General features: G+C 71.6%; 89 protein-coding genes and 2 pseudogenes (2 of these 91 running past the window's edge). 37 read left to right on the forward strand and 54 right to left on the reverse strand.

Translation table 11 applies throughout. The annotated features are described in order from the left end of the window. Positions 1 to 304, forward strand: the end of a protein-coding gene (locus tag AC0B9F_RS09565) for an alpha/beta hydrolase (protein ID WP_472000435.1). The gene continues 1,358 nt to the left of window position 1, outside the view; the window shows 304 of its 1,662 coding nt (coding positions 1,359-1,662); its start codon lies off the left edge, out of view; the stop codon is at positions 302 to 304. Between the two features lie 111 nt (positions 305 to 415). Here AC0B9F_RS09565 and hemQ read toward each other — a convergent pair whose 3' ends face one another. Continuing rightward, entirely contained in the window at positions 416 to 1,147 is a 732-nt protein-coding gene (gene hemQ, locus AC0B9F_RS09570; protein ID WP_472000438.1) for a hydrogen peroxide-dependent heme synthase, read from the reverse strand. Between the two features lie 4 nt (positions 1,148 to 1,151). Next, positions 1,152 to 2,600, reverse strand: a complete 1,449-nt coding sequence (gene hemG, locus AC0B9F_RS09575) for a protoporphyrinogen oxidase (protein ID WP_472000440.1) — start codon at positions 2,598 to 2,600, stop codon at positions 1,152 to 1,154. A 93-nt stretch (positions 2,601 to 2,693) separates the two neighbouring features. Between hemG and AC0B9F_RS09580 the strand changes: the two genes are divergently transcribed. Both AC0B9F_RS09580 and AC0B9F_RS09585 read left to right on the forward strand, forming a co-directional pair. Then, positions 2,694 to 2,894: a hypothetical protein gene (locus AC0B9F_RS09580; protein WP_472000442.1), complete on the forward strand. Its 201-nt coding sequence runs from the start codon at positions 2,694 to 2,696 to the stop codon at positions 2,892 to 2,894. 33 nt (positions 2,895 to 2,927) lie between these two features. After that, the gene (locus AC0B9F_RS09585) at positions 2,928 to 4,331 is read left to right on the forward strand and encodes an FAD-dependent oxidoreductase (RefSeq protein WP_472000907.1); all 1,404 of its coding nucleotides are present in this window, start codon (positions 2,928 to 2,930) and stop codon (positions 4,329 to 4,331) included. An 89-nt stretch (positions 4,332 to 4,420) separates the two neighbouring features. Here AC0B9F_RS09585 and AC0B9F_RS09590 read toward each other — a convergent pair whose 3' ends face one another. Then, a complete protein-coding gene (locus AC0B9F_RS09590) occupies positions 4,421 to 4,690 on the reverse strand; it encodes a hypothetical protein (protein WP_472000444.1) in 270 nt (89 codons plus the stop codon). A 125-nt stretch (positions 4,691 to 4,815) separates the two neighbouring features. On the opposite strand from AC0B9F_RS09590, the gene AC0B9F_RS09595 reads away from it, so the two are divergent. Then, a complete protein-coding gene (locus tag AC0B9F_RS09595) occupies positions 4,816 to 5,640 on the forward strand; it encodes a rhomboid family intramembrane serine protease (RefSeq protein ID WP_472000446.1) in 825 nt (274 codons plus the stop codon). Between the two features lie 7 nt (positions 5,641 to 5,647). Here AC0B9F_RS09595 and hemE read toward each other — a convergent pair whose 3' ends face one another. Then, entirely contained in the window at positions 5,648 to 6,715 is a 1,068-nt protein-coding gene (hemE, locus tag AC0B9F_RS09600) for a uroporphyrinogen decarboxylase (protein ID WP_472000448.1), read from the reverse strand. A 118-nt stretch (positions 6,716 to 6,833) separates the two neighbouring features. On the opposite strand from hemE, the gene AC0B9F_RS09605 reads away from it, so the two are divergent. The 7 genes from AC0B9F_RS09605 (at position 6,834) to AC0B9F_RS09635 (ending at position 16,863) form a co-directional block, all read left to right on the forward strand. After that, positions 6,834 to 7,505, forward strand: a complete 672-nt coding sequence (locus AC0B9F_RS09605; protein ID WP_472000449.1) for a DUF3000 domain-containing protein — start codon at positions 6,834 to 6,836, stop codon at positions 7,503 to 7,505. Between the two features lie 361 nt (positions 7,506 to 7,866). Next, entirely contained in the window at positions 7,867 to 8,529 is a 663-nt protein-coding gene (locus AC0B9F_RS09610) for a helix-turn-helix transcriptional regulator (RefSeq protein WP_361624703.1), read from the forward strand. A gap of 283 nt (positions 8,530 to 8,812) precedes the next feature. Further along, positions 8,813 to 10,093 (forward strand): ribonuclease D, encoded by a 1,281-nt coding sequence (locus tag AC0B9F_RS09615; RefSeq protein WP_472000452.1) that lies wholly within the window; start codon positions 8,813 to 8,815, stop codon positions 10,091 to 10,093. A 307-nt stretch (positions 10,094 to 10,400) separates the two neighbouring features. After that, positions 10,401 to 11,630, forward strand: coding sequence for a thiolase family protein (locus AC0B9F_RS09620; RefSeq protein WP_472000454.1), 1,230 nt, complete (start codon positions 10,401 to 10,403; stop codon positions 11,628 to 11,630). Beyond that, on the forward strand, positions 11,627 to 13,756 hold the full coding sequence (locus tag AC0B9F_RS09625; protein WP_472000456.1) for a 3-hydroxyacyl-CoA dehydrogenase NAD-binding domain-containing protein: 2,130 nt from the start codon (positions 11,627 to 11,629) through the stop codon (positions 13,754 to 13,756). Before AC0B9F_RS09620 ends, AC0B9F_RS09625 begins: the two co-directional genes overlap by 4 nt. Before the next feature lie 237 nt (positions 13,757 to 13,993). After that, complete coding sequence (locus AC0B9F_RS09630) at positions 13,994 to 15,382, forward strand: cellulose binding domain-containing protein (RefSeq protein ID WP_472000457.1); 1,389 nt, start codon at positions 13,994 to 13,996, stop codon at positions 15,380 to 15,382. A 101-nt stretch (positions 15,383 to 15,483) separates the two neighbouring features. Beyond that, positions 15,484 to 16,863 (forward strand): polysaccharide deacetylase family protein, encoded by a 1,380-nt coding sequence (locus AC0B9F_RS09635; protein ID WP_472000458.1) that lies wholly within the window; start codon positions 15,484 to 15,486, stop codon positions 16,861 to 16,863. A gap of 54 nt (positions 16,864 to 16,917) precedes the next feature. Here AC0B9F_RS09635 and AC0B9F_RS09640 read toward each other — a convergent pair whose 3' ends face one another. Both AC0B9F_RS09640 and AC0B9F_RS09645 read right to left on the reverse strand, forming a co-directional pair. Continuing rightward, positions 16,918 to 18,645: a glycosyltransferase gene (locus tag AC0B9F_RS09640; protein ID WP_472000459.1), complete on the reverse strand. Its 1,728-nt coding sequence runs from the start codon at positions 18,643 to 18,645 to the stop codon at positions 16,918 to 16,920. Further along, complete coding sequence (locus tag AC0B9F_RS09645; protein WP_472000460.1) at positions 18,642 to 19,913, reverse strand: nucleotide sugar dehydrogenase; 1,272 nt, start codon at positions 19,911 to 19,913, stop codon at positions 18,642 to 18,644. The genes AC0B9F_RS09640 and AC0B9F_RS09645 overlap by 4 nt, the downstream gene beginning before the upstream one ends. A 218-nt stretch (positions 19,914 to 20,131) precedes the next feature. Here AC0B9F_RS09645 and AC0B9F_RS09650 point away from each other — a divergent pair, with 218 nt between their 5' ends. Together AC0B9F_RS09650 and AC0B9F_RS09655 are read left to right on the forward strand one after the other, a co-directional pair. Next, positions 20,132 to 21,217, forward strand: coding sequence for an LCP family protein (locus AC0B9F_RS09650; protein ID WP_472000461.1), 1,086 nt, complete (start codon positions 20,132 to 20,134; stop codon positions 21,215 to 21,217). 48 nt (positions 21,218 to 21,265) lie between these two features. Further along, complete coding sequence (locus tag AC0B9F_RS09655) at positions 21,266 to 21,646, forward strand: PIN domain-containing protein (protein ID WP_472000462.1); 381 nt, start codon at positions 21,266 to 21,268, stop codon at positions 21,644 to 21,646. An 805-nt stretch (positions 21,647 to 22,451) separates the two neighbouring features. Here the strand turns inward: AC0B9F_RS09655 and AC0B9F_RS09660 are convergent. The 9 genes from AC0B9F_RS09660 to ngcE form a co-directional block, all read right to left on the reverse strand. Continuing rightward, positions 22,452 to 23,975 carry an amino acid permease gene (locus AC0B9F_RS09660; protein ID WP_472000463.1) on the reverse strand — a complete coding sequence of 508 codons (1,524 nt, stop codon included), beginning with the start codon at positions 23,973 to 23,975 and terminating at the stop codon, positions 22,452 to 22,454. A gap of 143 nt (positions 23,976 to 24,118) precedes the next feature. Next, entirely contained in the window at positions 24,119 to 26,038 is a 1,920-nt protein-coding gene (gene dxs / locus AC0B9F_RS09665; protein ID WP_472000464.1) for a 1-deoxy-D-xylulose-5-phosphate synthase, read from the reverse strand. Positions 26,039 to 26,228: 190 nt separating this feature from the next. Continuing rightward, on the reverse strand, positions 26,229 to 27,521 hold the full coding sequence (locus AC0B9F_RS09670; RefSeq protein WP_472000465.1) for a sugar ABC transporter permease: 1,293 nt from the start codon (positions 27,519 to 27,521) through the stop codon (positions 26,229 to 26,231). Then, positions 27,518 to 28,318, reverse strand: coding sequence for an ATP-binding cassette domain-containing protein (locus AC0B9F_RS09675; protein WP_472000468.1), 801 nt, complete (start codon positions 28,316 to 28,318; stop codon positions 27,518 to 27,520). The genes AC0B9F_RS09670 and AC0B9F_RS09675 overlap by 4 nt, the downstream gene beginning before the upstream one ends. 204 nt (positions 28,319 to 28,522) lie before the next feature. Then, positions 28,523 to 29,629 carry a substrate-binding domain-containing protein gene (locus tag AC0B9F_RS09680; protein WP_472000909.1) on the reverse strand — a complete coding sequence of 369 codons (1,107 nt, stop codon included), beginning with the start codon at positions 29,627 to 29,629 and terminating at the stop codon, positions 28,523 to 28,525. Between the two features lie 134 nt (positions 29,630 to 29,763). Further along, entirely contained in the window at positions 29,764 to 30,963 is a 1,200-nt protein-coding gene (locus AC0B9F_RS09685; RefSeq protein WP_472000470.1) for an ROK family transcriptional regulator, read from the reverse strand. A 343-nt stretch (positions 30,964 to 31,306) separates the two neighbouring features. Continuing rightward, positions 31,307 to 32,230, reverse strand: coding sequence for a carbohydrate ABC transporter permease (locus AC0B9F_RS09690; RefSeq protein WP_472000474.1), 924 nt, complete (start codon positions 32,228 to 32,230; stop codon positions 31,307 to 31,309). Then, complete coding sequence (locus AC0B9F_RS09695) at positions 32,230 to 33,156, reverse strand: carbohydrate ABC transporter permease (RefSeq protein ID WP_472000476.1); 927 nt, start codon at positions 33,154 to 33,156, stop codon at positions 32,230 to 32,232. The genes AC0B9F_RS09690 and AC0B9F_RS09695 overlap by 1 nt, the downstream gene beginning before the upstream one ends. An 88-nt stretch (positions 33,157 to 33,244) precedes the next feature. Further along, the gene (gene ngcE, locus AC0B9F_RS09700) at positions 33,245 to 34,699 is read right to left on the reverse strand and encodes an N-acetylglucosamine/diacetylchitobiose ABC transporter substrate-binding protein (protein WP_472000478.1); all 1,455 of its coding nucleotides are present in this window, start codon (positions 34,697 to 34,699) and stop codon (positions 33,245 to 33,247) included. Positions 34,700 to 35,143: 444 nt separating this feature from the next. Between ngcE and AC0B9F_RS09705 the strand changes: the two genes are divergently transcribed. Then, entirely contained in the window at positions 35,144 to 38,947 is a 3,804-nt protein-coding gene (locus AC0B9F_RS09705; protein ID WP_472000480.1) for a GH92 family glycosyl hydrolase, read from the forward strand. A gap of 64 nt (positions 38,948 to 39,011) precedes the next feature. On the opposite strand, the gene AC0B9F_RS09710 is transcribed toward AC0B9F_RS09705, so the two are convergent. The 3 genes from AC0B9F_RS09710 to AC0B9F_RS09720 all read right to left on the reverse strand — a co-directional run bounded on the left by AC0B9F_RS09710 (position 39,012) and on the right by AC0B9F_RS09720 (position 46,301). Further along, positions 39,012 to 42,287: a GH92 family glycosyl hydrolase gene (locus tag AC0B9F_RS09710; protein WP_472000481.1), complete on the reverse strand. Its 3,276-nt coding sequence runs from the start codon at positions 42,285 to 42,287 to the stop codon at positions 39,012 to 39,014. Between the two features lie 307 nt (positions 42,288 to 42,594). Further along, positions 42,595 to 45,387 carry an aconitate hydratase gene (locus AC0B9F_RS09715; protein ID WP_472000483.1) on the reverse strand — a complete coding sequence of 931 codons (2,793 nt, stop codon included), beginning with the start codon at positions 45,385 to 45,387 and terminating at the stop codon, positions 42,595 to 42,597. A gap of 209 nt (positions 45,388 to 45,596) precedes the next feature. Beyond that, entirely contained in the window at positions 45,597 to 46,301 is a 705-nt protein-coding gene (locus AC0B9F_RS09720) for a hypothetical protein (RefSeq protein WP_472000484.1), read from the reverse strand. Between the two features lie 211 nt (positions 46,302 to 46,512). On the opposite strand from AC0B9F_RS09720, the gene AC0B9F_RS09725 reads away from it, so the two are divergent. Beyond that, the gene (locus AC0B9F_RS09725; protein ID WP_472000485.1) at positions 46,513 to 48,042 is read left to right on the forward strand and encodes a helix-turn-helix domain-containing protein; all 1,530 of its coding nucleotides are present in this window, start codon (positions 46,513 to 46,515) and stop codon (positions 48,040 to 48,042) included. Positions 48,043 to 48,187: 145 nt separating this feature from the next. Here the strand turns inward: AC0B9F_RS09725 and AC0B9F_RS09730 are convergent, their stop codons facing one another. Beyond that, positions 48,188 to 49,135, reverse strand: a complete 948-nt coding sequence (locus AC0B9F_RS09730; RefSeq protein WP_472000486.1) for a quinone oxidoreductase family protein — start codon at positions 49,133 to 49,135, stop codon at positions 48,188 to 48,190. Between the two features lie 113 nt (positions 49,136 to 49,248). On the opposite strand from AC0B9F_RS09730, the gene AC0B9F_RS09735 reads away from it, so the two are divergent. From AC0B9F_RS09735 to AC0B9F_RS09785, 11 genes and pseudogenes are all read left to right on the forward strand, one after another. Beyond that, positions 49,249 to 50,007 (forward strand): SDR family oxidoreductase, encoded by a 759-nt coding sequence (locus AC0B9F_RS09735; RefSeq protein WP_472000488.1) that lies wholly within the window; start codon positions 49,249 to 49,251, stop codon positions 50,005 to 50,007. Between the two features lie 16 nt (positions 50,008 to 50,023). Beyond that, on the forward strand, positions 50,024 to 50,689 hold the full coding sequence (locus tag AC0B9F_RS09740) for a TetR/AcrR family transcriptional regulator (RefSeq protein WP_472000489.1): 666 nt from the start codon (positions 50,024 to 50,026) through the stop codon (positions 50,687 to 50,689). 502 nt (positions 50,690 to 51,191) lie between these two features. Next, positions 51,192 to 51,662, forward strand: a complete 471-nt coding sequence (locus AC0B9F_RS09745; protein ID WP_472000490.1) for an SRPBCC family protein — start codon at positions 51,192 to 51,194, stop codon at positions 51,660 to 51,662. Positions 51,663 to 51,716: 54 nt separating this feature from the next. Then, positions 51,717 to 52,685, forward strand: coding sequence for a cucumopine synthase-related protein (locus tag AC0B9F_RS09750; RefSeq protein WP_472000492.1), 969 nt, complete (start codon positions 51,717 to 51,719; stop codon positions 52,683 to 52,685). Then, entirely contained in the window at positions 52,682 to 53,800 is a 1,119-nt protein-coding gene (locus AC0B9F_RS09755) for an NAD(P)/FAD-dependent oxidoreductase (RefSeq protein WP_472000493.1), read from the forward strand. The genes AC0B9F_RS09750 and AC0B9F_RS09755 overlap by 4 nt, the downstream gene beginning before the upstream one ends. Before the next feature lie 10 nt (positions 53,801 to 53,810). Beyond that, complete coding sequence (locus AC0B9F_RS09760) at positions 53,811 to 55,616, forward strand: carbamoyltransferase family protein (RefSeq protein ID WP_472000495.1); 1,806 nt, start codon at positions 53,811 to 53,813, stop codon at positions 55,614 to 55,616. Between the two features lie 38 nt (positions 55,617 to 55,654). Next, positions 55,655 to 56,359 (forward strand): annotated as a pseudogene (locus tag AC0B9F_RS09765) (histidine phosphatase family protein); the annotation flags it as partial. Positions 56,360 to 56,827: 468 nt separating this feature from the next. Further along, the gene (locus AC0B9F_RS09770; protein WP_472000496.1) at positions 56,828 to 58,318 is read left to right on the forward strand and encodes a xanthine dehydrogenase small subunit; all 1,491 of its coding nucleotides are present in this window, start codon (positions 56,828 to 56,830) and stop codon (positions 58,316 to 58,318) included. Next, the gene (gene xdhB / locus AC0B9F_RS09775) at positions 58,315 to 60,741 is read left to right on the forward strand and encodes a xanthine dehydrogenase molybdopterin binding subunit (protein WP_472000498.1); all 2,427 of its coding nucleotides are present in this window, start codon (positions 58,315 to 58,317) and stop codon (positions 60,739 to 60,741) included. The genes AC0B9F_RS09770 and xdhB overlap by 4 nt, the downstream gene beginning before the upstream one ends. Position 60,742: 1 nt before the next feature. After that, complete coding sequence (xdhC, locus tag AC0B9F_RS09780) at positions 60,743 to 61,555, forward strand: xanthine dehydrogenase accessory protein XdhC (protein WP_472000500.1); 813 nt, start codon at positions 60,743 to 60,745, stop codon at positions 61,553 to 61,555. Positions 61,556 to 61,910: 355 nt separating this feature from the next. After that, the gene (locus AC0B9F_RS09785; RefSeq protein ID WP_472000911.1) at positions 61,911 to 62,363 is read left to right on the forward strand and encodes a nucleoside deaminase; all 453 of its coding nucleotides are present in this window, start codon (positions 61,911 to 61,913) and stop codon (positions 62,361 to 62,363) included. Positions 62,364 to 62,428: 65 nt separating this feature from the next. Here AC0B9F_RS09785 and AC0B9F_RS09790 read toward each other — a convergent pair whose 3' ends face one another. Further along, positions 62,429 to 62,902, reverse strand: a complete 474-nt coding sequence (locus tag AC0B9F_RS09790; protein ID WP_472000501.1) for a DUF6299 family protein — start codon at positions 62,900 to 62,902, stop codon at positions 62,429 to 62,431. Between the two features lie 258 nt (positions 62,903 to 63,160). Here AC0B9F_RS09790 and AC0B9F_RS09795 point away from each other — a divergent pair, with 258 nt between their 5' ends. Beyond that, complete coding sequence (locus AC0B9F_RS09795) at positions 63,161 to 63,355, forward strand: DUF5999 family protein (RefSeq protein ID WP_472000503.1); 195 nt, start codon at positions 63,161 to 63,163, stop codon at positions 63,353 to 63,355. A 249-nt stretch (positions 63,356 to 63,604) separates the two neighbouring features. Here AC0B9F_RS09795 and AC0B9F_RS09800 read toward each other — a convergent pair whose 3' ends face one another. After that, complete coding sequence (locus AC0B9F_RS09800) at positions 63,605 to 64,003, reverse strand: RidA family protein (protein ID WP_472000505.1); 399 nt, start codon at positions 64,001 to 64,003, stop codon at positions 63,605 to 63,607. Continuing rightward, positions 64,000 to 65,178 carry an acyl-CoA dehydrogenase family protein gene (locus tag AC0B9F_RS09805; RefSeq protein WP_472000507.1) on the reverse strand — a complete coding sequence of 393 codons (1,179 nt, stop codon included), beginning with the start codon at positions 65,176 to 65,178 and terminating at the stop codon, positions 64,000 to 64,002. Before AC0B9F_RS09805 ends, AC0B9F_RS09800 begins: the two co-directional genes overlap by 4 nt. A 154-nt stretch (positions 65,179 to 65,332) precedes the next feature. On the opposite strand from AC0B9F_RS09805, the gene AC0B9F_RS09810 reads away from it, so the two are divergent. Then, on the forward strand, positions 65,333 to 66,916 hold the full coding sequence (locus AC0B9F_RS09810) for an AMP-binding protein (protein WP_472000509.1): 1,584 nt from the start codon (positions 65,333 to 65,335) through the stop codon (positions 66,914 to 66,916). 42 nt (positions 66,917 to 66,958) lie between these two features. Beyond that, positions 66,959 to 67,792, forward strand: coding sequence for a PaaX family transcriptional regulator (locus AC0B9F_RS09815; protein ID WP_472000512.1), 834 nt, complete (start codon positions 66,959 to 66,961; stop codon positions 67,790 to 67,792). A 51-nt stretch (positions 67,793 to 67,843) separates the two neighbouring features. Here AC0B9F_RS09815 and AC0B9F_RS09820 read toward each other — a convergent pair whose 3' ends face one another. Beyond that, positions 67,844 to 70,186, reverse strand: a complete 2,343-nt coding sequence (locus tag AC0B9F_RS09820; protein WP_472000515.1) for a bifunctional salicylyl-CoA 5-hydroxylase/oxidoreductase — start codon at positions 70,184 to 70,186, stop codon at positions 67,844 to 67,846. 58 nt (positions 70,187 to 70,244) lie between these two features. Then, positions 70,245 to 71,072 carry an enoyl-CoA hydratase family protein gene (locus tag AC0B9F_RS09825; RefSeq protein WP_472000516.1) on the reverse strand — a complete coding sequence of 276 codons (828 nt, stop codon included), beginning with the start codon at positions 71,070 to 71,072 and terminating at the stop codon, positions 70,245 to 70,247. 271 nt (positions 71,073 to 71,343) lie between these two features. Between AC0B9F_RS09825 and AC0B9F_RS09830 the strand changes: the two genes are divergently transcribed. Beyond that, positions 71,344 to 71,796: an ATP-binding protein gene (locus AC0B9F_RS09830; RefSeq protein ID WP_472000520.1), complete on the forward strand. Its 453-nt coding sequence runs from the start codon at positions 71,344 to 71,346 to the stop codon at positions 71,794 to 71,796. On the opposite strand, the gene AC0B9F_RS09835 is transcribed toward AC0B9F_RS09830, so the two are convergent. The 7 genes from AC0B9F_RS09835 to AC0B9F_RS09865 all read right to left on the reverse strand — a co-directional run bounded on the left by AC0B9F_RS09835 (position 71,756) and on the right by AC0B9F_RS09865 (position 80,348). Next, positions 71,756 to 73,198 carry an amino acid permease gene (locus tag AC0B9F_RS09835; RefSeq protein WP_472000523.1) on the reverse strand — a complete coding sequence of 481 codons (1,443 nt, stop codon included), beginning with the start codon at positions 73,196 to 73,198 and terminating at the stop codon, positions 71,756 to 71,758. The two genes, AC0B9F_RS09830 and AC0B9F_RS09835, sit on opposite strands and share 41 nt — an antisense overlap. 125 nt (positions 73,199 to 73,323) lie before the next feature. Further along, entirely contained in the window at positions 73,324 to 74,331 is a 1,008-nt protein-coding gene (gene argF, locus AC0B9F_RS09840; RefSeq protein ID WP_472000525.1) for an ornithine carbamoyltransferase, read from the reverse strand. Between the two features lie 94 nt (positions 74,332 to 74,425). After that, positions 74,426 to 75,649: an arginine deiminase gene (locus AC0B9F_RS09845; RefSeq protein ID WP_472000528.1), complete on the reverse strand. Its 1,224-nt coding sequence runs from the start codon at positions 75,647 to 75,649 to the stop codon at positions 74,426 to 74,428. Positions 75,650 to 75,772: 123 nt separating this feature from the next. Beyond that, positions 75,773 to 77,641, reverse strand: a complete 1,869-nt coding sequence (locus AC0B9F_RS09850) for an aKG-HExxH-type peptide beta-hydroxylase (RefSeq protein WP_472000531.1) — start codon at positions 77,639 to 77,641, stop codon at positions 75,773 to 75,775. A gap of 88 nt (positions 77,642 to 77,729) precedes the next feature. Continuing rightward, positions 77,730 to 77,957: a hypothetical protein gene (locus AC0B9F_RS09855; protein ID WP_472000534.1), complete on the reverse strand. Its 228-nt coding sequence runs from the start codon at positions 77,955 to 77,957 to the stop codon at positions 77,730 to 77,732. A 100-nt stretch (positions 77,958 to 78,057) separates the two neighbouring features. Next, positions 78,058 to 79,194, reverse strand: coding sequence for an effector-associated domain 2-containing protein (locus AC0B9F_RS09860; protein WP_472000536.1), 1,137 nt, complete (start codon positions 79,192 to 79,194; stop codon positions 78,058 to 78,060). Then, the gene (locus AC0B9F_RS09865; RefSeq protein WP_472000538.1) at positions 79,191 to 80,348 is read right to left on the reverse strand and encodes an RBBP9/YdeN family alpha/beta hydrolase; all 1,158 of its coding nucleotides are present in this window, start codon (positions 80,346 to 80,348) and stop codon (positions 79,191 to 79,193) included. The genes AC0B9F_RS09860 and AC0B9F_RS09865 overlap by 4 nt, the downstream gene beginning before the upstream one ends. Positions 80,349 to 80,572: 224 nt before the next feature. Here AC0B9F_RS09865 and AC0B9F_RS09870 point away from each other — a divergent pair, with 224 nt between their 5' ends. Beyond that, positions 80,573 to 81,877, forward strand: a complete 1,305-nt coding sequence (locus tag AC0B9F_RS09870) for a cation:proton antiporter (RefSeq protein WP_472000540.1) — start codon at positions 80,573 to 80,575, stop codon at positions 81,875 to 81,877. 540 nt (positions 81,878 to 82,417) lie between these two features. Here the strand turns inward: AC0B9F_RS09870 and fxsT are convergent. The 8 genes from fxsT to AC0B9F_RS09910 all read right to left on the reverse strand — a co-directional run bounded on the left by fxsT (position 82,418) and on the right by AC0B9F_RS09910 (position 96,674). Continuing rightward, a complete protein-coding gene (gene fxsT / locus AC0B9F_RS09875; RefSeq protein WP_472000544.1) occupies positions 82,418 to 86,890 on the reverse strand; it encodes an FxSxx-COOH system tetratricopeptide repeat protein in 4,473 nt (1,490 codons plus the stop codon). A 1-nt stretch (position 86,891) separates the two neighbouring features. After that, positions 86,892 to 87,983 carry an AAA family ATPase gene (locus tag AC0B9F_RS09880; protein ID WP_472000546.1) on the reverse strand — a complete coding sequence of 364 codons (1,092 nt, stop codon included), beginning with the start codon at positions 87,981 to 87,983 and terminating at the stop codon, positions 86,892 to 86,894. Then, positions 87,980 to 89,473: a VMAP-C domain-containing protein gene (locus AC0B9F_RS09885; RefSeq protein WP_472000549.1), complete on the reverse strand. Its 1,494-nt coding sequence runs from the start codon at positions 89,471 to 89,473 to the stop codon at positions 87,980 to 87,982. The genes AC0B9F_RS09880 and AC0B9F_RS09885 overlap by 4 nt, the downstream gene beginning before the upstream one ends. A 236-nt stretch (positions 89,474 to 89,709) precedes the next feature. Further along, positions 89,710 to 92,256: a polynucleotide kinase-phosphatase gene (locus AC0B9F_RS09890; RefSeq protein ID WP_472000551.1), complete on the reverse strand. Its 2,547-nt coding sequence runs from the start codon at positions 92,254 to 92,256 to the stop codon at positions 89,710 to 89,712. Continuing rightward, the gene (locus AC0B9F_RS09895) at positions 92,253 to 93,779 is read right to left on the reverse strand and encodes a 3' terminal RNA ribose 2'-O-methyltransferase Hen1 (protein ID WP_472000554.1); all 1,527 of its coding nucleotides are present in this window, start codon (positions 93,777 to 93,779) and stop codon (positions 92,253 to 92,255) included. Before AC0B9F_RS09895 ends, AC0B9F_RS09890 begins: the two co-directional genes overlap by 4 nt. A 20-nt stretch (positions 93,780 to 93,799) precedes the next feature. Next, positions 93,800 to 94,990 (reverse strand): SGNH/GDSL hydrolase family protein, encoded by a 1,191-nt coding sequence (locus tag AC0B9F_RS09900; RefSeq protein WP_472000557.1) that lies wholly within the window; start codon positions 94,988 to 94,990, stop codon positions 93,800 to 93,802. Further along, positions 94,987 to 95,568: a TetR/AcrR family transcriptional regulator gene (locus AC0B9F_RS09905; RefSeq protein ID WP_472000560.1), complete on the reverse strand. Its 582-nt coding sequence runs from the start codon at positions 95,566 to 95,568 to the stop codon at positions 94,987 to 94,989. The genes AC0B9F_RS09900 and AC0B9F_RS09905 overlap by 4 nt, the downstream gene beginning before the upstream one ends. Before the next feature lie 182 nt (positions 95,569 to 95,750). Continuing rightward, positions 95,751 to 96,674, reverse strand: a complete 924-nt coding sequence (locus AC0B9F_RS09910; protein ID WP_472000561.1) for an LLM class F420-dependent oxidoreductase — start codon at positions 96,672 to 96,674, stop codon at positions 95,751 to 95,753. A 241-nt stretch (positions 96,675 to 96,915) separates the two neighbouring features. Here AC0B9F_RS09910 and AC0B9F_RS09915 point away from each other — a divergent pair, with 241 nt between their 5' ends. Continuing rightward, positions 96,916 to 97,086 carry a hypothetical protein gene (locus AC0B9F_RS09915; RefSeq protein WP_472000563.1) on the forward strand — a complete coding sequence of 57 codons (171 nt, stop codon included), beginning with the start codon at positions 96,916 to 96,918 and terminating at the stop codon, positions 97,084 to 97,086. 202 nt (positions 97,087 to 97,288) lie between these two features. Here the strand turns inward: AC0B9F_RS09915 and AC0B9F_RS09920 are convergent, their stop codons facing one another. From AC0B9F_RS09920 to AC0B9F_RS09935, 4 genes are all read right to left on the reverse strand, one after another. Next, positions 97,289 to 97,750, reverse strand: coding sequence for a DUF6099 family protein (locus AC0B9F_RS09920; RefSeq protein ID WP_472000566.1), 462 nt, complete (start codon positions 97,748 to 97,750; stop codon positions 97,289 to 97,291). 182 nt (positions 97,751 to 97,932) lie between these two features. Further along, the gene (locus AC0B9F_RS09925) at positions 97,933 to 98,379 is read right to left on the reverse strand and encodes a nucleotide pyrophosphohydrolase (protein ID WP_472000570.1); all 447 of its coding nucleotides are present in this window, start codon (positions 98,377 to 98,379) and stop codon (positions 97,933 to 97,935) included. Next, positions 98,376 to 99,566, reverse strand: a complete 1,191-nt coding sequence (locus tag AC0B9F_RS09930; protein WP_472000573.1) for an AAA family ATPase — start codon at positions 99,564 to 99,566, stop codon at positions 98,376 to 98,378. Before AC0B9F_RS09930 ends, AC0B9F_RS09925 begins: the two co-directional genes overlap by 4 nt. 363 nt (positions 99,567 to 99,929) lie before the next feature. Further along, positions 99,930 to 100,346 (reverse strand): cell division protein SepF, encoded by a 417-nt coding sequence (locus tag AC0B9F_RS09935; protein ID WP_472000576.1) that lies wholly within the window; start codon positions 100,344 to 100,346, stop codon positions 99,930 to 99,932. A gap of 198 nt (positions 100,347 to 100,544) precedes the next feature. On the opposite strand from AC0B9F_RS09935, the gene AC0B9F_RS09940 reads away from it, so the two are divergent. Further along, the gene (locus AC0B9F_RS09940) at positions 100,545 to 102,290 is read left to right on the forward strand and encodes a hypothetical protein (protein ID WP_472000578.1); all 1,746 of its coding nucleotides are present in this window, start codon (positions 100,545 to 100,547) and stop codon (positions 102,288 to 102,290) included. Positions 102,291 to 102,337: 47 nt separating this feature from the next. Here the strand turns inward: AC0B9F_RS09940 and AC0B9F_RS09945 are convergent, their stop codons facing one another. From AC0B9F_RS09945 to AC0B9F_RS09960, 4 genes are all read right to left on the reverse strand, one after another. After that, positions 102,338 to 103,501 (reverse strand): oxygenase MpaB family protein, encoded by a 1,164-nt coding sequence (locus tag AC0B9F_RS09945; protein WP_472000580.1) that lies wholly within the window; start codon positions 103,499 to 103,501, stop codon positions 102,338 to 102,340. Positions 103,502 to 103,596: 95 nt separating this feature from the next. Beyond that, the gene (locus tag AC0B9F_RS09950; RefSeq protein ID WP_472000582.1) at positions 103,597 to 104,649 is read right to left on the reverse strand and encodes a polyprenyl synthetase family protein; all 1,053 of its coding nucleotides are present in this window, start codon (positions 104,647 to 104,649) and stop codon (positions 103,597 to 103,599) included. After that, positions 104,642 to 104,926: a polyprenyl synthetase gene (locus tag AC0B9F_RS09955; protein WP_472000584.1), complete on the reverse strand. Its 285-nt coding sequence runs from the start codon at positions 104,924 to 104,926 to the stop codon at positions 104,642 to 104,644. The genes AC0B9F_RS09950 and AC0B9F_RS09955 overlap by 8 nt, the downstream gene beginning before the upstream one ends. 107 nt (positions 104,927 to 105,033) lie before the next feature. Beyond that, positions 105,034 to 105,333 (reverse strand): YkvA family protein, encoded by a 300-nt coding sequence (locus tag AC0B9F_RS09960; RefSeq protein WP_472000586.1) that lies wholly within the window; start codon positions 105,331 to 105,333, stop codon positions 105,034 to 105,036. 39 nt (positions 105,334 to 105,372) lie between these two features. Here AC0B9F_RS09960 and AC0B9F_RS09965 point away from each other — a divergent pair, with 39 nt between their 5' ends. Then, positions 105,373 to 105,564, forward strand: a complete 192-nt coding sequence (locus AC0B9F_RS09965) for a hypothetical protein (RefSeq protein ID WP_472000913.1) — start codon at positions 105,373 to 105,375, stop codon at positions 105,562 to 105,564. Between the two features lie 108 nt (positions 105,565 to 105,672). After that, positions 105,673 to 106,098 (forward strand): aspartyl/asparaginyl beta-hydroxylase domain-containing protein, encoded by a 426-nt coding sequence (locus AC0B9F_RS09970; RefSeq protein WP_472000915.1) that lies wholly within the window; start codon positions 105,673 to 105,675, stop codon positions 106,096 to 106,098. A gap of 16 nt (positions 106,099 to 106,114) precedes the next feature. On the opposite strand, the pseudogene AC0B9F_RS09975 reads toward AC0B9F_RS09970, so the two are convergent. The 3 genes and pseudogenes from AC0B9F_RS09975 to AC0B9F_RS09985 form a co-directional block, all read right to left on the reverse strand. Next, positions 106,115 to 106,443, reverse strand: a pseudogene (locus AC0B9F_RS09975) (transposase family protein); the annotation flags it as partial. A 25-nt stretch (positions 106,444 to 106,468) separates the two neighbouring features. Continuing rightward, on the reverse strand, positions 106,469 to 107,809 hold the full coding sequence (locus tag AC0B9F_RS09980; RefSeq protein WP_472000588.1) for a class I SAM-dependent RNA methyltransferase: 1,341 nt from the start codon (positions 107,807 to 107,809) through the stop codon (positions 106,469 to 106,471). Positions 107,810 to 107,883: 74 nt separating this feature from the next. Next, the gene (locus tag AC0B9F_RS09985; RefSeq protein ID WP_472000592.1) at positions 107,884 to 109,938 is read right to left on the reverse strand and encodes an APC family permease; all 2,055 of its coding nucleotides are present in this window, start codon (positions 109,936 to 109,938) and stop codon (positions 107,884 to 107,886) included. Positions 109,939 to 110,623: 685 nt separating this feature from the next. On the opposite strand from AC0B9F_RS09985, the gene AC0B9F_RS09990 reads away from it, so the two are divergent. Beyond that, positions 110,624 to 111,295, forward strand: coding sequence for a potassium channel family protein (locus tag AC0B9F_RS09990; RefSeq protein WP_366836601.1), 672 nt, complete (start codon positions 110,624 to 110,626; stop codon positions 111,293 to 111,295). Then, complete coding sequence (locus AC0B9F_RS09995; RefSeq protein WP_472000595.1) at positions 111,295 to 111,966, forward strand: potassium channel family protein; 672 nt, start codon at positions 111,295 to 111,297, stop codon at positions 111,964 to 111,966. Before AC0B9F_RS09990 ends, AC0B9F_RS09995 begins: the two co-directional genes overlap by 1 nt. Positions 111,967 to 112,249: 283 nt before the next feature. Here the strand turns inward: AC0B9F_RS09995 and AC0B9F_RS10000 are convergent, their stop codons facing one another. The 4 genes from AC0B9F_RS10000 to AC0B9F_RS10015 all read right to left on the reverse strand — a co-directional run. Next, on the reverse strand, positions 112,250 to 113,056 hold the full coding sequence (locus tag AC0B9F_RS10000) for a DUF3159 domain-containing protein (RefSeq protein WP_472000598.1): 807 nt from the start codon (positions 113,054 to 113,056) through the stop codon (positions 112,250 to 112,252). A gap of 3 nt (positions 113,057 to 113,059) precedes the next feature. Then, positions 113,060 to 113,458, reverse strand: coding sequence for an OB-fold nucleic acid binding domain-containing protein (locus AC0B9F_RS10005; protein ID WP_472000601.1), 399 nt, complete (start codon positions 113,456 to 113,458; stop codon positions 113,060 to 113,062). A 100-nt stretch (positions 113,459 to 113,558) separates the two neighbouring features. Next, complete coding sequence (locus AC0B9F_RS10010) at positions 113,559 to 114,242, reverse strand: response regulator (RefSeq protein ID WP_472000604.1); 684 nt, start codon at positions 114,240 to 114,242, stop codon at positions 113,559 to 113,561. Beyond that, positions 114,239 to 115,343: the 3' end of a DUF4118 domain-containing protein gene (locus AC0B9F_RS10015; RefSeq protein WP_472000606.1), read on the reverse strand. It continues 1,463 nt past the right edge of the window; the window shows 1,105 of its 2,568 coding nt (coding positions 1,464-2,568); its start codon lies beyond the right edge, outside the window; the stop codon is at positions 114,239 to 114,241. The genes AC0B9F_RS10010 and AC0B9F_RS10015 overlap by 4 nt, the downstream gene beginning before the upstream one ends.

Below are 115,343 nucleotides of genomic sequence, written 5' to 3' on the forward strand. Positions count from 1 at the left end.
CTGGCTCGCGCCGCGTCAGCGGGTGGTCGATGTGCGGACAGGGCCCGGTGAGTTGCCGCCCGTTTTGATCATGGCCGCTGAGCGGGATGCTGCGGCGCCGTATGAGGGGGCGCTGGAGTTGCAGCGGCGGCTGTCGGGGGCCGTGCTGGTGACGGAGCGGGATGCCGGGACGCATGGGGTTGCCGGGGGGCCCAACAGGTGCGTCAACGGGTATCTGGAGGCGTATCTGCTCGAGGGTCGGCTTCCCGTGCGGCATGCGTCGTGCGCGCCGCACGCGGAGCCGAAACCCACGGTTGCTCGCTGAGGCCGGGTGCGGGCCTTCTGTGGCCGGTCGCGCTCACGCGGCGGAGCCGCATATCGAGCAGAGCCCCGCGCCCCTTCGGGGGCGCGGTTCACACCGGCGTGAGGGGCCGTGCTACGCCAGGCCCGCGATCAGTTCGCTGACGTCCTTGCGGCGGCCCGTGAAGAACGGGACCTCCTCGCGGACGTGCATCCGGGCCTCCGACGCGCGCAGGTGGCGCATGAGGTCGACGATGCGGTACAGCTCGTCGGCCTCGAAGGCGAGGATCCACTCGTAGTCGCCCAGCGAGAACGAGGCGACCGTGTTGGCGCGCACGTCCGGGTAGCCACGGGCCATCTTGCCGTGGTCGGCCAGCATGCGGCGGCGGTCCTCGTCCGGCAGCAGGTACCAGTCGTAGGAGCGCACGAAGGGGTAGACGCTCACATAGTTGCGGGGCGTCTCGTCGGCGAGGAACGCCGGGATGTGCGCGCGGTTGAACTCGGCGGGGCGGTGCAGCGCCATGTTCGACCAGACCGGCTCGAGCGCGCGGCCCAGCCGGGTGCGGCGGAAGAGGTTGTACGCCTCCTGGAGCTGGTCGCTGGTCTCGGCGTGCCACCAGATCATGATGTCGGCGTCGGCGCGCAGGCCGGACACGTCGTAGGTGCCGCGGATCGTCACGTCCTTCGCGGCGAGCTGGTCGAACAGCTCCTGGACCTCTTCGGCGTAGCCGGCGCGGTCCTCGGGGAGCACGTCCTTCAGCTTGAAGACGGACCACAGCGTGTAGCGGATGACCTCGTTGAGGTCCTTGGCCAGCTTGCCCTTGTTCGGAATCCGGTCGGGGCCAGTGGTGGAGACGTCGTCACTCATGGCCCTATTCTCCCGCTCCGCCGTGCAGACTCTGCACCGGGTGGGCGGTGAGCTCCTGCACACCCCGCAGATCGCCGCCGAGCTGGTCGACGGCGGCGTAGGCGCTCGCGATGCACGCGGGGATGCCGACGCCGTCGTACTGCGCGCCGCACACGGCGAGACCGGGCAGGCGGGAGACGTGCTCGCGGATGCGGGCCACGCGCGCGTGGTGGCCGACGGGGTACTGGGGCAGGCCGTCGTCCCAGCGGGTGACGCGGGTCGCGAGCGGTGTGGCGTCGAGGCCGGTGGCCTCCTTCAGGTCCTGCCGGGAGACCTCGACCAGGTCGGCGTCGTCGCGCCGGAGGATCTCCGTCTCGCCGTGCCGGCCGACCGAGGTGCGCACCACGATCACGTCGGGGTTCTCCTCGGCGATCCAGCCCCATTTGTGGGAGGCGAAGGTGGACGCCTTGATCGTGCGGCCGTCGACCGGCGGGACGAGGAAGCCGCTGCCGTCGGGCAGCCGGGCCTCGGCGCGCCGGTAGGCGAGGGTGATCAGGGCCATGGAGGCGTACTCGACGGTGCGCAGCTCGGCGGCGGCCTGCGGGGACTCGTCGGCCAGCAGGCGGGCCGCGGCGGGCGCAGGGACGGCGAGGACCACGGCGTCCGCGTGCACGGTCCGCGCGCCGGCCGTGACGCGCCAGCTCCCGCCGGGCTCCCTGCGCAGCCCGGTCACGGGCGTGCCGGTGGTGATCTCGCCGCCGCGTGCCCGCACGGCGTCCGCGACCGCGAGCGGCAGGGAGCCGATGCCTCCGGCGATGCCCGTGAAGACGGGCCCGGTCTGCTGGTTCGCCGCGGCGCGCGCCTGGATCTCGCGGACGGCCTCGGTCAGTGAGGTGTGGGTCCGCGCGGCCTGGAAGAGCTGCGGGACGGCCGAGCGCAGGGAGATGCGGTACGCGTCGCCCGCGTAGACCCCGCCGAGCAGGGGCTCGACGATGCGGTCGACGACCTCGCGGCCGAGGCGCGCCGCCACGTACTCCCCCACCGCCACGTCGTCGCCGACGTCGGTGCGCGGCAGCTCGGCGTCCCGCTCGATGCGGGCGAGGCCCTCGTCGGACAGGACGCCCGCGAGGGCCGAGGCGGTGCCGGGGACGCCCATGACGTGGCCCTTGGGCATGGGGCGCAGGGCGCCCCGGGTCCAGATCGAGGCCGTCGCGGTGGACGGGGGCTGGAGGCGGTCGGCGAGGCCGACCTCGCGGGCGAGGCCCACCGCCTCGGGGCGGCGCGCGAGCATCGACTCGGCGCCGAGGTCGACGCGGACGCCGGCGATCTCGCCGGGCAGCAGCTTGCCGCCGACCCGGCCGGAGGCCTCCAGCACGGTCACGCGCGCGCCGCGGTCCAGCAGCCGGTGGGCCGCGGCCAGCCCGGCGATCCCGGCCCCGATGACGACGACGTGCTGCGTACCCGTTGCGCTCATGTGCCCACTCTCTCAAACGGCACTGACAACGCCGGTGTCCGGGCGAAGTCCGGACCGTGACCGCACCGGGACCACCCGGCCGCGAACGCCGACGTGGCCGGCCTGCTGCCGGCCGCCGCCGTCGCCCTGACCGGATGCGGCGCCGCGGGCGGCGCGGGCGGCGCCGCGGGGAACGCGGGCGGCCATGTCGTGACGCCGGCCGCGGCGCTGTCCTTCCTCACGGTGGCCGGGCTGCTCCTGACGGCGTGCCCGCGGCTGGTGCGGCCCCGCCTGCGCAGCCGCGGGCGGGACTGAAATGCCGTGTGCGTCTAGCGTGTTCGCATGACCATGACTGGTGCGGCACGGGGTGTGCGAGAAAAGCTGGTGGTGATCGGCGCCGACGCCGCGGGGATGTCCGCGGCGTCGCAGGCGCGTCGGCTCAAGGGGCCCGACGAGCTGGAGATCGTGGCGTTCGAACGCGGCCACTTCACCTCCTACTCGGCCTGCGGCATCCCCTACTGGGTCGGCGGTGACGTGGCCGAGGCGGACGAGCTGATCGCCCGCACGCCCGAGGAGCACCGGGAGCGCGGCATCGATCTGCGCATGCGGACCGAGGTCGTGGAGATCGACGTGGCCGGGCAGCGGGTACGCGCGCGTGACGTGGACTCGGGGGCCGAGTCGTGGACGTCGTACGACAAGCTCGTGATCGCGACCGGGGCGCGGCCGATCCGGCCGGAGATGCCGGGGATGGACGCGCCGGGGGTGCACGGCGTGCAGACCCTCGACGACGGGCAGGCGCTGCTCGACACGCTGGCACGCACGCGTGGCCGCCGGGCCGTGGTCGTCGGCGCCGGGTACATCGGCGTGGAGATGGCCGAGGCGCTGATCAACCGCGGGTACGAGGTGACCGTCGTCAACCGGGGCAGCGAGCCCATGTCGACGCTGGACGCCGACATGGGCCGGCTGGTGCACGAGGCGATGGTGGGCCTGGGCATCACCATGGTCGACGACACCGAGGTCACCAAGGTGCTCACCGGGGCCGACGGCCGGGTGCGCGCGGTGGCCACCCAGACCGCGGAGTTCCCGGCGGACGTGGTGGTGCTCGGCATCGGCGTGCGCCCCGAGACGACGCTGGCCCGCGCGGCCGGGCTGCCGCTGGGCGGGCACGGGGGTCTGCTGACCGACCTGTCGATGCGGGTGCGCGGGCACGGGAACATCTGGGCCGGCGGCGACTGCGTCGAGGTGCTCGACCTCGTCTCCGGTCAGGAGCGGCACATCGCGCTGGGCACGCACGCGAACAAGCACGGGCAGGTCATCGGCACCAACGTCGGCGGCGGGTACGCCACGTTCCCCGGTGTGGTCGGCACGGCGGTCAGCAAGGTGTGCGATCTGGAGATCGCGCGGACCGGGCTGCGGGAGAAGGACGCCCGCAGGGTCGGCCTGCAGTTCGAGACGGTGACGATCGAGTCGACGAGCCGTGCGGGCTACTACCCGGGGGCCTCCCCCATGACGGTGAAGATGCTCGCCGAGCGCCGCACGGGCCGTCTCCTCGGGGTGCAGATCGTCGGCCGCGAGGGCGCCGCCAAGCGGGTGGACATCGCGGCGGTGGCCCTCACGGCCGGCCTGACGGTGGAGCAGATGACCGCGCTGGACCTCGGTTACGCGCCGCCGTTCTCCCCGGTGTGGGACCCGGTGCTGGTCGCGGCCCGCAAGGCGGCGGCGAAGGTACGGTCCACCACACCTTCCGGCTGATCGGGCCCGCCCACGCCGTCCCGCGGCTCCCACCACCGGCGCCGTCGCCCCCATCGCGCCTGCCACGCCGCCGGCGCCGCCCCCGTCCGCTACGCCGTCCCGCTGATCCGCGGCAGCGCCGACACCGCCGCCGTCGGCTGTTCCCCGGCCGGCTTGGCGTGCTGCGCCGGGACCGGGCGGGAGCGCAGCCGGTGGCTCACCGCCTCGTCCAGGGTCACCGGCCGCTGCGCCTGGGCGGCCAGCCGCCCCGCCTCCTGGCCCAGCCGGGCGACGTCCTCCCAGGGCAGCCGGAGCACCACGGCCAGCTCCGCCTCGCCGTCGGGCAGCGCGTGCATCGCGGGAGTCATTCGGTCGTTCATCTGCCTGTCCCCTCGTCGGCCCCGCGGCGCGCCTTCCCCGCGCCGCGAGCGGTTGAGCAGACATACGCGGCCCGGATCGCGCACGTTCACCGATTCGCCCGCGGCTGCGCGGGCAGTAGTGTCACGTGGTCATCCCCGTCCATGACGTGAACCCCGTGCGCCGCACCCCCTGGGTGACGTACGCGCTCATCGCCGCCAATGTCGTCGTGTTCCTGCTCACGCCCGGCATCGCCGGGTCCGTGGCGGGTGAGAGCAGCCAGGCGCAGCTGTGCCATCTGCACGCGTTCCTGGATCACTGGGCGGCCGTGCCGCGCGAGCTGATCCACCACCGGATGCCGCAGCTGGTCCCCACCGGGGACGTGGGTATCGGCCCGCACGGCCCGGGCTGTGTCATCGCGCCCCCGCAGTACGGCAAGTCGCCGGTGCTGAGCGTGTTCACGGCGATGTTCCTGCACGGCAGCTGGCTGCATCTGCTGGGCAACATGCTGTTCCTGCTGATCTTCGGCAACAACGTCGAGGACCGCATGGGGCACGTCCGCTTCCTGCTGTTCTACGTCGTCTGCGGCTACGCGGCCGGCTACGGCTTCGCCCTGCTCAACTCGGGTTCCGGTGACCCGCTGATCGGCGCGTCCGGGGCGATCGCGGGGGTGCTCGGGGCGTACCTGGTGCTGTATCCGAGGGCGCGGGTGTGGGTGCTGGTGCCGTTCCTGATCTTCCTGCCGCTGCGGCTGCCCGCGTGGCTGGTGCTGGGCTTCTGGTTCGTGCTCCAGGCGGTGTACTCCGCCGGCGAGGGCGTCTCGGCCGCCGGCACCGTGGCGTACGCGGCGCACGTCGTCGGCTTCCTGGCGGGCATGCTCATCGCTCTGCCGCTGCGCCCTGGCACCCCACCACCACCGGAGCCGCGCGGCCTGCTGTTCGGCAGGAACGCGCGGCCCCGTCAGTCGTGGTGAGTGCCCGTCAGCGGGCGGTGTGCGTGTGGACGTACTCCACGAGCCGGGTGAGGGCGTCGGGGTCGGTGGACGGCATGACACCGTGACCGAGGTTGAAGACGTGGCCCTCGAGGGAGGCGGCCGACTCCAGCACCTCGCGGGTCTTGGCCTCGACGGCGGCCTGCGAGGCGAACAGGACCGTCGGGTCGAGGTTGCCCTGCAACGCCTTGCCGGGGCCGACGCGGCGGGCGGCCTCGTCGAGCGGGACGCGCCAGTCGACGCCGACGACGTCCGCGCCGGCCTCGCCCATCAGGCCGAGCAGCTCACCGGTGCCGACGCCGAAGTGGATGCGGGGCACGCCGTAGGACTCGACGGCGCGGAAGACCTTGGCGGAGGCGGGCAGCACCGAGCGGCGGTAGTCGACGGGGGCGAGGGCGCCGGCCCAGGAGTCGAAGAGCTGCACGGCGGACGCGCCGGCCTCGATCTGCACCTTCAGGAAGGCGGACGTGATCTCCGCGAGCCGGTCCAGCAGATCGGCCCACAGCTCCGGGTCGCCGTACATCATCGCCTTGGCGTTCTCGTACGTGCGCGACGGACCGCCCTCGACGAGGTAGCTCGCGAGGGTGAACGGGGCGCCCGCGAAGCCGATCAGCGGGGTGGCGCCGAGCTCGGCGGTGAGCAGCCCGATGGCCTCGGTGACGTAGGGGACGTCCTCGGGGGTGAGGTCCCGCAGCTGGGCGAGGTCGGCGCGGGTGCGGACGGGGTGCTGCACGACCGGGCCGACGCCGGGCTTGATGTCCAGGTCGACGCCGATGGCCTTCAGGGGTACGACGATGTCGCTGAAGTAGATCGCCGCGTCCACGCCGTGCCGGCGCACCGGCTGCAGCGTGATCTCGGTGACCAGGTCGGGCCGCATGCAGGAGTCCAGCATGCCGACGCCCTCGCGCACCTTGCGGTACTCCGGCAGCGAGCGCCCGGCCTGCCGCATGAACCACACCGGCGTATGCGGCACGGGCTCGCGCCTGCACGCCTTCAGAAAGGCGCTGTCGTACGTCGCTGTCGGCTGCTTGCCCGAGGGGCTTCCGTTGGCACTCACGACGGCAAGTCTCGCATGGCGTACAAGGGCCGCCGCCCGCACCCGCCCGGCAACCGGGTGGGCCGGCGGGGGGTGTCTTGCCCTGCGCGAGGGCCCGCTTCCCCTTACTCTTCCCCGCATGGCTGCGGCTCAGGGACGACTGTCGGACGGCGCTGACGGAATGGACGACGAGAGGGACACGGGGGAGGCACGGGGGAGCACAGCGGTTCCGCTGCCCTTCCGGGCCGCCGTCGACGCGCTGCGCACCGCGCGGCTGCGCCCCCAGGTGGAGATCGAGCCCACCCCCGCCCCGCAACGCCTCGCGCCGTACGCGTACGCGCTGGAGGCCGCGGTGGTCGACGGCGAGCAGGACCTGGCCGACGGGCGGCTGGTGCTGCTGCACGACCCGGCCGGGCACGACGCCTGGCGGGGCACGTTCCGGCTGGTGACGCTGGTGCGCGCGGAGCTGGAGCCGGAGATGGCCGCCGACCCGCTGCTGCCCGAGGTGTGCTGGTCCTGGCTGACCGGGGCGCTGACGGCGCGCGGCCTGGCGTACGGCGAACCCAGCGGGACCGTCACCCGGGCGGGCTCCCACTACTTCGGGGGACTGTCGAACCGTCCGCCGGCGTCGCAGATCGAGATCCGCGCGTCCTGGACGCCCCGTGAGGGGCTGGGCGGCGTGCCGGACACGGCGGCCCATCTGGGGGCCTGGTGCGATCTGCTGGCCCAGGTCGGGGGCCTGCCGCCGGCCGGTCCGGGCGACGCGTCGGTGGTCACGCTGCCGCAGCGGCGGGGACCGCAGTCGCGCTGAGTCCCCCTGAGTCCCCTTGAGTCCCGGAAGTCCCTCCAGCCCCCTGCCCCTGTGAGTCCCTGATCCGCGGCCGGCTCCGTGCCGGCCGCCGCTTTCATGCCTCCGGCCGGTGACCCGGCCGCCCCACGGTTCACCCACGGAACGCGTTTACGGCGCCCGCTTGACCGTCACTTTGTCGATACGGCCACTTTCAGTCACGAGCGCCGCTCGAACGAACCGATTTGCGCACCGAACGATCGACCGCATGTCCGAATTGCACAGATTGTTACTCACTAAATCGTGATCTTTCTCTAAAGGGCCCGGCCTTCGCTGCCGAAGACGACTGTGACCTTGAAAGCCGTCCCGCCCCTCAGGAGGCCTGGTGTCCGTTCTCCTCGAGCAGCCCTCAAGCCTGGTCGCCTACCGTCCGAACAAGCCGACCGCCATGGTCGTCGTCGCCGACCCCCGCGTCCGCTCGACCGTCACCCGCCACCTGTGGGCGCTCGGCGTCCGCGACGTCATCGAGGCCTCGTCCATCGCCGAGGCCCGCCCCCGTGTCGGCAACCCCAGAGACATCTGCGTCGCCGACGTCCACCTGCCGGACGGCTCCGGCCTCACCCTGCTGTCCGAGACCCGCGCCGCGGGCTGGCCCAACGGGCTCGCCCTGTCCGCCGCCGACGACATCGGCGCCGTGCGCAACGCCCTCGCGGGCGGCGTGAAGGGCTACGTCGTCACCGGCACCCGCACCGCCGTCGGGCTCCCCACCCGGCCCGGCGCCGCCCCCATCGGCGCGGCCGCGGCCCGCCTCCACCGCCGCCCCCCGGGTGCCCCGAGCCACCCGGGCGGCTACCGCGAGCTGTCCGGCCGCGAGGTGGAGGTGCTGCGGCTGGTGGCGGAGGGCCAGTCGAACAAGGCCATCGGAGTCTCCATGGGCCTGTCCGCGCTGACCGTCAAGAGCCACCTCGCCCGCATCGCCCGCAAGCTGGGGACCGGCGACCGCGCCGGGATGGTCGCCGTGGCCCTGCGCACCGGCATCATCCACTGACCCCGCATCCCCTCACCCCGCGTCCCCTCACCCCGTACCCTCGCCCCCGCATCCACCGACCCGCCGAATCGATCATGCGCCGCTCCGGCCGCGCCGATCGTCCGCTCCCCCGCCGTATCGATCATTCACTGGCGTGAACGGGACCGCCCGCCGCTCCCGGACCGCGCTCCCCGCGGATCGTGAACCCGGCATGACAGCCAACTGACCGGTTTACGACCCTTCGGCGCCCGTCGACGGAACGTTCCGTCGACGGGCGCCGTCCATACATGGATACCCTTGACAGGTGACCGACGCCCACGACACCGCAGCAGACACTTCACTGCGAACCACCGGAGGCGCCCCTGCGGACGACGGCGGATCTTCTGCTACGGAGGCGCCGATCCCGTTGCTGGAGCCCCGCGAGGGCATTCCGCCCGTCGTCGCGGACCCGGCGGCGCTCGCCGAGGTGGTCGCCGCCTTCGCGGCGGGCTCAGGCCCCGTCGCCGTCGACGCCGAGCGCGCCTCCGGCTACCGCTACGGCCAGCGCGCCTACCTCGTCCAGCTGCGCCGCGAGGGCGCGGGGACGGCTCTGATCGACCCCGTGGCCTGCGGCGACCTGTCCGGTCTCGGCGCGGTGCTGGCCGGTACCGAGTGGGTGCTGCACGCCGCCACCCAGGACCTGCCGTGTCTGCGGGAGATAGGCATGGTGCCGGACCGGCTGTTCGACACCGAGCTGGCCGGCCGGCTCGCCGGCTTCCCGCGCGTCGGCCTCGGCGCGATGGTGGAGAACGTTCTCGGCTTCAGCTTGGAGAAGGGCCACTCCGCCGTCGACTGGTCCACCCGCCCGCTGCCCGAGCCGTGGCTGCGCTACGCCGCCCTCGACGTCGAGCTGCTGGTCGACCTGCGCGACGCCCTGGAGAAGGAGCTGGAGCGGCAGGGCAAGCTGGAGTGGGCGCGCCAGGAGTTCGACGCGATCGCCTCCGCCCCGCCGGCCGAGCCGCGCAAGGACCCCTGGCGGCGTACGTCCGGCATGCACAAGGTGCGCCGCCGCCGGCAGCTCGCCGTGGTGCGTGAGCTGTGGGAGATGCGGGACCGGATCGCGCAGCGCCGGGACGTCTCGCCCGGGAAGGTGCTGTCCGACGCGGCGATCGTGGAGGCGGCACTGGCACTGCCGTCCACCGTGCACGCGCTGGCCGCGCTCGGCGGCTTCGGGCACCGGGTCGGGCGGCGGCAGCTGGAGCAGTGGCAGGCGGCCGTCGACCGGGCGAAGGCCCTGCCGGAGGCGGAGCTGCCGCAGCAGGGGCAGCCGGTGACCGGACCGCCGCCGCCGCGGGCGTGGGCGGACAAGGACCCGGCGGCCGCGGCGCGGCTGTCCGCGGCGAAGGCAGGCGTGTCGGCGCTGGCCGAGCGGCTGAATCTGCCGCAGGAGAACCTGATCACGCCGGACACGGTGCGGCGGGTCTGCTGGGAGCCGCCAAAGGTGGTCGACGCGGATGCCGTGGCGGCGGCGCTGGCGGGGTACGGGGCTCGGGCGTGGCAGGTGGAGCTGGTGACGCCGGTTTTGGTGGAGGCCTTGTCCGCGTAGGCGCCGAGGGCGTGTGGGACGTATGGCGGCTGGGGGTGCGCTGTGGTTGCTCGCGCCCACGCGGCGGTAGCTGCATAGCGACACGGCCCCGCGCCCCTCGCAGGGCGCGTTCCTGCCCGGCACTGCGAAATGCGCCGTCCGGATTCAGCCAAGGTCGCCGCACCCGCCCCCCGCCCCGGTGTGACCTTCGCCGCTCCGGTCGTGGGGACTGGGCAGCTACGTTACTCATAAGTAGCATGGGACTGAGCGCGCGCTCAGTGCATGCGTGCCGCAGCAGTGCCACCCCGCACCCTGGAGGAGAGCCATCGTGCCTCGTACCGTCAGGGACGTCGTCTTCGTCGACGGCGTCCGCACCCCGTTCGGCAAGGCGGGCCCGAAGGGCATCTACCACGAGACCCGGGCCGACGACCTCGTCGTGAAGGCGATCCGGGAGCTGCTGCGCCGCAACCCCGGTCTGGACCCGAAGCAGATCGACGAGGTCGCCATCGCCGCGACCACGCAGATCGGTGACCAGGGCCTCACCCTCGGCCGCACGGCCGGCATCCTCGCGGGCCTGCCGCAGTCCGTCCCCGGTTACTCCATCGACCGCATGTGCGCGGGCGCCCTGACGGCCGTCACCTCGGTCGCCGGCTCCGTCGCCTTCGGCGCGTACGACGTCGCCATCGCCGGCGGTGTCGAGCACATGGGCCGCCACCCGATGGGCGAGGGCGTGGACCCGAACCCGCGCTTCGTGAGCGAGAAGCTGGTCGACGAGTCCGCCCTGTTCATGGGCATGACCGCGGAGAACCTGCACGACCGCTACCCGTCGATCACCAAGCTGCGCGCCGACGAGTACGCGGTGCGCTCGCAGGAGAAGGCCGCCAAGGCGTACGCCAACGGCAAGATCCAGGCCGACCTGGTCCCGATCTCGGTGCGCCGCACGACCCCCGAGGCCGGCGAGACGGGCTGGGGCCTGGTCACGGCCGACGAGCCGATGCGTCCGGGCACGACCCTGGAGAACCTCTCGGGCCTGAAGACGCCGTTCCGTGTGCACGGCCGGGTCACCGCGGGCAACGCGGCCGGTCTGAACGACGGCGCCACCGCGTCGGTCATCGCGAGCGAGGACTTCGCCCGCGAGCACGGCCTGCCGGTCAAGATGCGCCTGGTCTCCTACGCCTTCGCGGGCGTGGAGCCGGAGGTCATGGGCTACGGCCCGATCCCGGCCACCGAGAAGGCCCTCGCCAAGGCGGGCCTGTCCATCTCGGACATCGGCCTGTTCGAGATCAACGAGGCCTTCGCCGTGCAGGTGCTGGCCTTCCTCGAGCACTATGGCATCGCCGACGACGACGCGCGCGTCAACCAGTACGGCGGCGCCATCGCGTTCGGCCACCCGCTGGCCTCCTCCGGCGTCCGCCTGATGACGCAGCTGGCCCGCCAGTTCGAGGAGCAGCCGCACGTCCGCTACGGCCTGACCACCATGTGCGTCGGCTTCGGCATGGGCGCGACGGTCATCTGGGAGAACCCGCACTTCGAGAGCGCTGCCGGAGGCGACAAGTGAGCACCACCGCTGAACTCCTGAAGGGCGCGGCCGAGCTGTTCCCGGACGAGGTCGTCACGCAGGCGCACGTGCGCCACTTCGACCTGCCGCTGGGTGCGGGCCGCTTCGCCCTGGTCACCCTGGACAACGGCCACGACCACACCAAGCCGACCACCTTCGGCCCGCAGTCGCTGGCGAACCTCAACGCCGCCATCGACCAGGTCGAGAAGGAGGCGGCCGAGGGCGCCATCGTCGGCGTCGGCATCACCGGCAAGCCGTTCATCTTCGCCGTCGGCGCCGACCTCAAGGGCGTCGAGCTGCTGAAGGAGCACAAGGACGCGCTCGCCATCGGCAGGGGCGGTCACGACGTCTTCAAGCGGCTCTCGGGCCTCGCGGTCCCGACGTTCGCGTACTACAACGGCGCGGCCATGGGCGGCGGCGTCGAGGTCGGCCTGCACTGCACCTACCGCACGGTGTCCGCGGCGCTGCCGGCGTTCTCCCTGCCCGAGGTCTTCCTCGGCCTGGTCCCCGGCTGGGGCGGCTGCACGCTGCTGCCGAACCTGATCGGCGCCGAGAAGGCCGTGACGGTCGTCATCGAGAACAGCCTCAACCAGAACAAGCAGCTCAAGGGCCAGCAGGTCTACGAACTGGGCATCGCGGACGCGCTGTTCGAGGGCGCGGACTTCCTGGAGCAGTCGCTGATCTGGACGGCGGCCGTCCTCAAGGGCGAGATCGTCGTCGAGCGTCCGGCGATCGACCGCGGTGAGGGCTGGGACCAGGCCGTCGCCAAGGGCCGGTTCATCGCCGACTCCAAGGTGCACGGCGCGGCCCCGGCCGCCTACCGCGCCCTGGACATCATCGCCGCCGCCAAGAACGGCGACCTGCAGCAGGGCTTCGACGCCGAGGACCAGGCGCTCGCCGACCTCATCATGGGCGGCGAACTGCGCTCCGGCATCTACGCCTTCAACCTGGTGCAGAAGCGCGGCAAGCGGCCGGCCGGCGCCCCGGACAAGTCGCTGGCCCGTCCGGTGACGAAGGTCGGCGTCGTGGGCGCGGGCCTGATGGCGTCGCAGCTCGCCCTCCTCTTCCTCCGTCGCCTGGAGGTCCCGGTCGTCCTCACGGACATCGACCAGGAGCGTGTCGACAAGGGTGTGGGCTACGTCCACGCCGAGATCGACAAGCTGCTCGGCAAGGGCCGGATCAACCAGGACAAGGCCAACCGCCTCAAGGCGCTGGTGACCGGCGTCCTGGACAAGGCCGAGGGCTTCGCGGACGCGGACTTCATCATCGAAGCCGTGTTCGAGGAGATGGGCGTCAAGCAGAAGGTGTTCGCGGAGGTCGAGGCCGTCGCCCCGGCGCACGCGATCCTCGCGACGAACACCTCCTCGCTGTCGGTGTCGGAGATGGCGTCGAAGCTGAAGAACCCCGAGCGGGTCGTCGGCTTCCACTTCTTCAACCCGGTCGCGATCCTGCCGCTGCTGGAGATCGTCCGCGGCGAGCAGACGGACGACGCCTCGCTCGCGACGGCGTTCGCCGTGGCCAGGAAGCTGAAGAAGACCGCGGTCCTCACCAAGGACGCCCCGGCGTTCGTCGTGAACCGCATCCTGACCCGCTTCATGGGCGAGATCCAGAACGTCATCGACGAGGGCACCCCGGTGCACGTGGCGGAGAAGGCCATCGAGCCGCTCGGTCTGCCGATGTCCCCGCTGGTCCTGCTGGAGCTGGTCGGCCCGGCGATCGGCCTGCACGTCTCGGAGACCCTCAACCGGGCCTTCCCGGACCGCTTCAAGGTCTCCCCGAACCTCAAGGCGGTCGTCGAGGCCGGCAAGCGCGGCTTCTACGTCTACGACAGCGGCAAGCCCGAGCTGGACCCGGAGGTCGCCGCGCTGCTGAAGCAGGGCGACACCGTCCTGACGGAGGAGCAGGTCCGCGCCCGCGTCCTGGACGCGGTGGCGCAGGAGATCGGCCTGATGCTCGACGAGGGCGTCGTCGCCGAGGCCCAGGACATCGACCTGTGCCTGATCACCGGCGCCGGCTGGCCCTTCCACCTCGGCGGCATCACGCCGTACCTGGACCGCGAGGGCGTCTCGGAACGCGTGAACGGCAAGAAGTTCCTGGCTCCGGGCGTGGCGTCGCTCCCGGCGTAACCGGAGACACACCCGGATTCACAGTGGGGCGTGCGGATAACGATCCGTGCGCCCCACTCGCGTGTGGCCACACTGCCACCGATAGGATCTCCACAGAAGTTGACCATTGTTCACACAGCCCGCCCAATATTTCCGCTCTCGCCGGCTGCGTGTGCACGCGCGTCCTGCTGAGGAGTTCCTGTGGCGTCCAGCCGCCGTCGCCCGCCCCGACGCCGGGTAGGGCCGAAGATCGGGCTTTTGCTCCTGATCGCCGCCGTCATAGCCGGTGCCACGGCGTTGTATCCGGTCTGGAAGGCGTCGACAGCGCCATCCGAGGCGTCCGGGTTGACGGTGCGCTACCGCACCGAAACCCCCACCGCGTCGGCGGTGGCCAAGCCGTCTCTGGAGGTCATCAACCGCACGAAGACGGCCGTGGCGCTCGGGGATGTCGCGCTGCGCTACTACTTCACGGCCGAAGGCTCCGCCGCCTACGCCTTCAACTGCGTGAACACGTCCTTCGGTTGCTCCCGTGTCGCAGGGCGCATCGTCGCGCTTGACCGGCCCACCGCCTCCGCCGACCACTATCTGGAGATCAGGTTCGCGCGCGAGGCGGGAATGCTGGATCCCGGCGCGAACAGCAAGGGCATCGACCTTCAGCTCTTCCGTGTCGACCACAAGGCTCTGGACCAGTCCGACGACCGCTCCTTCGACGCCACGATGACGAGCTACCAGGAGGCCAGGAAGGTCACCGCGTACCGGAGCGGTGTCCTCGTCTGGGGTGAGGAACCGGACGGCACCGCGGCCGGCAAGGACGCCACGGCCGCGCCGGTCACCACCCCCACCCCGGTACCGTCGCTGCCGGACGGCGTGCTGTTCGACGACTTCTCGTATCTCGGTGCCAAGGACCCCGCGCTGTTCAAGCACGGCTGGCTGGTCCGCACCAGCAAGGGCGGTCCCGGGATCGACGACACCTGGTCGGCCGACGGAGTGACCTTCCCCCAGGCGCAGGGTGCGCTGGGCAGCGGCTCAGTACTCCAGTTGCGCGCCAGCACGGACGGCACGCCGTCCGGGACCAAGCAGGCAAGCCTCGGGACCGCGGAGAGCAAGTTCCGCAGCGGAACCTATGCCGCCCGCGTCCACTTCAGCGACGATCCGACGTCCGGAAAGAACGGCGACCACGTCAACCAGACGTTCTACACCATCGGCAGCGAGGGCGATGCGTACAGCGAACTGGACAACGAATACATGCCCAACGGTGGATGGGGGCGTCTCGGGCCCAAGCTCGACACGGTGACGTGGTACGACCACAGGGCGAACGACCGTGTCTACACCACGACGAACAAGAGCCTGGACGGCTGGCACATCCTGTTGATCACCGTCGCCAAGGACGTCGTGACCTATCGCCTGGATGGTCATGTCCTTTTCAGCAGCAAGGACAAATACGTCCCCCGCACGAACATGTCCGTGAACTTCAACCACTGGTTCGTGGACCTGCCGTTCAAGGGCGATCGCGCCTGGGACATGAAGGTCGACTGGCTCTACTACGACGCGCACCGGATTCTGTCGGCGAAGCAGGTGCAGTCTGCCGTCGAGGGCTTCGCCGGTCACGGCATCAACTACTTCGACACGGTTCGGGGGACCAAGTGAGGAACAAACGGTCCGAGGCGTCCGGGCACAGAGCCAACCGGGAGACACCCCTGGTGAGCCGGCGCCGGGCGCTGCTCCTGGGGGGCACGACGGGCGTCGCCATGGCAGCGGGCGGCGCGTGGCTCGGCACCGTGGCAGCAGAACCGGCCGTCGGGGGCCAAGGGGCCGGCACAACGATCGGAAATTTGCAGACACCACCGTTGTACGCGCCTTCCGGCCGTCGGCCCAAGTACCGTCGGGCCACCTGGTCACAGCAGTTCCAGATCTCCCACGGGTGGAGCGCCGGCGGTGCCGGCACCGCCACGGCCGACACCAACGACACCTCCGTTTTCGTACGGGGGACACAGTCGGTCCGGGTGACCACGAACGGCACTGGCAAGCAGTCCTACGTCCGCAAGGCGGGTATGCCCGCGACGAACCTGACCGGGAAGATGATCAGACTCATCTTCCGGGTTGACGACGTCACGAACCTGTCCAAGGTCGTCTTCTACCTGGGCAGCGGCTCACTGACGAACTTCTTCTCCTGGACGTGCCATGTCCACTCCGGTTCGTCGGCCAACTACGTGCAGTCCGGCGAGTGGGTGACCGTCCATCTGCAGTGGGCCGACGTCTCCGCTGCCTCGGGAACGTACTCGGTCTCCGCCGCCGGAACGCCGTCCACGAAGACCGGCTTCACCGACATGTCGTTCGCGGTCTACGACGACGCCGGCGGCCCGGTGACCTACCATCTGCAGGCCGTCGAGCTGATACCCGACACGGTGTCCGTCTTTCCGAAGGGAGCCGTCTCCATCACCTTCGACGACTCCCACAAGTCGATTCACGATCTGGCCCGGCCGGTGATGGACTCATACGGGTATCCCGGCACGGTCTACAACATCGCCGACGCGATCGGCAGCAGCAGCTTTCTGACGGTCGACCAGATGCGTTCGCTGCAGGACTTCTCAGGCTGGGAGATGGCCGGCCATTCCTATGCGACGGCGACCCACACCGCCAGTTATCCCAAGCTCACTGCCGAGCAGGCCGATACCGACTTCCGCAAGCTTCGTGAGTGGCTGGTGTCCAACGGCTTCACCAGCGAGCACTTCGCCTATCCGCACGGGGCATTTCAGAAGACGACGGACGGGGTGCCGGTGGATCTCATCGCGAGCCGTCACTTCACCACGGCGCGGTCGATCATCTCCGAGACCATCGAGTCCTTCGCCCCAGCGATGCCATACCGCCTCAAGGCGATGACCGGAATCAACGACGGCGCCGGGATCGGCGGTACGGCACTCTCACGACTGACCGACCCAGGGGGCCGGCTCGATCGGTGCGTTCACCACGGTGACTGGCTCATCCTGTGTCTCCACAAGGTCGTCGACGGCACGCCCACGACCAGCACGGAAATCGGCAAGGCGGGTCTGGCCACGTTGATGAAGGCGATCACGGACCGGGGCATCCCGGTGGTCACCGTCGACGAAGCGATGGCTTCCTACGCCTGACGCATGGCGAAGGGGCGGCCGTTCGGCCGCCCCTTCGCCATGCTCCTCAACCCGCTACCAGCCGCCCTGACCCTGCTGCCAGTACGGGTCGGGCTGGCCGACCTGGTGGGGCCCCGCACCGTACTGCTGCTGCGGCTGCTGGGCGGGATCCAGGTGGCCGCCGTGCGACGACTGCTGGGCCATGTCCTGTCCGTCCGCGCCCCAGCTGATGCGCTGCTGCGGTACGTGCTGCAGCTGCTGGCCGTAACCCGGAATCGGTTGCGGCTGACTCGGAATGAGGCCTGCGCCAGGCAGCGGGGTGCGCAGAGCGACGCCTTCGAGACGCATCAACTCCAGCGTCTCGCCGACCTTCTTGTCGGAGTACGGGTCCTCCTCCTCGAAGATCTCGGTCACCTCGGCCTCGTGATCGCCCGCCACAGACACTTCGACGCCGCCCTGCCGCGTGCCCCAGCTTCCCTTGTGCAGGGTGAGGAGGGCGTAGAAACGCAGCGGTGTGAGCAGGAAGAGCTGGATCAGACCGTAGAGCGGGGCCAGCAGGAACATGCCGAACCGCCTGAAGAAGCCCATTCCCCGGCGCGGAAAGTCCAGGTAGCGCACGTTACGCAGGTACCCCATGAGGATCATGAAGATCGCGTAGTCCCCGACGTGCTTCAGGAACTGGGACGGATGCATGATCGGCATGACGACCATCGAGTAGAACATCGCCGTGCCGAAGACCAGCCACAGACCAAGCTCCATGCAGGTCAGCCAGAAGGCCGGCCGGTACTTCTTCTGGTGACGGAAGGCCCACAGGGACTCACGGAAGAACGACTTGTTCCAGCGGACCTGCTGGCGCAGGAAGTGCGGAAGCTTCTCGGGAACCGCCGTATAGCCGACGGCCGTCTCCTGGAAGACGACCTGGCCTTCCATCAGGCAGTAGTTGGTCATGCGCCGGTCGTCGCCGAACACGGCCGGCTTGCCCAGGAACTGCTGGTTCAGGAAGTCGGGCAGATACTTGCGCACCAACGTGCCGCGGTAGGCGGACAGGGCTCCGCAACAACACAGCACAGACTTCAGACGGGAGTACGCGGCGCGCTCGAACAGGAACGAGTTGCCGTAGCGCAGATCCTGCAGGCGGGTGAAGACGTTGCTGTCGTGGTTGAGGGCGAGCACCATGCCGGTGGATGCCATGACGCGTTCGTCTGCCAGCGGCAGCAGCAGTTCGCGGAAGGTGTCGCGGGACAGCACGGTGTCCGAATCGACGCACAGGAAGATGTCCGAGTACGGGGCCGCCTCGAACCCGAGGGCGAGCGCCTCGCGTTTGCCCTTGTTCTCGGGCTGGACGCTGACCGTGTACTTGACGCCCAGGGCCTCGAACTCGCGCCGCAGCTTCTTCGCCGTCCGGATGCCGGACGCATCCGCGCTGCAGTCGTCGATGATGTGGATCTCGTTGGGCAGACGGCTCTGCGCGAGCAGGCTGCGCATGCCCTGCTCGAACATCACCGGGTCCTCGTTGTAGATGGGGATGACGGCCGTCACCCACGCCTTCTCGATGTACTCGAGCTCTTCCCGGCCCGCCTTGGCAGGACGGTAGAACAGGGCACCGAACATCTTCAGAGCGAGCAGGCCCATCGCACCCAGGGAGTACAAGTGCAGGGAGTCGGAGTCCAGCCGCGTCGCGATCACCGCGGCGATGCCCAAGAAGAAGAGGTAGGAGACCTTCAGGTGGCGCCGTCGGCGGTGCTTCTGGCGGCCTGAGGAGTCGACCGCGCCGGGTATGTACGTGCTGTCCTCATTGCTCACAGCTTGACCACCCGAGGGTGATCGGCGGAGACGCCACGCGTGTCGAACAGCGCCTTGGCCCGCTCGGCGAGCAGCTCCGGGTCGATTTCCCGGTGCGGCTGGAGCAGGATGGTCAGGTCGGCGGCCTCAGCCGCGGACAGGTAGTCGCCCACCCGCTCGACGGGCTCACCCAGGACCTTCCAATCCTCCACCCGTGGATCGAAGTAGGCGAGTTCGGCACCGCGGGCAAGCAGATTCTCCGCGACGGCGAGGGCCGGGCTCTCCCGCTGATCGGAAATGTCCGGCTTGTACGTCACGCCGAGCAGCAGGACGCGCGAGCCGCGCACCGCCTTGCCCTGGTCGTTGAGCAGATCCGCGGCACGGTTGACCACGTGCACCGGCATACGCTGGTTGATCTCCTGGGCCAGCTCCACGAAGCGGAACGGAATACCCAGCGAACGCACCTTGTAGGAGAGGTAGTTCGGGTCGATCGGGATGCAGTGACCGCCCACGCCGGGCCCCGGGTAGAAGGGGGCGAAACCGAAGGGCTTCGTGGAGGCGCACCGGATGGCGTCCCACAGGTCTACGCCGATCTCCCGGCAGAACATGGACATCTCGTTGACCAAGGCGATGTTGACGTGCCGGTAGGTGTTCTCCAGGAGCTTGGCCATCTCGGCCTCGCGGGTGCCCTTGGCCTCCACCACACGAGTCACGAACCGCTCGTAGAGGGCGCGGGCCGCCTTGGTGCAGTCCGGGGTCACCCCTCCGACCACCTTGGGGGTGTTCTCCAGCCCGAAGGAGGAGTTGCCGGGGTCGATGCGCTCCGGGGAGAACGCCAGGTGGAAGTCCGTTCCGGCGCGCAGGCCGTCCGCCTCCAGGCGCGGCCGCACCACCTCGTCGGTGGTGCCGGGATAGGTCGTGGACTCCAGGACGACAAGGGTGCCCGGCGTGAGGTGCTGCGCGATGTCCTCGACTGCAGCGTGCACGGCCCCGAGGTCGGGCGCTCCGTGATCGGTGAGCGGCGTCGGAACGCACACGACCACCGCTGCCGCGCCTGCGATGGCGTCCGGCCGGTCGACCGCCTCGAATCCCTGCCCCAGCATCGTCCGGACCTCGGCGTCCGAGATGTCGTCCACATGGGAGCGACCGGCGTTGAGCCCCTGGACCACTTGCCTGCTTCGGTCGAGGCCGACCACTTTCAGCCCTGCGGCTGCGGCAGACCGTGCCAATGGCAGTCCCACGTAGCCCAGTCCGACAACGACGAGATCCGTACCGCAGGATCTGCTCACGACATCAATCCCAACCCCGTGCCGAGCTCGCGCTGCCTGCGCGGCCACTCGGACACCTTGATGAAATTCGAACAAGAGGGTGGAATCCTAGCAGTCTCTTCACACTTTCAACATTTTTCCCTCAGGTGCTCCTTGTCACCCTCAAGGGGTACAACCCTTGGATCCACTTGGGTGTCTGACGTGACCACACACCCACCACTCCTTGAGGAGCGGACGAGATGAGCCACCCCGGGCCTTCCGTCAACGACGACGGCGGTACAAGCCGCGGAAGACGTCCACGATCACGCGGCCGCCGGATCCGCAACGGCATCTTGCTGACACTGCTGGCCGCCCTGCTCGTCGGAGCGGGTACCGCATGGCGGCTCTACGCCGGCCTCGACTCACACCTCAAGGACCGCGCCGTCGACATCGACAAGACGATCGGTGACGACCGCCCCGCCAGGCAGCCCACCTCCGGGCAGAACATCCTGGTCCTCGGCTCCGACTCGCGTGCCGGCGCCAACGCCGCGCTGGACAACGCCAAGGTTTCCGGGGCCCGTTCGGACACCGCCCTGGTGATGCACATACCCGAGGGCCGTACGCGGGCTGTCGCCGTGAGCATCCCGCGCGACACCCTGGTCACGCGGCCCGCCTGCACCAAGGCGGACGGCACCGAGGTCGCCTCCGCGAAACGCGTCATGTTCAACTCCATCTACTCGCAGGTCGGGCCCGCCTGCGTGGTCAAGACCGTGGAGAAGATGTCCGGCGTCCGCATGGACCACTACGTGGAGGTCGACTTCGCCGGCTTCAAGGGGCTGGTGGACGCGATAGGCGGGGTCACCGTCACCGTGGACCAGAACATCCACGACTCCTCCAGCGGGCTGGACCTGAGCGCGGGCACCCACCGGCTCGATGGCACGCAGGCGCTGCAGTTCGTGCGCACCCGGCACGGCATCGGCGACGGCAGCGACCTCGGCCGTATCGGGCTGCAGCAGCAGTTCATCATGGCGCTGCTCTCCGAGATCAAGAAGCAGGACCTGCTGGGCAGCCCCACCAAGACCTACAAGATCGCCGACAAGCTCACCGCGGCGCTGACCACCGACTCCGACCTCGCCTCGCTGACGAAGCTCGCCGAGTTCGGCCGCAGCCTGAACGGCGTGAACCCGGACACCATGGAGACGATCATGCTCCCGGTGGCGTACGACAAGGTCGACCCGAACCGTGTCGTGGCCGCCGAACCGCAGGCGTCGACGCTGTGGAAGGCCGTCCGCAGCGACGCCGAGATCCCCGAGTCCGCGAAGAAGTCCCCCGCGAAGGGCGGCTGAGCCCGGCCGTCCGCGACCGTCCCGGGCCCGCCGTGCCAGGCTGGCCCCATGGACGACAGCACTCCCCTGCTCGTGATCGTCGACGGCGCCAACGTCGTCGGGTCGGTGCCCGACGGCTGGTGGCGGGACCGGCGCGGGGCCGCCGAACGGCTGCGGGACCGGCTGGCGGCGCGGGGGATTCCCGGATACGGCGGTGACGACGAGGGCGTGGACATCGTCCTCGTCGTCGAGGGCGCCGCCCGCGGCGTGGCCTCCGTGCCCGGTGTCCGCGTGGAGGACGCCCCCGGCAGCGGCGACGACCGCATGGTCGACCTGGTCGCCCGCGCGACGGGCCGCCGCTGCCTGGTCGTCACCGCCGACCGCGAACTCCGCCGCCGCGTCACGGCCCTGGGCGCCGAGGTCACGGGACCGCGGACGGTACGCGGCTGATCCGACCCCGGCCCACGTGCCGGGACCGGACCCGGGAGCCTCCCCGCCCGCGGACGGTACGCGACTGCCCCGTTCAGGCCCGCATGCCCGGGCCGAGCCCAAGAGCCTCCCCCGGCCTCAGGCCCGCGTGCCCGGACCGGGCTCGGGAGTCTCCCCGGCCGCGGACGGTACGCGACTGCCGCCGCCCTCAGGCCCGCATGTCCGGGCCGGGCCCAAGAGCCTCCCCGGCCCGCGTGCCCCCGGTCCGGCCCCGGCAGTCTCCCCCGCACCGGGCAGTACACGACTGACCCCCGCTCAGGCCCGGGTGCCGAGGCCGGCGCCCGCGGCAGCCTCCCCCGCCCAGCCGGTACGCGCCTGAGCCCGTCTCAGGCCCGCATGCCGGGACTGGCCCAAGGACCCGTCCCCGCCTCAGGCCCGCGTGCCCGGACCGCCCCGGCAGTCTCTCCCGTCCCGGCCGGTACGCGACGGAGCCCGACTCAAGCCTGCGTGCCAGGGCCGCCCCCAGAGGCTCCCGCGGACTGGCTCACCCAGCCCCGCTCAAGCCGGCGTGCCCGGACAGGCCCCAGGAGCCACCCCCGCCGCGGCGGTACCCGGCTAAGCCGCACTCAGCCCCGAGGCCCGCGCCCGCGCCCCGCGGCAGTCTCCCCCGCCCCAGCCGGTACGCGACTGGGCCCGACTCAGGCCTGCGTGCCAGGAGCGCCCCGGAGGCTCCCGCGGGCGGGCTCAGCCCGACTGAGCCCCACTCAGGCCCGCGTGCCCGGACAGGCCCCGGAGGCCTCCGCGGGCGGGCTCAGCCAGAACCCGGTCAAGTCCGCGTGCCCGGGTCCGTCCCCGGCGTCTCGCCCGCTGTGGCGTGTTCGCGTAGGGCCAGGCGGCTGTGGTTGCGGCCGTAGAGGAAGTAGACGACGAAGCCGATCACCATCCAGATGGCGAAGCGGACCCATGTCTCGGCCGGCAGGTTGAGCATCAGCCACAGCGAGGCGCACACCGACAGGACCGGGATCACGGGCACCCAGGGGGTGCGGAAGGAGCGGGGCAGGTCGGGCCGGGAGCGGCGGAGGATGATGACGCCGATCGCGACCACCACGAACGCGAACAGCGTGCCGATGTTCACCAGCTCGGCCAGTTCGCTCAGCGGGGTGAAGCCGGCCAGGATCGCGATGAGGACGCCGAGCAGGATGGTCGGCCGGTGCGGGGTCTTGAACCGCGGGTGGACGTGGGAGAAGAAACGCGGCAGCAGTCCGTCGCGGCTCATGGCGAAGAAGACCCGGGTCTGGCCGAGGAGAAGGATCATGCAGACCGTGGTCAGGCCGACCGCGGCGCCGAAGCTGATCAGGCCCGCGAACCACGGGTGCCCGGTGGACTTGAACGCGTCGGCGAGGGGCGCGGTGATGGACAGCTTGGTGTAGTGCTCCATGCCGGTGACGACGATCGACACGGCGACGTAGAGCGCCGTGCAGATGAACAGCGAGCCGAGGATGCCGCGCGGCATGTCGCGCTGCGGGTTCCTGGTCTCCTCCGCGGCCGTGGCGACGACGTCGAACCCGATGAAGGCGAAGAAGACGACGGAGGCCGCGGTGAAGATGCCCATCACACCGAAGTTGGACGGCGCCCAGCCGAAGATGAGCTGGATCAGGGGCGCCTTCAAATCGCCGCCCGCCTCGACCGGCTTCTGCGCGGGGATGAAGGGGTGGTAGTTGTCGCCGTTGACCAGGAAGGCGCCCGCGATGATGACGATGAGGACGACCGTCACCTTGATGGCGACGACGACCGAGGTCACGCGCGCGGAGAGCTTGGTGCCGACCACGAGGATGCCGGTGAGGACGAGGACGAGTGCGGCCGCGAGGATGTCGAAGCCGAAGCCGTGGGCCCCGTCCCGGGTGCCCAGCGCCGCGGGCAGATGCCATCCGGCGTTGTCCAGCAGCGAGGCGATGTAGCCGGACCAGCCGACGGCGACCACCGCCGTGCCGAGCGCGAACTCCAGCACGAGGTCCCAGCCGATGATCCAGGCGGGGAACTCGCCCAGGGAGGCGTAGGAGAACGTGTACGCCGACCCGGCGACCGGGACCGTGGAGGCGAACTCGGCGTAGCACAGCGCCGCCAGGGCGCAGACCACGCCCGCCACGACGAAGGCGAGCGCCGTCGCAGGACCGGCGTTGTTCTTGGCGACGGTACCGGTGAGCACGAAGATGCCGGTGCCGATGATCACCCCGACGCCGAAGACGGTCAGGTCAAGCGCGGACAGGGATTTCCTGAGCGCGTGCTCCGGTTCCTCCGTGTCGGCGATGGACTGCTCGACCTTCTTCGTCCTGAAGAGGGTGTTGCTCACGGTGACCTCCCACGCTGTGTCGTCCTCGACAGGGTCGAGAGGGGGTGTGGTGCGTATGCCCCACCGTGGGCCTCATCACGCAAACGGGCCGGTCGCACCACTCTTCACAGTGGCGCAACCGGCCCATTCCGGCACGTCGGGGCTCAGTCGCGAGCCGCCTCGACCTCCGCCGCGGCGCGTTCGAACCGGCCGTCGAGCTTGGCGACGAGGCCCGTGACCTGGCGTGCGATGTCCGGCGCGGTCAGCCCGATCTCGGCGAGCACCTCGGCGCGGGAGGCGTGGTCGAGGAAGCGCGGCGGGATGCCGAAGTCCCGCAGCGGCACGTCGACCCCGGCGTCGCGCAGGGCCTGCGCGATCGCGGAGCCGACACCGCCGACGCGGCTGTTGTCCTCGACGGTGACGACGACCCGGTGCCGGTCGGCGAGCGGGGCCATCGCCTCGTCCACCGGCTTCACCCAGCGCGGGTCGACGACGGTGGTGGAGATGCCCTGCTTGTCGAGCAGGCCGGCGATCTCCAGGCACATGGGGGCGAGCGCGCCCACCGAGACCAGCAGCACGTCCGGCCGGTCGGTGCCCGGCTCGCGCAGCACGTCCATGCCGCCGACGCGGCCCACGGCCGGTACGGCGGGGCCGACGGCGCCCTTGGAGAAGCGGACCACGGTCGGCGCGTCCTTCACCTGCACGGCCTCCCGCAGCTGGGCGCGGACCTGGTCGGCGTCGCGCGGCGCGGCGAGCCGCAGGCCGGGGACGACCTGGAGGATCGACATGTCCCACATGCCGTTGTGGGAGGCGCCGTCGGTGCCGGTGACGCCGGCCCGGTCCAGCACGAACGTCACCCCGCACTTGTGCAGGGCCACGTCCATGAGCACCTGGTCGAAGGCGCGGTTGAGGAAGGTGGCGTACACGGCGAAGACCGGGTGCAGCCCGCCGTGGGCGAGGCCGGCCGCGGAGACGGCGCCGTGCTGCTCGGCGATGCCGACGTCGTAGACCCGCTCGGGGAACGCCTTGGCGAAGCGGTCCAGGCCGACGGGCTGGAGCATCGCGGCCGTGATGGCGACGATGTCCTTGCGCTCCTTGCCGAGCTTGACCATCTCGTCGCCGAAGACGGACGTCCAGTCGGCGCCGGAGGTGGCGATCGGCAGGCCCGTGTCGGGGTGGATCTTGCCGACGGCGTGGAAGCGGTCGGCCTCGTCCTGCAGGGCGGGCTGGTAGCCGCGGCCCTTCTCGGTGAGGCAGTGCACGATCACCGGGCCGCCGAACCGCTTGGCGCGGGCCAGCGCGGACTCCAGGGCCTCGATGTCGTGGCCGTCGATCGGGCCGACGTACTTCAGGCCGAGGTCCTCGAACATGCCCTGCGGCGTGATGAAGTCCTTCAGCCCCTTCTTCGCGCCGTGCAGGGTGTCGTAGAGGGGACGGCCGACGACCGGAGTGCGCTCCAGGAGGTCCTTGGTGCGGGCCAGGAAGCGTTCGTAGCCGTCGGTGGTGCGCAGGGTCGCGAGGTGGTTCGCGAGGCCGCCGATGGTCGGCGCGTAGGAGCGCTCGTTGTCGTTGACGACGATGACGAGGGGGCGGTCCTTGGCGTCGGCGATGTTGTTCAGCGCCTCCCAGGCCATGCCGCCGGTGAGAGCGCCGTCACCGATGACGGCGGCGACGTGGCTGTCCCGCTTCAGCAGCTGGCTGGCCTTGGCGATGCCGTCGGCCCAGCCGAGCACGGTGGAGGCGTGGCTGTTCTCGATGACGTCGTGCTCGGACTCGGCCTGCGAGGGGTAGCCGGACAGGCCGCCCTTCATCTTCAGCTTGGAGAAGTCCTGCCGGCCCGTGAGCAGCTTGTGCACGTAGGACTGGTGGCCGGTGTCCCACAGCACCTTGTCCTTCGGCGACTCGAAGACGCGGTGCAGGGCGATGGTCAGCTCCACCACGCCGAGGTTCGGACCGAGGTGGCCGCCGGTCTTGGAGACCGCCTCGACGAGGAAGGTCCGGATCTCCCCGGCCAGCTGGTCCAGCTCCTCCAGGCTGAGCCGGTCCAGATCGCGCGGTCCCCTGATGCGGGTCAGCAGCGGCACCCGTGCCTCCTTGCAGTAGAGCTGATCGAGCAATTGCCGGGCTTGTCGAGTCTAATGTTCCGCCCGGAGAAACGATGTCCGGGTCAGTGACACAGCAGTGCCCGGCGCCATGGAGGCACCGGGCACTGGTCCGACCTAAAGGGGCGCGGGGAACTGCGCGAGCAACCCACCACGTCCCGCAGCCGCCGTACTACGCACGACCCGCGGTCTTCTGCGTCTTACGGGTGATGGAGTCGATGACGACAGTGGTGAGCAGCACCGCCGCCGTGATCATGTACTTCACCGGCTCGGCGATGGACTCCAGCTGCAGGCCGTACTGGATGGAGACGATCACCAGCACACCGAGCAGCGCGTTCCACGTCCGGCCCCGTCCGCCGAACAGCGACGTACCGCCGATGACCGCCGCGGCGATCGCGTTCATCAGCAGGTCACCGGTGCCGGCGCTCTGGTTGGCGGAGGCGATCTTCGACGCCAGGAACAGGCCGCCGATCGCCGCGAACCCACCGGAGATCGCGAACACGGAGATCCGGACCGCGGTGACGTTGATGCCCGCACGCCGGGAGGCCTCCACGCTGCCGCCGAGCGCGAACACCTTGCGGCCGTAGGTGGTGCGGCGCAGCAGGAAGTCCGTGCCGATCAGGAACACGAGGAAGATCACCGTGGCCAGCGGCAGGCCCTTGTACTGGTTGTACATGTACGCGGCGGCGAAGGAGATCACCGCGAGCAGGACCGTGCGCAGGAGGGTGTCGCTCAGCGGCCGCGACGGGATGCCGACGGCCTCACGGCGCCGGTTGCCGAGGAAGGAGGTGAGGAAGAACACCACCACGACCACGGCGGCCAGCACGTACGCGGCGGCCACGTCCGTGAAGAAGTACGTGGTCAGCTTGCCGATGAGGCCCTCGCTGTCGAGGTTGATCGTGCCGTTCTCGCCGAGGACCTTCAGCATGAAGCCGAGCCAGAACAGCAGACCCGCCAGGGTGACGGCGAACGCGGGTGCGCCGAGGACGGCGAAGAAGAAGCCGTGCAGGGCGCCGATGGCGCAGCCGGCGACGACCGCCAGGAGGACGGCCGCCCATTCGGGCCAGCCCTGGTTGACCGCGAGGACGGCGGCGATGGCGCTGGCCGCGCCGCTGACCGAGCCGACCGCCAGGTCGATCTCGCCGAGCAGCAGCACGAACACGATGCCGACGGAGATCATGCCCGTGCCGACCATCGTGACGGTGATGTCGCTGAGGTTCTGCGCGGACAGGAACTCGGAGTTCAGGCTCTGGAAGACGACGCAGATGATGATCAGGCCGAGGACGACGGGCATGGAGCCCAGCTCGCCCGCCTTCAGCTTGCGCTTGAACTCACCCAGATAGCCCGCGAGACCCTGCTCACGGACCAGGAGCCGGGGGTCGACGGCGACATCGGCGCCGACGGCTGCCTCGGGGTTCACGACCTGCTCGTCCTGCGGTGTCGTGGAGGTCTTGTCGATGCTCACTTGGAAACCTCCCCGGTCGTGCTGGACGTGCGGGCCGCACGGCGGGTCACTGCGTTGTCGGTGGCGCCGGTGATGGCGGAGATGATCTCTTCCTGCGAGGTCGTCTTGACCTCGAAGACACCGTTGTTACGGCCGAGACGCAGGACCGCGACCTTGTCGGCGACGGCCTTGACGTCGGCCATGTTGTGGCTGATGAGGATGACGGCGTGCCCGCGCTCGCGCAGCCGCTCCACCAGGTCGAGGACCTGTGCGGTCTGCTCGACGCCGAGGGCGGCGGTGGGCTCGTCGAGGATGACCAGCTTGGGCTCGCCGAGCATGGAACGCGCGATGGCCACGGTCTGGCGCTGACCGCCGGAGAGCGAGGCGATCGGGATCCGGACGCTGGGTATGCGGATCGAGAGGGTGCGCAGCAGTTCCTGCGCGCGGCGCTCCATCTCGACCTCGTCGAGGACGCCCCACTTCCGCAGCTCGCGGCCGAGGAAGAGGTTGCCGACGACATCGATGTTGTCGCACAGCGCGAGGTCCTGGTAGACCGTCGCGATGCCGAGGGACTGGGCGTCGTGCGGCCTGCTGATCGAGACCTTCCTGCCCTCCCATTCGATGGCGCCCTCATCGATCGGGTGCACGCCGGCGATCGTCTTGACCAGCGTGGATTTTCCGGCGCCGTTGTCGCCCACCAGGGCGACCACTTCACCGGCGTGGACCTCAAGCTCTACGTCGGTGAGCGCCTGAACGGCACCGAATCGCTTGGAGACCCCGCGCAACGCCAGCACGGGCGTAGCGGACACGTGAACCATCTCCTTCGCCGCCTGACCCGGCGGAAGGGTTGTGCAGAAGAGTTATGGGGGGTGTTCCGTCCGGCGCCCCGCCACTGAGCTTGCGGGGCTGTCCGATGCGCGGGGCGCCGGAGGAGCGGGGAAGCAGCGGATGCTGCTTGTGGGGGCCGGTCCGCGTGCGCCGGGCCTGCTCGGGGGCGGCTCGGCGGGCGCGGACGGCCGGACCTACTTCAGACCGATCTTGTCGCAGGCCGCCTTGTACTTGGCGGTGCAGATCTCGTCGACGGTGTAGATGCCGTCCTTGACGACGGTGTCCTTGATGTTGGCCTGGGTCAGCGAGGTGACCGGGACCAGGACGGACGGGACGTTCTGGGCGCTGCCGCTGGACACCTTGTCCTTGGCGATGGAGTCCACGGACTGGCCCTTGGCGAGGGCGACGGCCATCTCGGCGGCGGCGTCGGCCTCCGGCGCGTACGGCTTGTACACGCTCATGTACTGGTCGCCGGTGACGATGCGCTGCACGCCGGCCAGCTCGGCGTCCTGGCCGGTGACCGGGACCTTCACGCCGGCGGCCTTGAGGGCGGTGATGATACCGCCGGCCATGCCGTCGTTGGCGGAGTAGACGCCCGCGATGTTGTTCTTGCCGACCGCGGAGATCGCCGCCTCCATCTCGGAGTTGGCGTTGTCCGGCGACCACTCCTTGGTGTCGTACTCCTTGGCGATGGTCACCTTGGGGTCGAGGACGGAGTGGGCGCCCTTCTTGAACTGGGCGGCGTTCGGGTCGGTGACCGAGCCGTTGATCATGACGATCTTGGACGCCTTGGTCGCCTTGGCGCCCAGCGCCTTGATCAGGGCGTTGCCCTGGGTCTTGCCGACCTCCTCGTTGTCGAACGAGGTGTAGCCGCTGATCGGGCCCTCGGCCAGGCGGTCGTAGGCGACGACCTTGATGCCGGCGTCGGAGGCCTTCTTGACGGAGTTCTGGATGGCCTTGGCGTCGACCGCGTCCAGGATCAGCACGTCCACCTTGTTGGTGATCATGGTGTCGACCTGCTGGGCCTGGAGGTTGGCGTTCTGCTGGGCGTTGTTGTACTGGATGGTCGCCTTGCCGCCCGTCAGCTCCTTGATCTTCTTCTCGATCAGGGGACGGTCGAACTTCTCGTAGCGAGCGGTCTTGTTCTCCGGCAGGAGCAGACCGACCTTGATGTTGTTGCCCTTGGCGGCCGCGGAGCCGGAGGACTCGGTCTTGCTGCCGCCGGACTCCTTCGCGCTGCCGCAGGCGGCGAGCGAAACGGCCATCGCACCAGCGGCAACGGCTACGGCGGCACGACGCATACGCGTGTTCACTTCGAAAAACCTCCCTGACGAGGCCGCGTCGTTGCGGCCGAGGTGGCTGGAAGTCAACTCGGCCACCGGTACGACGTCAAGAAGTAAATCCTTAACGAGATGGCAACGGTGCCATCCGTTCTCTAAGTGAAGGCAGGCACAGCCGTAGCCGGCGTTCCGTCCAAAAGTGTCGAATCGCCCATCTCGCTGAGTGCGAGAGCGAGCGCTCCGAGCACCTCCGCCCGGCCGCCAAGTGCCCCCGGGAGAACGGAGAGTTGGCGCGCCGCGCTGGGGATGGCGTAGCGGCCGACGGACTCCCTGATCGGCCCGAGTACGAGCTCACCGGCCTCGGCGAGATCACCGCCCAGGACGACCCGGCTCGGGTTCAGCAAATTGCAGAGATTGGCCACTCCACTGCCGATGTGGCGGCCGACGTCGGCGATCACCCGACGGCAGCCCGGGTCTCCGTCCTTGGCCAGCCGTACGACGCCTTCCATGGTGAGGTCGGTCCCGTGGCTGGACTGGAGCAGCGGCAGCACATAGCGCGCGGCCGTGAAGGTCTCCAGGCAGCCGCGGTTCCCGCAGCGGCAGACCGGTCCGGATTCATCAAGAGTAATATGTCCGATTTCTCCCGCAGTGCCACCGGGACCGCGGTAGATCTTCCCGTCGATCACCAGACCGGCGCCGACACCGCTGGCGACCTTGATGTACGCCAGGTCGCGCACGCCCCGGCCGGCGCCCCAGACCAGCTCACCCAGGGCGCCGAGGTTGGCGTCGTTGTCCACGTGCACGGGCACGCCCAGGCGCTCTTTCAGCTCCTCGGCGGGCTTGGTGCCGGTCCAGCCCGGCAGGATCGCGGTGGACCCCAGGGTGCCGGACTCGACGTCGATCGGGCCCGGGACGCCGAGGCCCACGCCGGCGACTTTGGACCGGTCGACCCCCGTTGCTGCGATCAGGCGATTCACCAGCTCCTCGGCCCGGTCCAGGCCCTGCGCGGAGGAGGCGTCGACGTCCAGCGGCTCGGACTCCTCGGCGAGCACCTGGTGGGCTAGGTTGCCCACGGCGACGCGCAGATGGGTGTGCCCGAAGTCGACGCCCACGACGATGCCGGCGTCTCCGCTGAGGCTGACGCTGCGGGCCCTGCGGCCGCCCGCCGAGGTGGGCGTGACCTCGACCGTTCCCCCGTCCTTGAGTTCCCGGACGATGTTGGAGACCGTTGCCGCGGACAGGCCCGTGGTCCTCGCGATCTCCGCCTGGGTGAGCGATCCCGCCAGCCGAACGGCGCGTACGACCCGCTCCAGGTTGGCTCGGTGCAGCGACGACTGCGACCCCGGAGTCTCCACGACGACCTCCTGCGCACGGGACCGCTTCGATGAGGCCCCGCTCTATGTCCAACTAGTGAACTCTAAGCTGAGCCGTTCGGGGTGACTCCCGTCAAGAGGTTGAACACTTTCCACCTCCGTGATCGAGCCCTCACGGGCAGTCTCCGGCGGCGGAACGGGACGCGTCCACACGGTCGCACAGGGCTACGCGGGACGGGGGGCGGGGCCTCCCGTACCGGCCGTTTCCGGGCCGGAGTACCCCGGAACGGGACGGGAGCACCCCCGGCGCCCGGCACACGCGTACGCCGCCCCCTCGGGAGCGGCGTACGTGTCGTCGCGTTCGCGGTCGCTGCGGCCGCCGGGGCTACTTCAGCGCCCCCGCGGTCAGCCCCTGGACCACCTGGCGCTGGAAGACGATGTACGCCGCCAGTACCGGGAGCATCGCCATCACCAGGCCGGCGAAGAGGCCCGACCAGTCGCCCTTGTACCCCTGGCTGACGGCCAGCTGCACCAGGCCCTGGGTGAGGACCCGCTTGTCGGGGTCGGCGTTCAGGACCGTCGGGAGCATGTACTGGTTCCACTGGCCCAGGAAGTTGAAGATGCCCACGCTGACCAGGCCCGGCTTGGCCATCGGCAGCATGATCTGGAAGAACGTCCGGCTGTGCGAGGCGCCGTCCACGAACGCCGCCTCCGCCACCGACGTCGGCAGCGAGCGGAAGAACGCGGTCAGGAAGAACACCGTGAACGGCAGCGAGTACGCGATGTACACGAGGATCAGGCCGTGGATGGTGTTCAGCAGTCCCATGTTGTTCACGACGTAGAACAGCGGGACCAGCGCCAGCATGATCGGGAAGCTCATGCCGCCGACGAACAGGTAGTAGATGAAGCGGTTGCCGGGGAAGTCGAAGCGGGCCAGGACATACGCCGCCATCGAGCCCAGCACCAGCGTGCCGATGAGCGAGCCCCCGACCACCAGGACGGTGTTCAGGAAGTAGTCGCTCATATGGGCGTCGGTCCAGGCCCGCGCCCAGTTGTCGAAGTGCAGCTTGTCCGGCAGCGACCAGGGCGAGCCGAAGATGGAGCTGTCGTCCTTGAAGGACGTCATCACCGCCCACAGCAGCGGCATGACCACCATGATCGCCCAGAGGACCAGCATGCCGTGCGAGAAGACGTTGAGGACACTGCCCTCCTTCTTCGCCGCGGGCGGCTTCTTCGCCGGTACGTCCACCTTGGTGACCGGCAGGCCCGGCTCGGCCGGGATCGGGGCGGGGGACTCGGTCGTCTTCATCAGTACTCCAGCCGCTCGCGCCGGCCCAGCCGCATGACGACGGCCGCGAAGGCCAGCGTGACGAGGAGCAGGGCGACGCCGATGGTGGTGGCGTAGGCGGCCTGCCCGTCACGGAACGCCTTCTGGTACACGTACAGGACCATGACGGTGGTCGAGTAGTCGGGGCCGCCCGGTCCGGTCGTCATGATCTGCACGACCGCGAACGACTCGGCGCCGAGCGCCAGGATGCCCATGTACACCCAGCCGGACTGCACGGTGTCCCACAGCAGCGGCAGGGTGATGCGGAAGAACGTGGTGAAGCGGTTCGCCCCGTCCAGCAGCGCGGCCTCGTACAGGTCCGCCGGGATCGACGCCATGCCCGCCGAGAACAGCACCACGAAGAAACCGACCGTCGACCAGACCAGCACGGCCATCACACACCACAGCGCCAGATTCGGATCACCCAGCCACAGCGGCTGCACGCTGTCCAGCCCGATTCCCCGCAGGACCGAGTTGATGGCGCCGCTCTCCGGGTTGTACGCGAAGGCGAACAGCAGGGCCACGATCGCGATGGAGAGCACCTGCGGGAAGAAGTACACGATTTTGTAGAACGACGACCCCCGCACGCCGGAAATGACCGGCCCGCCCTTTCTCCGCCGCCCGCCGACATTGATCATGAAGGCGAAGAACAGTGCCAGGCTGAGGGTCACCAGCGGCAGCACCAGGGCGAACAACAGGCTGTGCTGCAACGACTTCCAGAAGATGTCGTCGTCGAGCATCCTCTTGTAGTTGTCGAAGCCGACCATCTTGAATTCGGGGCTCAGGCCCGTCCAGTCCGTGAACGAGTAGTAGATGGACTGGATGAAGGGCCACACCACGAACAGGGCGTACAGCCCCAGGGGTACCGCCAGGAACCCCACGATGAACCGGTATTTACCGTGCTGCATTACTACCGACCCCGATCTGTGGGCGGGCACTGCCACCAGGGCCCGCCCGGGCTGGTCAGGGCGCCGGGCGGGCTGTGGTGACGGTTCGTCACTGGTGCTTGTAGTGCTTGATCGAGCTGTCCTTGGCGGTCTCGTCGGCGAATCCCTGGATCTTCTTGATGGCCTCCGCCGGGGTGAGGCGGCCGGCCATCATCTCGCCGAGACCGGACACGCCGATCTTCTCCTTCTGCAGCTGGACGTACCAGTCCTGCAGCCGCGGGTTCACCACGTTCTGGCCGGCCTTGTCCAGCGCCGCCACACCCGACTTCAGGCCGGGGGTGAGGGCGATGCCGTCGGTGCCGCCGTTGTACGCGGTCAGCGACTTCACCTTGGCGGTGAAGTTCTTCGAGGACGCCTCGCTGAGCATGATGCGCAGCTGCTCCATGCCGCCGGTGCCGTTCTTGGCCTTGGCCGGCACGATGAACGGCTCGCCGCCGGAGGCCCAGATGGTGCCGAAGGGCATCTTGTCCGAGGCGTCCAGGCCGGTCGGGGCGGACACGGCGAGGTTGAAGTCGGCCGGGATGACGTTCGCCGACTCGTTCTCCACCCAGGAGCCGTTCGGGATGAACAGCGCCTTGCCCTTGGCCCACGCGGTCTGCGACTGGATGTGGTCCAGGCCCGGAGTGCCCTGGAGGACGTAGCCCTTCTTGTACAGCTCGTAGTACGCCTCGAAGCAGGCCTTGACGGCCGGGTGCTTCCAGGCGTTCGGCTCGAGGTTGTCGATGGCGTCGAGCACCTCGCGCCCGCCGACCTTGCCGATCATCGGATACAGGGAGAAGGGCAGGTAGTACGGGTACTTGCCGGCGTACGTCCAGCCGGCCATGCCCTTCTTCTTGGCCTTCTCGCACACCGCGAGCATCTGGTCCCAGGTCTCGGGGTACTTCTCGTCCAGCGCGTCCAGCGCCTTCTGCGAGTACCAGACGCCGTACACGGTGTAGGCGTAGTACAGGATCCAGACCTGCCGGCCGTCGAACTGGCCCATCTCCACGATGCCGGGGCGCAGCGTGTCGCGGACCTTCTTCTTCGGGTCGTCGTAGGACGGGGCGTCCAGCAGCGCGGTGAGGTCGGCGAGCTGGTTCTTGCCGACCAGGACGCCCATGTCCATCTGCTCGGCGCCGGAGTTGTCGATGAGGTCCGGCGGGTTGCCCTGGTTGAAGCGGGGCTGCAGGGTGGACTGGATCTTCTGGGTGGCGGAGAACTTGACGTGCGCCTTGGGGAAGTTCTTGGCGTAGATCTTCGTCGCGTCCTCGGCGTACTCCTTGCCGAAACCGCCGTCGAAGAGGACGAACTCCATCTGGGCGGTGTCATTGACGCCCAGCGGGTTCTGGGCGGTCTTCTTGCCCGCCTTCGCCTTCTCGTTGTTGTCGCTGCCGCCGCCGCTGGCGCACGCGGACAGAAAGCCCATCGCGGGTACGGACACCAGGCCCAGCGCGGCTGACCGCTTGATCAGAGCGCGGCGGCCGACGCCGTCGGTGCCGTTGTTTGCTGCGGAAGTGGATCCCATGCTCAAGTCCTCGCCTTCTCACAGGACTCAGGCGGTGAACCGGATCCTCCCCGGCACCGCAATCGGGTCAAGCAGGGTGAAGCAGGTGGAACAGGAGTGAAGCAGGAGTGGAACAGGGGTGGGCAGGGGTGGGGCAGGAGGTGGCGCAAGAGGTGGAACAGGACGTGCCGCGAGCTCGTGCAGATCGTGTGAATCGCCGACAGGTATAGTCCACTTCCGGTCGCCGGAGCAAGATCGAATGCAAGGTTGGCCACGGGTCTTTTCCGAGTTGAGACCTCGCGGACATATGAGCCGCCTGTGGATCCCGTGACGGAAGAATTGCCGACATAGCCCCCGAACGGCGCACCCAACACCCTTGACACTCCTGGCCACTTCACCCCCTACTGGTTCCTGCGCGAAGTAGCTGACAACGTTGTCCACTGCGCAGGGAGGGTGTGCTCGGCGATGCGGCGCAGAACTCGGCACAAATACGGTCCGGCGGTCGTTCTCACGGCCGCCTTTGTCATGGCGGCGGGCGCCCAGGGGGCGGCGGTGGCGCTGCCCCGGCAGGCCCCGGCCTCCGCCCGGTCCTTCACATCGTCCTTCGAGGCGGGCGATCCGGCGCCCGACTGGCTCAGCACCGTCGACTCCGCGCCCGACGGCGGCAAGCGCGCGTCCGGCGTGGACGGCGGCTACGCGAGCGGCATACCGGGCAATGTCACCGACCATGTCACGGATGTGCGGGCCAGCGGGGAGAACACGGGCGCCGGCGAGGTGAAGGAGAACCTCGTCGACGGCGAACCGAGCACCAAGTGGCTCACCTTCGAGCCGACGGGCTGGGCCGAATTCGACCTGGACACACCGCAGAAAATCACTACGTACGCGCTCACTTCGGCCAATGACGCCGCCGAGCGCGACCCCAGGGACTGGACCCTGAAGGGCTCCACCGACGGCAAGGACTGGAAGACGCTCGACACCCGCTCGGGCGAATCCTTCGGCGAACGTTTCCAGACAAAGACATACGACCTGGCGGAGCCCGCCGAGTACGCGCACTTCCGGCTGGAGGTCACCCGGAACAACGGCGCCTCGGGCATCCTGCAACTGGCCGACGTGCAGTTCTCCACCGGCGCCGCGGGCGGCCCGGTGCCCCAGGACATGCTCTCGCTCGTCGACCGCGGCCCGAGCGGATCCCCGACCGCCAAGGCGGGCGCCGGATTCACCGGAAAGCGCGCCCTGCGTTACGCCGGACGGCACACCGCCGAGGGCCGCGCGTACTCGTTCAACAAGGTCTTCGACGTCGACGTGCGCGTCACCCGGGCCACCCAGCTGTCCTACCGGATCTTCCCGTCGATGGCCGACGGCGACCGCGACTACGACGCCACCAACGTCTCCGTCGACCTCGCCTTCACCGACGGCACCTATCTCAGCGGCCTCGGCGCCACCGACCAGCACGGGTTCGCGCTCACCCCGCAGGGGCAGGGCGCGGCGAAGGTGCTCTACGTCAACCAGTGGAACAACGTGGCCTCCCGGATCGGCTCGGTCGCGGCCGGCAAGACCGTCGACCGGATCCTGGTGGCGTACGACTCCCCGAAGGGCCCGGCACGCTTCCGCGGCTGGCTGGACGACATCTCGCTGCGGCCCGTCGCGCCGGAGCGGCCGAAGGCGCATCTCGCGGACTACGCGCTGACGACCCGCGGCACCAACTCCAGCGGCGGCTTCTCCCGCGGCAACGACTTCCCGGCGACCGCGATGCCGCACGGCTTCAACTTCTGGACGCCGGTCACCAACGCGGGCTCGCTGAGCTGGCTGTACGACTACGCCCGGATGAACAACGCGGACAACCTGCCGACGATCCAGGCGTTCAGCGCGAGCCACGAGCCCAGCCCGTGGATGGGCGACCGGCAGACCTTCCAGGTGATGCCGTCCCTCACGCCGGGCACCCCGGACACCTCGCGCGCCGGGCGTGCTCTGCCCTTCCGGCACGAGAACGAGACCGCGCGGCCGTACTACTACGGGGTGCGGTTCGACAACGGCCTCAAGGCCGAGATGGCGCCCACCGATCACGCGGCGGCGCTGCGCTTCACCTTCCCCGGGGACGACGCGAGCGTGCTGTTCGACAACGTCACCGAGCAGGCGGGCCTGACGCTCGACAAGGAGCACGGGATCGTCACCGGGTTCTCCGACGTGAAGTCCGGGCTGTCCACCGGCGCGACCCGGCTGTTCGTGTACGGCGTCTTCGACCGGCCGGTGACGGACGGGTCGTCGAGCGGCGTGCAGGGCTGGCTGCGCTTCGCGGCGGGGGACGACCGCACGGTCACCCTGCGCCTCGCCACCTCGCTGATCAGCCTCGACCAGGCCAAGGACAACCTCCGCCAGGAGATCCCCGACGGCATGTCCTTCGACGCGGTGAAGAACCGCGCCCGCACGGCCTGGGACGACCTGCTCGGCCGGGTCGAGGTCGAGGGCGCCACCCCGGACCAGCTGACCACCCTGTATTCCAGCCTCTACCGGCTGTACCTGTACCCCAACTCCGGCTTCGAGAAGGCCGGCGGCAAGGACCGGTACGCCTCGCCCTTCTCCCCCATGCCGGCGCAGGACACCCCGACGCACACCGGCGCGAAGATCGTCGACGGCAGGGTGTACGTCAACAACGGCTTCTGGGACACCTACCGCACCACCTGGCCGGCGTACTCCTTCCTGACGCCCACTCAGGCGGGTGACCTGGTCGACGGGTTCGTGCAGCAGTACAAGGACGGCGGCTGGACCTCGCGCTGGTCCTCCCCCGGCTACGCCGACCTGATGACCGGCACCTCCTCGGACGTGGCGTTCGCCGACGCCTACGTCAAGGGTGTCGACTTCGACGCGAAGGCGGCGTACGACGCGGCCGTGAAGAACGCCACCGTCGTCCCGCCCTCCTCGGGGGTGGGCCGCAAGGGCATGGCGACCTCCCCGTTCCTCGGCTACACCAGCACCGACACGCACGAGGGCCTCTCCTGGGCGCTGGAGGGCTACCTCAACGACTACGGCATCGCGCGGATGGGCCAGAAGCTGTACGCGCAGACCGGCGAGAAGCGCTACCAGGAGGAGTCGGCGTACTTCCTCAACCGCGCCCGCGACTATGTGAACCTCTTCGACGCCAAGGCCGGCTTCTTCCAGGGCCGTGACGCCCAGGGGAACTGGCGCGTCCCGTCGGAGAAGTACGACCCGCGCGTGTGGGGCTACGACTACACCGAGACCAACGGCTGGGGCTACGCCTTCACCGCACCGCAGGACAGCCGGGGCCTGGCCAACCTCTACGGCGGCCGCTCGGGCCTCGGCGACAAGCTCGACGCGTACTTCGCCACCCCGGAGACCGCCTCGCCCGACGTCGTCGGCTCCTACGGCGGTGTCATCCACGAGATGACGGAGGCCCGGGACGTGCGGATGGGCATGTACGGCCACTCCAACCAGGTCGCCCACCACGTGATCTACATGTACGACGCGGCCGGGCAGCCGTGGAAGGCGCAGGAGAAGGTCCGCGAGGTCCTCTCCCGGCTGTACGTCGGCAGCGAGATCGGGCAGGGCTACCACGGCGACGAGGACAACGGCGAGCAGTCGGCCTGGTACCTGTTCTCCGCGCTCGGCTTCTACCCGCTGGTCATGGGCAGCGGCGAGTACGCCGTCGGCTCCCCGCTGTTCACCAAGGCGACCGTGCACCTGGAGAACGGCCGGGACCTGGTGGTGAAGGCACCGAAGAACAGCGCCCGCAACATCTACGTGCAGGGGCTGAAGGTCGACGGCCGCACCTGGACGTCCACCGCGCTCCCCCACTCCCTGCTCGCCCGGGGCGGGGTCCTGGAGTTCGACATGGGACCGCGTCCGTCGGCGTGGGGCACGGGCAGGAACGCGGCGCCGGCGTCGATCACCACCGACGACAAGGCGCCCACGCCGCGCGCGGACGTGCTGAAGGGCGACGGCGCCCTGTTCGACGACACGTCGGCGACCGAGGCCGCGGTGACGACCGCCGACCTGCCGGTCACCGCCCGCACCGAGGCCGTCCAGTACACGCTGACCTCGCCGAAGGACCACACGAAGGCCCCGGCCGGCTGGCGTCTGGAGGGCTCCGCCGACGGCACCACCTGGCGCACCCTCGACGAGCGCTCCGGCGAGTCCTTCCCGTGGGACCGGCAGACCCGGGCGTTCACGGTGGCGCACCCGGGCGCGTACCAGAAGTACCGCCTGGTCTTCACCGGTGAGGCGACGCTGTCGGAGGTCGAACTGCTCGCCTGACGCGTCGGCCTGTGCGCGTACGGCCCGGGGAGTCCGCTCCCCGGGCCGTACGCGTGTCCCGTCCTCAGCCCACGGCCAGCGTGAACACGTGCAGGTCCGCGTGGTGCGGGAGGGTCACGGAGGCGATCCGCCTGCCGTCGGGGGCGATGACCGGTTTCGTGGCGAAGACGTACGTGGCCACCGGGTCGCGGCCGGCTCCGGCGACGTTGCGGTACGCGGTGCGGGCGACGACCTCGTTGCCGTACTGGACGGTGCCGCCCCCGCCGCCGACGGTCCAGTCGGTGAAGGCCAGGTCTGCGGTCCCGGTGGTGCCGTCGGTGTAGGTGACGGTGGCCTTCGCCTGCTGGTCGCCGTTGACGGCGCTGCCGACGAAGGACAGCCGGGTGGCGGGGGACGCCGGCCGGAGGGTCTGGCCGGCCGCGGAGGCGTTGTCGGGGCGGCCGTCCGGGGAGTCCGGCCAGGTGTAGGCGAGCCCGGCGACGCTGCCCGCGGCGCCCGGGGTGAGGCCCGCCACGGCCAGGGCCTGGCGGGAGTAGCTCCAGCCGCCGCCGTCGAAGTCGGCCTCGTCGTGGTCGCCGGAGTCGTCGGAGATGCCGGTGGTGTCGTAGGCGGCGAGCAGGCTGCCGGGCGCGGCCACGGTCAGCGTCACCGGCTGCCGGTACGCCGTGCCGCCGGAGGTCACGGTGATCCGCGCGTCGTAGAAGCCCTGTGCGGTGCCCGCGCTCGCGGTGAGGGTGATCTCCTGGGCGCCGGAGGTGACCGTGCCCTCGGCCGGGCTGGCGGTGACGCCGTCCGGGGTCTCGACGCGGAAGCGCACGTCGGGTCCGCTGCCGCCGTTCAGCGCCACGGCCCGCACGGTCGTCGTCATGCTGCCGCCCGGCGGGATCGTCGCAGTGGTCGGACCGACGCCGATCTGGTACGGCTGCTCGCCCGCCCGGAAGGACGGCGGCGCGTCGGCCGGGTCGCTCCCCCAGGTCCGGTCCGGGGTCGCGGACAGGGTGTAGTCGAGGTGTCCGCCGCGCTGGACGAACGACGCGGGCAGCCAGGGCCGTTCACTGGTACGGCCGTCGACGCGCAGGGAGCGGATGTACGGGGCGTCGGCCGCGGCGCCCCGGGCGCGCACGGAGATGTCGTTGCCGTAGGGGCGGTGGATCTCGATGCGTTCGAACAGCGGTGAGGCGAGGACGAGTTCGGCGCGGGAGGGCACCTGCGGATACATGCCGAGGGCGGAGAAGACGTACCAGGACGACATCGCGCCGAGGTCGTCGTTGCCGGGGATGCCGCCGGGCCCGGTCGACCACAGCCGGCGCATCGCGGCCCGCACGGTCTCCTGCGTCTTGTAGGGAGCGCCCGCGTAGGCGTACAGGTAGGGCACGTTGATCGACGGCTCGTTGTCCAGCTCGGACTTCTCGCCGCCCGCGCCGGTGAACGCCCAGCCGCCGTCGGCGGTGTGGAAGAAGGCGTCGAGGCGGCGCACGGCCGTGTCCCGGCCGCCCATCGCGGCGAACAGTCCGGCCGGGTTGTGCGGAACCATCCAGGTGTACTGGGCGGCGGTGCCCTCCACGAAGCCGGTGCCGGTGGCCGGGGTGAAGCCGGTGACCCAGCTGCCGTCGGCCTTGCGGTCGGCGATGTAGCCGCCGCTGCCGTGCGCCGCGATGTTGAAGTTGTTCTGCCACCACTGGGCGCGGTGCGCGAAGGCTGCCGCGGTGTCCTTCTCCCCCGCCGCGCCGGCGAGCTGGGAGAGCGCGAAGTCGGCGGTGGACATCTCCAGGGTCTCGGCGGCGCCGCCCCAGGCGTTGGACACCGAGGGCATGTAGTGCAGTTTCAGGTACTTGTCGAGGGAGGGGCGCTGACCGGCGGAGAGCACCGGTCTTCCGGCGGAGGACAGGTCCTGCACGGTCGGGACGGTGGCCGCCTCGACCAGGGAGGCGAGGGCGCCGTCGAGGTCGAAGCGGGTGCCGCCGAAGGCGTGGATGCCGGCCAGGGCGGGGGCCGAGGGGTCGCCGTTCATGACGTGGGTGCCGGCCGCGCCGTGCAGCCAGCGGTCCCAGACGCCGCCGTTCTGCCGGGCCAGCTCGTACAGGGACTGGGCGATGTCCGAGCCGGTCCGTGGGTCGAGCAGGGTCAGCAGCTGGACCTGGCCGCGGTAGACGTCCCAGCCGGAGAAGGTGCCGTACTGGGCGCGGTGGCCGAGTGCGACGGTGTGCACGCGGCCGTCCGGGCCACGGTACCGGCGGTCGACGTCGTCGATGACGTTCGGGTGCAGCAGGGCGTGGTAGAGCGCGGTGTAGAAGGTGGTGCGCTCGGCGTCGGTGCCGCCGCCTACCCGCACGGCGCCGAGGCGGCCCTGCCAGGCGCGGCGGGCTGCCTCGCGGACGGCGTCGAAGGTGCGGCCGGGAGGGTTCTCGGCGGCCAGGTTGGCCTCGGCGCCGGCGCGGCTGACGTAGGAGATGCCGACCTTGACGTTCACCTGGCCGGTGCCGGGCGCGAACCGCACGTATCCGCCGGCGCCCTTGCCCGCGACGGGCCGGCCGCCGTGCGTGAAGCCTCCGGTGGAGCCGGAGGCCGTGCGGGACCCCGGGGTGAGCTTGTCGTCCTGCCAGGTCCCGGAGGCCGTGAAGGGCCGGTCGAAGCGGGCGGTGAAGTACAGGGTGTAGTACGGCCGCTGCCCCTCCGGGTCGAGGAAACCGCAGAAGTTCCCGGAGGTGACGGAGCCGGAGACGGTCCGGTGCGCGGGGTCGATCTCGACCGTCGAATCGGTCGAGCCGACCTCGGAGTTGGCGGTGCGCACCAGCAGCGAGGCGGGCTTGTCCGCGGGGAAGGTGAAGCGGGCGGAGCCGGTGCGGGCGGTGGCGGTGAGGTCCGCGGTGACGCCGGAGTCCAGGCCGACCCGGTAGTGGCCGGGCTCGGCGTCCTCGTCGGCGTGCCGGAAACCGGCGGCGTACACCGCGTCCTTGGTGTCGCTCGCCGGGGAGGAGGTGACCTCTCCGGCGTACGGGAAGAGCGGGATGTCGCCGCTGCCGCCGGCGCAGCCGGTGCCGGACATGTGGGTGAGGCTGAAGCCGCGGATGCGGGTGGCGTCGTACTGGTAGCCGCCGGGCGCCGCGGTTCTGGTGGCGTCGCCGCGGGTGTTCTCGGGGCTGAAGGAGAACATGCCGAAGGGCGTGACGGCGCCGGGGAAGACGTTCCCGCCGTTCTTCGTGCCGATCAGCGGATCGACGTACGTGGTGGGGTCCTTGACCAGGCCGGGGGGTGACGCGGCGGTCGCCGCGAGGGCGGGGGTGCCGCCGGCGGCCGCGAGCACGGCGGCCAGCAGCAGGGACACGGGACGGAAGCGCATGACGCGGCCCTCCTCATTGCGGACGGGTCGCGCACCACGGGTCGCACAAGCCGCACGGACAGTACCGTGTGCCAGCGGTAGCACGGAAGAGGGCGTGGGGGCGGGGAGGCGTGCGGTGGCGTTCACCCGGGCGGGTCAGCCGTCCCGGGGCTTGACATCGTTGTCCGGCCAAGCGCTACAGTCATGTACAGACCAATTCCGCACCGTTGTTGTCGCGGCACCGCGGCGTCGCACACGCCACCCCGCACGCGGGAGGGCCGCACCCCCCTTGCCGGGGATGCGGCCCTCAACTGCCCTGCCGGATCGCTTACTTGCGGATCAGGCTGCGCAGCACGTACTGCATGATGCCGCCGTTGCGGTAGTAGTCCGCCTCACCGGGGGTGTCGATGCGGACGACCGCGTCGAACTCGACACCGGTGTCGGTGGTGACCTTGACCGTGCGCGGCGTGGTGCCGTTGTTCAGCTCGGTGACGCCGGAGAAGGAGAAGGTCTCCTCGCCGGTCAGGCCGAGGGACTCGGCGGACTGGCCCTCCGGGAACTGCAGCGGCAGGACGCCCATGCCGATGAGGTTCGAGCGGTGGATGCGCTCGTACGACTCGGCGATGACGGCCTTGACGCCGAGGAGCGCGGTGCCCTTGGCCGCCCAGTCGCGGGACGAGCCGGAGCCGTACTCCTTGCCGGCCAGGACGACCAGCGGGATGCCGGCGGCCTGGTAGTTCTGCGAGGCGTCGTAGATGAACGACACCGGACCGCCGTCCTGGGTGAAGTCGCGGGTGTAGCCGCCCTCGGTGCCCGGCGCGATCTGGTTGCGCAGGCGGATGTTGGCGAACGTACCGCGGATCATGACCTCGTGGTTGCCGCGGCGGGAGCCGTAGCTGTTGAAGTCGCGGCGCTCCACGCCGTGCTCCGTGAGGTACTTGCCGGCCGGGGTGTCGGCCTTGATCGCACCGGCCGGGGAGATGTGGTCGGTGGTGACCGAGTCGCCCAGCTTCGCCAGGACGCGGGCGCCGGAGATGTCCTCGACCGGGGCCGGGTCCATCGTCATGCCCTCGAAGTACGGGGGCTTGCGGACGTAGGTGGACTCGGCGTCCCACTCGAAGGTGTTGCCGGTGGGGACCGGCAGCGACTGCCACTGGGCGTCGCCGGCGAAGACGTCGGCGTAGGACTTGTTGAACATGTCCTCGCCGATGGCGTTCGCCACGACGTCGTTGACCTCGGCCTCGGAGGGCCAGATGTCCTTCAGGAAGACCGGGTTGCCGTCCTGGTCGGTGCCGAGGGCCTCACGGGTGATGTCCACCTTCATGGAGCCCGCGATGGAGTAGGCCACGACCAGCGGCGGGGACGCCAGGTAGTTCATCTTGACGTCGGGGTTGATACGGCCCTCGAAGTTCCGGTTGCCGGAGAGGACCGAGGTGACGGCGAGGTCGTGGTCGTTGACCGCCTTGGAGACCTCCTCCGGCAGCGGGCCGGAGTTGCCGATGCAGGTGGTGCAGCCGTAGCCGACCAGGTTGAAGCCCAGCTTGTCCAAGTACGGCGTGAGGCCGGCCTTGTCGAAGTAGTCGGTGACGACCTTCGAGCCCGGGGCCAGGGTGGACTTCACCCACGGCTTGCGGGTCAGGCCCTTCTCGACCGCCTTCTTCGCCACCAGGGCGGCGGCGACCATGACGTACGGGTTGGAGGTGTTGGTGCAGGAGGTGATGGCCGCGACCGTCACCGCACCGTGGTCCAGCTCGTAGGTGGTGCCGTCGGGGGCGGTCACCCGGACCGGGTTGGACGGTACAGCGCCGGTGCCCTGGCCGTGCTGCGGGGCGCCCGCACCGTTCTCCTGGTGGCCGTAGGCCGGGGCGTCGGAGGCCGGGAAGGACTCGTCACTGGCCTCGTCGACCGGGGAGGCGGCCGTGCCCGGCTGCCCGGCGGGGACCTCAACGTAGTTGAGGACGTCCTTGGCGAACTGCTGGGCGGCCTCGGCGAGGACGATGCGGTCCTGCGGGCGCTTGGGGCCGGCGATGGACGGGACGACCGTGGACAGGTCCAGCTCGAGCTTCTCGGAGAAGTCCGGCTCGGCCTTCGGGTCCAGCCAGAGGCCCTGCTCCTTGGCGTAGGCCTCGACGAGCGCGACCTGCTGCTCGGAGCGGCCGGTCAGGCGCAGGTAGTTCAGGGTCTCGTCGTCGATCGGGAAGATCGCGGCGGTGGAGCCGAACTCCGGCGACATGTTGCCGATGGTGGCGCGGTTGGCGAGCGAGGTGGCGGAGACCCCCTCACCGTAGAACTCGACGAACTTGCCGACGACGCCGTGCTTGCGCAGCATCTCGGTGATGGTGAGCACCAGGTCGGTGGCGGTGGTGCCGGTGGGCAGCTCGCCGGTGAGCTTGAAGCCGACGACGCGCGGGATCAGCATGGAGACCGGCTGGCCGAGCATGGCGGCCTCGGCCTCGATGCCGCCGACGCCCCAGCCGAGGACGCCGAGGCCGTTGACCATCGTGGTGTGCGAGTCGGTGCCGACCAGGGTGTCGGGGTAGGCCTGGCCGCCCCGGACCATGACCGTGCGGGCCAGGTGCTCGATGTTCACCTGGTGGACGATGCCGGTGCCCGGCGGGACGACCTTGAACTCGTCGAGGGCGGTCTGGCCCCAGCGCAGGAACTGGTAGCGCTCCTTGTTGCGGCCGTACTCCAGGTCGACGTTCTGCTTGAACGCGTCGTTGGTGCCGAACTTGTCCGCGATGACGGAGTGGTCGATGACCAGCTCGGCCGGCGCGAGCGGGTTGATCTTCGCCGGGTCGCCGCCCAGCTCCTTCACAGCCTCGCGCATGGTCGCGAGGTCCACGACGCACGGCACACCGGTGAAGTCCTGCATGATCACGCGGGCCGGCGTGAACTGGATCTCCTGCGACGGCTGGGCCTGGGAGTCCCAGGTGCCGAGCGCGCGGATGTGGTCGGCGGTGATGTTCGCGCCGTCCTCGGTGCGGAGGAGGTTCTCCAGCAGCACCTTCAGGCTGTAGGGAAGGCGCGCGGAGCCCTCGACCTTGTCCAGCCGGAAGATCTCGTACGACTCGTCGCCCACCTGCAGTGTGCTGCGGGCGTCGAAGCTGTTCGCCGACACGACAGTCTCCTTCATTGATGTGCGCGTACCACCGTCAATCGTGCCGCCACGCCGGCTTGGCCGTCCGGTAAGGTCAGGCTAAGTTAGGTTCGCCTTACTGGAGTGGCGGCTACGGTGCGCCTCGGCAGATATCTCGATGTCGAGATAACAGTAGTACATGGGCGCCGGATGGTCCTGCCCGGCGGGGCCCGGAACCGGGCATCGCGCGCCTACCAGTCCCGCTCGGCGATCATCTTGGCCGGGGCCAGGACGTCCACATGACCGTGGTCGCCGTACAGGGACTGCCGCCAGTGGGCGAACACCCGGGCGGTGCGGTGGAGCGGCTCGTCCTCCCACACGCCGTAGTCGACGCGGACCCGGGCAAGGGTGCGGGCGCCGCCCCGAGTGGCGCAGACTCCGACACTGTGCACGTGGGCGGCGAGGGCGGCGTCCCCCTTCGACGTGCTCGCCCTCAGATAGGCGACGAACTCACGGGTCATGGAGTACCAGCGCTCCGAGAGGTCCGCGTCCTCCTCGGTGTCCACGGGGGGCGGGCCGCTCTGGTCGTCGGAGGTGGTGTCGGGGAGGGTTCGACCGCCTTGGTCGTCAGATGTCGTGTCCGGGAGGGTTTGACCGCCTTGGTCGTCGGACGTGGTGTCAGGGAGGGTTTGACCGCCTTGGTCGTCGGACGTGGTGTCAGGGAGGGTCTGGCCGCCTTGGTCGTCGGATGTCGTGTCCGGGAGAGTCTGGCCGCCCTCCTCGTCCGTGTTCTCCGGCCGCTGCATGTCGCAGGACGTGTCGGACACGGACGGGCGCGGCGACGCCGGTGCGGCGGCCGCCGCGGGCCCGCCCGCACGCTCGGTGCCGCACGAGGTCAGCGTGCAGCAGCAGGCGAGCGCCGCGGCGACGGCGAGTCGCCGCATACGGATGTTCATCTGTGTCCCCCTTTCGGGGGGTGAGAGGGACACACGCAGACCGGGGTTCCATGCCGCACAGAGGGCACCATCAGGACATCGACTGATTTGCCCGTATCTTTCGGATGTCGGGGTACACGTCATCTCAGGCGACCTTGACGGGCCGTCACAGGACTCACCCGAATGGACCCCCTGACAGGCGCCATCTCATATCTGAGATAACCTCAACCTCATGGCAGACGACTACCTCGTACGCATCGGCAAGCTCATCCGCGACGCCCGGCAACACCGCGGCTGGACGCAGACGCAGCTCGCCGAAGCGCTCGGAACCAGCCAGAGCGCCGTCAACCGCATCGAGCGCGGCAACCAGAACATCAGCCTTGAGATGATCGCTCGCATCGGTGAGGCACTGGACAGCGAGATCGTCTCGCTCGGTTACGCAGGCCCGATGCATCTGCGGGTCGTCGGCGGCCGCCGGCTGTCGGGAGCCATCGACGTCAAGACGAGCAAGAACGCCTGCGTGGCCCTGCTGTGCGCGTCGCTGCTCAACAAGGGCCGGACGGTGCTGCGTCGGGTGGCCCGGATCGAGGAGGTGTACCGCCTGCTGGAGGTGCTCAACTCCATCGGCGTGCGCACCCGCTGGATCAACGACGGCGTGGACCTGGAGATCGCGCCGCCGGCCGAGCTGGACATGGCCTCCATCGACGCCGACGCCGCCGTGCGCACCCGCTCCATCATCATGTTCTTCGGCCCGCTGCTGCACCGCATGGACCGCTTCAAGCTCCCCTACGCCGGCGGCTGCGACCTGGGCACCCGCACCATCGAACCGCACATGATCGCGCTGCGCCGGTTCGGTCTGGACATCGCGGCGACGGAGGGTCAGTACCACGCCCAGGTCGACCACTCCGTGCGCCCCGACCGCCCGATCGTGCTGACCGAGCGCGGCGACACGGTGACCGAGAACGCGCTGCTCGCGGCCGCGCGCCACGACGGCGTGACCGTCATCCGCAACGCCTCCTCCAACTACATGGTCCAGGACCTGTGCTTCTTCCTGGAGGCGCTCGGTGTGCGGGTCGAGGGCATCGGCACCACGACGCTCACCGTGCACGGCGTACCGAACATCGACGTCGACGTCGACTACTCCCCCTCCGAGGACCCGGTCGAGGCGATGAGCCTGCTGGCCGCGGCCGTCGTCACCGAGTCCGAACTGACCGTGCGGCGCGTCCCGATCGAGTTCCTGGAGATCGAGCTGGCGGTCCTGGAGGAGATGGGCCTCGACCACGACCGCACGCCGGAGTACTTCGCCGACAACGGCCGTACCCGCCTGGTGGACCTGACCGTGCGCCCCTCCAAGCTGGAGGCGCCGATCGACAAGATCCACCCGATGCCGTTCCCGGGCCTGAACATCGACAACGTCCCGTTCTTCGCGGCGATCGCGGCCACCGCCCAGGGCAAGACCCTCATCCACGACTGGGTCTACGACAACCGGGCCATCTACCTGACGGACCTCAACCGCCTGGGTGGCCGCCTGCAACTGCTGGACCCGCACCGGGTCCTGGTCGAGGGCCCGACCCGCTGGCGCGCCGCCGAGATGATGTGCCCGCCGGCCCTGCGCCCCGCGGTGGTCGTCCTGCTGGCGATGATGGCAGCGGAGGGCACGTCGGTCCTGCGCAACGTGTACGTCATCAACCGCGGTTACGAGGACCTGGCGGAACGCCTGAACTCGATCGGGGCACAGATCGAGATCTTCCGGGACATCTGAGTCACCGTCAGAGCGCGGTCACCGCTCGACCAGGTGAGCAAGGCAGTCAGCGACGCCTGAGCCGGCCGCACGGCCATGGCCGTGCGGCCGGCTCGGGCGGGCCAGGTCGGTCGGCGAGAAGTCGGTGCCGACGTCGGCGGATGGTTCACGGGATGAGGACGATCTTCCCTGTGGTGTGACCGGTCATGATCCGCCGATGGGCCTCGGCGGCTTCGCGCAGCGGGTGGCTGCCGGCGATCAGGACGCGCAGCCGCCCGGCCTGCGCGGCTTCGGTGAGCCGCAGGCGCGCGGCGGCGCGGATCTCCGTGCCGGGGTCTGCGCCGGGCCCGCCGCCCAGGAGCCTGATGCCGGCCCCGGCGCCGCGTTCGAACGCCGCGATGGTCGCGATGCGGGACCGGTCCGCCACGAGGTCCACCGAGACGTCCACCGCCTCGTCGGTGCCCACCAGGTCGGCCGCCGCGTGGACGCCCTGCGGCGCCGCCTCGCGTACCCGGTCGGCCAGGCCCGGCCCGTACGCGATCGGAATCGCTCCCAGGTCGCGCAGCAGGTCGTGCTTGCCCGGGCTCGCCGTCCCCAGCACCGTGGCGCCGCGTTCGACGGCCAGTTGCACGGCCATCAGACCGACGCCTCCCGCGGCGCCGTGGATCAGCACCGAGTCGTTCTCGCGCAGGCCGATCGCTGTCAGCACGTGCACCGCCGTCACGCCGGTGACCATCAGCCCGCCCGCCTGTTCCCAGGAGAGCCCGGCCGGCTTGGGCACCACCGACGAAGCCGGGACGACGAGTTCGGCGGCGTACGCGCCGGGCGCGCGGTAGGCGATCACCTCGTCGCCGGCCTCGATCGGGCCGGCGGGGCCGGCCGCGTCGGCGCCCACCGCCGTCACCACACCGGCCGCTTCGGCGCCGAGCCGCATCGGCAGGTTCGCGGGGTCGGTTCCGAAGGCCCCGCTGTACGCCTTGTGGTCGAACGGATTGACGCCGGCGGCACGGATCTCGATGCGCACCTGGCCCGGCCCGGGCTCCGGTACGGCGGCATCGATCACCGACAGCACCTCGGGACCACCGTAGGCACGCGCTACTACTGCTTCGCTCATGTGGGCGGAAACACGGTGCCGGAAGGACCGATTCCCCCTCCTCGCAAATTTTTGAGCGGAGCGCTCCGCTCCGATACGTTGGCGGCCGACGATCACGCCGAAGCGGAGGACACATGCACGCCACGACCAAGCCCACGGCCCTGGTGACCGGCGGCAGCCGGGGAATCGGCGCGGCCACATCGCGCGAACTCGCGGCCCGCGGCTACCGCGTGGCCGTCAACTACTTCACGAACCGTGAGGCGGCCGACCAGGTGGTCAAGCTCATCGAGGCCGACGGCGGCGAAGCCTTCGCGGTGCAGGCCGATGTGCACGACCCCGGCCAGGCAGCCGGACTGCTGCGGCGCTCCGCGAGCGACGGGCGCCTGGACGTCCTGGTCTGCAATGCCGGCGCCCGCTTCACCCCCGCCCCGGTGCAGACGCTCGCCTGGGACGACTTCAGGACGAAGGTGACGGACGAGCTGGCTTCCGTCTACGCCCTCACCCAGCAGGCGCTGGGGCTCATGTCCGCCCGGGGGCGGGGCCGCATCGTGTATGTCTCCAGCGCGGTGGCCGACGGTCCGCCCGCCCCCGGCATGGCCGCCCATGGCACCGCCAAGGCCGCCCTGAACACGTTCGCCCGCTTCGTCGCGTACGAGGCCGGCCCGCTCGGCGTCACCGTCAACGTCGTGGCACCGGGTTACGTCCGCACCGAGAGCAGCGCACGCATGCCGCAGGAGTTCCAGCGGCGGCTGGCGGAGAACACCCCGCTGGGGCGGGTCGCGGAACCGGAGGACGTGGCCCGGGCGATCGCGCTGCTCGCCGGCGAGGAGGCGGGCTTCGTCACCGGCGAGGTGCTCACCGTCGACGGCGGGCACGGCGTGGCGCGACGGTAGGGAAGAATCCCTGTCCATGGGTGACACGCAGACCGGCAGACCGCGCGGCCGCCGACGGGAGGCGGACCGCAACGACGCCCGTCTCCTGCACGCCGCACGCGAGGTCTTCGCCGAGCTCGGCTGGGACGCCCCCGTCTCGGAGATCGCCCGCCGGGCGGGCGTCGGCATGGGCAGTCTCTACCGCCGTTACCCCAGCAAGGAACTGCTGGCTCAGCGCATGCGCGTCGTGGGGATGGAGCAGCTCGCCGCCCAGGCGCGCGCGGCTCTCGCCGAGGAGCGCGACCCCTGGGCGGCCTTCACCCGCTTTCTGCGGGACGCGCTCTCGGCCCAGGGCGCGGGCGGTCCGCTGCTCCCCCTGGTCGGCGGCCGGCTGCCGGCCACGGACGAGATCGTGGCCGCCGCCACCGAGCTGCGGGCCGCCCTCGGCGAGCTGGTGGACGGCGCGCACCGCGCAGGCGTACTGCGTGCCGACTTCTCCTCCGCCGACATCCCGTTGCTGCTCGACCACCTCGCCGCGCGGATCCCCGTCACCGACGAGCGCGCCACCGCATTCCACCTGCGGTATCTGGACCTGGTCCTCGCCGGACTGCACAGCTCGGCAACCGACCGGGCGGGCGCGCTGTCGGGCCCGGCACCGGACTGGTCCGAACTGAGCGAGTTGTGGAACGCGCCTGAGGGCTGAGGCCGCGGGGCGACTACGCAGTGGTGGCGCAGCACGCAGGCCTCGCGGTCAGGTCACGGCCTTCGCCGGCCTCTCCCGGGACATCGCACGCACTCCCGACCTCTCCCGACCCCCTTCCCGCTTGCCTTGAGGCGAGCCGGGAGGGGGTCCGCCTGTTGCAACTCCCCTACCGGAACGACACGTTCGACTTGTAGGAGTGTTGAATCACGGACGAGTCGGGTTCTCGTAGAAGTCTCCGAAGATCCGGTACCGGCCCACCGGTGTCTTCATGTCTTCCGCGTCTGGCTGGATCCAGTCGGTTGGCTGTCTACTCCTCAACAGGTTGTTGAAGCGGGGGAGTTCGCTTGTCACCCCCGCACCGCGACCAGTCCGCGGTGCGGTCGCGCGCTGCCGGTTGCCGGAATCCCCTGAGGACGGCCACAAGACGCCGGCCCGCTGTACATCTCCCCCACTGGTCCCACCGTAGCGAGGGCCATTCCCCTTGCCCCGAGAAGGAGTTGCCGTGGCAATTCAGCGCAAGCACACCATGTACCACTCGACCGTCGTCGACGCCGATCCGGACACCGTGTGGGCCGTGGTCCGCGACGCCCTCCAGGTGGTGTCGATCGTGTCCGGCGCCGGCGCGAAGAACGTCGGCTGGGCCGAGGGCGGAGCGGTCGAGCGGGTCCCGTCGCGCTACGACTTCACGCTCGTGTTCAACGACGGCCTGGTCCAGCAGGAGGTCGCCGGCCGCAACGAGGTGGAGCGGTCCCAGACCTACCGGGCCGTCGCGCCGACGATGGGCGTCGACCAGTATCTCGCCACCGTTCAGGTCCGGCCGATCACCAACGACCCGAGTCGCAGCTTCTTCGACTGGACGCGGGAGCTGACGATCGCCGAGGACGCCGACCGTGAGGTCGTCGAGACGATCATCTCGCTGATGGAGAAGCAGACCGACGCCATCCGGGACCATTTCGCGTCGCCGGCGAAGTAACCGCAGCCCGCTTACTCCGAGTTACTCCGAGTTACTTCGAGCGAAGGAGCAATCGTGACCGAGACGTCGTCCGGCCGGCACATCGAGATCGTCTGGCCCGATCTGGGCATCACCGTCACCGCGGAACTCGACGGCCGCAACTCCGAGTTGGCCGACCTGCTGTGGGAGTCCCTGCCCTACCGGAGTCTCCAGGGCCACGCACTCGTGGCGGGCAGCCACCTGTACCACGTGGCGCCCATCCACGAACTGCTCCACACCCACCCCGCACACCGGATTCCCGACCGGCGCGATGCCCCCGACGGCACCGTGTTCCTCTCCGGGCTCCAGCACCTGGGCATCAAATACGGAACGCTGACCGAACCCATGCCCGCCGCGCCCATAGGCCGGATCCGGCACGAGGACATCGCCGCTCTGGACGAGGCCGGCCGAGCCGTCTGGGACGCCGTCTACGCCACGAAGAAGCAGATCCTGGTCGAGGTGCGCAAGGCCGGCACGACCGGCGGCCACCACATCCCGCGCCTCACCGCCGCCCACCCCGACGCCGACCGGCTCATCGGCGACCTGCACACCGAGACCGGGCGGATCTGGCTGGACGAGCCGGCCGAACTCGCCGACATGCACCGCGGACTCATCCCCTCCGGCGCCGGCACCTACGACACCGTCCTGCCCACCCTCCTCTTCGTCAACGGCGAGACCCGCCCCCTCGGATACGCCAGCTACGGCGGCCTCATCCGCGCCGCGGTCGGCGAGATGCCGTTGGACTCGCTGCGCCAGATGGCCCGCCTCCTCGTCGGCGTCCCCGCCGAGTTCCTCGGCTACTGCGGCCTGGAACAGCTCTGGGCCTTCACCCAGCGCTTCCTCGCCTGCCTCGACCACCTCGACCGCCACGACCTCCAGGCCGTAGCCGCCCACATGGCCCTCTACATCAACTGCCTCGGCGGCTGGAACCTCCACCTCTTCCCCTGGGACGCCACCGACCAGCTGCGCCAGCTGCGCCCCACCGGGATCGGACAGCAGTCATGAGCGAGCTGCCCGCACGCACGGACGCCCTCGTCATCGGCGGAGGGGTCATCGGTACGTCGATCGCGTACCGGCTCGCCGAGGCCGGTGTCGGCACGGTCCTGCTGGAGCGCGGCGAGCTCGGATCGGGATCGTCCGGGACCACCGCGGGCGTCGTCCGCAGCTACTTCCCCGGCGACGCCCTCACCGGCAGCCTCGCCGTGCGCAGCCTGGCCGCGTATCACGCCTTCGCCGAGCGGACCGGAACCGACCTCGGCATGCGGCGTACAGGCTTCCTTGTGCTGTTCACCGAGGAACAGCAGGTGGAGGACTTCCGGCGCACCCAGGACGCCCAGCGGGCCGCGGGAGTGGACGTCGAGCTGGTGAGCGCCGCCGACGCGGCGCGGTTCAACCCGCTGGTCGACGAGAGCGCCGTCCTGGCCGCGGCCTGGGCGCCCGAGGCCTACGCCGTCGATCCCGCCGCCATCGTGCGCGGCTACGCCAGGGCCGCCGAGCAGGCCGGGGCCGTGCTGCGCACGCACACAGCCGTCACCGGCATCGACCCCGACGGGCTGGTCCACACGCCCGCGGGCAGCGTCCGCGCCGGCACCGTCATCTGCGCGGCGGGACCCTGGGCGGGAACGGTCGCCGCCCTGGCCGGCGTGCACCTTCCGCTGACCACGTACCCCATCGACCTGCTCCTCACCGACGCGCCCGCCGCCTTCCCGGACACCACCCTGCCGATGACCCTGCACCCGTCCAGCCTGCGGATCCGGTCCTGGGGAGACCGGATCCTCGTGGGGATGGGCCGCCCGGGCCCGAAGGAGTCCCCGGAGGCCTGGCTGCACCGGGTGTCGGACCGGCTCGGCGCCACCTACCCGCCCCTGGCCGGAAACCGCCTCGAGCACGGGTGGAGCGGCGACCTCGACGTCAGCCCGGACGGGAAGGCCGCCATCGGCCGCGACCCCGACCGCCCCTTCCTCTACGCGGCGGGATTCTCCGGCCAGGGGCTGTGCCAGGCGCCCGCGGCCGGGGAGATCGTCCGCGACCTCTTCCTCGGCAAGCAGCCCTTCCTCGACACGGCCGGCCTCTCCGCCGCCCGCTTCCCCGCGGCCGCCCGGCCATCGACGCCTTCCTAAGGACGCAGTCATGATCATCTTGGGATGCAACGGCTTCACCCGCGTCTCGCAGTTCTTCGCCGAGCACTTCGGCGCGGTCGGCACCGACAAGCACTACCTCCTGGGTCACGACGCCGCCGCCTCGCTCCTGGTGGACGGCGAGCTGGTGGCCGCCGTGGAGGAGGAGCGGCTCAACCGGGAGAAGAAGACCACCGACTTCCCGGTCAACGCGGTGCAGTGGTGCCTGGAACAGGCGGGGCTGCACTTCTCCGACATCGACCTGATCGCCATCCCGTTCGACTTCTCCGCCGAGGTCCTCGCCGAGATGCTGTCGGGCATCGCGTCCGCGCCGATGCCGTCCGCGGCGAAAGCGGCTCTGCTGAACAACATCGGGAAGCTGGTCACCGAGGTCGTCGGCCACGAGGCGATCCTCGCCGACTTCGCCGCACGCACCGGCTTCACACCCGACCCGGAGAAGGTGGTGTTCGTCCCGCACCACCTCGCCCACGCGATGACCGGCTACTACGCGGCGGGCATGAAGGACACCGCGTTCCTGATCAGTGACGGGCGCGCCGAGATCCTGTCGGCGCTGACCGGCGAGATCCGCGACGGCCGCATCCGCGTCTTCGAGGAGTCGGCCATCGGCGCCGAGTACTCGATCGGCATCCTGTTCAGCGCGATCACGCGTTTCCTGGGCTTCGTGCCCAACAACGACGAGTACAAGGTCATGGGCCTGGCCGGATACGCCGCGCCGCCGGTGCCGAACCCGTTCGTCGAGGACTTCGTCCAGCTGCACGACGGCGGCCGGTACACCTTCGCCCGGCCCCTGGAGACGGACAACCCCCGCAGCCTCGATCCGCTGTTCGAGGAGTACTTCGGTCCCCGGCAGGACACCCTGGAGTACCAGGCCCGGGTGGCGGCCGCGGCGCAGGAGATGCTGAACGTCGTCACCCGGCACCAGGTCCGCGCGCTCGAGGCCAGGACGGACCTGAACCATCTGCTGTTCGAGGGCGGGGTGGCGCTGAACTGCCTGAACAACACCCCGCTGTTCGAGGGGTCGCGGTTCGAGGACATGGAGGTGAGCTTCGGCGCCAGCGACACCGGCATCACCATCGGCGCCGCGGTCCACGCCTGGCTCCATCACCCGGCCGGCGCCGGCCGGGCCGGCGGGCAGAAGCCGCCGCGGGTCACTCCGTACCTCGGACCGGAATACGACGAGGCGACGATCGAGCAGGCCCTGCGGGACGTCGGTGACCGTGTGCGGTGGACCAGGCTGAGCGACGACGAGGTCGTCGACCAGGTGGCGAAGCTGCTCACCGAGAAGGTCGTCGTCGGCTGGTACGAGGGCCGCATCGAGCACGGTCCGCGGGCGCTGGGGCACCGCAGCATCCTTGCGAACCCGGGCTTCGCCGACATCAAGGACATCATCAACACCAAGGTCAAACACCGCGAGCCGTTCCGCCCGTTCGCGCCGCTGGTGCTTCAGTCGCAGGCCTCGCAGGTCTTCGAGATGGGCCGCAAGACCCGTTCGCCGTACATGACCTTCGTGTTCCCGGTGCGGCCGGAGTTCCGCGACGTGATCCCGGGCGCCACCCATGTGGACGGCACCTCGCGGGTGCAGACGCTCACCGATGAGGACACCCCGCGGCTGGCGGCCCTGCTGCGCCGGTTCACCGCGCTGACCGACGTCCCCTGCCTGATCAACACCTCCTTCAACGTGGCGGGCGAGCCGATCGTCTGCACCCCCGCCGACGCGCTGAACTGCTTCCTCGGCACGGAGATCGATCACCTCGTGCTCGGCAACCACCTCGTCACGAAGGTGGCCCCCTCCGCATGACGCACCCGGCCGATCACACGGGAGTCCGGTCCGTCCAGTCGCTGGGGCCGTCCTGGGCGGCGGACGGGGCGGTGCCCGAGGAGGCCGCCCCGGCGCCCTCCGGCCCGCTCACCGGCCCCGGGGCGCCCACCACGCTGGTGCTGCTGCGGCACGGCGAGACGGCGCTGACGGCCCAGAAGCGGTTGTCGGGCAGCGGCGGAGCCGACCCGGCTCTGTCGGCTGCCGGGCGGCGGCAGGCCGAGGCGGCCGCGGCGGTGCTCGCGGCGCGCGGCCCGGTGCGGGCGGTGGTGTCCTCGCCGCTGCGCCGCTGCCGGGAGACGGCCGAGGCGGCGGCGCGGCGCCTGGGCCTGGACGTCCTCGTCGACGAGGGCCTGCGCGAGGCGGATTTCGGCGCCTGGGAGGGGCTGACCTTCGCCGAGGTCCGCGAGCGCCACCCGGCGGAGATGGCGGCCTGGACGCAGTCGCCGGCGGCGGTGCCGGGCGGCACGGGCGAGCCGTTCGAGGCGGTGGCACGCCGGGTCGTGCGGGTGCGGGACAGGCTGCTGGCACGGTACGCGGGGCGTACGGTGCTGGTCGTCTCCCATGTCGCGCCGCTGCGGACGCTGGTCCGGCTGGCGCTGGGCGCACCGCCCGCGTCCCTGTTCCGCATGGAACTGGCGGCGGCTTCGCTGTCCGCGGTGGCCTATTACGGTGACGGAAATACGTCGGTGCGATTTCTGAACGACACCTCGCATCTGCGATGAGTTCAGCCGGAATTCGCCTCACCTGCGAGGCGTTTTGGCGGATGTAGGCCCGCACCGCCTCTTGGACCCGCCTCCGCTCGGCCCCTTGGGACACGTCCTGAGCTGTGCGGATCCGGTGCGCCGGCCCTTGACCGACGGACCCGCCGCACCGTATTTTCGAACGAACCGACTCGAGAACGGCTGGAAGGAGGCGAAGTCGGATGTCCATCATCTCCGACCTGCATCGCCTCGCCCAGCGGACCGTCTGGGTCCCGGGTCGCGTAGCACACGGCTGCTGAACAGCCCTCCTCTCCGGCGTGTCCGTTAGTGGCCCCGGTGTCTTCTGATGTCTTCACCCGCCTTCGGCGCGCCTTCGCGTGCTGATGTCTGCTCCGGGTTCTTACGCTTCAGCATCGCCACCGAAAGAGAAAGCCCTGAAATGGCGACTAGCATCATTTGTACGACCGCGCTCCGAAATGAGGATGTGCCATGGTAGCGGCACGGATCACGGTCAATGGGGAGACCACCCCGATTTCCCCGGCCGCACCCCACACGACGGTCCTGGATTTCCTCCGTGACCGTGGCCTCACCGGCACCAAGGAAGGCTGTGCCGAGGGCGAGTGCGGCGCGTGTTCGGTCCTGGTGGCCCGTCCCGGGGTGAACAAGCCCACCGACTGGGTGGCGATCAACGCCTGCCTGGTTCCGGTCGCGGCCCTGGACGGTCAGGAGGTCGTCACCTCCGAAGGTCTCGCCACCGCCGGCGAGCCCGGCACGCCGCCCACGCTGCACCCGGTGCAGGAGGAGATGGCGGTCCGCGGCGGCTCCCAGTGCGGTTACTGCACGCCGGGCTTCGTCTGCAGCATGGCCGCCGAGTACTACCGGCCCGACCGCTGCGCGCACGCGCACACCGACTCCGACGCGGCGCAGGACGCCGACGCCGACGCCGACGCCGAGCACGGTCCGAACGGCTTCGACCTGCACTCGCTGAGCGGGAACCTGTGCCGCTGCACCGGTTACCGCCCGATCCGCGATGCCGCGTACGCCGTCGGCACGCCCACCGAGGACGACCCGCTGGCGCGGCGTCGCGAGCAGGCCCCGCCGGAGGCGGCCGCCACCGAATACGTCCAGGACGACAGCACGTTCGTCCGCCCGGCCACCCTGAGCGATGCGCTGCGGCTGCTGCGCGAGCGGCCCGACGCGGTGGTGGTCGCGGGCAGCACCGACTGGGGCGTGGAGGTGAACATCCGCTCCCGCCGGGCCGGTTACGTGGTCGCCGTCGACCGTCTGCCCGAACTGCGGGAGCTGCGCGTCGGGTCGGACCACGTCGAGATCGGGGCCGCGCAGACGCTCACCGAGATCGAGCGGCGCCTCGACGGCAGCGTGCCGCTGCTGGCGGAGCTGTTCCCGCAGTTCGCGTCGCGGCTCATCCGCAACAGCGCGACCCTCGGCGGCAACCTCGGTACCGGCTCCCCCATCGGTGACAGCCCGCCCGTGCTGCTCGCGCTGGAGGCGTCGCTGGTGCTCGCCGACGCCGACGGTGAGCGGGTGGTCCCGCTCGCCGAGTACTTCACCGGTTACCGGCAGAGCGTGCGCCGTCCCGGCGAGCTGATCCGCGCCGTACGCATCCCGCTGCCGCTGTCGCCCGTCACGGCCTTCCACAAGATCGCCAAGCGGCGCTTCGACGACATCTCCAGCGTGGCGGTCGCCTTCGCCCTCGACATCGAGGACGGGATCGTCCGCAAGGCGCGCATCGGCCTGGGCGGCGTGGCCGCCACCCCGATCCGCGCGCTCGCCACCGAGGCGGCCCTCGAGGGCAAGCCGTGGGTGACGGAGACCGTCGAGGCCGCGGCGGAGGTCCTGCGGACGCAGGGCACGCCGATGAGCGACCACCGTGCCAGCGCCGACTACCGCGCCGCGATGCTCGGCCAGAGCCTGTTGAAGCTGCACGCACAGACCACCACTGAGGCGGTGTCGTCATGAGTCATCTGTCCGAGCGTCCCGAGAAGCCCGTCGTCGGTGTCTCGATGCCGCACGAGAGCGCGACCCTGCACGTCACCGGCACCGCGCTCTACACCGACGACCTGGTCCAGCGCACCAAGGACGTACTGCACGCCTACCCGGTGCAGGTGATGAAGGCCCACGGCCAGATCATCGGGCTGAACACCGAGCCCGCGCTCGCCGTGCCGGGTGTGGTGCGGGTGCTGACCAAGGCCGACGTGCCCGGAGTCAACGACGCCGGCATGAAGCACGACGAGCCGCTGTTCCCCGACGAGGTCATGTTCCACGGCCACGCCGTCGCCTGGGTGCTCGGCGAGACCCTGGAGGCGGCCCGGCTCGGTGCCGCGGCCGTCGAGGTGGAGCTCGACGAGCTGCCCGCCCTGGTCACGCTGCAGGACGCCATGGCGGTCGGCAGCTACCACGGCGCGCAGCCCCTGATGGAGGCCGGTGACATCGACGCCGGTTTCGCCGACTCGGCGCACGTGTTCACCGGCGAGTTCCAGTTCGCCGGCCAGGAGCACTTCTACCTGGAGACGCACGCGGCGCTCGCCCAGGTCGACGAGAACGGCCAGATCTTCATCCAGAGCAGCACCCAGCACCCGTCGGAGACCCAGGAGATCGTCTCCCACGTGCTCGGCGTGCCCGCCCACGAGGTCACCGTGCAGTGCCTGCGGATGGGCGGCGGCTTCGGCGGCAAGGAGATGCAGCCGCACGGGTTCGCGGCCATCGCCGCGCTCGGCGCCAAGCTCACCGGCCGGCCGGTCCGGTTCCGGCTCAACCGGACGCAGGACCTGACGATGTCCGGCAAGCGGCACGGCTTCCACGCCACGTGGAAGATCGGCTTCGACGCGGACGGCCGCATCCAGGCCCTGGACGCCACCCTGGTCGCCGACGGCGGCTGGAGCCTGGACCTGTCCGAGCCGGTGCTGGCCCGGGCGCTGTGCCACATCGACAACACCTACTGGATCCCCAACGCGCGGGTCGCCGGACGCATCGCCAAGACCAACACGGTCTCCAACACCGCCTTCCGCGGCTTCGGCGGACCGCAGGGCATGCTGGTGATCGAGGACATCCTGGGCCGCTGCGCACCGCTGCTCGGCCTGGACCCCGTGGAGCTGCGGGAGCGCAACTTCTACCAGCCGGGCCAGGGCCAGACGACGCCGTACGGGCAGCCGGTCACGCAGCCCGAGCGGATCTCCACCGTCTGGCAGCAGGTGCAGGAGGACGCCGGCATCGCCGACCGCCGGCGCGAGATCGCCGCGTTCAACGCCGCGCACCCGCACACCAAGCGGGCCCTCGCGATCACCGGCATCAAGTTCGGCATCTCGTTCAACCTCACCGCCTTCAACCAGGGCGGCGCGCTGGTGCTGATCTACAAGGACGGCTCGGTCCTGATCAACCACGGCGGCACCGAGATGGGCCAGGGCCTGCACACCAAGATGATGCAGGTGGCCGCGACCACGCTGGGCATCCCGCTGCACAAGGTCCGGCTGGCCCCGACGCGGACCGACAAGGTGCCCAACACCTCCGCAACCGCGGCCAGTTCCGGCGCCGACCTGAACGGCGGCGCGATCAAGAACGCCTGTGAGCAACTGCGCGAGCGGCTGCTGCAGGTGGCCGCCACCCAGCTGGGCGCCAACCCCTCCGACGTGCGCATCGTCGAGGGCGTCGCGCGCGCCCTGGGCAGCGACAAGGAGCTCGCCTGGGACGACCTGGTGCACACCGCGTACTTCCAGCGGGTGCAGCTGTCGGCGGCCGGGTTCTACCGGACCGAGGGGCTGCACTGGGACGCGAAGTCGTTCCGGGGCTCGCCGTTCAAGTACTTCGCCCACGGCGCCGCCGCGACGGAGGTGGAGGTCGACGGTTTCACCGGCGCCTACCGCATCCGGCGCGTGGACATCGTGCACGACGTCGGCGACAGCCTCTCCCCGCTGATCGACATCGGTCAGGTCGAGGGCGGCTTCGTGCAGGGCGCGGGCTGGCTGACGCTGGAGGAGCTGCGCTGGGACACCAGTGACGGACCCCACCGCGGCCGGCTGCTGACCCAGGCGGCGAGCACGTACAAGCTGCCGAGCTTCTCGGAGATGCCCGAGGAGTTCAACGTCACGCTGCTGGAGAACGCCACCGAAGAAGGCGCGGTGTTCGGCTCCAAGGCGGTGGGCGAGCCTCCGCTGATGCTGGCGTTCTCGGTGCGCGAGGCGCTGCGGCAGGCCGCCGCGGCGTTCGGGCCGGCCGGTGTCAGCGTGGATCTCGCCTCCCCCGCGACGCCGGAGGCCGTGTACTGGGCGATCCAGAACGCCCGCAAGGGCGACGCCCGGCTCGCGGGTGTCGCGTCACTCAACGGCGACGCCCGCCACAACGGCCACAAGGTCCGTACCGGCGCCAGCGCTCTGAGCAATGCCTGACATGACCTGGGTGGCCGCGGTCGCGCGGTTGCGAGCCCACCGGGAACCCGGTGTGCTCGTGACCGTCGCGACCGTGCGCGGTCACGCACCACGCAAGGCCGGCGCCAAGCTCGTCGTGGGGCAGTCCGAGACGTGGGGTTCCATCGGCGGCGGCAACATCGAGGCGGTCGCGATCGACCGGGCCCGCGAGCTGATGGGCACGCCCGACGCGGAGCCGGAGATGATGGAGTTCGCCCTCAACGACAAGGTCACCAACCGGCACGGCGTGCAGTGCTGTGGCGGCGCCGTGTCCGTCCTGCTCGAACCGCTGCCGGTGGTGCCGGCGGTGGCGATCTTCGGCATCGGACACGTCGGGCTGGAGCTGGCCCGCATCCTGGCCCGCCAGAACCTGGATCTGCATCTGACCGACACCCGCGCCGACATGCTCACCGGCGAACGGCTCGGCGTGCTGCTCGCGGACGCGGTGGCGCAGGTCCATGTGCACCACATACCGCTGCTCCCGGAGGAAGTCCTCGGGGAGCTGGCGCCCGGCACCCACGTCCTGATCATGACGCACGATCACGCCGAGGACGCCGCGCTGGCCGACGCGGCCCTGCGCACCGAGGGTCTGGGCTCGATCGGGCTGATCGGCTCGTCCGCCAAATGGGCGCGGTTCCGGCACCGCCTGTCCACCGAGGGCGGCCACGACGACGCCACCATCGACCGGATCAAGACACCGATCGGACTGACCGAGATCACCGGCAAGGAGCCCGCCACGATCGCGGTGAGCGTCGCGGCCGACCTGCTGCGGACGTTCGAACAAGACGGCCGCTGAGCGCGGTCGCATTCCCCCTCGAGGAGCCACTCTGTGGCTCCTTTCGGCTTTCACGGGGCGTGACGACACGTCCACGACCAGCGACCTGAGCTGTGGGTTTTAGCCGCAGGTGGCTTGTAGAAGTCTACAAACACCCCGTCTCAGCCTGCGGGGTTTTCATGCCTTCCACCCCTAGCTGACACCCCTCGTTTGGCGGTGTACTCCTGACACGAGTTCAACGCGTCGTAGTTTCGTCGGCACCCGCAATGCGATGGTCATTTCGGACTGCCCCCTCTGTTCCCACCGCATCCGAAAAGGAGTGGCCGTGACCGCGCACATTCAGGAAACGAGCATCCAGGACCTCAAGCGCGCCTGGATGGAAGAGGCGATCAGCCTGGCCACCAACAGCGTCGCGAACGGCGGCGGCCCCTTCGGCGCCCTGGTCGCCAAGGACGGCGAGATCGTCGCGCTCGGGAACAACCAGGTCACCGCGTCTCTTGACCCCACGGCACACGCCGAGGTGAGCGCGATGCGCGCCGCCTGCAAGGAGCTGGGCGACTTCTCCCTCGCGGGCTGCATCCTGGTCACCTCGTGCGAGCCGTGTCCGATGTGCCTCTCCTCCGCCCTGTGGGCGCGCGTCGACGCGATCGTCTACGCCGCCGACCGCCATGACGCCGCGGTGGCCGGTTTCGACGACCGCAAGTTCTACGACCTGTTCGAGAAGCAGCCCCAGTCGCAGTGGCCGACCCGGGTCGAGCACCTGGACCTGCCGAACCGCACGGCCCCGTTCGACGCGTGGCTGGCGAAGGCGGACCGTATCGAGTACTGAGCCGCTCCGCAGACGGACGGCCGATGCCCCGGCGGGATGGACGCCGGGGCATCGGCGTACCCGGCTCAGACCTGCGTCAGCGTGATGTCCTGCTGCCGGGCCGCGTGGAAGTGGGGCAGCGGGAGACCACCCTGGGGGCGCAGCTCCAGCACGGTGGTCTCGACGTGGGCCGCGCCGGCGCGCAGAGCGTCGGTGGCGACCTTGCCGGTGTTCTGCCAGGTGTGCTCGGCGCCGTCGCAGACGGCACGGGTGCCGCCGATGCCGTAGCGCATGGTCGAGGCGTACGGGCCGTTGGCCGGCGCGCTCTGGGAGACGGCGGCGCTGATGAACACCGGGCCCGAACTGCCGAGGCAGCTGTAGGTGCCGGACACGGTGACGGTGCCGTCGGCGGTGATGCGCCCGACCGGGTCGACGGTGATCGTCTCGTACGGGTCGGCCGCGGCCGGGGCGGCGGGAGCGGCGGCCAGCAGCGCGAGCGCGGCGGCCGCCGTGCCGAGCGCGGTGCGCAGCGACGGGCGGGACAGTGAGGCCAAAGTCATGGATACCTCCTGAGGTGGGGGTTTCCACTGGTACCGGCCCGGCGCGCCCGCGCGCGTGATCGTCACCCCTTCGGTGGCGCGTCCCGCGCATTTGCGGGTGTGTCCCGGCATCCGCGCCCCGACCGTCGCGGGACCGTCCCCGGAGTGTCCTGGTGCTGTCACGCTTCCCCGCCGGCCCTTGGCGGACCCGGTCGGGCGAGCGCATCGTCGAGGCGTACGGACGGTCACCCGACCGGCCTCATCACGTGGAGGTGCGCCATGTGTACCCACCGCTCCTCGTGCCCCGCGGCCGACGGCCGCCCCGCACACATCGTGGCCGCCCACCCCGAGCAGGGCTGGAACCTGCTGTGCGACGGCACGATCGCCTTCGACGACACCGGCGAGCTGCGACCCGACGGCCGAGCCGTAGCCCCGCACCGAACCCCGTCGGAACGCCTCACCATGGCCGCGTGACCCTGCCGGGGCGCGCCGGCGCACGCCACGGCGTCGCCGCACCCGCGTACGGACACCCCCACCCCGGCCCCGACCCACAACGAACCGCAGGCGCGACAGCAACCGGCCACCGGACCGCAACGGGCCGCCGCAGGCATCCAAGGGGCGCGGGGCTGTGTCGATATGCGGCTCCGCCGCGTGGGCGCGACCAGCCACAACGCACCCGCAGACGAAACACGACCCAGCGCCGCAGGCCAACGGCGGGCGGCCTCAAGGCAGAACGGCGAACCCGTCCAGTTCGACCAGCGCCTCCTCGTCCCACAGCCGCACGACCTGGACCACCGCCATCGCCGGATAGTCACGGCCGGCCAACTTCCGCCAGATACGCCCGAGTTCGCCGGCCTGGGCACGGTAGGAGGCGACATCCGTGGCGTAGACGGTGACGCGCGCGAGATCGGCGGGCCTGCCACCCGCCGCGTGCAGCGCGCGCAGCAGATTGGCCAGCGCCCGCGCGAACTGCTCGGGCAGCGTCGCGCCGGTGACCTTGCCGTCGGCGTCCAGGGCGGTCTGCCCGGCGAGGAAGACCACGCGGGAGCCGGTGGCGACCACGGCGTGGGAGAAGCCGGCGGGCGGCGACATCCCGGCCGGGTTGATGCGCTCGGTGGTCACTCGGCGGCCTCCTGTCGGGCGTACAACTCCTTGGCGATGATGCCGCGTTGGACCTCGCTGGCGCCCTCGTAGATGCGCGGGGCGCGCACCTCCCGGTAGAGATGCTCCAGCAGGTGACCGCGCTGCAACGCGCGGGCTCCGTGCAGCTGGACGGCCGTGTCGACGACGAACTGCGCGGTCTCGGTGGCCAGCAGTTTCGCCATCGCCGCGCGCCCCGGCACATCGGGGGCCTTCTCGTCGTACGCCGACGCCGCCGCGTACACCAGCAGGCGGGCGGCCTCGGTGCGCAGCGCCATCTCGGCCACCTGGTGGGAGACGGCCTGCAGGTCGCTCAGCGTGCCGCCGAAGGCGCCGCGGCGGGCGGTGTGGGCGAGGGTGGCGTCCAGCGCGGCCTGGGCCATGCCGACGGCGAAGGCGCCGACGCTGGGCCGGAACAGATTGAGGGTGCCCATGGCGACGGCGAACCCGCGGTCGACCTCGCCGAGGACGTCGTCGCCGGTCACGGGGACCGCGTCGAAGCGCAGCGCGCCGATGGGGTGCGGGGAGAGCATCTGAAGGGGGCTGCCGGTCAGTCCGGGACGGTCGGCCGGGACGAGGAAGGCGGTGACACCGCGGGCCCCGGCCCCGGGCGTCGTCCGGGCGAAGACGGTGTAGAAGTCGGCCTCGGGGGCGTTGGAGATCCAGCACTTGTCCCCGGTGAGCCGCCAGCGCCCGGCCCCGTCGGCCTCGGCGACGGCGCCGTCACCGTCACCTTCTGCCCCCCGCCCCTCCCCCTCCGCCGTCAGACTCAACGCCCCCGCGTCCGAGCCCGCTCCCGGCTCGCTCAGGGCGAACGCCGCGATCGCCATGCCGTCGGTGACGGCCGGGAGCCAGCGGGTGCGCTGGGCCTCGGTGCCGTAGGCGTGCACGGGGTGGGCGCCCAGGCCCTGGAGGGCGAGGGCGGTCTCCGCCTCGGTGCAGGCGTACGCCAGGGACTCCCGCATGAGGCACAGCTCGAGCGCGCCGGAGGCGAACACGCGGCGCAGCAGTCCCAGCCGGCCCAGTTCGGCGACGAGGGCACGGTTGACGTGACCCGGCTCGCCCTTCTCGGCGAGCGGCCTGAGCCGCCGCGCGGCCAGGGTGCGCAGCTCCGCACACCAGGCGGTCTGTTCCGGTTCGAGCGAGAATGCGGGCATTGCCGGTCCCCTCTCCCACGGGCTCCGACCCGACGATATCGCGTACCGTTGACTGTCGTCACCAAGGCGATACGCTCCTTCTGAGCGAGCCCGCTGAGCGAGCCCGACAAGCGAGCCCACCACCACGGCCGACTCGGCAAGGGGGCGAACCGCCATGACCACCTCGGCGCACCTCGACACCTTCGCGCGCGACCACCTCCCACCGCGCGAGCAGTGGCCCGAGCTCCGCTTCGACCTCCCGGAGCTGCGCTACCCCGAACGGCTGAACTGCGCGGACGTCCTCCTCGCAGGCCCCCCGGCCCACCGCCCCGCCTTCCGCACCCCCACCGGGGACGTCTGGACCTACGGCGATCTGCGCGCCCGCGTCGACCGGCTCGCCCACCTGCTGACCGGCGATCTCGGCGTCGTCCCGGGCAACCGGGTGCTGCTGCGCGGCCCCACCACGCCGTGGCTGGCCGCCTGCTGGCTCGCGGTGCTGAAGGCGGGCGCGATCGCCGTCACCGTGCTGGCCCAGCAGCGCCCGCACGAGCTGGCCACGATGTGCGAGATCGCCCAGGTCCGGCACGCGCTGTGCGACATCCGCGCCGTCGACGACCTGGCCAAGGCCGAGATACCCGGACTCGCCATCACCACCTACGGCGGCGACGCCCCCGACGACCTCCTCAGCCGCCCCGCGCCCGCGGAGCCGTTCCGGGCCGTGGACACCGCGGCCGACGACGTGGCGCTGATCGCCTTCACCTCCGGCACCACGGGCCGCCCCAAAGGGTGCATGCACGTCCACCGGGACGTGCTCGCCATCGCCGACACCTTCTCCCGGCACGTGCTGAAACCCACCGCCGACGACGTGTTCACCGGCTCTCCCCCGCTCGGCTTCACCTTCGGCCTCGGCGGTCTGGTCGTCTTCCCGCTGCGCGCGGGCGCCAGCACGCTGCTGCTCGAACAGGCGCACCCGACGCACCTGTTGCCCGCGATCGCCGAGCACCGCGTCTCGGTGCTGTTCACCGCGCCGACCGCGTACCGGGCGATGCTCGCCGAGCTCGACGGCCACGACGTGTCGTCGCTGCGCCGCTGCGTCTCGGCCGGTGAGAACCTGCCCGCCGCGACCTGGCACGCCTGGCACCGCAAGACCGGCCTGAGAATCATCAACGGCATCGGCGCCACCGAGCTGCTGCACATCTTCATCTCCGCCGCCGACGACGACGCCCGGCCGGGCACCACCGGCGTCCCGGTCCCCGGATGGCAGGCGCGGGTGCAGGACGCCGAGGGCCGCGAACTGCCCGCAGGCGAGCCCGGACTGCTCGCCGTGCGCGGCCCGGTGGGCTGCCGCTATCTCGCCGACCCCCGTCAGCGCGAGTACGTCCGCGGCGGCTGGAACATCACCGGGGACACCTATCTGCGCGACGAGGACGGCTACTTCCGCTATGTCGCCCGCGCCGACGACATGATCATCTCGGCCGGGTACAACATCGCCGGGCCCGAGGTCGAGGACGCGCTGCTGCGCCACCCGGACGTGGTCGAGGCGGCCGTCGTGGGCCGGCCGGACGCGGACCGCGGGCACGTCGTCGTCGCCCACGTCGTCCTCGAGGAGGGCGCCGAGCGGGACGCCGAGGCGCTGCGCGCGCACGTCAAGTCCGAGCTGGCGCCGTACAAATGCCCGCGCGAGATCGTCTTCCTGGACGCGCTGCCGCGCACGGCGACCGGCAAGTTGCAGCGGTTCCGGCTGCGCTCCGACGGCTGAACCGCACCGCCACGTGACCAGCACCGATACCGACGACCTAAAATGATCAACGTGTCCGACCAGCACGCTCCCCGGTCCCTGATCGTCACGCTCTACGGCGCCTACGGCCGCTTCGCCCCGGGCCCGGTGCCCGTGGCCGAGCTGATCCGGCTGCTGGCCGCGGTCGGCGTCGACGCGCCCTCGGTGCGCTCCTCGGTGTCCCGGCTCAAACGGCGCGGACTGCTGCTGCCCGCCCGCACGGAGCGCGGCGCGGCCGGTTACGCGCTCTCGCCCGAGGCACGGCAGCTGCTGGAGGACGGCGACCGGCGGATCTACGCGACCGCTCCGCCAGAGGACGAGGGCTGGGTACTGGCAGTGTTCTCGGTGCCGGAGTCGGAGCGGCAGAAACGGCATGTGCTGCGCTCCCGGCTGGCCGGTCTCGGTTTCGGCACGGCGGCGCCCGGCGTGTGGATCGCCCCGGCCCGGCTGTACGAGGAGACCCGGCACACCCTTCAGCGGCTGCGTCTGGACGGCTACGTCGACTTCTTCCGCGGTGAGCACCTCGGGTACGCGCCGACGGCCGGGGCGGTGGCCCGCTGGTGGGACCTGGCGGCCATCGCCAAGGAGCACGAGGCGTTCCTGGACCGCCACGAACGGGTGCTGCACGCCTGGCAGGAGCGCGCGGGCACCCCGCCCGAGGAGGCCTACCGCGACTATCTCCTCGCCCTGGACACCTGGCGCCACCTGCCCTACGCCGACCCCGGGCTGCCCGCGCGGCTGCTGCCCGCCGACTGGCCGGGGGCGCGCTCGGCGGCGGTGTTCCACGCCCTGCACGAGCGCCTGCGCGACGCGGGCGGCGAGTTCGCGGGCGTGGCCCCCGGCCGGCCGGCGGCCTGACGCGGCGACCGCGCGGCGCGGGCCGGCTCGACGGCCCGCGGCGCGATCGGTTCAGCGCCCGCCGCCCAGCGCGAGCCGGGGTTTCGGGGCGTCCGTGCGGCCCGTCTGCGGGCGGCGGCTGCCCGCGCGGTACGGGGCGGGCCAGACGGCTCCCGGGCCGCTGTAGCCCTGCTCGGCGGCCGCGTGCAGGGTCCAGTGCGGGTCGTACAGATGCGGGCGGGCCAGCGCGCACAGGTCGGTGCGTCCGGCGAGGATCAGGGAGTTGACGTCGTCCCAGGAGGAGATCGCGCCGACCGCGATCACCGGGACGCCCACCTCCTGCCGGATCCGGTCCGCGTACGGCGTCTGGTACGACCGCCCGAACTCCGGCCGCTCCTCGGCGACGACCTGACCGGTGGACACGTCGATCGCGTCGGCGCCGTGCGCGGCGAAGGCGCGGGCGATCTCCACGGCGTCCTCGGCGGTGGTGCCGCCGTCGGCCCAGTCGGTGGCGGAGATCCGTACGGTCAGGGGCCGTTCGGCCGGCCACACCTCCCGTACGGCGTCGAAGACCTCCAGCGGGAACCGCAGCCGCTTGCCGAAGGCGCCCCCGTAGGCGTCCGTGCGGCGGTTGGTCAGCGGGGACAGGAAAGCGGAGAGCAGGTAGCCGTGCGCGCAGTGCAGTTCGAGCAGGTCGAAACCGGCCCGGGCGGCGCGCACGGCGGCACCGGTGAACTGCTGCCGGATGTCCGTCAGTTGCGCCCGGGACAGCTCGCGCGGCACCGGGCTGCCCGGTTTGTACGGCAGCGGGGAGGGGGCCAGCACCGGCCAGTTGCCGTCGGGCAGCGGCTCGTCCATGCCCTCCCACATCAGCTTCGTCGAGCCCTTGCGCCCGCTGTGCCCGAGCTGCACGCCGATCGCCGTGCCGGGCGACTGCGTGTGCACGAAGGACACGATCCGCTTCCACGCCGCGGCCTGCCGGCCGTCGTACAGGCCCGTGCAGCCGGGCGTGATGCGGCCCTCGGGGCTCACGCACACCATCTCGGTCATCACCAGGCCGGCGCCGCCGAGCGCCCGGGCGCCCAGGTGGACGAGGTGGAAGTCGCCGGGGACGCCGTCGACGGCCGAGTACATGTCCATCGGGGAGACGACGACCCGGTTGCGCAGGGTCAGGTCGCGCAGCCGGAACGGCGTGAACATGGGCGGGGTGCCGGGCGGACAGCCGAACTCCCGCTCCACGGACACGGTGAAGCGGGCGTCGCGCAGGCGGAGGTTGTCGTGGGTGACGCGGCGCGAGCGGGTGAGCAGGTTGAACGCGAACTGCCGGGGCGGCTGGTCCAGGTACAGCGCGAGGTTCTCGAACCACTCCAGGCTGGCGCGGGCGGCGCGCTGCGTGGAGGCGACGACCGGCTTGCGCTCCTCCTCGTAGGCCACGAGGGCCTGGTCGAGGGAGGGCTGTTCCTCCAGGCAGGCGGTCAGCGCGAGCGCGTCCTCGACGGCGAGCTTGGTGCCGGAACCGATGGAGAAGTGCGCGGTGTGGGCGGCGTCGCCGAGCAGGACGACGTTGCCGTGCGACCAGCGGTCGTTGACGACCGTGCGGAAGGTGGTCCAGGCGGAGTTGTTCGAGCGCAGCGGCCGGCCGCCGAGGGCGTCCGCGAAGACCTTCGCGCAGCGCGCGATCGACTCGCTCTCGGTCAGCTCGTCGAATCCGGCGGCCCGCCAGACCTCCTCGCGCATCTCGACGATCACGGTGGAGGCGTCGGCCGCATAGGGGTAGCCGTGCAGTTGCATCACGCCGTGTTCGGTCTCGGCGATCTCGAAGCGGAAGGCGTCGAAGGCGAAGTCGGCGGCGAGCCAGATGTAACGGCAGCGGTGCGCGGTGATGCGGGGGCGGAAGGTGCCGGCGTACGCCGCGCGGGTGGTGCTGTGGACTCCGTCGGCGGCGACGACCAGGTCGTACGTCGCCGCCAGGGTGGCCGCGTCCGGTGCCTGCTCGCAAAAGCGCAGCTCGACGCCGAGGTCCTGGCAGCGCTCGTGCAGGATCTGCAGGAGGTGTTTGCGGCCGAGGGCGGCGAAACCGTGTCCTGAGGAGGTGTGCCGGGTGCCTCGGTGGACGATGTCGACGTCGTCCCAGCGGGTGAAGTGCGCCTGGAGGGCTTCGTAGACGACGGGGTCGGCGTGTTCGATGCCGCCGAGGGTTTCGTCGGAGAGGACGACGCCGAAGCCGAAGGTGTCTTGCGGGGCGTTGCGTTCCCACACGGTGATTTCTCGGGTGGGGTCCCGGCGTTTCAGCAACGCGGCCGCGTAGAGGCCGCCGGGGCCGCCGCCGACGATCGCGATGCGGTGGGGGTGGCTGGTCTCCTCTGGCGGCTGCGGGTTCGTCGTGGCTGGTCGCGCCCCGCGGCGGAGCCGCATATCGACACTGCCCCGCGCCCCTTTGGTTGGCACGGTCCCCTTGCGAGGAAGCATCTGGCTACCTCCCCTGCCACTTCGGTGGGCGTTTCTCCGTGAAGGCCGCGTGGAATTCCGCGTAGTCCTCGCCGTTCATCAACAGGGCCTGGGTCGAGGCGTCCAGCTCGATCGAGGCCGCCAGTGGCATGTCCAGCTCCGCCGTCAGCAGGGCCTTGGTCTGGGCGTACGCCAGGGCGGGGCCGTCGGCCAGGCGGCGGGCCAGGGTCCGGGCGGCCTCGTCGGCTCGGCCGTCCTCCGTCAGTTCGCTGATCAGGCCGATGCGCTCGGCCTCCAGGGCGCGGACCGGTTCGCCGAGCATGAGCAGGCGGGTCGCGTGGCCGAGGCCGACGACGCGGGGCAGCAGGTAGGCGGCGCCCATGTCGCCGCCGGACAGGCCGACGCGGGTGAAGAGGAAGGCGAACCGGGCCGACGGGTCGGCCACCCGGAAGTCCGCCGCGAGGGCCAGTACCGCTCCGGCGCCGGCGGCCACGCCGTGCACCGCGGCGATCACCGGGAACGGGCACTCGCGGATCGCGCGGACCACCTGGCCGGTCATCCGGTTGAAGTCGAGCAGCTGGGCCGTGTCCATGGACAGCGTGGCGCCGATGATCTCGTCGACGTCGCCGCCGGAGCAGAAGCCGCGGCCCTCGCCGGCCAGTACCAGCGCCCGTACGGACCGCTCGCGGGACAGTTCGGCCAGCAGGTCGCGCAGGTCGGCGTAGGCGCCGAAGGTGAGGGCGTTGAGCTTGTCGGGGCGGGCCAGGGTGACGGTGGCGACTCCGTCGGCACGCTCGACCCGCAGGTGTTCCCAGGCGGGGGTGCGGGCGGCGGAGCCGGTGAAGGGACTCATGCGGGCGGCCTCCTCACTGAGCGCTACCCGACGAAGCTATCACCGTTCGGTGACCGTCGTCACGAGGGCGCGATACGACGGGCGGGACATTGGCCGAAGAACGTCACGTCCGTTCGATGACCCGGTAACAGTGGGTCCTGTGGTGCGCGGCGGGGCGCGGCCGCGGGTAGGTCGCCCGGTGCCGGGGCCGACGGACCCGACCGCCGCCCGGGCGAGGGCTCACGGGGGCGGCGCCGTATCCTTCATACGTTGAAAGCAGGACAGCCTGCTGATGAACGGACTCGCTGTGTACGAACCCCCCACCTCGTCGGCCTCCTGGCGCATCGCGCTGCCGCACACCGCCGCGGCCGTGCCGGTGGCACGTGCCCTGGTGCGCACGGCCCTGGCGGAGCTGGAGCACGGGGCGGACAGCGACACCGCGGAGCTGCTGACGGCGGAGCTCGTCGCGAACGCCGTGGAGCACACCGCCGGGGGCTCCCCGATAGAGCTGGTGGTGGAGCTGCTGCCGTCCGGCTGCCAGGTGGAGGTGCACGACCCGGACCCGGCGCCGCCGGGCGATCTGACCCGGCCCACCCTCGCGGTGCCCGATCCGTGGCAGGAGGGCGGGCGCGGGCTGTTGCTGATCCGCGCGCTCAGCTCGTCGTGCGGGCACCGCCCCACCGGTTCCGGCAAGGCGGTGTGGTTCAGACTCCCAGTGGTTCCCGCTCAGCGGCGTCCGGCGTGACCTCGGCGGCCCGCTGCCGCGCGAGCCGTGAGTGGCGGCGCCCGTAGGCGGCGTACACGCCGAGACCGACGACCAGGAAGGCGGCGAACTGGAGCCAGGCGCTCCAGCCCGTCTCGTACATCAGGTACAGGCAGAAGGCGACGCCGAGCAGGGGCAGTACGGGGTAGAGCGGCACCCGGAAGGTGCGGGCGAGGCCCGGCTCTCGGCGGCGCAGGGCGATGACGGCGATGTTGACCACGGCCATGATCGCGAGGGTTCCGATGGTGCACAGGTCGACCACCGCGTCGAGCGAGGCGAAGGCGGCCGGGACCGCGAAGACGACGGCGATGATCATCGTGCCGGCGACGGGGGTGGAGGTGCGCGGCGAGACCTTCTCGAAGACGCGCGGGACCAGCCCGTCCCGGGACATCGACATCAGGATGCGGCTCTGGCCGTACATCACGGCCAGCGTCACCGAGGCGATGGCGACGACCGCGCCGAAGGCGATGATGCCGCCGCCGACCGTGGAGCCCGTGACCTCGTTGACGACGTAGGACAGGGCGGCGGGCCGGCCGCCGACCTCCTTGCCGCCGACGGCGCCGGTGGCGGCGAGGGCGACGGCGCAGTACAGCACGGTGACCACGCCCATGCAGACCAGGATGGCCACGGGGATGTCCCGGCGCGGGTTCTTGGCCTCCTCGCCGGCCGTGGTGATCGCGTCGAAGCCGATGTAGGAGAAGAACGCGGCCGTGGTGCCCGCGCCGATGCCGCCGAGGCCGGCCGGCGCGAACGGGGTGAGGTTGCCGTCCTTGAAGGCGTAGAAGCCGATGGCGCAGAACGCGAGCAGGATGGCGAGCTTGACCGCGGCCATCGCGGCGGTCGCGCGGGCGCTCTCGCGCACCCCGCGCACCAGCAGCACGCAGGCCAGCGCGATGACGATCACGGCGGGCAGGTTCACGATCCCGCCCTCGCCGGGCCCGGCGGACAGGGCGGCGGGCAGCTGCCAGCCGGTGATGCTGTGCAGCAGTTCGTTGACGTACTGGCTCCAGCCGACGGCGACGGCGGAGATCGACACGCCGTATTCGAGGAGCAGGCACCAGCCGACGAGGAAGGCGGTGGTCTCGCCGAGGCCGGCGTAGGCGAAGGAGTACGACGACCCGGAGACCGGGATCGCGCCGCCCAGCTCGGCGAAGGAGAAGGCGGTGAAGACGCAGGTGACCGCGGCGAGCAGGAAGGAGACGACGACGGCGGGCCCGGCCTGGGCGACGGAGTCGGAGAGGCCGACGAAGATGCCGGTGCCGACGATCGCGCCGACGCCGAAGCAGATGAGCTGGGACAGGCCCATCGTGCGCTTCAGGCCGTGGCCGTCCCGGTCGGCGCCGGATTCGGCGACCAGGAGCGCGGGGGACTTGATGCGGGGCATGCGGGTGGTGCTCGTTTCTGGGGACGGAGTGCGCCCGGGTGGGGCGCGCGACGGCCACGGAAGGGGTGGCTCCGGGCCGCCGGACAGCATAAGGCCTGCTGGTCAGGCAGACTCTGGCGGGAGAGTCAGGCGAGCGTGGCGACGAGGACGGCCTTGATGGTGTGCAGCCGGTTCTCGGCCTCGTCGAAGACCACCGAGTGGGCGGACTCGAAGACCTCGTCGGTGACCTCGAGGGAGTCCAGGCCGTGGGTCTCGAAGATCTCCTGCCCGACCTTGGTGCCGAGGTCGTGGAAGGCCGGCAGGCAGTGCAGGAACTTCACGTCGGCGTTGCCGGTGGCGCGCAGCACGTCCATGGTCACGGCGTACGGGGCGAGGGCGGTGATGCGCTCGTCCCAGACGTCCTTGGGCTCCCCCATGGACACCCAGACGTCGGTGGCGACGAAGTCGGCGCCGCCGACGCCCTCCTCCAAGGACTCGGTGAGGGTGATGCGGGCGCCGGTCGACCCGGCCAGCTCGCGGGCCCGGTCGACGATCTCCTGGGCGGGCCAGTAGGACTTCGGGGCGACGATCCGCACGTCCATCCCGAGCAGGGCGCCGGTGACCAGGTAGGAGTTGCCCATGTTGAAGCGGGCGTCGCCGAGGTAGGCGAAGGCGATCTCGGTGAGCGGCTTGGCGCTGTGCTCGGTCATGGTGAGCACGTCGGCGAGCATCTGGGTGGGGTGCCAGTCGTCGGTGAGCCCGTTGAACACGGGCACGCCGGCGTAGGCTGCCAGCTCCTCGACCTTGTCCTGGCTGTCGCCGCGGTACTCGATGCCGTCGAACATCCGGCCCAGCACGCGCGCGGTGTCCCGCACGGACTCCTTGTGGCCGATCTGGGAGCCCGACGGGTCCAGGTAGGTGGTGTGGGCGCCCTGGTCGGCGGCGGCGACCTCGAACGCGCAGCGGGTGCGGGTGGAGGTCTTCTCGAAGATCAGCGCGATGTTCTTGCCGCGCAGGTGCTGCGTCTCGGTCCCGGCCTTCTTGGCGGCCTTCAGCTCGGCGGCCAGCTCCACCAGGCCGCGGAACTCCTCGGGGGTGAGGTCCAGCTCCTTGAGGAAGTGGCGGCCGGCGAGGGCGGTCGGGACTGTCGCCATGGGGGCGCTCCAGAGGGACGGGGGAACGGCTGACTATTGGAAGTCTATACGATCCTCAGCATTTATATACGGAAGCCCATGGCTGCAGCGCCGGCTAGACGGCGTCCCGCTCCACCGGACAGCTCATGCACCGGGGTCCTCCCCTGCCCCGGCCCAGCTCGCTGCCCGGGATCTCGATCACCTCGATGCCCTGCTTGCGCAGGTGGGTGTTGGTCGTGGAGTTACGTTCGTAGGCGACGACGACGCCCGGCTCGACGGCGAGCACGTTGCAGCCGTCGTCCCACTGCTCGCGTTCGGCGGCGTGCACGTCCTGGGTGGCGGTGAGCACGCGGATCTCGCTCAGTCCGAGCGCGGCGGCGATCGCGCGGTGCATGTGCTCCGGCGGATGGTCGGTGGCCTTCAGCTCCTTCTCGCCGGCGCCGGGCTCGATGGTGTACGAGCGCAGCATGCCGAGGCCCGCGTACTGGGTGAAGGTGTCTCCGTCCACCATGGTCATCACGGTGTCCAGGTGCATGAACGCGCGCCGCTTGGGCATGTCCAGCGCCACGATGGTGCGGGCCGAGCCGGCCGCGAACAGTTTGTGCGCGAGCATTTCCACGGCCTGCGGGGTGGTGCGCTCGCTCATGCCGATCAGCACCGCGCCGTTGCCGATGACCAGCACGTCGCCGCCCTCGATGGTGGACGGGTAGTCGGCCTGGCCCTCGGACCACCGGCGGAACGGTTCGTCGCAGAAGAGCGGGTGGTGCCGGTAGATCGCCTCAAAGTGCACGGTCTCGCGCTGCCGGGCCGGCCAGCGCATGGCGTTGACGGACACGCCGTCGTAGATCCAGGCGGAGGTGTCGCGGGTGAAGAGGTGGTTGGGCAGCGGGGCCAGCAGGAAGTCGTCCAGCTCCATGACGTGGAAGCGGACGGAGACCGGCTCGGCGTGCTCCTGCAGGAACTCCCGCTTGGTCATCCCGCCGACCAGCGCCTCGGCCAGCTCGCGCGCCGGGAGGGTCTCGAAAGCGGCGCGCAGGTGGTCGGTGGCGAGCGGGCCGTACTCCTTCTCGTGGAAGACGCGCTGCAGGACCAGTGACCGGGCCGCCGGGATCTCCAGCGTCTCGGTGAGCAGGTCGCCGAAGAGGTGCACGGTGACGCCGCGGTCGCGCAGTGCGTCGGCGAACCCGTCGTGCTCGGCGCGCGCCCGGCGCACCCAGAGCACGTCGTCGAAGAGGAGCGCCGTCTTGTTGCTGGGCGTGAGCCTTTTGAGCTCGAGGTCCGGCCGGTGCAGGATCACGCGGCGCAGCCGCCCGGCCTCGGAGTCGACGTGGAATCCCATGCCTCCATCCTGACCACCGGCTCCCGTCTTGACCCGCCACTCGCGCGTTTCTCTTCGCCCGGGCTTGAGGAGACCCTCTCCCCACATCGGGAGAAGAGGGGCATTCGGCCAAGGAGGCGGCGGTTACGCGGCGGGTTGCGGCTGGAGTCGTTCGGGGCGGGCGAGCAGGTGACGGGTGGTGCGGCCCGGGTGGGCGGCGGCCCGGGCGACGATCCAGCCGGCCAGGGTGTGGGGTTCCGCCGGGCGGGCCGTCAGGAGTTCGGTGTAGCCGGTGAGCGCGGTGGCGGGGTCGCCGGCGGCCAGGTGTTCGTCGGGGGTGCGCGGCGTCGTGGGCGCGGTGGCGAAGGCGTGGGTGCGCAGGTCGGGCCAGAAGGTGCGGTCCGCGCGGAAACGCAGCGGGTGGGGCGGTTCCGGCGAGGCCGGTGCGGCAACGTTGCGCAGGCGCCACTCCGTGCGGTGCAGCAGGGCCGCCGTACGGGCCCGGCGGAGGGCGGCCGGCGGGACCGGTTCGCGCAGCCAGCCGTCCAGCGTGGCCGCGAGGCCCGAGACGAGGGCACGGCCCTGGACGGTGAGGCGGTCGCTGGTCAGCAGGGTGCGCACCACGAGGCGGCTCTGCAGGCGGCGCAGGGCGAAGTGGTAGCCGGCGGTGTCGGCCGCCCGGTCGTCGCGGGCGCCGGCCAGCCGGTCCCGCCAGAAGCCGGCGACGCCGGTGAAGGCGTACGCGCCGTGCAGCAGACCCGTCAGATGGCGCGGGTCGGCCCGCCAGGGGGCGTAGTACCGCTCCTCCCGGTCGTCGTCGAGCAGCGGGAAGAGGTGCAGCAGGGCGGCCAGCTTGCTGTGCTGGAACTCGTGGACGAGGGTCTCGGCGAGGGCGAGCGCCGAGGACGGGCGGGAGATCACCATGCCGCCGTAGGAGTCGCCGCTGGAGGCGGACACCGGGACGACGGGCGGGGCGGGCGGTGTCGCGGCGGTACGGCCGTACGGCACGAGGGCGCGTATCAGCGCCGGTTCGATCCGCCCCGGCCCCGGGCGGCCCTGACCGTCGAGCAGGGCGACAGCGTCCTCGAACACCCGCTGCCACGCCCCCGCCTCCCCCTCCTCCAGCCGCGCCGGCGGCAGCGGATCGTCGAGGTCCCGATAGGGGTCGAGGTCGTCCAGGAGTACGGCAACGCGCCCGGCGGAGGTACGCACGCTGAGCACGCGCAACGGCAGCCAGTGGGATTGGGACGGGTCGGGGTGGGACGGGGCGGTGCGGGACGGGGCGGTGCGGGACGGGGCGTCGGGCTCGCCCCGCGCACCGGTGCCGCAGGACCCTCCCCCGGGCTCCCCCCGGGCACCGGTGCCGCGCGACGCACTCGTGGTGGGCGCGGCCGGGGTGGCGGTGTCGCGGGAGCGGTCGCTGTCCGTGCCCAGCGTGACGGTCGCGGGGCGGATCGTCACGGGCGCCGGGCCGGCGGGGCCTCGCGCGGCGCTGAGGGTCAGCGTTCCGTCGTGGGTGACGGCCTGCCCGGTCGTCAGGCCCGTTCGCGCGCCCGGGAGCCGGGCCAGACCGAGGCCCGGGAGGGCCAGACAGCCGTCGGTGAGCGGGACGCGCAGTTCCGCCGCCGTCCCGGCGAGCAGCGAGGCCGAGACGGCCAGGGCGCACAGGTGGCCCGTCTCCGCCCACAGGGCCGGTCCGGAGGCCGTGCCGTGCAGCCGGCGCAGGACGTGCGCGAGCCAGCCGCCGGTGGCGGGGGCGAGCAGCAGCCGGTCCACCGGTTCCGGCGCCCGCGCGGCGGCTTCCGTGACGACCTGCCAGGCCTCCGCGAGCGGAGTCAGCGGGGTGGGCAAGGCGGCGAAACGGTCCAGCACGGTGCGCAGGAGCAGCAGCCGGCGGGTCCGTTCGCCCCGTTCCAGCTGGGCCACCGCCTCCGCCGAGCCCCCGCCGGCGGCGAGTTCCGCGAAGAGCGCCGCGGGCATGCGAAGGTGGGCCTGGCTCTGCTCGCTGGTCATCGAGACCTCCGGTCGCGGGGGCGGACGTGCGGGGGCCCGGTGTACGTCACGGACCTGGCGTGCCCCTCGGCCGGGGGGCGTGCCCGGCCTACTCGGCCCGCGCGCCGCCCCCTTCGTTCCCGCCGCGCATGCCTCCGCGGGCGCGCAGCACCTCCCGCAGCAGGCGGTGGGCGGGGTCGAGCGGGGTGAGGCCGTCCACCTCGGTCAGGGGCAGCGCCGCGAGGTCGGCCAGATCCGACTCCCAGCCGTCGGCCCCCAGGGCGGGGCCCGGTTCACGTACGGCTGCGGCTTGCTGCGATGCGGGCAGCTGGTCCAAGACGGTCCCCCTTCTCGCACGGTGGCACGCAATGCCCCGCGTCCTTTTCCATCATGGCCATTCCTGCCCAGGTCGAAAACCGTACGATCACGCCACTCGATCATCTCTGATCGCGCGGGTGCCCCGCCCATGCGGCGAACTCGTGCAGCGCCGCCTCGAGTTCGCGTCCCCGCCCGGGGTCGTCGTCGACGGACACGACGGCGTCGTAAAGCTCCCACAGTGCCTGGGGCCGGCCGCGGGCGAGCCCGTTGAGGATGCCGGTCGCGTCGGTGCGGGCCTTGGGATGACGGGACAGTGTCCCTGTGACGCCTGGGCCGAGTGTGGCGACCACGGTCTGCCGTTCGGCCGGGTCGGCCATCAGGGGATACGCCAGCAGGGCGTCCACCGCCCGCTGCAGCGGGGAGGGGGGTCGCGGCGCGTGCGGAGCGGTGCTCGGGGTGAGGGTTTCGCCGCGCTCGGGGCTCTGCAGCCGGATCTCCGGATACTGCAGGGTCCGGCCCGCTTCCCTGAGGGCCGCGATGCGTGCCCGGACGGCCGGAAACAGTTCCTCCGGATCGGGCAGGGCGGGCAGCGCCCCCGCGTGTTCGGCCAGCAGGCCGAGCAGGACGTCGGAGAACAGCCCGGTGCCGCGCACCGGGTCGTTGGCGGCGGCCCGGCCCCGCCCCGCGGCCCGCAGCACCGTCTGGCGGTGCACCAGGGTGCGCCGGCCCACGGGCAGCGCGTCCGCAGGCAGCGGCTCGCGCAACGCGAGGTCCTCCTCGAAGGTCTCGCAGGCGTCGACGACCCACAACTGCCCGGTGAGGGACGGCACGGCGTCGCTGCGGTACCGCTCCAGCGCGGAGTCCAGGTCGATGCCGAGCTTGTCGCTGGTGGTGGCGTCCGCGCAGAACAGCCGCAGATGCCCGGACCGGTCCAGCGCGCCGTGACCGCCCCACCACACCCACAGCACCTCGCCCTGCGCCCGCGGCAGTTCCTGGACGAGCGCGCGGCGCAGCGTGGCCTGGTCGGCGGGGGCGTGCGGGAGCTGTGGCCGGTAGGGCGGCAACGGCGCGAGGTGCAGGCGCAGATGGTCCTCCGGTACGCCGGCGGCGCGCAGCAGGGCGTGGAAGCGCACCGCGTCGCGGGCCGGTCCGGGCAGGTCCCAGGCGGGGCCGGCGCCGTAGGACTCGATGCCGACGATCAGGGCGTGCACGCGCGCCGGGTCGACGGCCGGGGCGTGCGGCAGCGGACCGGTCACGGCAGGCGGTCCACGATGTGCCGGTACACCGCCGGGTTGGTCCAGTAGGCGCTGTGCGCGGCCGGGAACGGCTGGCGGCTGTCGACGGCGACGTCGGTGACCCGGCCCGGGAAGAGACCGGCGCCCACGTAGGAGAGCAGGTCGCGGGGGTCGTAGAGATTGAGCCAGGCGGGGACGTGCGGCGGCAGCGCGGCGGGGTGTTCCAGGGTGGGCAGGGAGCCCGACTCGTACAGGAACGGCGCCTGGGAGCCGGCCGTGACCAGCAGCCGGACCTGCGGCAGCGGGGCGGAGATCAGCGTGTCCAGGGCGATGATGCCGCCCAGGCTGTGACCGACGAGGACGACGGGCTCTTCGAGGCCCTCGACGAGCGAGCGCAGGCCGGCGCGGACGGCGGCGCCGCGGGTGAGGTAGCGCAGCACGTCCCCGGCGGCGGGGTGGGCGGCCTCGGTGAGGGCGCGCCGGCGGCGCACGACGGCGCGCGAGGCGGCGGACCCGGCGGTACGCAGCAGCAGGGAGCGCACGCCGCGCTGTGTGCCCCGGGGCGGTGCACCGAGTGCCTCGGCGAGCCGGTCGGTGACGGCGTCCCGGATGTCGCCGACCGGGACGAGCGGGGTGTCGGCGTCGAGTGCGTCGGCGATCACGCGGGCGGTCAGGCTGCGGGCGGCGACGGCGGCGAGATCGTCGGGGTCCAGAGCCTCGGCGGCGGGTGCGAGCAGGGGGTGGGCGGCGAGGTCGGTGGCGGCGCGGGCCAGGCCGGGGCCCAGCTCGGCGGCGGGCGTGTCGCCCTGGGCGGCCAGCGCGGCGAGCTGCGCCTGGAGCGTGTGCGCGGGCGGTACCGAGCCGGGCGGACGCTCGGCGGCGGGGGCCGCTTTCTGGGCGGCCAGGGCGAGTTCGGCATACGGGTCGGAGTAGAGGGCGGCCCAGGCGGCGGTGTCGTCACCGGCGTCCGCGGAGACCGGGACCTGGCCGATGACCGGGACCTGGCCGGTCCCTTGAGCCGGGCCGGCGGGGGGCGTCTCGGCGAGGCCGCGGGTCGTACCGGCGGACGGGGGCAGACTCGCTCCTCCCGCGGCGAGCGTGGCGCCGTGCGTGCCGCCCCAGTAGTGCGGCACGATGCGTAGTCCGTCGCGCAGTGCCGTCAGTCCGGCCGCCACGCGTCCCGCCGTCGCAGAGAAGCCCGGTTCGCGAACGCCTGTCCCATGGATGAAGACGACCGCCGTCATGTGCCCCCCCCCCGTGACACTGGTGCAGCGCCCTGTACGACTGCCGCTGGGACGTCAAGTTACCAGTACCATAAGGAGGTTGGGGTCGATAACCTGTGCGATCCCCGTCGGCGCCGGGGTTGCCGGCCCCGCCCACCGGACCACTGGGGGACACCATGAGCCCTGACGCGCTCGTCCTGCACATCGTGGGTGCCTCGGCGCTGATCCTGGTGGCCGCCCATGCCGCCGGCTGGCTGGCGCGCCGGCTCGGACAGCCGTACATCGTGGGCCAGTTGACCGCGGGCATCGCGCTCGGTCCGTCGCTGCTGGGCGCTGTGGCGCCCGGGATGCACGACACGCTGTTCCCGGCGGGCATCTCCCCGGCGCTGACCGGGTTCGCGCAGATCTCCCTCGTCGTCTTCCTGGTGTCGGTGGGTTACGAACTGGACCTGCGGATCCTCGGTGACCGGGCGCGGTCGGCGGTGGCCGTGGCGGCGGTGGCGTTCGTGGCGCCGATGGCGGTGGGCGCGGGCTGCGCGCTGCTGTTCCGGGAGCAGTTGCGGGACCTGGGCATGCCGCGTGATCTCTCGCCCGCCGTGGTGGTGTTCGCCGGGATCGCCCTGTCGATAACGGCCGTGCCGGTGCTGACGGCCATAGTGCGGGAGAACGGCCTGGCCCGCACGGTGCCCGGGGTGGTCGCGGTGTCCGCGGCCGGGCTGCTCGACGTGCTCGGGTGGACGGTGCTGGCCGGGACGCTGCTGAACAGCGGCGCCGGCGACGGGACGCTCGCCTGGCAGTGGCGGGCGCTGCTCGCGGTGGGCTTCATCGCGCTGATGCCGCTCGTGGCGCGGCCGCTGCTGCGCCGGCTGCTGTGGCGCACGACGATGGAGCCGTCGCTGCGGATGGCGCTGCTGCTGGGGTTCGCGCTGGGATCGGCGTGGGTGACGCACTTCCTGGGGCTGCACGTGATCTTCGGCGCGCTGCTGGCGGGTGCGGTGCTGCCGCGGGAGGCGGACGGCACGCTCGATCCGGACCTGGTCCGGCCGCTGCACGACATCAGCTCCCTGCTGCTGCCGTTCTTCTTCGTCGTCTCGGGGCAGTCCGTCGCGCTCAACTCCATGAACACCACGGGCTGGACCGCGCTGCTGGTGGTGACGGTGCTGGCGGTGGTGACCAAGGTCGGCCCGAGTACGGCGGCGGCACGGCTGAGCGGCCTGGAACGGGACGACGCGCGCACGGTCGGCGTCCTGATGAGCACCCGTGGCCTGACGGAACTGATCGCCCTCAACGCGGGTTACCAGGCCCGCCTGCTGAGCGAACAGCTCTACACGGTCCTGGTCTTCATGGCCCTGACCACGACCCTCCTCACCCAGCCCCTCCTGCGCCTGGTCACCCACCTGTCCCACCGCACCCCGACACGCGGCGACACCCCGGGCCCCACCCACCCGAACCCGACGGAAACACCGCTGCCGGGGGTGTGAAGCAAGGCCGGGCCCGCCCGGAGACAACCGGCGGCCCCAGCACCCTGCGGCCCCCGGGACCGGCGCTAGCCGGGAACGGCGCAAGCCGGGAACGGCGCAAGCCGGGAACGGCGCAAGCCGGGAACGGCGCAAGCCGGGAACGGCGCAAGCCGAGAGCGGCGCAAGCCGGGAACGGCGCAAGCCGAGAGCGGCGCAAGCCGAGAGCGGCCTGGCAGGCCGCGCACGGCCCCCGGGTAAGGCAGCGCCCCCGACCGCGCCCCTTCCGCTCCGGGGCCAGCCCTGCACCCGGGTCGCCCCCCGCCGGAGGCCAGTGCCGGCCCGGACGCCAACCCCGGGCCGGAGGCCAGCGCCGGCCCGGACGCCAGTGCCGGCCCGGACGCCAGTGCCGGCCCGGACGCCAGTGCCGGCCCGGACGCCAGTGCCGGCCCGGACGCCAACCCCGGTTGGAGGCCGACCCGGGCCGGGGGGCCAACCCCGGTCCGCAGGCCAACCCCGGCCGGGGGCCGCGAACACCGTACGTCCCCTGAGGCCGCCGGCAGGCTACAGCGGCATCGGGGCCATGTCGCACTCGATGCGGCGGCGCTTACGGGCCGACTGGAGCCAGGGGTGGTCGGGGCGGACGACGCCGGTGGCGAAGCCGTCCACCGCCTTGCGCTCCAGCTCGTCCGCCTCGCTGCCGCGGCCCAGGCCCCGCAGGTCCAGGGCCAGGTTGGCGGTGCAGGAGAGGGTCAGCGGGTGCGTCTCCCCCGCGGCCTCCGTGAGCAACGGCAGGTTGGCCTCGTCGATCTCGCGCGCCCGTTCGAAGTCCAGTCGCGCGTACGCCGTGTTGGCCTGGCCCAGGACGACGGTGAGGGTCGTGACATGGCTCGCCCCGATCGTCTCCGCGAGTCGCCGTGCCGCCTCGTCCTCCAGCTCCTGCGCCTCGTCGAGCGCGCCCAGCGCCCGCAGCGTGGCGGCCAGGTTGGCCTTGGTCAGCAGGGTGTAGGCGTGGTTCTTGCCCAGCCGCTGCTCGTAGCGCTGGATGGTCGTCTCGGCCAGCTTCCGCGAGGCCTCCAGGTCCCCGGCCAGGCGCAGGTCGACGGCGACGTTGGTCGCGGTGGCCAGCGAATCGAAGTGGTCGGCGCCATAACGGTTGGTGAACCGGCGCAGCGTGTCCCGGGCCAGCTCGGCGGCCGCGGCGTGCGCTCCGTCGCGCCGCCGGCACACCGCCAGGTTGCGCGCGACGCGCAGCGTGAGGGGGTGCTCCTCACCCATCGTGTCGCGCGCCCGGCGGTAGACGTCCTCCTGGAAGTCACGGGCGCCGGGGTAGTCGCCGCTCTCGCGCATGTCGATGGACAGCCCGTTGAGGGTGTTGAGGGTGAAGAAGCTCGCCGGGCCGAGCAGCAGGTCCCGCTGGCGTGCGTTCTCCTGGTCCAGCGGCAGCGCCTCCGAGAAGCGGCCGCACAGCCGCAGGTCGACGCCGTAGGCGTGGGTGGCGCGCAGCGTGATGGGGTCGTCGGCGCCGAACAGGGACCGGGCCAGTTCGAGCGCTTCCTTGGCCATCTCCTGGGCGTCCTGGAAGCGGCCCTGGTAGCCGTGGGCGTCGGCCATCTCGCACAGGGAGTCGATCAGGACCTCCGGCTCGGCTTCGATGCGCCGGGAGATGTCCAGCGCCCGCTCGGTGAGCGGAATGGACTCGCCGACCTCGCCGACCTGGCGCAGCAGGAACGCGAAGCACTTCGCCATGCGGATGACCTGGATGTCCTCCTCGCCGGAGGCGGCGATCCAGGCGTTCCAGGTCTGCCGGGCGAGGCTCGCGGCGCCTTCGTGGTCGCCCCAGTAGTAGAGGAACCACACGGTGTCGGCGACCAGGTCGCGCACATAGCCGTCGGTGCTGGTCACCGCCTGGGAGGCGAGGACGTGCGGGAGCAGCGCCTGGTACGCGCGCCATTCCAGGGAGGAGCCGGGCGCGCCGGGCTTGGCGGCCGAGAGCAGCTGGTGGGCCGCGTCCTGCATCCGCTCGCGCTCGTCGGCGCCGAGCTTGGCGAGGAGCACGGTCTGCAGCAGCCGGTGCATCTGCAGGGTGTCGGAGCGGGGATCCACCTTGATCAGCGAGAACTGGTTCAGGTCGCGGATCGCGCGGTTCAGCTTGATCGGCTCGCGCAGCATCGGGTCGACCTCGGGGGTGATGCTCACCCCGCGGCTGCCGCGCAGCATGGACCGCGGGATCGGCTCGGGGGCCATGCTGGCGCAGATGTCGAGCAGCTGCCGGGCGCCGGGGTTCTTCTCCCTGATCCGGTCCAGCGAGATGTTCCAGGCCGCGGCGACGGACACCGGGTAGTCGGGCGACGGGTCGAGTTCGAGGATCTCCGGGCTGCGCTGCGCGAGGAGGTCGAGGTACTCGTCGACCTGCATGCCGGTCACCGCCCGCCAGGCGCCCGCCTGCTCGACGGCCAGCGGCAGGTCGCCGAGGGCCTCGGCGAGGCGGTCGGCGTCCTCGGTGCTCAGGTCGGGCGAGCGCCTCTGCAGCAGCTCGACGGACTCGGCGCGTTCGAAGACGTTCACCGGCAGGGAGGTCGCCACCCGCTCCCAGCCGCGGTTGCGGGAGGTGACGATGACCTTGCCCGGCCCGTTGGCCGGGAAGTAGCTGCGCACCTTGTCGATGTCCTCGGCGTTGTCGAAGACGAGCAGCCAGTTCTCGTACGGCGCGCCGGTGCGCAGCGCCTCCAGTACGGCGGGCACGGCGGTGTTGGCCGCCGGGGCGGCGGCGCTGTCCTGGCCGATGGGCGCCACGCCCAGCTGGGAGGCCAGGTTGGCGAGCGCGGCCAGGATGAGGCTCTCGCGTTCCGCCGGGATCCAGCAGATCACCTTGTAGTCGTGCTGGTGGGTGTAGATGTACTCGAGCGCCAGCTGGCTCTTGCCGACACCGCCCAGGCCGTGCAGCGCGTTGGGCAGCACGGCCGTCGTGTCCTGGGCGCTGAGCTGCTCCTCCACGGCCCTGAGCAGCGCCTGGCGGCCGACGAACGAGGTGTTCCTGAGCGGTACGTTCACCAGGAGGGCCGGCGTCGCGGTCGTGGTGCTCTGCATGAGCGGTTCAGCCTCCGGGGCTTGTGGTTGGGTAGCGTCGGTCACCAGGCTCACGTGGTCTCCAGCGGTCTCGGGTTCGGTCGACGCTGGATCACTGCCTTCGGAACCCGGGGAAGCGAGCACCGCGTCCCCCTGGTTCACCGCTGCGGGTGAAGCATTCGACAAACCGCTGCCCACCCGTTCAGCCGTATGGACACCGTGGGCGGGCCGGGACAGCCGCGGCTCGATACGCCGGGCGCGCTCGCCGTACGGTCCGGACAGCGCCCGCATGACGGCCAGTTCGCTGCGGGCCCAGCCGCGGGCGGCGGGGTCGGGCAGGGTGGCGCCGCCGGGATCGCGCAGGGCGGCGCGCAGCGCCACGCCCCGCTCGCCGGCGGCGGGCAGGTCGCCCACCACGCTGACGGTGCGGGCGAGTTGGGAGCGGGTGGTGGTGGCGAGCAGCGCCTCGCGCACCCCGTCGGCGAACTCGGGGTGGTCCTCGCCGCTGTCCCAGTCGATCAGTCCGCCCATGAGGATCTCGGCGAGGTGGTCGGGGCGGGTCTCCGGCATGGTCCGCCGGCGCAACTGCTCCACGAGGTCGAAGTCGAAGGGGACAGCGGCGAGTTGCGCGGCCAGGGCGCGGGCGGCGGGGGTGGCGAGGGTGAGGAAGCGGCGTACGGCGTCGGCCGCGGCGCGCGGGAAGCGCGGGGCGCGCAGTCCGGGGGCCGGCGCGCCCTTGGTGAGGGTGCCGGCCAGCACGACGGGCAGCGCGCGGCGCACTCCGCGTTCGCCCGTGACGAGGTCGGCCCAGGCGGCGATCGAGCCGGGCCGCAGCGAGAGCAGGGGCACGGGGACGGCGCCGTCGCCGGCGGCGGGCAGCGGCCGCAGCGGATCGGGGCCGCCGGGCGGCGCCCAGTGCCGCAGCGCGGCGTTGGCGGCGCCGAAGCCGCCGGCCTCCAGGGTGGCGTCGTAGGGGTTGAGCGAGGTGCGGTGGCGCAGGTGGGGCGGCAGCAGGTGGACGACGGCGGTGGGGCCCGCGTGCGCGAGGCGGCCGAGCAGGGTGTCGGCGGCGGGCGCGGCCCAGCCGTGGGCGAGTCCGTCGGTGACGAGGAGGAAGACGCGGCCGCCGCGGCCGTCGAGGAGTTCGGCCGGGTCGGCGGCCTCCCGCCCGGTGGGCCAGCGCAGGGTGGCGGTCCCGGTGCGCGGCACGGTGACGCGGACGGTGCGCACCCCGCGGAAGGCGCCGCTGTGTTCCGCGGCCGCGGCGAGCCGGCCGACGGCGTCCTCCCAGATCCGCATGGTGGGCCCGGCGTCGACGAGCAGCATCAGGTCGAAGGCGCTGGTGCGGGCGGGGCGCAGGAAGGGCAGCCACATGCCGTCCACGACTCCCTGTTCGGCGGTGGTCTCCTCGTCGAGTTCGAGGGTGTCGCGGGAGGGGATGCGGCGGGCGAGGCGGTGCAGGGCGCGGGCGAGCAGGGCGGTGGCCCGGCCGGGTCCGGGCTGGGGCGGTTCGTCGGCGGGCAGCAGCGGGCGCCCGAGGTGCAGCGTGCGGGTGCCGGTGGGATCGGGTAACAGCCGGGCGGCACGGTCCGCTTCGCCGGCCGTGAAGCCGGCCACGGGCACGTCCCCGGGCGGCGTGAAAGGGGGCGGATCGGGCGGCAGCGCGGCGGCCGCGTCGCGGGCGGGGTCCTCGGCGGGCGGGGTGACCGGGGGGCGTTCGGCCGGGGTCTGCTCGGGCGCGGGGGTGCGGTCCGGGCGCTCGCCGGCGCCCGCCTGCGGGCCGGGAGCCGGACCGGCTGCCCGGTGCGGGTCGTGCCGGGTCCAGTGCGCGGCGAGCCACACCGCGTCGGCGATCTCCTGCCAGTGCGGCAGGGAGGGCTCCGGTTCGGGGAACGCCGAAGGAGACGACGAAGACCCCGTGACGGGTCCGCCGTCGCCCAGTCCGGATGCGCGCTCCCTACCGGTCAATTCAGCGGCCCTTCGCGAGGTCGCGGAGCAGCGTTTCCACGAGCTTACGCCCGTCACCATCCGTCTGGAAACCACCCGCCGTAGTCATCTGGACAGCGTTGAGTAGCTGATCCAGGCTGTGGGTGCCGCCCGCCTGGACGCGCTGGACGAACTCCTCCACCAGTTCCTCGGCGCCCTGCGGCCGGGTGCCGAGGTGACCCTCGATCATCGCCAGCAGCCGCTCACGGCCGGGCGGACGCATCTCCAGGGGCAGGCACCGGCGCCGGAAAGCGGCCGGAAACTCACGTTCCCCGTTGCTGGTGATCACCACGACCGGGAACTCCCGGCACTCCACGCGCCCGTGCCGCACCTCGGCGCGGCCCCCGGGGTCGCTGGTGTGGACGCGTGCCGTGGAGGCGGCGTCTCGCACCAGCTCCGGGACGTCATAACTTCCGTTCTCCAGGACGTGCAGCAGGTCGTTGGGCAGGTCGATGTCGCTCTTGTCGAGTTCGTCGACAAGCAGCACCCGGGGACGATCGTAGGGCAGCAGGGCGGTGCCCAGGGGCCCCAGGGTGACGAAGTCACCCAGTTGCGGCGGGAGTTGACTCTCTCTTGGTTCTGGCGGGGAATCGGCGCCGGGCAGGGCGGCCTGCCAGGCGGCGATCGCCTGGGCGCGGCCCATGGCGTCATGGACGTACAGGCCGTCCTTGAGGCTGGTGCGGCTGACGATGCTCCACTCCAGCACCCGGCCGAGGCCCAGTTCACGGGCGATCAGATAGGCGAGGGTGGACTTGCCGACGCCGGGCGGCCCGGTGATCAGCAGGGGTCTGCGCAGCACCAGCGCGGCGTTGACGACGTCGATCTCGTCGGCGTCGAGCTGCGGGGCGGGGTCGCCGGGGCCCAGGCGGCGCAGCGCGGCCTCGGGGTCGTCGGGTGGCGCAGGCTGCGAGGGGCCGCCGCGGAACCGGCGCCAGGGCGGGGGTTCGGGCAGGCGGGGCGGGGTGGTGGGGGGCCGGCCGGTGGCGTCGAAGACGCGCCAGCCCGCCTGTGGCTCGTCCGCCACCGGTGGCGCTTCCCGCGGGCCGGTGGATGCCGTGTGCTCCTGCGCGCTCATGCCGGTGCCTCCTCGCTGGCGAGATCGCCGGGGTCGGGGGTCTGGATGTCGACGAGCCGGGTCGGATCGTCCCAGAAGAAGCCGATGTGCCGGCCGAGAAGGCGGCGGGGCCCCTGGGTGTGGCGGGCCGCGCTCTGGCGCAGCCGGTGGACGACGGCGGGGATCTGCGCGGGGGTGGGCACGGCGGCGAACACGGCGGTCACCACTTCCCGCCGCTCCTCGGGGAACACTCCCCTGCGGTCCCAGATCGCGAGCCCTATCCCCTCCGCGATGGCGGCCTTGAGCGCCTCCAGCGCGGGCTCGGTGTCCGGGGCGTCCAGCACGACCGCCGTGCGGGAGGTCTCCCAGGCGAGTTCGGCCTGCCACGCGTCGAGCCGCTCGGCGTCCGGTTCGCTCCAGTGGTGCACCTCGACGCCGTCCTGCCGCAGGGTGTCCCACCGCTGCCGCCACTGCTCGCGCACCGCGCCGTCGCGCGAACGCATCCGCTCCAGTGAGCGCAGATGGATCCCGTACCGGCTGCCGAGCGCGAGGGGCCGCCCGTCACCGATCCGGTACGGCAGCGCGGCCACGTCATGGTTGAGGAGGTCGTACGGAAGGACGAACTCGATGTACGGCGGTGGGGGCCGGCGTCCGCCCGGGTGCGGCTCGGGCGGGACGGTCCACAGGCGGGCGCCTTGGCGCAGGGCCGCCTCGACGGCGGGGCCGAGGCCGTCGAGGGTGGTGGTGACGGGTTCGCGGGGCTGCGGGTCCCAGTGGCCGGGGACGGTGTTGAGCCAGGGGCGCACCAGCACCTCGCCGGTGCCGTCCCGGGCGGGTTCCACGGCGACGATCAGACAGCGCGGGATGTCGGGGTCGCCGGCCGCCGCGGGGCGGACCAGGCGGCGCTGTTCGAGCTGTGCGGTGAGACCGGCGCGGCGGGCCCAGTCGTCGGCCCAGCCGGACAGGGCGGTGCGGTGGGCGGGCGTGGCGGCGAGGGCCGCTGCGCGGTCGAGGAGGAGGACGGCGGGCGGGAGGCCGTCGGGCTGGGCGTTGCACTCCAGGACGTAGCCGAAGAGCTGGTCGGGGGTGAGGCCGAGCGGGAGGACGAGTCCGTTGAGTTCCTGGACGAGGTCGTCGCGCAGGGGGGCGGCGGGCAGCTCGCCCTTGGCGAGGACGGCGCGGGCGCTGTTCTCGTCGACGCGGGTGAGCGGGCCGGGCAGCAGGTCGTCGCCGGCCGGGGGTGCGGCGGGTTCCAGCAGCCGGTCGAGCCGGTCGCCGGCCGGGCCTCCCTCGAAGACGCGCACCATGCCCACCAGGACGCGTTCGCCGCCCGCGACGTTCAGCGCGGCCCGTACCAGGGTCACGACGTCCTCGCGCTGTTTGACGCCGCGGATGTCGATCTGGCGGAGCAGATGGTCGCCGAGGACGGCCGCGAACTGGACGCGCCCCTGGGCGTCCTCCATGCAGCTCAGCTCGCACAGCGCGTCGGTGAGATGTAACAGCAGGTCCACGCCCTGCGCGTGCCCGGATGTGTCCTCGGGCCCGACCGACCCCGCGCCTGTCTTCACCGACTTTCCCCCTGAGCCGGTTCACCTGCCTGACCGACCAGCGAAGTTAGCACGGCAACCAGCGGTTCACCAGGGACGAACGGGACCTGCGCCACGAAGTCCGGCCAGGACCGCCCCACCGGGGACGACCTGGCCGGTACTGATCGCTCCGACGGCCGGGAACCGTCGTCATGCACCGCTCAGAGTCGGGGGTCCACGGGCTCCGACTCCAGCGCCAGTACGCCGAACACCGCCTCGTGCACCCGCCACAGCGGCTCGCCCTCCGCGAGCCGGTCCAGGGCCTCCAGCCCGAGGGCGTACTCGCGCAGCGCCAGCGACCGCTTGTGGTTCAGGAACCGCTGCCGCAGCCGGGCCAGCTGGTCCGGACGCGTGTATTCCGGACCGTAGATGATCCGCAGATACTCGCGGCCCCGGCACTTGATGCCGGGCTGGACCAGCCGTCCCTCCGGGCCGCGCACCAGCGCGCCCAGCGGCTTGACGACCATGCCCTCGCCGCCGCGGCCGGTCATCTCCAGCCACCAGTCGACGCCCGCCCGCACCGACTCCGGGTCGCCGGTGTCGACGTACAGCCGCCGGGTGGTCTGCAGCAGACCGGTGTTGTCGTGCTCCACCAGCCGGTCGAGCAGGGCGAGCTGCTCGTCGTGCGGCAGGGCCGCGAGGCTGCGGCCCTGGACGGCGAGGAGCTGGAACGGCGCCAGGCGCACCCCGTCCAGGCCGTCGGTGGTCCAGCAGTAGCGACGGTACGCCTCGGTGAACGCGGCGGCGTCGGCGGCGCGTTCACGCTGCCGGGCCAGCAGGCCGGTGACCTCGACGCCCCGGCTCGCGGCGCCCTCCAGCGCGGCCAGCGCGCCCGGGAACACCGCGCTCGATGCCGCACCGACGGCCGCGTACTGCGAGCGCAGCAGCCCGGACGCCTTCAGCGACCACGGCATCAGCTCGGCGTCGAGCAGCAGCCAGTCCGTGTCGAGTTCCGTCCACAGACCGGCCTCGCCGATCGCCGTGCGCAGCCGGCCGAGGATCTGCTCGGTGACCGACGCGTCGCTGAAGAAGGGCCGGCCGGTACGGGTGTACAGGGACCCGGTGGGGCCGTCCACGCCGAACCGCTTGCGCGCCGCCTCCGCGTCCCGGCACACCAGGGCCACCGCCCGCGAGCCCATGTGCTTCTCCTCGCACACGACCCGCTCGACGCCGTCCGCCGCGTAACTCGCGAACGCCTCCACCGGGTGCTCCAGGTAGCCCTCCACCTTGCTGGTCGCGGTCGGCGCCATGGTCGGCGGCAGATACGGCAGCAGCCGCGGGTCGGTCGCGAAGCGGCTCATCACCTCCAGCGCGGCGGCCGCGTTCTCCTCGCGCACCGCGACCCGCCCGGCGTGCCGGGTCTCCACCGCGCGGCGGCCGTGCACATCGGCCAGGTCCAGCGGCCGGCCGTCGTGCCCGCCGGGCGCCTCGGCGCGCAGCGGCTTGACCGGCTCGTACCAGACCCGCTCCGCCGGTACGTCGACCAGCTCCCGCTCCGGCCAGCGCAGCGCGGTGAGCTTGCCGCCGAAGACGGCGCCGGTGTCCAGGCAGATCGTGTTGTTGAGCCAGGTGGCCTCCGGGACGGGCGTGTGGCCGTAGACCACGGCGGCCCGGCCGCGGTAGTCCTCGGCCCACGGGTAGCGCACCGGCAGCCCGAACTCGTCGGTCTCGCCGGTGGTCTCGCCGTACAGGGCGTGCGAGCGGACCCGGCCGGAGGTGCGGCCGTGGTACTTCTCCGGCAGACCGGCGTGACAGACCACGAGCCGGCCGCCGTCGAGGACGTAGTGGCTGACCAGGCCCTCGATGAACTGCCGTACCTCGCGCTGGAACTCCTCGCTCTCGCCCTCCATCTGGGCGATCGTCTCGGCGAGGCCGTGGGTGTGCTGGACCGCGCGGCCCTTGAGGTGGCGGCCGAACTTGTTCTCGTGGTTGCCCGGCACGCACAGTGCGTTGCCCGACGTGACCATGGACATCACGCGGCGCAGCACGCCCGGGCTGTCCGGGCCGCGGTCGACGAGGTCGCCGACGAACACGGCGGTACGGCCCTCGGGGTGGACGCCGTCGACGTATCCCAGTTTGCCGAGCAGGGCCTCCAGTTCGGACGAGCAGCCGTGGATGTCGCCGACGATGTCGAACGGGCCGGTGAGGTGGGTCAGGTCGTTGAAGCGCTTCTCGGTGACGACCGTGGCCTGCTCGATCTGGTCCACGCCGCGCAGGACGTGCACCTTGCGGAAGCCCTCGCGTTCCAGGTGGCGCAGGGAGCGCCGCAGTTCGCGGATGTGCCGCTGGATGACCCGGCGTGGCATGTCGGCCCGGTCGGTGCGGGCCGCGTTGCGCTCGGCGCACACCTCCTCGGGCACGTCGAGGACGATGGCGATGGGCAGCACGTCGTGCTGCCTGGCCAGGTCGATCAGCTGCCGCCGGGCGTCCTGCTGGACGCTGGTGGCGTCGACGACGGTGCGGCGTCCGGCGGCGAGCCGCTTGCCGGCGATGTAGTGCAGGACGTCGAAGGCGTCGCGGGTGGCGCTCTGGTCGTTCTCGTCGTCGGAGACCAGGCCGCGGCAGAAGTCGGAGGAGATGACCTCGGTGGGCTTGAAGTGGCGTCGGGCGAACGTGGACTTGCCCGAGCCGGAGGCGCCGACGAGGACGACGAGGGAGAGGTCGGTGACGGGCAGCGCACGGCCCTCGGTGATGGTGGTCCCGGTCATGCCGCCTTCGCCTCCTTCTCGCTCGTGTCGACCTTCTCGCTCTGGCCGAACTTCTCGGTCTGGTCGAACTTCTCGGTCTTCTCGGTCTTCTTCAGGAACACGGCCATCTGGGTGGGCGGCCCGACCTCGGGGTCGTCCGGGCCCACCGGGCGGAACTCCACGTCGTAGCCGTGCCGTTCGGCCACCGTGGCCGCCCAGGCTCGGAACTCCCCCCGTGTCCACTCGAAGCGGTGGTCGCCGTGCCGGACGTGTCCGGCCGGGAGGGACTCCCAGCGCACGTTGTACTCGACGTTCGGGGTGGTCACGACGACCGTGCGGGGGCGGGCCGAACCGAACACGGCGTACTCCAGCGCGGGCAGCCGGGGCAGGTCGAGGTGCTCGATCACCTCGCTGAGCACGGCCGCGTCGTAGCCCTTGAGCCGGGTGTCGGTGTAGGCGAGGGAGCCCTGGAGCAGCTTGACCCGCGCCGCCTGCCGCTCGCCCATCCGGTCCAGCTTCAGCCGCCGGGAGGCGATGGTGAGCGCCCGCACCGACACGTCGACGCCGACGATCTCGGTGAACCGCGCGTCCTTCAGCAGCGCCTGCACCAACTGGCCCTGCCCGCACCCGAGGTCGAGCACGCGGGCGGCTCCCCTCTCGTGCAGGACGGCCGTGATGGCGTCGCGGCGCTGCACGGCGAGCGGGGTCGGCTTCTCCTCCTCCTCGGTCTCCGCGGCGACGGCGTTGTCGATCTCCTCGACGTGCGTGTCGTCGGTCTCGGCGAGCCGCACCAGTTCCAGGCGCTCCATCGCCTGCCGGGTGAGCGCCCAGCGACGGGACAGGAAGCGGCTGGTGATGAGCTTCTGCTCCGGGTGGCCGGGCAGCCAGCCCTGACCGGCTCGCAGCAGCTTGTCGACCTCGTCGGCGGCGACCCAGTAGTGCTTGGCGTCGTCCAGCACGGGCAGCAGGACGTACAGGTGCCGCAGCGCCTCGGAGAGGGTCAGCGCGTCCGACTCCAGGACGAGACGCACGTACCGCGAGTCGCCCCACTGCGGGAACTCGCTGTCCAGGGCGACCGGTTCGGCGCTCACCGTCCAGCCGAGGGGCTCGAAAAGAGCGCGTACCAGGCCGGGGCCGCCCCGGGCGGGCAGTGCGGGCACCTCGATGCGCAGCTCGCGCGCCAGGTCCGGCAGGTCCGGCCGGGCGGCGCACACCCCGCGCATCGCGCTGGAGAACACGCTGCTCAGGGCGACGGCCAGGAGCGAGGACGCCGCGTAGGGGCGGTCGTTGACGTACTGCGCGAGGGCCGCGTCGGGGGCGCCGCCGCGGCCCTTGCCCTTGCCGCGCCGCACCAGCGCCACCGGATCGACCTCCAGCAGCAGCGCCGCAGTGCAGCGCTCGGCGTCCGCCTCGGGGTAGAGGACGTGCGCGGTGCCGTAGGAGGTGGAGAACGCCTGCGCCTTGTCCGGATGCTTGTGCAGCAGGAAACCGAGGTCGGTCGCCGGGCGTTCCGCCGTGCCGGTGGTGCTGATGGTCAGGAACATGTGAGCGAGTGTCCCGGCCGTCAGGCGGCCGGGCCACCGGTTTTCGCCACGACCTCCGGGAGCGTCTTGTGCAGGACGTCCGCGAAGCGGGTGCCGATACGGCGGTGGGTGGCGCCGTCGGGGTGGAGTCCGTCGGGCAGCGGCAGCTCGTCGTGGTCGTCCTCGCCGTACAGCTCGCGGCCGTCGAGGTAGCGCAGGTGGGGGTCGTCGGCGGAGCGCTCGGTGACGATCCGGGACAGCTCCTCGCGGATCACGGTGAGCGTCAGCTTCCCGGCGGGGACCTCCGCCGGGTCACCGGCGGCGCGGAAGTTCAGCCGCCCCTCGGCGAGCGCCGCGAAGTCGAAGGCGCCGGGGCCGGGCGTGTCCTCGTGCATCGGGCAGTACAGCGGGGAGACGACCGTGAGCGGTGTCGTCGGGTGGCCCTCGCGAACGGTGTCGAGGAAGCCGTGGACGGCCGGCCCGAAGGCGCGCTTGCGCATCAGGTCGAGGTTGACCACGTTGATGCCGATCTTGAGGGTGATCAGGTCGGCGGGGGTGTCCCGGATCGCGCGGGCGGTGAACGGGTCGAGCAGCGCGCTGCCGCCGAAGCCGAGGTTGATCAGCTCCACACCGGCCAGCCGGGCGGCGAGCGCCGGCCAGGTGGTGGTGGGTCCGTCCGCGTCGGAGCCGTGGCTGATGGAGCTGCCGTGGTGCAGCCAGACGGGACGGCCCCGGTCGGGGGCGGCCTCGACGGGGGCGTCGGTGCGCAGGGCGACCAGCTCGGCGTGCTCGTTGTGCGGCAGCCAGATCTCGACGTCCTTGTCCCGGTCGGGCAGACCGGTGAAGCTCAGGGTGCACACCGGGCCGGGGCGGGTGTCGGTGGCGCCGGTGGTCAGGTCGATGGTGACGGTGTTGCCGTCGGCGGCGGTGGCCCGGCCGGCCGGCCGGCCGTCGACGAGCAGCTCGTACACGCCGTGCGGGCGGGGCGGGGCGCCGCGGTAGACGCGCTTGGTGGCCAGCACGTCCAGCTCGACGGCGGTGGCGCGGGTGCGCAGCGCCAGGCGGACGCCGGAGGGCTGCGTCTCGGCCAGGGCGAGCTGCGGGTCGTTGTTCTGGGCGCGGGCACGGGCGGGCAGCCGGTGCGGCAGCAGCCCGTGCGCGGTGCGCTCCAGCTCCAGGGCGCCGCGCACGTGGGCGGCGGTGAGGGGGGTGGTGATCCAGTCGGCGGTCATGGGTGTCCTCCGGGTGCGGGCCAGTTCCGCAGCAGGGCGTCCAGGGCGTCCAGGACGCGTTCCCAGCTCTCCTGGCTGTCGGGGGCACTGTGAGCAAAGCCACCGCCCAGCTCGAGGCTGACGTAACCGTGGAAGACGCTGCCCAGCAGCCGGACCGCGTGGGTCTGGTCGGGTTCGGTCAGGTCGTAGCCGCGCAGCAGCGCCCGGGTCATCCGCGCGTGCCGTACGCCCGCGCTCGCGGCGGCGGTGTCGGGGTCGAGGGGGAACCGGGTCGCGGCGTAGCGGCCGGGGTGTTGTCGGGCGTAGTCGCGGTAGGTGTTCGCGAGGGCGGTCAGCGCGTCCTTGCCGGCCCGGCCGGCGAGCGCGTCGGCGGCCCGGTCGGCGAGTTCGTCCAGCGCGAGCAGGGCGATGCCGGTCCTGAGGTCCTGGGAGTTCTTCAGGTGCGAGTACAGGCTCGCGACCTTGACGTCGAAACGCCGGGCGAGCGCCGAGACGGTCACCTGGTCGAAGCCGACCTCGTCGGCGAGTTCCGCGCCCGCCCGGATCAGGCGGTCGGGTGTCAGTCCTGCGCGCGCCATGACCGTCCTCTCATCTGCCATCAACGAGTATGCATCTGCCTAAAGCTTTTAGGCAAGTGGGGATGACGTTTAGGGTCAGGTGGTTCGCGGGGTCCTGCCGGCTGCGGACCCGCCCCGGGGGCTCGTCTGCTCGCCGTACGCGGGCACGAGCCCCGGGGCGGTCGCGGGCGCGGTGTCCCGGGCTACGACAGCTGCGACTGCACCTGGGCCGAGATCAGCTCCAGGTGGTCCAGGTCGTCCAGGTCGAGCACCTGGAGGTAGACGCGGCTGGAGCCGATCCCGGCGTACCGGCCGATCTTGTCGACGACCTCGGCCGGGGAGCCGGCCAGACCGTTCGCCTTCAGCTCGTCGACCTCGCGGCCGATGGCGGCGGCACGGCGGGCGACCTCGGCGTCGTCGCGGCCGACACAGACGACGAGGGCGTTGGAGTACACCAGGTCGTCGGCCTTGCGGCCGATCGCCTCGGCGGCGGCGCGCACCCGGCCGAACTGCCGCTCGGCGTCCTCGATCGAGGCGAAGGGGATGTTGAACTCGTCCGCGTAACGGGCGGCGAGGCGGGGCGTGCGGGTGGCGCCGTGGCCGCCGATGAGCACCGGGAGCTTCGGCTGGGCGGGCTTGGGCAGCGCGGGCGAGGCCGTGAGGTCGTAGTGGGCGCCGTGGAAGTCGAAGGTCTGGCCCTCCGGGGTCCCCCACAGGCCGGTGACGATCTCCAGCTGCTCCTCCAGGCGGCCGAACTTCTCCTTCGGGAAGGGGATGCCGTACGCCTTGTGCTCCTCCTCGAACCAGCCCGCGCCGAGGCCGAGTTCGACGCGGCCGCCGGACATCTGGTCGACCTGGGCGACCTGGATGGCGAGCACGCCGGGCAGCCGGAACGTGGCCGCGGTCATCAGCGTGCCGAGCCGGATACGGCGGGTCTCGCGGGCGAGTCCCGCGAGGGTGATCCAGGCGTCCGTGGGGCCGGGGAGGCCGTCGGCGTCCCCCATCCTCAGGTAGTGGTCGGAGCGGAAGAAGGCCTCGAAGCCCAGGTCCTCGGTGGCCTTCGCCACGGTGAGGAGGGTGTCGTAGCTCGCGCCCTGCTGGGGCTCGGTGAAGATGCGAAGATCCATGTCCTCCATCCTCCACACCGCGGCCGCCGGCGACGTCACCGGTCCCCGTGGCCCGGGCCGCTCTCCCCGGTCGGGTGAAAAACGTCAACCCCGCGGACGGGTGACCAGCGGGCCAGTGACCGCCTCCGGTGGTGATCGTTGGCTCGGGCGGAGCCGGACCGCCCGGCGCCCGCGCCGGCGGTGACCGCCGTCGCGCCACCGTGCCGGCCCTGGTGAGGGGCCGCGGGCCGAGGAGGCCGTCATGTCCGAGGAGTCCGTGCCGGGCGCCGCCCAGCCGAAGGGGCTGCTGCAGCAGATGGAGGAACTGATGGCGGCGCTGAACGCGGACCTGTCGGCGCTGGACGCGGACCTCCAGTCGGCGGGCAGCACCGCGCGGCACGGCGGCTCCGGCGAGGAACCGGAGGCGGGCTGAGCGGTGCGCGGGGCCGCTGAGCCGTGGGGTGGGGCGCCGCTGAACCCGGGGCCGCGTCGCCCGTCCGTCGGTCCGAGGGCAGCACGCGACACACCGCACGCGGCACCCGGGACACGGCACGCGACACGCAGCACCCGGACCCGGACCCAGCACCCGGCGCCCAGCACCCAACCCCGGCACCCAGCACCCGGCACCCGGCACCTCAGCGTTCCGGTAACGCCTCCTCGCGGGCCGCCAGTTTGCGGAGCATCCAGTGGACGCGGTCGCGGGACTCGTCGGCCGCGTCGATCGCCTCCATGCACTGCCAGTACGTGCCCTCGGCGTCCGCCCCGCTGGCGAGGCCGAGGAGGGCCATGCCGATGTCGGCGAGCAGGGCGTCCAGCGCGAGCAGCGTCTGCCGGGCGTCGTCCAGGGCGGTGAGCTGTGCGGCCCGTAATTCACCCGGGTCGAGATCGGGCGGGTCCAGGACCCCGCAGCCGCGTCCCGCGAGTTCCGTCAGCCCCAGCGCCTCGCCGCGCAGTTCGGGCGGGCCCGAGACCGCGAGGCGGCTGCCGATCGCCTGGGCGAGGGCCTGCGCCTGCCAGACCTCCCGCAGGGTCCGCGCCGGATCACCGCTCGCGGCCAGCGCCCGTCTGCTCGTCAGGATGAGCCTCACCGCGTCCATACGCGCCCCCGGTGACGATCCGACGTGCGTCTCGCACGTCTGCCCGAACTCCCGTGTCCGCTACCCAGCGTGAAGGCATGTGGGGCGAAAAGCCAGAGGAAGGCGGAAATCTATGGACAACAAATCGGTTTCGGGCAGCTGAACGACTACGTAGAGTGAAAACGGAGGCGGCGACTCCAACGTCAGCCGCTGTCACCGTCGTTGCCGTCCGCGCCGGCGCCGCCCCCGCCACCGCTCCCGCTCCCGCTCCCGCTCCCGCTCCCGCTCCCGCTCCCGCTCCCACGACCGTCTCCCCCACCGTCCGCCGGCGCCGGGAACCGCTGCTCGTTCCGCTCGATCTTCTCCGCCAGAGCCGTCAGCGGGTCCACGCCGAGCACCTCGCACAGTTGCAGCAGATACGCGAGGACGTCGGCCACTTCGTCGCGGACCCGGTGGGCGGTGTCCGGGTCGTCCATCACCTCCACCGACTCCTCGGGCGTCAACCACTGGAAGATCTCGACCAGTTCGGCGGCCTCCACGCTGAGCGCGGAGGCCAGGTTCTTGGGCGTGTGGTACGGCTGCCAGTCGCGTGCGGCCGCGAACTCGGCCAGCCTGCGCTGCAACTGCGCCAGATCGGGGTGCTCTTTCACGGGTCCAGGTGTACCACCGTGACGCCGTCGATCCCCGCCGCCCAGGAGGCGTCGCTCACCGTGCCGACGCAGCGCATATGGCCGCGCTCCCCCATCCGCACCGCCAGCCGGGCGAGTTCGGCGCGCTGCCGTGGGTCCAGGCAGCGGTCGAAGCCGTCGGCGAGCACGGTCAGCGCCTGCAGCGCGGAAGGCACCTCGCCGGCCGGGTCGACCTCCAGGATGCCGGGCCCGGTGAGCAGCACCAGCGCCAGCGCGAGGCAGCGCAGCTCGCCGTCGCCGAGCCGGTCCAGTGCCGTACGGGAGCCGCCGTCCCGTTCCAGCCAGGCCCGCACCATCCCGTCGCTGTGGAGTTCGGCCACGACGTCGGTGACGGGGACGGCGGAGCCGGCGCGCAGGGTGGCGACGAGCTGTGCGTGCCGGCGGCCGCACTCGGCGCGGGTGCGCCACAGGACGTCGGCGAGGTTGTCGCAGCCGGCGAGCAGCCGGCCGGAGCCGCTCGGGACGGGCGCCCGCATGCGCGAGGGGTGCGGGTCGCAGGCGTACACCGAGCGCAGCGCGACGACCAGTTGCTCGGCGGCGGCCAGCACCTGGCGCTGCCCGTCCGTCTTGCCGGCGACGCGCAACGGCAGCAGTGCGGTCCCGAGCCGGTCGTCGGGCAGCGGCGCGCGCGTCACCGGAGCGGAGCCGGCGGTGTGCCAGGCGGCCTGCACGGCACGCCGCCCGGGGTCGACGAGCGCGGTCTCCAGCAGGACGGTCCCGCCCGCGGTGAGCCGCTCCCCCACGACGCGCAGTTCGGGCTCGACCTGAACGGCGAGGTCGAGCCGTACGGGGCCGACCGGACCGTCGGCCGTGCAGCCGATGCGGAAGCCGCGCCGCCGCTGGGCGTCGGGGCGGGCCCGGTCCGGCACGCACGCCACCGGGTCCGGGAACGCCTCGCCGAGTTCGGCGCCTCCGGCGAGCCGTCCGAGCGCCGCGTAGGCGCGCAGCGCGCTGGACTTGCCGCTTCCGCTGGCCCCGGCGAGCAGCGTGAACGCGCCGCCCAGGGGCAGCACGGTCCGCCGGTGCACGGCGAAGGCGGACAGCCGCACCTCGGTGACTCGCGGCCGCACAGGCCGCACCGGCTCCACCGGCTGCACCGCGGACGGCTCCCCGGAGCCGGACAACGACGAAACGGAAGTAACGCCCATACGGCGGACGGTAGGGCCGCCCACGTCCAGGGAACCGTTCCGCCGAGGTCAGCTTCCTCCTATCGGGGGACGGCGGGGGTGGACGCGACCGGGTCCGAAGGCCGCGCCCCTCGTCTCACCGCGCCCACGGACCGGCCTGGCGACCAGGTCACCACCACCGCGTGGGGCCGCGCCCGCCTCTCCTCGACGCGCCCCGCAAGCGCATGCCCTGCCAGGGCAACGCCCGCAAGGGCAACGCCCCCGTCGGCGCAACGCCTCGCCCTGGAGGTCGTGCGCCCCGCCGCGCAACGCGTCAGAGGTGCCGAGCCCAGGCCCCGCGAGGCGCCCGGCCCCGCGCCGCGCCCACGCGCCGTGCCGCGCCCGTCAACTCCCCGACAGCCCCGTGTTCTCCATCAGCCCGCTGACCTCCGTGCCGTGCGGGGTGAGGAGGAAGACGTTGCGGTCGACGCGGTGCATGCCGCTGGCGAGGCCGAAGACCACGCCGGTGGAGAAGTCGAGGACACGCTTGGCGACCTCGGTCTCGGCGCCGGTCAGGTCGAGGAGGACCGGGATGCCGGCCATCAGGGTCTCGGCCACCTCGCGGGCGTCCGCGAAGACGTTGACGCGCAGCACCACGAAGCGGCGCCGCATCTCCGTCTCCGCCTCCGGCAGAGAGCGGTGGTCGACCGCTGACGGCCACGAGTCGCGGCCGCGCAGGGGTACGACCTGGGCGAGCCCTTCCCACTGTTCATCGGTGACGTCGTAGCGGTTCACCGTTCCCCCGTTCCGACTCGCACTCATCTCCTGCACCAGGCAATTCTTACGCCACGTCACCTGTTCGGCCCAACAGCGACACGGTGCGCGACCGGACGAGCCGGCCACACCGTCCTGTATGCCGATTTCCTCCCGGAGTGCCACCGCTCATCTGGGGCACACCGGAATCTTCACCTCCGGCCGTGTCCCGTTCATCCGGTGCTCTTAACGTCCCATGCCGTGCACATGGCAGACACCCAGCCCGTGGCTCCCGCTCGCCGGCCGCGGCCGGCGCCGGCCGCCCGCCTTCAGGAACCACTCCCGGCGCAGTGGCACCGTGTCCTCACGCTGCTCGCCGTCATCAGCCTCTTCATCGGTACCCGCACGGTGTGGACGCAGGCGGCGACGCACCGGCTCCCGGTGGCCCTGGTGATCACGGCGTGCTACGCGTCGATCCTGGCGTGCGGGGTGCTCACCGTGGTGACCCGGCGCCACCGCACCCTGGCCCGCCTGGACCTGGCCGTCCTGCTGACCGCGATCACGCTCACGCTGTGCACCTGGGTGATGAACCACAACGGCGCCGACGAGGCCGTGCTGACCACCCAGGCCGCCCGCGAACTGGTCGCCGGGCACCCCGTCTACGGACAGCCCTGGCCCTGGCTGTTCGGCCCCGGCATCGCCCTCACCCCCACCGTCGACGGCGGCTACGACTACACGTACGGCTATCCCCCGCTGACCCCCATGCTCACCGCGCCGTTCCTGTGGCTGGGCCACGCCGGCACCCCGGCGACGGTGGTCACCACGGGCGCGCTGCTGGCGGCCGCGGTCATGCTGTGGCGGATGCTGCCGGTGCCGTGGCGTTCGGCGGCGACGATGGTGTGCCTCGGCTTCGGCTTCCTGCCTTCCTACGCCCGCCTCGGCTACCCCGCGGTCCTGGGCCTCGCGCTGCTGGTGCCGGTGGTCGTGCGCTGGCCCCGGATCGGGCGCGGCGGGCGGCTCGGCGCCGCCGGGATCGCCCGGGCCGCGTGTCTGGGCGCGGCCTGCGCGGCGCAGCAACTGCCGTGGTTCGTCACGCCGTTCCTGCTGGCCGGGCTCTACGCGGTGCGCCGGGGCGAACTGGGCGCACGGGAGGCCGGGCGGCTCCTGCTGCGGATGCTCGGGATCGTCTTCGCCACGTGGCTGCTGATCAACACGTACTTCGTCGTGCACGAGCCGCGCACCTGGTTCGAGGGGATCCTGCTGCTGATCACGCAGGGCGCGGTGCTGCACGGCCAGGGCCTGAACATCGTATCGCTGCTGCTGACGGACGGCAGTGACCGGCTGGACTGGTACGGGCACGCGAGCATGCTGCTGCTGGCCGGACTGCTGGCGGTGTTCCTGCTGTTCGTGCGCCGCCTCGGACCCGCGGCGGCCGTGCTGCCGTGGTGCGCGTTCTATCTCGCGACGCGCTCCCAGGACGGCTACTACCTGCTGATGACGCCGCTGTGGCTGGCCGCCGTGGTCACCTCGCCCGCGGCCGAGTTCGCGGGCGCCTGGCAGCCGCGGCCACGGTGGCTGCCGGCCGGTGCGCGGCGCCGCCCGGCGCTGGCCGCGGCGGGCGCGCTGCTGCTGGCCCCGGCGCTGGTGAGCGCCCTGGTCGCGGCGACCGGGACGCCACCGCTGCGGATGCGGGTCACCGAGGTGCGGCACGCGACGCCGAGCAAGGTGTCGCTGCTGACGGTCCGCGTGACCAACACCGGCGACCGCCCGCTCACGCCCCACTTCATGCTGACCACGGGTGAGGGCATGGGCCGCTACTGGTCGGTGGTGCGCGGCCCGGCCACCATGCCCGCGCACGGCACGGCCGTCTACGCGCTGCGACCGCCCAAGGGCACGTTCCCCGTGTCCCGCAACAACGCGAAGGTCCGGGTCCGGCTGCGGGCGTTCACCGGCGACCCGCAGACCCTGTCGAGCGTCGACGTACGGCATCTGCTGCTGACGCCCCGCAGATGACGGGCCGGACGGCGGCCTGAGCGGACCGGGTCAGGACTGGGGGCAGGTCACTTGGGCACGGTCGGTGCGGGCGGGGTCCAGCGCTGGGTGCGCGGGACTGTCCCGGTGACGCCGAAGTCCTTCTTGAGCTGCTCGGGGATGGCGTAGTGCATGACGCGTCCGCGGGTGAGGGAGGACAGCTCGAAGACGGTGGTGAGGTGGCCGAGGCGGTCCAGGGCCCACGCGCCGAACGGGGAGCGGTCCTCGATGCTCTCCAGCACCCCGAGCAGGGTCGGGACGGCCTTGGCGACGTTGTCCCAGGCGGTGCGGGGCACCTGGAGCCAGTCCGCGCAGGTGTCGCCGATCAGGTAGCGGATGAGGGCGGAGACGATGGGGTCGAAGAAGGTGCCGGGGACGACGTCCTCGTAGAGGTCGATCAGCTGCCTGGTCAGATGGGCGCCCTCGTCGGACGGGCCCATGTGGCGGATCATGTACAGGTCGAGGAACTCCCGGGCTTCCTCCAGGGACTTGGGTACGGCGTCCTGGTCGACGCCGAGCATCGCTCCGACCACGCGCCAGGCGTAGAAGTAGGCCTCGGCGCCCTCGGTGGACATGTGGATGTTCAGACGGTGCAGGCTGTCCAGGACGAGGAGGGAGAAGAACAACTGGCCGCCGATCATGTCCTCCTGGCAGATCGGCGTCCCGAGCGTCTCGGCGTCCCACCGGCCCTCGCGCTGGAGATGGTGGCGGATCGACGCGTGCAGCAGGCGCACCTTCTGTGCGGCGGGGATGAAGCGGCTGCCCACCTCGAAGGCGTCGGGCTGCATCAGGTAGACGGTGAACTGGCCGGTCTCCGCCATCCTTTTGGACGGGTAGCTGAGGCCATGGGTCGTGGAGAGCAGCTTCGCGACGTGGGGGACGACGTAGCAGGCGGGCATGGAGGCGAAGGACAGCGCCGTGGAGATGTGGACGTTGTTGTCGATGAAGAACAGCCGCGCCTTCTCCATCTCCCCCCAGTCCACCCAGGCGGGCGGGACGCTGGTGGCCTGGAGGTACTCGCGCGCGACGTCGGGAAGCCCGTCGGGCAGGGGCGCGCCGGCGGTGGAGACGTAGCGCATCAGGGTGTTGAACGTGCCCACCTCCCCGCGTTCGAACAGGGTGGCCACGACGGCGTCGGCGAGTTCGTCGCCGGATCGGCGCAGGGCGCTCATCGAGGCTTCCGTGCAGGTCATGTCAGCAGCCCTTCTCGGCGGGCGGCGCACGCTGTCGTGGGCGGCCCGTTCGCGCGGTCGGTCAGTGGTGGCGGTCCGTCAGTGGTGGCGGTCCGTCAGTGGTGGCGGTCGGTGACGGAGTGGGCGAGATCGGTCAGGGCCCGCCGCGCCTGCGTGGGCAGGCCGAGGCCGCCCAAGTGGCCGACGGCCTCCCTCACCCGTGCGGTGATCAACTGCTCCACCTGCTCCGGGGCCTTGAGCGCGAGCATCAGCTCGCGGACCGTACGCAGGTCCTGCTCGTCGAGGTCACGGCGTCCCAGCATCTCGGCGAGCTGCGCGCGCTGCGCGGGAAGCGCGGACTGCCAGGCCTTGGCCAGCAGGGTGGTGGGCCGGTGGCCGCGGATGTCGTCCAGGCCGGCCTTGCCCGTGCGGTCGGGTTCGCCGAACAGGCCGAGCAGGTCGTCGCGCAGCTGGAACGCCTCCCCCAGCGGCAGCCCGTACGCACAGAGACCGGCACGCAGTTCGGGGGCGGCGCCCGCGAGCAGGCCGCCGATGAGCAGGGGCTGTTCGACGGTGTACTTGGCGGTCTTGTAGCGGACGACCTTCAGGGACACGTCGGCGTCCGGTGGGGTGCCGGTGCTGAGGATCTCCAGGCATTCACCCGCGACGAGTTCCCGCGCGAGTTCCGCCCAGATCGGTCGTGCCCTGGCGAGGTAGGCGGCGGGCAGACCGCTGGTGGCGAACAGCTGACCGGCCAGCGCCATCAGGTGATCCCCGACCAGCATGGCCAGGGAGCGTGCGGCGGCGCGCGCCTGCGGGCGGCCGGGGAGAGCGGCCCGCAGCGCGATGTGGGCCGTGGGAAGGTTGTGCCGCAGCGGGCTGTCGTCGATGAGGTCGTCGTGGACGATCGCCGCTGCGTGGACCAGTTCCATCGAGGCGGCCGCCCGCAGGAGGGCTTCGTTGTCGGGCTGGCCGGCCGCGCGCCATCCCCAGTAGCAGAAGGCCGCGCGTAACCGTTTGCCGTGCGAGGCCGACACCTTCAGCTGCTCGGCCACCGGCTCCAGCATGTCGTCGATCGCGAGCAGGTGCCCGGCTTCCTCGGCCAGGAAGTCCGCCAAGAGGATGTCGACACGGTCTTTGAACCCGGCCGGATCCCACCGCTCAGACATCGCCGCCCAAGGCCGCCCGCGTGGCGAGGGCATGCTGGGCCAGCACCTCCAGATGGGCCGGCGGCACGGCCGCGACACGGTCCAGGGCGATACGCCCGCGGGCCATCAGGTCATGCTGCGCGTCCCGGGCGAGTTCGGGCCCGTCGGAGCGGCGCAGCAACTGCTGAACGGCGCCGGCAGCCGACCCGACGGCACTCACCGCCAGGTCCGCCAGCCCCGCGACGAGCAACACCGCCCGCTCGTCCAGCCCGTGCCTGCCACGCGGACCAGTTGTCATGCGATCCCCCTGCGTCGTCGTTCATCCGCCCTCAAGCACACTGGACCGGACGCCGACGCGGTGGACCGTCAGTCCGCAAACCACTCCTTCGAAGGAACTGCTGAGCATCACGGATGCCGGCTGGTGCAGCGAACTTCCAGAGGCGCGGCAAGGGCTGAGCCGCGCGAGCTGCTCGCCGGGGTTCCCTCCAGGTGCTCGCCTAGGATCTGCCGAGGAATGCGCCGCACCGCGTACCGCATGCACAGGGCCAGCACCAGCACGTCGTCCATCTGCCCGAGTACGGGAATGAAGCCGGGGACCAGCTGGACCGGTGAGAAGCAATAGCCGAGGCCCAGAGCGAGGACCACCCGGACCCGCCGGGGAACACGCCGATCACGGATCAGCCTGGGGCCGGCGGTCAGGGCCACCGGCAGCCGGAGCCCGGCCTGTGGGGCTGGTGCGCCCTCATCGTCGCCGTCGCGACCGTCACCAAGTGGGCCGGGAGCACCGGTGCGGCCCGACTGGCCGGGCTCGGCCGGCGGGAGTCGCTCTCGCTCGGCGCACTCATGAACTGCCGGGGGCTGACCGAGCTCGTGGTGCTCGGCGTCGGACTGCAGACGAAGATCATCACGCCCACGTGTTCGCGATGCTCGTGGTGATGACGCTGGTCACCACGGTGCTGACCGCGCCCGCACTCACCCTGATCGACCACCTGGCGGGCCGGCAGCGAGCAACTCCGTGCCACGGCTTCCGGGAGATCCCCGGCGCTGTACCTCTTCCGCGACGGCGGGCCGGTGGAGTCCTCGGCCGCTCTGGTGCCCACCGCGTACACCATCCTCACCCGCGAGGTCGTCGAGCAGAGCAAGCTCTGTCCCCTCCTGGAGAGCCACTTCTCAACGCTGCTGCCCGGTGCCTCGATCGCCCCGCACTGCGACCTGTGGAACTTCAGCATCAACCTGCACCTGGCGATCGACATCCCCGAGGGATGCGGCATCACGGTGGCCGGCGAGACCCGGCAGTGGCAGGAGGGCGGGTGCCTGCTCTTCGACTACTCCTTCGAGCACGAGGCGTGGAACAAGGGCGACAGGCCGCGCACCTGTCTCCTCGTCGACCTGTGGCACCCGGAGACGACCGCCCCGGAGCGTGAGGCCCTGGTCGGTCTCATCACCGAGATCCGCAAGCTGATGGGCTGAACCCCGAGTGCACCCCGGGCTCGCAGGCCGTGGACGCCTCGGATCACGCCGTTGAACGCCTTGTCGGCTCTGCGAGTTCACCGCCTTCGGGCTTCTTGACCGGGTGGCGGAAGCCATCGCCGATGTTCTCGTCGCCCAGGTCGGTCAGGGCGGGGCTGCCCAGGGTGCCGGCGAGTCGGTTCAGTGCATCGACCAGGCCGTGCGCGCGGGCGCAGGCAGTGTCGTGCTCGCGGCCGGGGCGGACCGGCGAGACCCACAGCGGCCAGCCGTCCGGGGGGCGATGACCTGCGCGTTTCCGCCGTGGTGCTGGTGCTTTCCGGACCACCGAAGATCGGCGCCGTTGGGATACCGGCCGCGACGCGGCCGGTATTCAGGAGCCCTTCGCAGCAGGCTCAAGAATCGCCACGCACTCCACATGATGCGTCATCGGAAACAGATCGAACGCCCGCAGCGTCCGCACCCGGTACCCCCCATCCCGGAAGTACGCCAGGTCCCGGGCCAGCGCCGCCGGGTCGCAGGCGACGTAGGCGATGCGGCGGGCGCCGAGGGAGGAAAGGTGGGCGACCGTGTTGCGGCCGGCGCCCGCGCGGGGCGGGTCGAGGACGATGAGGTCGACCTCCGTGATGCCGGTGCGCGGCAGGACCGCCTCGACCTTGCCCTGTTCGATGCGGACCCGGGGGAAGTCGGCGAGGTTGTGCCGGGCGTCCTCGACGGCGCGCTTGCCGGACTCGATGCCGAGCACCGCGCCCTGCTCGCCGAGGCGGTCGGCGAGGGCGCCCGCGAACAGGCCGACGCCGCAGTACAGGTCGAGCGCCATCTCGCCCTTGCGCGGCATCAGGCCCTGCATGACCGCCGTGACCAGGGTGTCGGCGGCCTTCGGGTGGACCTGCCAGAAGCCGCCGCTGCCGACCCGGTAGGTGCGGTCGTCCGCGCGCTCGCGCACGAAGGGGCGGCCGTGGACGCGGTGTACGCCCCCGTCCTTCTCCTCCACGCGCATCACCGAGACCGGACGGTCCAGTTCGACCAGGGGCAGGCGGGCGCCCGGGCGCGGGGTGAGGATCACCTGGCGGTCCTGCGACCCCGTCGCCGCGATCGCCTCCACCGACTCCATGCCGGCCCAGTCGCGCTGCTCGATGCCCAGTTCGCTGACGCCCTCGGCCGCGATCATGCAGTGGTCGATGCGCTCGACCTCGTGCGAGCGGTGGCGGCGCAGCCCGGCGTGGCCCTCGGCGTCGACGGCGTACTGCACGCGGGTGCGCCACTGCGGGACCTGGCCGGCGGGCAGCTTGTCGCCCTCGGCCGGGACCACCGTGCCGTCCCAGCCGGCCTCCTCGGGCGTCAGTCCCGCGAGCCGCTTCAGCTGCTCGGCGATCACCTCGCCCTTCAGCCGCCGCTGGGCGCCCGGCTTGGCGTGCTGCCAGTCGCAGCCGCCGCAGCGGCCGGGACCGGCGAAGGGGCAGGGCGCCTCGATGCGGTCCTTGGAGGCGTCGAGGATCTCCACGGCGTCCGCGCGCAGGAACCGCGCGCCCTCCTCGCCCTCGGTGACCCGGGCCACGACCCGCTCGCCCGGCAGCGCGTGCCGGACGAAGAGGACCTGGCCCTCGGGCGTGCGGGCGATGCAGTGACCGCCGTGGGCGACCGGGCCGATCTCGACCTCGTACTCGGCCCCGACCAGCGACCCCGCCTGCGAGTTGTTCTCTTGTGCCTGCATGGCGGGGTGACTCCAGAGGGGGTGAGGGGCGACGGATGGACAACAGCCCACCAGTCTACGTGGTCGCGGGAGGGCTACTTCCGGTTCTCCGCCCCCTTCGCCCGCTCACCCTGCGACAGCGGGCCACGCCGTACCGAACCCGGCGCGTTCCACTCCTGCCGCCTGCGGGCCCGCTTCTTGGCGGCCTCGGAGGACTCCAGCTGGTAGGGCACCGAGGTGACCATGATGCCGGGGGTGAACAGGAGGCGTCCCTTCAGCCGGAGCGCGCTCTGGTTGTGCAGGAAGTGCTCGTACCAGTGGCCGACCACGTACTCCGGGATGATCACCGAGACCGCGTCGCGCGGGCTCTCCTTGCGCAGGCTCTTGACGTACTCGATGACCGGCCGCGTGATCTCGCGGTACGGCGAGTCCAGCACCTTCAGCGGTACGTCGATGCCGCGCCGCTCCCACTCCTCGCGCAGCGCCTTGGTCTCGGCCGGGTCGACGTTGACCGTGAGCGCCTCCAGGGAGTCGGAGCGCATCAGCTTGGCGTAGGCGAGCGCGCGCAGGGTCGGACGGTGGATCTTGGAGATCAGCACCACCGAGTGGACGCGCGAGGGACGCACGCTGTCGTCGCTGGGGCCCTCGGGGGCGGCGATCTCCGCGGCCACGGCGTCGTAGTGACGGCGGATCGCGGTCATCGTCACGTAGAAGATGCACATGCCGAGCAGTGCGACCCAGGCGCCGTGCATGAACTTGGTGATCAGCACGACGACCAGCACCAGACCGGTGAAGAAGGCGCCGAAGGTGTTGATCGCGCGGGAGCGGATCATGTGGCTGCGCTTGGCCGGGTCCGTCTCGGTGGCCAGGTGCCGGTTCCAGTGCCGGACCATGCCGGTCTGGCTGAGCGTGAAGGACACGAACACGCCGACGATGTACAGCTGGATCAGCCGCGTGGAGTCGGCGCCGTAGATGAGGACCAGCAGGGTCGCCGTGCCGGCCAGGAGCACGATGCCGTTGGAGAAGGCCAGGCGGTCGCCGCGGGTGTGCAGCTGGCGCGGCAGGTAGCGGTCCTGGGCGAGGATCGAGCCGAGCACCGGGAAGCCGTTGTAGGCGGTGTTGGCGGCGAGGAACAGCACCAGCGCGGTGGCCGCGGCCAGGACGATGAAGAAGAAGCTGCCCTTGCCGAACACGGCCTCGGCGACCTGGGTGATCACCGGGTTCTGGACATAGCCGGGGCCGAGCCCGACGCCGTTCTTCAGCAGGTCGGTGGCCGGGTTCTCGGCCATGCGGACCTTGGTGGTCAGGGCGAGGACGATGATGCCGCAGAACATGGTGACGGCGAGCAGGCCCATCGCCGCCAGCGTGGTCGCGGCGTTCTTGGACTTGGGCTTGCGGAAGGCGGGCACGCCGTTGGAGATCGCCTCGACGCCGGTGAGCGCGGCACAGCCGGAGGAGAAGGCGCGCAGCATCAGGAAGATCAGCGCGAAGCCGGCCAGGCCCTGGTGCTCGGCCTTGATGTGGAAGCCGGCGGTGGGCGCGCGCATGGTGTCGCCGAGGACCAGGCCGCGGAAGGCGCCCCAGGCGATCATGATGAAGACGCCGGCGACGAAGACGTACGTCGGGATCGCGAAGAGCTTGCCGGACTCCTTCACGCCGCGCAGGTTCATCAAGGTCAGCAGGATGATCACGGCGACGGCGCAGGCCACTTTGTGCTCGACGACGAACGGGATCGCCGAGCCCAGGTTCTCGATGCCGGAGGAGATCGACACCGCGACGGTCAGGACGTAGTCGACGAGCAGGGCGCTCGCCACGGTCAGGCCGGCCTTGGGGCCGAGGTTGGTGGTGGCGACCTCGTAGTCGCCACCGCCGCTGGGGTAGGCGTGCACGTTCTGTCGGTAGGAGGCGACGACCGTGAACATCAGCACGACCACCGCGAGGGCGATCCAGGGGCTGAAGTGGTACGCCGACACGCCCGCGATGGACAGGACCAGCAGCACCTCCCCTGGCGCATAGGCCACGGAGGACAACGGGTCGGAGGCGAAAACGGGTAGGGCGATGCGCTTCGGCAGGAGCGTTTCGCCCAGCCGATCACTGCGCAGTGCGCGCCCGATCAGAATCCGTTTGGGCACGTCGGTCAGTTTGGACACAACAGAGGATCGTAAGCCTTCGAACACCGGCTCGCCCACCTGCCGTGCCCGATCTGCCGCACGAGTGGAATCGGCGCTTCACAGCGCTACGGATTCCGCAGGCGCGGCCGTGTCCGTGCCTAGATGGCTGGACCCCCGCCCCCGCCGCACCTCGGAGGTCCCCGTGCCCGCCACCGCAGAGCTGATCGGCGCCGCCGTCGCACTCCTCGGCCTCGGATTCCTCACCCTGCGCAGCGTGCGCAGCATCACTCGCCGCCGGGCCGCGCAGCCGCGCTAGCCCTGCCCTCCGGGATCATCCCCGCGCCGCGGGGCCGACTCCGGGCATCGCCCGATGGGCAAGGTCCGACCAGCCCGGGCATCGCCCTATGGGCAAGGTCCAACCGGTCCGGGCATCACCCGAGGGGCAGGGTCCGACCAGCCCGGGCATCACCCGAAGGGCAAGGTCCAACCGGCCCGGGCATCCCCCGACGGGCAGGGTCCGACCAGCCCGGGCATCACCCGAGGGGCAGGGTCCGACGGGCCCGAGCATCGCCCGACGGCGGGTCCAACCGGCCCGGGCATCCCCCGAGGGGCAGGGTCCGACCGGCCCGGGGGTGCACAGCCCGCGGCGCCCCTGTGTAGCTTGGTCGCCGGTCTGAGACCCTGTTGGGGCCAAGTGAGATCTCTTGACACCGGAAGGACGGTCGTGCACATCGTCATCATGGGCTGCGGCAGAGTGGGTTCCGCTCTCGCCCAGACCCTGGAGCAGCAGGGGCATACGGTCGCTGTGATCGACCAGGACCCCACCGCCTTCCGACGCCTCGGTTCCTCGTTCGGGGGCCGCCGGGTCACCGGGGTCGGCTTCGACCAGGACACCTTGCGCGAGGCCGGCATCGAGGAGGCGGGCGCCTTCGCCGCGGTCTCCAGCGGCGACAACTCCAACATCATCGCCGCCCGCGTGGCCCGCGAGATGTTCGGTGTCGAGAACGTCGCGGCCCGGATCTACGACCCCCGGCGCGCCGAGGTCTACCAGCGCCTGGGCATCCCGACGGTCGCCACGGTCCGCTGGACCGCCGACCAGATGCTGCGCCGGCTGCTGCCGTCCGGCTCCGAGCCGCTGTGGCGCGACCCCACCGGGGGCGTGCAGCTCGCCGAGGTGCACGCCTCGGCGGCCTGGGTCGGGCACAAGATCAGCACGCTGCAGGAGGAGACGGGCGTCCGGGTGGCGTTCCTGACCCGCCTGGGCGAGGCGATCCTGCCCACCTCGCAGACGGTGCTGCAGGAGGGCGACCTGGTGCACGTGATGATGCGCACCGACGAGGTGGAGAAGGTCGAGGCGGCGTTCGCCAAGGGCCCTGAAGAGGAAGGCGGTCACTGATGAGGGTCGCCATTGCCGGTGCCGGCGCGGTGGGCCGCTCGATCGCGGGCGAGCTGCTGGAGAACGGCCACGAGGTGCTGCTTGTCGACAAGGCGCCGACCGCGATCTCGGTCGAGCGCGTCCCGCAGGCCGAGTGGCTGCTCGCCGACGCCTGCGAGATCACCTCCCTGGACGAGGCGGCGCTGCAGCGCTGCAACGTCGTGATCGCCGCGACCGGCGACGACAAGGTCAACCTCGTCGTCTCCCTGCTGGCGAAGACGGAGTACGGCGTTCCGCGCGTCGTCGCCCGGGTGAACAACCCGAAGAACGAGTGGCTCTTCAACGAGTCCTGGGGCGTCGACGTCGCCGTCTCCACCCCGCGCCTGATGTCGGCCCTGGTCGAGGAGGCGGTGAGCGTCGGCGACCTGGTCCGGCTGCTGCGCTTCAGCCACGGCGACGCGAACCTGGTCGAGCTGACCCTGCCGGAGGAGTCGGCGCTGGCCGGCACCCAGGTCGGCGACGTGGAGTGGCCGCAGGACACCTCGCTGGTCACCATCATCCGCGGCACCCGCGTCCTCACGCCGTCCCGCGAGGACTCCCTGGAGCCCGGCGACGAACTGCTCTTCGTGGCCGCCCAGGCGCGCGAGGGCCAGCTGGAGGACCTGCTGTCGGTCCGGCGCGACGACAGCTGACGGTTCGCTCCGCTCCGATACGGCGATGGGGGCGCCCGGTGATCACCGGGCGCCCCCATCGCCGTATCGGAAACGTTCGACCTACGGGATCAAGAGATCCACGGGATCTACGGGATCTACGGGCCTTGGCGGGACGCCGTGCGGCGAGCGCGGCGTCGGTGCCCGGCCGTGGGGCGAGGCCTGCGTCTCCGCCCTGCCGGCTGGCCCCTCCGCCGTGCCGGCAGGTAACGGCCTGCCGGCGCCGGCAGCCAGGCCCTACCCCTGCCTGCGGTGGCGGGAGGCCCTACGCCTGCCTGCGGTGACGGCCGCCGGTCGGTTCCGCGGCCTCCGTGACCTCCGCGTCCTCCGCAGTCTGCGGGCTCTCGCCGTGCTCCGCGGCCAGGGCCGCCGCCTTGCGCTCCTCCTCGGCCTTCTCCTCGGCCTCCATCTCCGCGAACACGTCGATGGGCGCCGGCGCCTTCGCCAGGAAGACCCACGTCAGCCAGACGGCGAGCAGGAACGGCGGGATCTTCAGCGCGACCAGGACCCAGCCGAGCTGGGTGGTGTCGGCCCACCAGTACAGCGGGAAGAGGATCGCGCACTTCGCCAGCAGGATCAGGCCCCAGGCCCAGCTCGCCTTGGCGTACGCCTTCTTGCGGCCGGGGTTGCGGGTGCGCCAGGAGAGGTTCTCCTTGAACACCGGGCCGAGGATCAGGCCGATCAGCGGGGCCCCGGCGAGCGTGGTCACGATGTACGCCAGCGCCAGGCCGAGGGTGTAGAGCATGCCGGGCAGGTAGAAGTCCTTGGCGTTGCCGGTCATCATCGCGAAGACGACACCGAAGGCGACGCCGAAGACGCCGCTGAAGGCGTGCTTGACGGTGTCGCGCATCGCGAGCCGCACCACGACCAGCACCAGGGACACGGCCACCGCGGCGATCGCCGACAGATGGAGGTCCTTGTTGATCGTGTAGATCGTGACGAAGAGGAGGCCGGGAACCACCGTCTCGACCATGCCCCGCACTCCGCCGAACGCCTCGAACAGCGCGGCCTCCGTCACCGCCCGGGCGTCATTGGCAGATGTGTCGTCGGTCGGCTTGTCGAGTGACGTCACCGGCTACTCCCGTCCGAGGGGTCGCAATTCGTATTTCGGGTTGAACAGCACCCGGCGGCCCCGGCTCATGGAGACCCGGCCCGATGCGATCAGCTTGCGCCCCGGTTCTATCCCCACGATGGAGCGCCGGCCGAGCCACACCACGTCCAGCGCGGCGGTGCCGTCGAACAGCTCCGCTTCCAGAGCCGGGACACCCGCACGCGGACGCAGGGTGACCGTGCGCAAGGTACCAGTAACCGTAACGATCTGACGGTCCTTGCAGTCACCGATCCGGGTACAGCCCGCCGTCGCGGCGTCCTCGCGCAGCTCCTCGGACTCCAGATCCTCCTGCGACGAGGAAAGCCGGTCGAGCATCCGCCGGAACCGGCCCGCCTGCTTTTCGGAACGAGGAACACCACTCATATCTGAAGCGTACCGGGGTGCACTCACAGCTACGCAGTCCCCGTGTCGGCCCTCACACGCCCTCCCCGGCTCCCCTGGCCGAAAGCGGTGCACGGCCGCGCTAGCGCTCGAACCGGTACCCCATCCCGGGCTCGGTGATGAAGTGCTTCGGATGCGAGGGGTCGGCCTCCAGCTTGCGGCGCAGCTGCGCCATGTACACCCGCAGGTAGTTCGTCTCCGTCCCGTACGACGGCCCCCACACCTCCTGCAGCAGCTGCTTCTGGCCGACCAGGCGGCCGCTGTTGCGCACCAGCACCTCCAGCAGATGCCACTCCGTGGGCGTCAGGCGTACGTCCCGGCCGCCGCGGCTGACCTTTTTCGCGGCCAGGTCGACGGTGAACTCGGCCGTCTCCACCGTCACCTCCTCCTCGCCGGCCCCGACGGGCTCGGCGCGGCGCACGGCCGCCCGCAGCCGGGCGAGCAGCTCGTCCATGCCGAACGGCTTGGTGACGTAGTCGTCGGCGCCGGCGTCCAGCGCCTCCACCTTCTCGTCGGAGGAGTGCCGCGCGGAGAGCACGATGATCGGCACCCGGGTCCAGCCGCGCAGCCCCTTGATCACCTCGACGCCGTCCATGTCCGGCAGCCCCAGGTCGAGCACCACCACGTCGGGGTGGCGGGCGGCCGCGAGCTTCAGGGCGCCGGCGCCGTCGCGGGCGGCGTCGACCTCGTACTTGCGGGCCTTGAGGTTGATCTCGAGGGCGCGCACGATCTGCGGCTCGTCCTCGATCACCAGCACCCGGGTCATGTGGCCTGCCTTTCTGGGGAAACCGACCGCGCCGGTCCGTGCGGCGCCGGCTCCGGCGCGGGCCGCCCGGCCGCACGGAGACTGAGGACCATGGTGAGGCCGCCGCCGGGGGTGTCCTCGGCGTTCAGGGTGCCGCCCATCGCCTCGGCGAAGCCGCGCGCCACGGCCAGGCCGAGGCCCACGCCGGCGCCGCGCGGCGCGTCGCCGTAGCGCTGGAAGGGCGCGAAGATGCGTTCCTTGGCCTCGTCCGGCACGCCCGGGCCGCGGTCGACGACCCGTACCTCGACCCGGTCGGCCATCGCGCTCGCGGCCACCAGCACGGGCAGCGCGGGCGGGCTGTACTTGACGGCGTTCTCGACGAGGTTGGCCACCGACCGCTCCAGCAGTCCGGCATCGACGGCGACCATGGGCAGGGTCTCGGGGATGTCCAGCTCGACGCTGCCCTCGGGGACGCCGCCGAGCGCCATCGGCACCACCTCGTCGACGTCGATCTCGCGGACGATCGGGGTGACCGTGCCGGTCTGCAGCCGGGACATGTCGAGGAGGTTGCCGACCAGGTGGTCGAGCCGGTCCGCGCCCTCCTCGATCGCCGTCAGCAGCTCCGCCTTGTCCTCCTCGGACCACTCGACGTCGTCGGAGCGCAGCGAGGACACGGACACCTTGATCCCGGCGAGCGGAGTGCGCAGATCATGGCTGACGGCGGCCAGCAGCGCGGTGCGGATGCGGTTGCCCTCGGCCAGCTCCCTGGCCTGCTCGGCCTCCAGTTGCAGCCGTCGGCGGTCCAGGACAACGGCGGCCTGCGCGGCGAACGCGGCCAGCACCCGGCGGTCCTCGGCGGGCAGCACCCGCCCGGTGAGCGCGAGCGCCATGTGGTCGCCGACCGGCATGTCCACGTCGGCGTCCTCCGGTCGCTGCACGGGTGGGCCGAGCCCCGCGCGTCCGGCGCAGGTCCACGGCGTCACCTCGCTCTCGCGTTCCAGCAGGGCTGCCGACTCCATGCCGAAGGTCTCCCGTACCCGCTCCAGCAGGGCCTCCAGGCTGGTCTCGCCGCGCAGCACGTTCCCGGCGAGGAAGGACAGGATCTCCGACTCCGCGCGCAGC

The organism is Streptomyces sp. NPDC097129, from assembly GCF_055668065.1.

Bases quoted from the DNA above. Each gene is read 5' to 3' on its own strand.
- hemQ (WP_472000438.1), bottom strand. From the start codon at position 1,147: ATGAGTGACGACGTCTCCACCACTGGCCCCGACCGGATTCCGAACAAG.
- hemG (WP_472000440.1), bottom strand. From the start codon at position 2,600: ATGAGCGCAACGGGTACGCAGCACGTCGTCGTCATCGGGGCCGGGATC.
- AC0B9F_RS09585 (WP_472000907.1), top strand. From the start codon at position 2,928: ATGACTGGTGCGGCACGGGGTGTGCGAGAAAAGCTGGTGGTGATCGGC.
- AC0B9F_RS09590 (WP_472000444.1), bottom strand. From the start codon at position 4,690: ATGAACGACCGAATGACTCCCGCGATGCACGCGCTGCCCGACGGCGAG.
- AC0B9F_RS09605 (WP_472000449.1), top strand. From the start codon at position 6,834: ATGGCTGCGGCTCAGGGACGACTGTCGGACGGCGCTGACGGAATGGAC.
- AC0B9F_RS09635 (WP_472000458.1), top strand. From the start codon at position 15,484: ATGGCAGCGGGCGGCGCGTGGCTCGGCACCGTGGCAGCAGAACCGGCC.
- AC0B9F_RS09650 (WP_472000461.1), top strand. From the start codon at position 20,132: ATGAGCCACCCCGGGCCTTCCGTCAACGACGACGGCGGTACAAGCCGC.
- AC0B9F_RS09655 (WP_472000462.1), top strand. From the start codon at position 21,266: ATGGACGACAGCACTCCCCTGCTCGTGATCGTCGACGGCGCCAACGTC.
- AC0B9F_RS09675 (WP_472000468.1), bottom strand. From the start codon at position 28,318: ATGGTTCACGTGTCCGCTACGCCCGTGCTGGCGTTGCGCGGGGTCTCC.
- AC0B9F_RS09680 (WP_472000909.1), bottom strand. From the start codon at position 29,629: ATGCGTCGTGCCGCCGTAGCCGTTGCCGCTGGTGCGATGGCCGTTTCG.
- AC0B9F_RS09690 (WP_472000474.1), bottom strand. From the start codon at position 32,230: ATGAAGACGACCGAGTCCCCCGCCCCGATCCCGGCCGAGCCGGGCCTG.
- AC0B9F_RS09695 (WP_472000476.1), bottom strand. From the start codon at position 33,156: ATGCAGCACGGTAAATACCGGTTCATCGTGGGGTTCCTGGCGGTACCC.
- ngcE (WP_472000478.1), bottom strand. From the start codon at position 34,699: ATGGGATCCACTTCCGCAGCAAACAACGGCACCGACGGCGTCGGCCGC.
- AC0B9F_RS09705 (WP_472000480.1), top strand. From the start codon at position 35,144: ATGCGGCGCAGAACTCGGCACAAATACGGTCCGGCGGTCGTTCTCACG.
- AC0B9F_RS09710 (WP_472000481.1), bottom strand. From the start codon at position 42,287: ATGCGCTTCCGTCCCGTGTCCCTGCTGCTGGCCGCCGTGCTCGCGGCC.
- AC0B9F_RS09720 (WP_472000484.1), bottom strand. From the start codon at position 46,301: ATGAACATCCGTATGCGGCGACTCGCCGTCGCCGCGGCGCTCGCCTGC.
- AC0B9F_RS09725 (WP_472000485.1), top strand. From the start codon at position 46,513: ATGGCAGACGACTACCTCGTACGCATCGGCAAGCTCATCCGCGACGCC.
- AC0B9F_RS09730 (WP_472000486.1), bottom strand. From the start codon at position 49,135: ATGAGCGAAGCAGTAGTAGCGCGTGCCTACGGTGGTCCCGAGGTGCTG.
- AC0B9F_RS09735 (WP_472000488.1), top strand. From the start codon at position 49,249: ATGCACGCCACGACCAAGCCCACGGCCCTGGTGACCGGCGGCAGCCGG.
- AC0B9F_RS09740 (WP_472000489.1), top strand. From the start codon at position 50,024: ATGGGTGACACGCAGACCGGCAGACCGCGCGGCCGCCGACGGGAGGCG.
- AC0B9F_RS09755 (WP_472000493.1), top strand. From the start codon at position 52,682: ATGAGCGAGCTGCCCGCACGCACGGACGCCCTCGTCATCGGCGGAGGG.
- AC0B9F_RS09760 (WP_472000495.1), top strand. From the start codon at position 53,811: ATGATCATCTTGGGATGCAACGGCTTCACCCGCGTCTCGCAGTTCTTC.
- AC0B9F_RS09770 (WP_472000496.1), top strand. From the start codon at position 56,828: ATGGTAGCGGCACGGATCACGGTCAATGGGGAGACCACCCCGATTTCC.
- xdhB (WP_472000498.1), top strand. From the start codon at position 58,315: ATGAGTCATCTGTCCGAGCGTCCCGAGAAGCCCGTCGTCGGTGTCTCG.
- xdhC (WP_472000500.1), top strand. From the start codon at position 60,743: ATGACCTGGGTGGCCGCGGTCGCGCGGTTGCGAGCCCACCGGGAACCC.
- AC0B9F_RS09785 (WP_472000911.1), top strand. From the start codon at position 61,911: ATGGAAGAGGCGATCAGCCTGGCCACCAACAGCGTCGCGAACGGCGGC.
- AC0B9F_RS09790 (WP_472000501.1), bottom strand. From the start codon at position 62,902: ATGACTTTGGCCTCACTGTCCCGCCCGTCGCTGCGCACCGCGCTCGGC.
- AC0B9F_RS09795 (WP_472000503.1), top strand. From the start codon at position 63,161: ATGTGTACCCACCGCTCCTCGTGCCCCGCGGCCGACGGCCGCCCCGCA.
- AC0B9F_RS09805 (WP_472000507.1), bottom strand. From the start codon at position 65,178: ATGCCCGCATTCTCGCTCGAACCGGAACAGACCGCCTGGTGTGCGGAG.
- AC0B9F_RS09810 (WP_472000509.1), top strand. From the start codon at position 65,333: ATGACCACCTCGGCGCACCTCGACACCTTCGCGCGCGACCACCTCCCA.
- AC0B9F_RS09815 (WP_472000512.1), top strand. From the start codon at position 66,959: ATGATCAACGTGTCCGACCAGCACGCTCCCCGGTCCCTGATCGTCACG.
- AC0B9F_RS09820 (WP_472000515.1), bottom strand. From the start codon at position 70,186: ATGCGGCTCCGCCGCGGGGCGCGACCAGCCACGACGAACCCGCAGCCG.
- AC0B9F_RS09825 (WP_472000516.1), bottom strand. From the start codon at position 71,072: ATGAGTCCCTTCACCGGCTCCGCCGCCCGCACCCCCGCCTGGGAACAC.
- AC0B9F_RS09830 (WP_472000520.1), top strand. From the start codon at position 71,344: ATGAACGGACTCGCTGTGTACGAACCCCCCACCTCGTCGGCCTCCTGG.
- AC0B9F_RS09835 (WP_472000523.1), bottom strand. From the start codon at position 73,198: ATGCCCCGCATCAAGTCCCCCGCGCTCCTGGTCGCCGAATCCGGCGCC.
- argF (WP_472000525.1), bottom strand. From the start codon at position 74,331: ATGGCGACAGTCCCGACCGCCCTCGCCGGCCGCCACTTCCTCAAGGAG.
- AC0B9F_RS09845 (WP_472000528.1), bottom strand. From the start codon at position 75,649: ATGGGATTCCACGTCGACTCCGAGGCCGGGCGGCTGCGCCGCGTGATC.
- AC0B9F_RS09850 (WP_472000531.1), bottom strand. From the start codon at position 77,641: ATGACCAGCGAGCAGAGCCAGGCCCACCTTCGCATGCCCGCGGCGCTC.
- AC0B9F_RS09870 (WP_472000540.1), top strand. From the start codon at position 80,573: ATGAGCCCTGACGCGCTCGTCCTGCACATCGTGGGTGCCTCGGCGCTG.
- AC0B9F_RS09880 (WP_472000546.1), bottom strand. From the start codon at position 87,983: ATGAGCGCGCAGGAGCACACGGCATCCACCGGCCCGCGGGAAGCGCCA.
- AC0B9F_RS09890 (WP_472000551.1), bottom strand. From the start codon at position 92,256: ATGACCGGGACCACCATCACCGAGGGCCGTGCGCTGCCCGTCACCGAC.
- AC0B9F_RS09895 (WP_472000554.1), bottom strand. From the start codon at position 93,779: ATGTTCCTGACCATCAGCACCACCGGCACGGCGGAACGCCCGGCGACC.
- AC0B9F_RS09900 (WP_472000557.1), bottom strand. From the start codon at position 94,990: ATGACCGCCGACTGGATCACCACCCCCCTCACCGCCGCCCACGTGCGC.
- AC0B9F_RS09905 (WP_472000560.1), bottom strand. From the start codon at position 95,568: ATGGCGCGCGCAGGACTGACACCCGACCGCCTGATCCGGGCGGGCGCG.
- AC0B9F_RS09910 (WP_472000561.1), bottom strand. From the start codon at position 96,674: ATGGATCTTCGCATCTTCACCGAGCCCCAGCAGGGCGCGAGCTACGAC.
- AC0B9F_RS09915 (WP_472000563.1), top strand. From the start codon at position 96,916: ATGTCCGAGGAGTCCGTGCCGGGCGCCGCCCAGCCGAAGGGGCTGCTG.
- AC0B9F_RS09920 (WP_472000566.1), bottom strand. From the start codon at position 97,750: ATGGACGCGGTGAGGCTCATCCTGACGAGCAGACGGGCGCTGGCCGCG.
- AC0B9F_RS09930 (WP_472000573.1), bottom strand. From the start codon at position 99,566: ATGGGCGTTACTTCCGTTTCGTCGTTGTCCGGCTCCGGGGAGCCGTCC.
- AC0B9F_RS09935 (WP_472000576.1), bottom strand. From the start codon at position 100,346: ATGAGTGCGAGTCGGAACGGGGGAACGGTGAACCGCTACGACGTCACC.
- AC0B9F_RS09940 (WP_472000578.1), top strand. From the start codon at position 100,545: ATGGCAGACACCCAGCCCGTGGCTCCCGCTCGCCGGCCGCGGCCGGCG.
- AC0B9F_RS09945 (WP_472000580.1), bottom strand. From the start codon at position 103,501: ATGACCTGCACGGAAGCCTCGATGAGCGCCCTGCGCCGATCCGGCGAC.
- AC0B9F_RS09950 (WP_472000582.1), bottom strand. From the start codon at position 104,649: ATGTCTGAGCGGTGGGATCCGGCCGGGTTCAAAGACCGTGTCGACATC.
- AC0B9F_RS09955 (WP_472000584.1), bottom strand. From the start codon at position 104,926: ATGACAACTGGTCCGCGTGGCAGGCACGGGCTGGACGAGCGGGCGGTG.
- AC0B9F_RS09980 (WP_472000588.1), bottom strand. From the start codon at position 107,809: ATGCAGGCACAAGAGAACAACTCGCAGGCGGGGTCGCTGGTCGGGGCC.
- AC0B9F_RS09995 (WP_472000595.1), top strand. From the start codon at position 111,295: ATGAGGGTCGCCATTGCCGGTGCCGGCGCGGTGGGCCGCTCGATCGCG.
- AC0B9F_RS10005 (WP_472000601.1), bottom strand. From the start codon at position 113,458: ATGAGTGGTGTTCCTCGTTCCGAAAAGCAGGCGGGCCGGTTCCGGCGG.
- AC0B9F_RS10010 (WP_472000604.1), bottom strand. From the start codon at position 114,242: ATGACCCGGGTGCTGGTGATCGAGGACGAGCCGCAGATCGTGCGCGCC.